Source organism: Pedobacter sp. HDW13 (genome assembly GCF_011303555.1).
Taxonomy (GTDB): domain Bacteria; phylum Bacteroidota; class Bacteroidia; order Sphingobacteriales; family Sphingobacteriaceae; genus Pedobacter.
The window spans coordinates 3,056,590-3,171,932 of record NZ_CP049868.1; the positions used below are offsets into that span (position 1 = coordinate 3,056,590).

Annotated in this window: 107 protein-coding genes, 2 tRNA genes, 4 rRNA genes and 2 pseudogenes (2 of these 115 only partly in view); 70 read left to right on the forward strand and 45 right to left on the reverse strand. The window is 39.9% G+C overall.

Annotation, left to right across the window (positions count from 1 at the left end):
- The 4 genes from tilS to G7074_RS13055 form a co-directional block, all read left to right on the forward strand.
- Positions 1-32 carry the end of a tRNA lysidine(34) synthetase TilS gene (gene tilS / locus G7074_RS13040; RefSeq protein WP_124561576.1) on the forward strand. The gene continues 1,300 nt to the left of window position 1, outside the view, so only the last 32 of its 1,332 coding nucleotides appear in the window; its start codon lies off the left edge, out of view; it ends in the stop codon at positions 30-32.
- Complete coding sequence (locus G7074_RS13045) at positions 33-521, forward strand: hypothetical protein (RefSeq protein ID WP_124561577.1); 489 nt, start codon at positions 33-35, stop codon at positions 519-521.
- Positions 522-748: 227 nt separating this feature from the next.
- Positions 749-1,891 (forward strand): N-acetyl-alpha-D-glucosaminyl L-malate synthase BshA, encoded by a 1,143-nt coding sequence (bshA, locus tag G7074_RS13050; protein WP_124561578.1) that lies wholly within the window; start codon positions 749-751, stop codon positions 1,889-1,891.
- A 229-nt stretch (positions 1,892-2,120) separates the two neighbouring features.
- Positions 2,121-2,567, forward strand: coding sequence for a KTSC domain-containing protein (locus tag G7074_RS13055; protein WP_124561579.1), 447 nt, complete (start codon positions 2,121-2,123; stop codon positions 2,565-2,567).
- Between the two features lie 56 nt (positions 2,568-2,623).
- Here G7074_RS13055 and G7074_RS13060 read toward each other — a convergent pair whose 3' ends face one another.
- The 6 genes from G7074_RS13060 to G7074_RS13085 form a co-directional block, all read right to left on the reverse strand.
- Complete coding sequence (locus tag G7074_RS13060) at positions 2,624-2,812, reverse strand: hypothetical protein (RefSeq protein WP_124561580.1); 189 nt, start codon at positions 2,810-2,812, stop codon at positions 2,624-2,626.
- A gap of 79 nt (positions 2,813-2,891) precedes the next feature.
- The gene (locus tag G7074_RS13065; protein WP_166208735.1) at positions 2,892-3,272 is read right to left on the reverse strand and encodes a hypothetical protein; all 381 of its coding nucleotides are present in this window, start codon (positions 3,270-3,272) and stop codon (positions 2,892-2,894) included.
- Positions 3,273-3,315: 43 nt separating this feature from the next.
- Entirely contained in the window at positions 3,316-4,029 is a 714-nt protein-coding gene (locus tag G7074_RS13070) for a phytanoyl-CoA dioxygenase family protein (RefSeq protein WP_166208738.1), read from the reverse strand.
- A 6-nt stretch (positions 4,030-4,035) separates the two neighbouring features.
- A complete protein-coding gene (locus G7074_RS13075; protein WP_124561583.1) occupies positions 4,036-4,530 on the reverse strand; it encodes an SRPBCC domain-containing protein in 495 nt (164 codons plus the stop codon).
- Between the two features lie 11 nt (positions 4,531-4,541).
- A complete protein-coding gene (locus G7074_RS13080) occupies positions 4,542-5,651 on the reverse strand; it encodes a lactonase family protein (protein WP_166208741.1) in 1,110 nt (369 codons plus the stop codon).
- Between the two features lie 182 nt (positions 5,652-5,833).
- Positions 5,834-7,363: a pseudouridine synthase gene (locus G7074_RS13085; RefSeq protein ID WP_166208744.1), complete on the reverse strand. Its 1,530-nt coding sequence runs from the start codon at positions 7,361-7,363 to the stop codon at positions 5,834-5,836.
- Between the two features lie 263 nt (positions 7,364-7,626).
- Between G7074_RS13085 and G7074_RS13090 the strand changes: the two genes are divergently transcribed.
- Both G7074_RS13090 and G7074_RS13095 read left to right on the forward strand, forming a co-directional pair.
- Positions 7,627-8,409: a lytic transglycosylase domain-containing protein gene (locus tag G7074_RS13090; protein WP_124561586.1), complete on the forward strand. Its 783-nt coding sequence runs from the start codon at positions 7,627-7,629 to the stop codon at positions 8,407-8,409.
- 187 nt (positions 8,410-8,596) lie between these two features.
- Positions 8,597-9,640, forward strand: coding sequence for a ferredoxin--NADP reductase (locus G7074_RS13095; protein ID WP_124561587.1), 1,044 nt, complete (start codon positions 8,597-8,599; stop codon positions 9,638-9,640).
- A 100-nt stretch (positions 9,641-9,740) separates the two neighbouring features.
- On the opposite strand, the gene G7074_RS13100 is transcribed toward G7074_RS13095, so the two are convergent.
- Entirely contained in the window at positions 9,741-10,139 is a 399-nt protein-coding gene (locus tag G7074_RS13100; RefSeq protein WP_166208747.1) for a contact-dependent growth inhibition system immunity protein, read from the reverse strand.
- A gap of 235 nt (positions 10,140-10,374) precedes the next feature.
- On the opposite strand from G7074_RS13100, the gene uvrA reads away from it, so the two are divergent.
- From uvrA to G7074_RS13125, 5 genes are all read left to right on the forward strand, one after another.
- Complete coding sequence (uvrA, locus tag G7074_RS13105; protein WP_166208750.1) at positions 10,375-13,296, forward strand: excinuclease ABC subunit UvrA; 2,922 nt, start codon at positions 10,375-10,377, stop codon at positions 13,294-13,296.
- 112 nt (positions 13,297-13,408) lie between these two features.
- Positions 13,409-14,176 (forward strand): TatD family hydrolase, encoded by a 768-nt coding sequence (locus tag G7074_RS13110; protein ID WP_166208753.1) that lies wholly within the window; start codon positions 13,409-13,411, stop codon positions 14,174-14,176.
- A 407-nt stretch (positions 14,177-14,583) separates the two neighbouring features.
- Positions 14,584-15,603, forward strand: coding sequence for an asparaginase (locus tag G7074_RS13115; RefSeq protein WP_124561591.1), 1,020 nt, complete (start codon positions 14,584-14,586; stop codon positions 15,601-15,603).
- A 231-nt stretch (positions 15,604-15,834) separates the two neighbouring features.
- Complete coding sequence (locus tag G7074_RS13120; RefSeq protein WP_166208756.1) at positions 15,835-17,247, forward strand: rhodanese-like domain-containing protein; 1,413 nt, start codon at positions 15,835-15,837, stop codon at positions 17,245-17,247.
- 170 nt (positions 17,248-17,417) lie between these two features.
- Positions 17,418-18,386: a YpdA family putative bacillithiol disulfide reductase gene (locus G7074_RS13125; RefSeq protein WP_124561593.1), complete on the forward strand. Its 969-nt coding sequence runs from the start codon at positions 17,418-17,420 to the stop codon at positions 18,384-18,386.
- A gap of 179 nt (positions 18,387-18,565) precedes the next feature.
- Here the strand turns inward: G7074_RS13125 and G7074_RS13130 are convergent, their stop codons facing one another.
- From G7074_RS13130 to G7074_RS13145, 4 genes are all read right to left on the reverse strand, one after another.
- Positions 18,566-19,375 (reverse strand): alpha/beta hydrolase, encoded by an 810-nt coding sequence (locus G7074_RS13130; protein ID WP_166208759.1) that lies wholly within the window; start codon positions 19,373-19,375, stop codon positions 18,566-18,568.
- 103 nt (positions 19,376-19,478) lie between these two features.
- Complete coding sequence (locus G7074_RS13135; protein WP_166208762.1) at positions 19,479-19,682, reverse strand: hypothetical protein; 204 nt, start codon at positions 19,680-19,682, stop codon at positions 19,479-19,481.
- Between the two features lie 296 nt (positions 19,683-19,978).
- Complete coding sequence (locus G7074_RS13140; RefSeq protein ID WP_124561595.1) at positions 19,979-20,914, reverse strand: hypothetical protein; 936 nt, start codon at positions 20,912-20,914, stop codon at positions 19,979-19,981.
- A gap of 47 nt (positions 20,915-20,961) precedes the next feature.
- Positions 20,962-21,978, reverse strand: a complete 1,017-nt coding sequence (locus G7074_RS13145) for a carboxylesterase (protein WP_124561596.1) — start codon at positions 21,976-21,978, stop codon at positions 20,962-20,964.
- A 293-nt stretch (positions 21,979-22,271) separates the two neighbouring features.
- Between G7074_RS13145 and G7074_RS13150 the strand changes: the two genes are divergently transcribed.
- From G7074_RS13150 to G7074_RS13160, 3 genes are all read left to right on the forward strand, one after another.
- A complete protein-coding gene (locus G7074_RS13150) occupies positions 22,272-23,243 on the forward strand; it encodes a polyprenyl synthetase family protein (protein WP_124561597.1) in 972 nt (323 codons plus the stop codon).
- Positions 23,243-24,298 carry a TerC/Alx family metal homeostasis membrane protein gene (locus tag G7074_RS13155; RefSeq protein ID WP_124561598.1) on the forward strand — a complete coding sequence of 352 codons (1,056 nt, stop codon included), beginning with the start codon at positions 23,243-23,245 and terminating at the stop codon, positions 24,296-24,298. The genes G7074_RS13150 and G7074_RS13155 overlap by 1 nt, the downstream gene beginning before the upstream one ends.
- Before the next feature lie 184 nt (positions 24,299-24,482).
- Positions 24,483-25,931, forward strand: coding sequence for a M28 family peptidase (locus G7074_RS13160; RefSeq protein ID WP_124561599.1), 1,449 nt, complete (start codon positions 24,483-24,485; stop codon positions 25,929-25,931).
- A 53-nt stretch (positions 25,932-25,984) separates the two neighbouring features.
- Here the strand turns inward: G7074_RS13160 and G7074_RS13165 are convergent, their stop codons facing one another.
- Positions 25,985-26,353, reverse strand: coding sequence for a hypothetical protein (locus G7074_RS13165; RefSeq protein ID WP_124561600.1), 369 nt, complete (start codon positions 26,351-26,353; stop codon positions 25,985-25,987).
- Positions 26,354-26,361: 8 nt separating this feature from the next.
- Positions 26,362-26,790: a CBS domain-containing protein gene (locus tag G7074_RS13170; RefSeq protein WP_124561601.1), complete on the reverse strand. Its 429-nt coding sequence runs from the start codon at positions 26,788-26,790 to the stop codon at positions 26,362-26,364.
- A 309-nt stretch (positions 26,791-27,099) separates the two neighbouring features.
- On the opposite strand from G7074_RS13170, the gene G7074_RS13175 reads away from it, so the two are divergent.
- Both G7074_RS13175 and G7074_RS13180 read left to right on the forward strand, forming a co-directional pair.
- On the forward strand, positions 27,100-27,402 hold the full coding sequence (locus G7074_RS13175) for a GNAT family N-acetyltransferase (RefSeq protein ID WP_124561602.1): 303 nt from the start codon (positions 27,100-27,102) through the stop codon (positions 27,400-27,402).
- A gap of 184 nt (positions 27,403-27,586) precedes the next feature.
- Complete coding sequence (locus G7074_RS13180) at positions 27,587-28,999, forward strand: alpha-L-fucosidase (RefSeq protein WP_124561603.1); 1,413 nt, start codon at positions 27,587-27,589, stop codon at positions 28,997-28,999.
- Between the two features lie 268 nt (positions 29,000-29,267).
- Here G7074_RS13180 and G7074_RS13185 read toward each other — a convergent pair whose 3' ends face one another.
- Positions 29,268-30,245, reverse strand: a complete 978-nt coding sequence (locus tag G7074_RS13185) for a Gfo/Idh/MocA family protein (protein ID WP_166208765.1) — start codon at positions 30,243-30,245, stop codon at positions 29,268-29,270.
- Between the two features lie 257 nt (positions 30,246-30,502).
- Between G7074_RS13185 and ahcY the strand changes: the two genes are divergently transcribed.
- Both ahcY and G7074_RS13195 read left to right on the forward strand, forming a co-directional pair.
- Positions 30,503-31,819 carry an adenosylhomocysteinase gene (gene ahcY, locus G7074_RS13190; RefSeq protein ID WP_124561605.1) on the forward strand — a complete coding sequence of 439 codons (1,317 nt, stop codon included), beginning with the start codon at positions 30,503-30,505 and terminating at the stop codon, positions 31,817-31,819.
- 275 nt (positions 31,820-32,094) lie between these two features.
- Positions 32,095-32,436 (forward strand): DUF6370 family protein, encoded by a 342-nt coding sequence (locus G7074_RS13195; protein WP_124561606.1) that lies wholly within the window; start codon positions 32,095-32,097, stop codon positions 32,434-32,436.
- A 121-nt stretch (positions 32,437-32,557) separates the two neighbouring features.
- On the opposite strand, the gene G7074_RS13200 is transcribed toward G7074_RS13195, so the two are convergent.
- Positions 32,558-33,526 carry a polysaccharide deacetylase gene (locus tag G7074_RS13200; RefSeq protein WP_124561607.1) on the reverse strand — a complete coding sequence of 323 codons (969 nt, stop codon included), beginning with the start codon at positions 33,524-33,526 and terminating at the stop codon, positions 32,558-32,560.
- Between the two features lie 13 nt (positions 33,527-33,539).
- Positions 33,540-34,040 carry a hypothetical protein gene (locus tag G7074_RS13205; RefSeq protein ID WP_124561608.1) on the reverse strand — a complete coding sequence of 167 codons (501 nt, stop codon included), beginning with the start codon at positions 34,038-34,040 and terminating at the stop codon, positions 33,540-33,542.
- A 139-nt stretch (positions 34,041-34,179) separates the two neighbouring features.
- On the opposite strand from G7074_RS13205, the gene G7074_RS27615 reads away from it, so the two are divergent.
- Positions 34,180-34,302 (forward strand): hypothetical protein, encoded by a 123-nt coding sequence (locus tag G7074_RS27615; protein ID WP_255420129.1) that lies wholly within the window; start codon positions 34,180-34,182, stop codon positions 34,300-34,302.
- A gap of 191 nt (positions 34,303-34,493) precedes the next feature.
- Here G7074_RS27615 and G7074_RS13210 read toward each other — a convergent pair whose 3' ends face one another.
- Positions 34,494-34,874 carry a GtrA family protein gene (locus G7074_RS13210; RefSeq protein ID WP_166208768.1) on the reverse strand — a complete coding sequence of 127 codons (381 nt, stop codon included), beginning with the start codon at positions 34,872-34,874 and terminating at the stop codon, positions 34,494-34,496.
- Position 34,875: 1 nt separating this feature from the next.
- Complete coding sequence (locus G7074_RS13215) at positions 34,876-36,516, reverse strand: glycosyltransferase family 39 protein (RefSeq protein WP_166208771.1); 1,641 nt, start codon at positions 36,514-36,516, stop codon at positions 34,876-34,878.
- 83 nt (positions 36,517-36,599) lie between these two features.
- Here G7074_RS13215 and G7074_RS13220 point away from each other — a divergent pair, with 83 nt between their 5' ends.
- From G7074_RS13220 to gcvP, 5 genes are all read left to right on the forward strand, one after another.
- Positions 36,600-37,316, forward strand: a complete 717-nt coding sequence (locus G7074_RS13220) for a pyridoxine 5'-phosphate synthase (RefSeq protein ID WP_124561611.1) — start codon at positions 36,600-36,602, stop codon at positions 37,314-37,316.
- Between the two features lie 94 nt (positions 37,317-37,410).
- On the forward strand, positions 37,411-38,301 hold the full coding sequence (locus G7074_RS13225; protein ID WP_124561612.1) for a DMT family transporter: 891 nt from the start codon (positions 37,411-37,413) through the stop codon (positions 38,299-38,301).
- A gap of 221 nt (positions 38,302-38,522) precedes the next feature.
- Positions 38,523-39,086 (forward strand): hypothetical protein, encoded by a 564-nt coding sequence (locus G7074_RS13230; protein ID WP_124561613.1) that lies wholly within the window; start codon positions 38,523-38,525, stop codon positions 39,084-39,086.
- 141 nt (positions 39,087-39,227) lie between these two features.
- Positions 39,228-39,650: a hypothetical protein gene (locus G7074_RS13235; protein ID WP_124561614.1), complete on the forward strand. Its 423-nt coding sequence runs from the start codon at positions 39,228-39,230 to the stop codon at positions 39,648-39,650.
- A 417-nt stretch (positions 39,651-40,067) separates the two neighbouring features.
- The gene (gene gcvP, locus G7074_RS13240; RefSeq protein WP_166208774.1) at positions 40,068-42,944 is read left to right on the forward strand and encodes an aminomethyl-transferring glycine dehydrogenase; all 2,877 of its coding nucleotides are present in this window, start codon (positions 40,068-40,070) and stop codon (positions 42,942-42,944) included.
- A 227-nt stretch (positions 42,945-43,171) separates the two neighbouring features.
- On the opposite strand, the gene G7074_RS13245 is transcribed toward gcvP, so the two are convergent.
- From G7074_RS13245 to G7074_RS13255, 3 genes are read right to left on the reverse strand one after another with little or no spacing between them, the layout of a single operon-like run.
- Complete coding sequence (locus G7074_RS13245; protein WP_124561616.1) at positions 43,172-43,441, reverse strand: hypothetical protein; 270 nt, start codon at positions 43,439-43,441, stop codon at positions 43,172-43,174.
- Between the two features lie 41 nt (positions 43,442-43,482).
- Entirely contained in the window at positions 43,483-43,845 is a 363-nt protein-coding gene (locus tag G7074_RS13250) for a glyoxalase (RefSeq protein WP_124561617.1), read from the reverse strand.
- A gap of 4 nt (positions 43,846-43,849) precedes the next feature.
- Positions 43,850-44,215, reverse strand: coding sequence for a hypothetical protein (locus tag G7074_RS13255; RefSeq protein WP_166208777.1), 366 nt, complete (start codon positions 44,213-44,215; stop codon positions 43,850-43,852).
- A gap of 206 nt (positions 44,216-44,421) precedes the next feature.
- Here G7074_RS13255 and G7074_RS13260 point away from each other — a divergent pair, with 206 nt between their 5' ends.
- Complete coding sequence (locus G7074_RS13260; protein ID WP_124561619.1) at positions 44,422-45,009, forward strand: YceI family protein; 588 nt, start codon at positions 44,422-44,424, stop codon at positions 45,007-45,009.
- A gap of 217 nt (positions 45,010-45,226) precedes the next feature.
- Here G7074_RS13260 and G7074_RS13265 read toward each other — a convergent pair whose 3' ends face one another.
- Positions 45,227-45,991 carry an MBL fold metallo-hydrolase gene (locus tag G7074_RS13265; RefSeq protein WP_199748378.1) on the reverse strand — a complete coding sequence of 255 codons (765 nt, stop codon included), beginning with the start codon at positions 45,989-45,991 and terminating at the stop codon, positions 45,227-45,229.
- A 124-nt stretch (positions 45,992-46,115) separates the two neighbouring features.
- Between G7074_RS13265 and G7074_RS13270 the strand changes: the two genes are divergently transcribed.
- From G7074_RS13270 to G7074_RS13305, 8 genes are all read left to right on the forward strand, one after another.
- On the forward strand, positions 46,116-47,441 hold the full coding sequence (locus tag G7074_RS13270; protein WP_124561083.1) for a sulfatase-like hydrolase/transferase: 1,326 nt from the start codon (positions 46,116-46,118) through the stop codon (positions 47,439-47,441).
- A 492-nt stretch (positions 47,442-47,933) separates the two neighbouring features.
- Positions 47,934-49,634 (forward strand): single-stranded-DNA-specific exonuclease RecJ, encoded by a 1,701-nt coding sequence (gene recJ, locus G7074_RS13275; protein ID WP_166208780.1) that lies wholly within the window; start codon positions 47,934-47,936, stop codon positions 49,632-49,634.
- Positions 49,635-49,729: 95 nt separating this feature from the next.
- On the forward strand, positions 49,730-50,470 hold the full coding sequence (gene lptB, locus G7074_RS13280) for an LPS export ABC transporter ATP-binding protein (RefSeq protein WP_124561081.1): 741 nt from the start codon (positions 49,730-49,732) through the stop codon (positions 50,468-50,470).
- A 170-nt stretch (positions 50,471-50,640) separates the two neighbouring features.
- Entirely contained in the window at positions 50,641-52,158 is a 1,518-nt protein-coding gene (locus G7074_RS13285) for a GH3 auxin-responsive promoter family protein (RefSeq protein ID WP_124561080.1), read from the forward strand.
- A gap of 98 nt (positions 52,159-52,256) precedes the next feature.
- The gene (locus tag G7074_RS13290; RefSeq protein ID WP_166208783.1) at positions 52,257-52,685 is read left to right on the forward strand and encodes a YkvA family protein; all 429 of its coding nucleotides are present in this window, start codon (positions 52,257-52,259) and stop codon (positions 52,683-52,685) included.
- Complete coding sequence (locus G7074_RS13295; RefSeq protein ID WP_233603924.1) at positions 52,669-52,992, forward strand: DUF2752 domain-containing protein; 324 nt, start codon at positions 52,669-52,671, stop codon at positions 52,990-52,992. Before G7074_RS13290 ends, G7074_RS13295 begins: the two co-directional genes overlap by 17 nt.
- 10 nt (positions 52,993-53,002) lie before the next feature.
- Entirely contained in the window at positions 53,003-53,488 is a 486-nt protein-coding gene (locus tag G7074_RS26605) for a CCC motif membrane protein (protein ID WP_199748377.1), read from the forward strand.
- A gap of 102 nt (positions 53,489-53,590) precedes the next feature.
- Positions 53,591-54,001: a BrxA/BrxB family bacilliredoxin gene (locus tag G7074_RS13305; RefSeq protein ID WP_025145566.1), complete on the forward strand. Its 411-nt coding sequence runs from the start codon at positions 53,591-53,593 to the stop codon at positions 53,999-54,001.
- A gap of 98 nt (positions 54,002-54,099) precedes the next feature.
- Here G7074_RS13305 and cdaA read toward each other — a convergent pair whose 3' ends face one another.
- Both cdaA and folP read right to left on the reverse strand, forming a co-directional pair.
- Positions 54,100-54,891 (reverse strand): diadenylate cyclase CdaA, encoded by a 792-nt coding sequence (cdaA, locus tag G7074_RS13310; protein WP_124561077.1) that lies wholly within the window; start codon positions 54,889-54,891, stop codon positions 54,100-54,102.
- Between the two features lie 138 nt (positions 54,892-55,029).
- On the reverse strand, positions 55,030-55,881 hold the full coding sequence (gene folP, locus G7074_RS13315; RefSeq protein ID WP_166208786.1) for a dihydropteroate synthase: 852 nt from the start codon (positions 55,879-55,881) through the stop codon (positions 55,030-55,032).
- Between the two features lie 99 nt (positions 55,882-55,980).
- Between folP and G7074_RS13320 the strand changes: the two genes are divergently transcribed.
- The 4 genes from G7074_RS13320 to G7074_RS13335 are packed head-to-tail and all read left to right on the forward strand — an operon-like array spanning position 55,981 to position 59,366.
- Entirely contained in the window at positions 55,981-56,526 is a 546-nt protein-coding gene (locus G7074_RS13320) for a DUF1599 domain-containing protein (protein WP_124561075.1), read from the forward strand.
- A gap of 60 nt (positions 56,527-56,586) precedes the next feature.
- Positions 56,587-57,738 (forward strand): BT_3928 family protein, encoded by a 1,152-nt coding sequence (locus G7074_RS13325; RefSeq protein WP_166208789.1) that lies wholly within the window; start codon positions 56,587-56,589, stop codon positions 57,736-57,738.
- A gap of 2 nt (positions 57,739-57,740) precedes the next feature.
- Positions 57,741-58,796 carry an ABC transporter permease gene (locus tag G7074_RS13330; protein WP_166208791.1) on the forward strand — a complete coding sequence of 352 codons (1,056 nt, stop codon included), beginning with the start codon at positions 57,741-57,743 and terminating at the stop codon, positions 58,794-58,796.
- Positions 58,797-58,814: 18 nt separating this feature from the next.
- Positions 58,815-59,366: a shikimate kinase gene (locus tag G7074_RS13335; RefSeq protein WP_124561072.1), complete on the forward strand. Its 552-nt coding sequence runs from the start codon at positions 58,815-58,817 to the stop codon at positions 59,364-59,366.
- Between the two features lie 70 nt (positions 59,367-59,436).
- Here the strand turns inward: G7074_RS13335 and crtD are convergent, their stop codons facing one another.
- From crtD to G7074_RS13350, 3 genes are read right to left on the reverse strand one after another with little or no spacing between them, the layout of a single operon-like run.
- On the reverse strand, positions 59,437-60,912 hold the full coding sequence (crtD, locus tag G7074_RS13340) for a 1-hydroxycarotenoid 3,4-desaturase CrtD (protein WP_124561071.1): 1,476 nt from the start codon (positions 60,910-60,912) through the stop codon (positions 59,437-59,439).
- 4 nt (positions 60,913-60,916) lie between these two features.
- A complete protein-coding gene (locus G7074_RS13345; protein WP_166208794.1) occupies positions 60,917-62,620 on the reverse strand; it encodes a M28 family peptidase in 1,704 nt (567 codons plus the stop codon).
- A 44-nt stretch (positions 62,621-62,664) separates the two neighbouring features.
- A complete protein-coding gene (locus tag G7074_RS13350; protein ID WP_039480698.1) occupies positions 62,665-63,123 on the reverse strand; it encodes a DoxX family protein in 459 nt (152 codons plus the stop codon).
- A 213-nt stretch (positions 63,124-63,336) separates the two neighbouring features.
- On the opposite strand from G7074_RS13350, the gene G7074_RS13355 reads away from it, so the two are divergent.
- From G7074_RS13355 to G7074_RS13365, 3 genes are all read left to right on the forward strand, one after another.
- Entirely contained in the window at positions 63,337-63,447 is a 111-nt protein-coding gene (locus G7074_RS13355) for a hypothetical protein (RefSeq protein ID WP_025145553.1), read from the forward strand.
- Positions 63,448-63,614: 167 nt separating this feature from the next.
- Positions 63,615-65,024 carry a 23S rRNA (uracil(1939)-C(5))-methyltransferase RlmD gene (gene rlmD, locus G7074_RS13360; RefSeq protein WP_124561069.1) on the forward strand — a complete coding sequence of 470 codons (1,410 nt, stop codon included), beginning with the start codon at positions 63,615-63,617 and terminating at the stop codon, positions 65,022-65,024.
- Between the two features lie 93 nt (positions 65,025-65,117).
- Positions 65,118-65,525, forward strand: a complete 408-nt coding sequence (locus G7074_RS13365) for a hypothetical protein (RefSeq protein WP_124561068.1) — start codon at positions 65,118-65,120, stop codon at positions 65,523-65,525.
- Between the two features lie 155 nt (positions 65,526-65,680).
- Here G7074_RS13365 and G7074_RS13370 read toward each other — a convergent pair whose 3' ends face one another.
- Positions 65,681-66,385, reverse strand: coding sequence for a head GIN domain-containing protein (locus G7074_RS13370; RefSeq protein ID WP_124561067.1), 705 nt, complete (start codon positions 66,383-66,385; stop codon positions 65,681-65,683).
- A 188-nt stretch (positions 66,386-66,573) separates the two neighbouring features.
- Between G7074_RS13370 and G7074_RS13375 the strand changes: the two genes are divergently transcribed.
- The 9 genes from G7074_RS13375 (at position 66,574) to G7074_RS13415 (ending at position 73,541) form a co-directional block, all read left to right on the forward strand.
- The gene (locus tag G7074_RS13375) at positions 66,574-67,083 is read left to right on the forward strand and encodes a phosphoribosyltransferase family protein (RefSeq protein ID WP_124561066.1); all 510 of its coding nucleotides are present in this window, start codon (positions 66,574-66,576) and stop codon (positions 67,081-67,083) included.
- A 110-nt stretch (positions 67,084-67,193) separates the two neighbouring features.
- The gene (locus G7074_RS13380) at positions 67,194-67,817 is read left to right on the forward strand and encodes a 1-acyl-sn-glycerol-3-phosphate acyltransferase (protein WP_124561065.1); all 624 of its coding nucleotides are present in this window, start codon (positions 67,194-67,196) and stop codon (positions 67,815-67,817) included.
- Positions 67,814-68,911 (forward strand): glycosyltransferase family 2 protein, encoded by a 1,098-nt coding sequence (locus G7074_RS13385; protein ID WP_124561064.1) that lies wholly within the window; start codon positions 67,814-67,816, stop codon positions 68,909-68,911. The genes G7074_RS13380 and G7074_RS13385 overlap by 4 nt, the downstream gene beginning before the upstream one ends.
- A complete protein-coding gene (locus G7074_RS13390; RefSeq protein ID WP_124561063.1) occupies positions 68,881-69,555 on the forward strand; it encodes a carotenoid biosynthesis protein in 675 nt (224 codons plus the stop codon). The genes G7074_RS13385 and G7074_RS13390 overlap by 31 nt, the downstream gene beginning before the upstream one ends.
- Before the next feature lie 12 nt (positions 69,556-69,567).
- Positions 69,568-70,416, forward strand: coding sequence for a 4-hydroxy-3-methylbut-2-enyl diphosphate reductase (locus tag G7074_RS13395; protein ID WP_124561062.1), 849 nt, complete (start codon positions 69,568-69,570; stop codon positions 70,414-70,416).
- A 34-nt stretch (positions 70,417-70,450) separates the two neighbouring features.
- Positions 70,451-70,984 carry a cysteine hydrolase family protein gene (locus G7074_RS13400; RefSeq protein WP_124561061.1) on the forward strand — a complete coding sequence of 178 codons (534 nt, stop codon included), beginning with the start codon at positions 70,451-70,453 and terminating at the stop codon, positions 70,982-70,984.
- Between the two features lie 34 nt (positions 70,985-71,018).
- Positions 71,019-71,690, forward strand: a complete 672-nt coding sequence (locus G7074_RS13405; protein WP_166208797.1) for a fatty acid desaturase — start codon at positions 71,019-71,021, stop codon at positions 71,688-71,690.
- Between the two features lie 327 nt (positions 71,691-72,017).
- Positions 72,018-73,028 (forward strand): ferrochelatase, encoded by a 1,011-nt coding sequence (gene hemH / locus G7074_RS13410; RefSeq protein ID WP_124561059.1) that lies wholly within the window; start codon positions 72,018-72,020, stop codon positions 73,026-73,028.
- Between the two features lie 6 nt (positions 73,029-73,034).
- Positions 73,035-73,541 carry a gluconokinase gene (locus G7074_RS13415; protein ID WP_124561058.1) on the forward strand — a complete coding sequence of 169 codons (507 nt, stop codon included), beginning with the start codon at positions 73,035-73,037 and terminating at the stop codon, positions 73,539-73,541.
- On the opposite strand, the gene G7074_RS13420 is transcribed toward G7074_RS13415, so the two are convergent.
- Entirely contained in the window at positions 73,531-74,766 is a 1,236-nt protein-coding gene (locus G7074_RS13420; RefSeq protein WP_166212437.1) for a 3-deoxy-D-manno-octulosonic acid transferase, read from the reverse strand. The two genes, G7074_RS13415 and G7074_RS13420, sit on opposite strands and share 11 nt — an antisense overlap.
- Before the next feature lie 150 nt (positions 74,767-74,916).
- On the opposite strand from G7074_RS13420, the gene G7074_RS13425 reads away from it, so the two are divergent.
- Genes G7074_RS13425 through G7074_RS13445 form a run of 5 tightly spaced genes read left to right on the forward strand, consistent with a single transcriptional unit; the run spans position 74,917 to position 79,555 of the window.
- Complete coding sequence (locus G7074_RS13425) at positions 74,917-76,227, forward strand: UDP-glucose/GDP-mannose dehydrogenase family protein (RefSeq protein WP_124561057.1); 1,311 nt, start codon at positions 74,917-74,919, stop codon at positions 76,225-76,227.
- Between the two features lies 1 nt (position 76,228).
- A complete protein-coding gene (locus G7074_RS13430) occupies positions 76,229-77,218 on the forward strand; it encodes a UDP-glucuronic acid decarboxylase family protein (protein ID WP_124561056.1) in 990 nt (329 codons plus the stop codon).
- Position 77,219: 1 nt separating this feature from the next.
- Positions 77,220-78,242 (forward strand): UDP-glucose 4-epimerase GalE, encoded by a 1,023-nt coding sequence (gene galE / locus G7074_RS13435; protein ID WP_166208800.1) that lies wholly within the window; start codon positions 77,220-77,222, stop codon positions 78,240-78,242.
- Positions 78,243-78,800 (forward strand): hypothetical protein, encoded by a 558-nt coding sequence (locus G7074_RS13440; RefSeq protein ID WP_124561054.1) that lies wholly within the window; start codon positions 78,243-78,245, stop codon positions 78,798-78,800.
- Positions 78,801-78,817: 17 nt separating this feature from the next.
- On the forward strand, positions 78,818-79,555 hold the full coding sequence (locus G7074_RS13445; RefSeq protein ID WP_166208803.1) for a tyrosine-protein phosphatase: 738 nt from the start codon (positions 78,818-78,820) through the stop codon (positions 79,553-79,555).
- Positions 79,556-79,676: 121 nt separating this feature from the next.
- On the opposite strand, the pseudogene G7074_RS13450 reads toward G7074_RS13445, so the two are convergent.
- Together G7074_RS13450 and G7074_RS13455 are read right to left on the reverse strand one after the other, a co-directional pair.
- Positions 79,677-80,905 (reverse strand): annotated as a pseudogene (locus tag G7074_RS13450) (ABC transporter permease).
- A gap of 157 nt (positions 80,906-81,062) precedes the next feature.
- Positions 81,063-81,416 carry an iron-sulfur cluster assembly accessory protein gene (locus G7074_RS13455; protein WP_124561051.1) on the reverse strand — a complete coding sequence of 118 codons (354 nt, stop codon included), beginning with the start codon at positions 81,414-81,416 and terminating at the stop codon, positions 81,063-81,065.
- 93 nt (positions 81,417-81,509) lie between these two features.
- Between G7074_RS13455 and G7074_RS13460 the strand changes: the two genes are divergently transcribed.
- The 3 genes and pseudogenes from G7074_RS13460 (at position 81,510) to dnaA (ending at position 85,693) form a co-directional block, all read left to right on the forward strand.
- Positions 81,510-82,040: a hypothetical protein gene (locus G7074_RS13460; protein WP_166208806.1), complete on the forward strand. Its 531-nt coding sequence runs from the start codon at positions 81,510-81,512 to the stop codon at positions 82,038-82,040.
- A 235-nt stretch (positions 82,041-82,275) separates the two neighbouring features.
- Positions 82,276-83,753 (forward strand): annotated as a pseudogene (locus G7074_RS13465) (methylmalonyl-CoA mutase).
- Between the two features lie 509 nt (positions 83,754-84,262).
- The gene (gene dnaA, locus G7074_RS13470; protein WP_124561048.1) at positions 84,263-85,693 is read left to right on the forward strand and encodes a chromosomal replication initiator protein DnaA; all 1,431 of its coding nucleotides are present in this window, start codon (positions 84,263-84,265) and stop codon (positions 85,691-85,693) included.
- A 111-nt stretch (positions 85,694-85,804) separates the two neighbouring features.
- Here the strand turns inward: dnaA and G7074_RS13475 are convergent, their stop codons facing one another.
- The 5 genes from G7074_RS13475 to G7074_RS13495 form a co-directional block, all read right to left on the reverse strand.
- Positions 85,805-86,353 carry an NUDIX hydrolase gene (locus tag G7074_RS13475; protein ID WP_199748376.1) on the reverse strand — a complete coding sequence of 183 codons (549 nt, stop codon included), beginning with the start codon at positions 86,351-86,353 and terminating at the stop codon, positions 85,805-85,807.
- A gap of 48 nt (positions 86,354-86,401) precedes the next feature.
- Complete coding sequence (locus G7074_RS13480; protein WP_166208808.1) at positions 86,402-86,791, reverse strand: hypothetical protein; 390 nt, start codon at positions 86,789-86,791, stop codon at positions 86,402-86,404.
- A gap of 143 nt (positions 86,792-86,934) precedes the next feature.
- Entirely contained in the window at positions 86,935-87,750 is an 816-nt protein-coding gene (locus tag G7074_RS13485) for a YgcG family protein (protein ID WP_166208811.1), read from the reverse strand.
- On the reverse strand, positions 87,750-88,193 hold the full coding sequence (locus tag G7074_RS13490) for a TPM domain-containing protein (protein ID WP_124561045.1): 444 nt from the start codon (positions 88,191-88,193) through the stop codon (positions 87,750-87,752). The genes G7074_RS13485 and G7074_RS13490 overlap by 1 nt, the downstream gene beginning before the upstream one ends.
- Before the next feature lie 81 nt (positions 88,194-88,274).
- A complete protein-coding gene (locus tag G7074_RS13495) occupies positions 88,275-88,856 on the reverse strand; it encodes a LemA family protein (RefSeq protein ID WP_029275651.1) in 582 nt (193 codons plus the stop codon).
- Between the two features lie 480 nt (positions 88,857-89,336).
- Here G7074_RS13495 and G7074_RS13500 point away from each other — a divergent pair, with 480 nt between their 5' ends.
- Genes G7074_RS13500 through G7074_RS13510 form a run of 3 tightly spaced genes read left to right on the forward strand, consistent with a single transcriptional unit; the run spans position 89,337 to position 91,774 of the window.
- Complete coding sequence (locus tag G7074_RS13500) at positions 89,337-90,878, forward strand: NAD(P)/FAD-dependent oxidoreductase (RefSeq protein ID WP_166208814.1); 1,542 nt, start codon at positions 89,337-89,339, stop codon at positions 90,876-90,878.
- 33 nt (positions 90,879-90,911) lie between these two features.
- Entirely contained in the window at positions 90,912-91,379 is a 468-nt protein-coding gene (locus G7074_RS13505) for a DinB family protein (RefSeq protein ID WP_124561043.1), read from the forward strand.
- 35 nt (positions 91,380-91,414) lie between these two features.
- Complete coding sequence (locus G7074_RS13510; protein WP_124561042.1) at positions 91,415-91,774, forward strand: CoA-binding protein; 360 nt, start codon at positions 91,415-91,417, stop codon at positions 91,772-91,774.
- On the opposite strand, the gene G7074_RS13515 is transcribed toward G7074_RS13510, so the two are convergent.
- Together G7074_RS13515 and G7074_RS13520 are read right to left on the reverse strand one after the other, a co-directional pair.
- The gene (locus tag G7074_RS13515) at positions 91,771-92,880 is read right to left on the reverse strand and encodes an acyloxyacyl hydrolase (RefSeq protein ID WP_166208816.1); all 1,110 of its coding nucleotides are present in this window, start codon (positions 92,878-92,880) and stop codon (positions 91,771-91,773) included. The genes G7074_RS13510 and G7074_RS13515 overlap by 4 nt on opposite strands.
- 1 nt (position 92,881) lies before the next feature.
- Positions 92,882-93,847, reverse strand: coding sequence for a lipid A deacylase LpxR family protein (locus G7074_RS13520; RefSeq protein WP_124561040.1), 966 nt, complete (start codon positions 93,845-93,847; stop codon positions 92,882-92,884).
- Positions 93,848-94,795: 948 nt separating this feature from the next.
- On the opposite strand from G7074_RS13520, the gene G7074_RS13525 reads away from it, so the two are divergent.
- The 7 genes from G7074_RS13525 to G7074_RS13555 all read left to right on the forward strand — a co-directional run bounded on the left by G7074_RS13525 (position 94,796) and on the right by G7074_RS13555 (position 102,512).
- A 16S ribosomal RNA gene (locus tag G7074_RS13525) occupies positions 94,796-96,317 on the forward strand.
- Between the two features lie 183 nt (positions 96,318-96,500).
- Positions 96,501-96,575, forward strand: a tRNA-Ile gene (locus tag G7074_RS13530).
- Between the two features lie 17 nt (positions 96,576-96,592).
- Positions 96,593-96,669: transfer RNA gene (locus G7074_RS13535), tRNA-Ala, on the forward strand.
- Between the two features lie 365 nt (positions 96,670-97,034).
- Positions 97,035-99,910 (forward strand): 23S ribosomal RNA (locus tag G7074_RS13540).
- 82 nt (positions 99,911-99,992) lie between these two features.
- Positions 99,993-100,104 (forward strand): 5S ribosomal RNA (rrf, locus tag G7074_RS13545).
- Between the two features lie 187 nt (positions 100,105-100,291).
- Positions 100,292-100,403, forward strand: a 5S ribosomal RNA gene (rrf, locus tag G7074_RS13550).
- Together the 16S, 23S and 5S rRNA genes with 2 tRNA genes alongside form the textbook arrangement of a ribosomal RNA operon.
- A gap of 342 nt (positions 100,404-100,745) precedes the next feature.
- Complete coding sequence (locus G7074_RS13555; protein WP_166208818.1) at positions 100,746-102,512, forward strand: S8 family peptidase; 1,767 nt, start codon at positions 100,746-100,748, stop codon at positions 102,510-102,512.
- Here the strand turns inward: G7074_RS13555 and G7074_RS13560 are convergent, their stop codons facing one another.
- From G7074_RS13560 to G7074_RS13585, 6 genes are all read right to left on the reverse strand, one after another.
- Entirely contained in the window at positions 102,513-103,310 is a 798-nt protein-coding gene (locus G7074_RS13560; protein ID WP_124558265.1) for a polysaccharide deacetylase family protein, read from the reverse strand. It lies immediately after the preceding gene.
- A gap of 3 nt (positions 103,311-103,313) precedes the next feature.
- Entirely contained in the window at positions 103,314-104,243 is a 930-nt protein-coding gene (locus G7074_RS13565; protein ID WP_124558266.1) for a glycosyltransferase family 2 protein, read from the reverse strand.
- A complete protein-coding gene (locus G7074_RS13570; RefSeq protein ID WP_166208821.1) occupies positions 104,240-105,421 on the reverse strand; it encodes a glycosyltransferase family 87 protein in 1,182 nt (393 codons plus the stop codon). Before G7074_RS13570 ends, G7074_RS13565 begins: the two co-directional genes overlap by 4 nt.
- 256 nt (positions 105,422-105,677) lie before the next feature.
- Entirely contained in the window at positions 105,678-108,242 is a 2,565-nt protein-coding gene (locus G7074_RS13575; RefSeq protein WP_166208824.1) for an alpha-L-arabinofuranosidase C-terminal domain-containing protein, read from the reverse strand.
- An 18-nt stretch (positions 108,243-108,260) separates the two neighbouring features.
- Positions 108,261-109,319, reverse strand: coding sequence for a glycoside hydrolase family 43 protein (locus G7074_RS13580; protein ID WP_166208827.1), 1,059 nt, complete (start codon positions 109,317-109,319; stop codon positions 108,261-108,263).
- A 161-nt stretch (positions 109,320-109,480) separates the two neighbouring features.
- Complete coding sequence (locus tag G7074_RS13585; RefSeq protein WP_166208830.1) at positions 109,481-110,053, reverse strand: Crp/Fnr family transcriptional regulator; 573 nt, start codon at positions 110,051-110,053, stop codon at positions 109,481-109,483.
- A gap of 336 nt (positions 110,054-110,389) precedes the next feature.
- Between G7074_RS13585 and G7074_RS13590 the strand changes: the two genes are divergently transcribed.
- Positions 110,390-110,761, forward strand: coding sequence for a hypothetical protein (locus tag G7074_RS13590; RefSeq protein ID WP_166208833.1), 372 nt, complete (start codon positions 110,390-110,392; stop codon positions 110,759-110,761).
- On the opposite strand, the gene G7074_RS13595 is transcribed toward G7074_RS13590, so the two are convergent.
- On the reverse strand, positions 110,758-112,023 hold the full coding sequence (locus G7074_RS13595; protein WP_124558272.1) for an ROK family protein: 1,266 nt from the start codon (positions 112,021-112,023) through the stop codon (positions 110,758-110,760). The two genes, G7074_RS13590 and G7074_RS13595, sit on opposite strands and share 4 nt — an antisense overlap.
- A gap of 236 nt (positions 112,024-112,259) precedes the next feature.
- Here G7074_RS13595 and G7074_RS13600 point away from each other — a divergent pair, with 236 nt between their 5' ends.
- Together G7074_RS13600 and G7074_RS13605 are read left to right on the forward strand one after the other, a co-directional pair.
- A complete protein-coding gene (locus G7074_RS13600; RefSeq protein ID WP_124558273.1) occupies positions 112,260-113,540 on the forward strand; it encodes a Gfo/Idh/MocA family oxidoreductase in 1,281 nt (426 codons plus the stop codon).
- A gap of 42 nt (positions 113,541-113,582) precedes the next feature.
- Positions 113,583-115,343, forward strand: the 5' portion of a protein-coding gene (locus G7074_RS13605) for a family 16 glycoside hydrolase (protein ID WP_166208836.1). The gene runs 1,653 nt beyond the window's last position; only the first 1,761 of its 3,414 coding nucleotides appear in the window; the start codon lies at positions 113,583-113,585; its stop codon lies off the right edge, out of view.

Sequence of the window (115,343 nt, forward strand, 5' to 3'; positions counted from 1 at the left end):
AAGTTGCTATATTCGAACTCAAAATAAAATAAGTGGAAAGCAAATACGCCTATATCGAAAAACAATACATTGGCCGTGATTATGTACGCATTTTCATCAGGCTTATTATGGCTGCTTTCTGTTTCGCTGCCTACGTTTACGAGCGCGACCGCGACAACACTCAAGACTTGTTTCTGGTGGTAGGCTTCGGGATTATTGGCGTTTCAATGCTTTTACTTTTTTTAATCCAGTATAAAATTATCGTCGACAATGGCAGTCTGATTTTAGACGGGCTATGGACAACCAAACGCGTGAAAATTGACTTGAACAGTATTGTAGATGTGCGTAAAGCCGTTTACAGCCGCTATTTTTTTAATAACCCTGTTTATAATCTGCATACTAAGGGTACCATTCGTTTTTATTCATCGGGTAAAGATGCAGTGGTATTAACAGATCGCGACGGGTTGGAATATTTTATTGGTACACAAAGGCCTAACGAACTTTTACTGGTAATAAAAGAGGAAGTGCGTAACCTTAAATAATTTCATTCCTAATACGCGGTCTACTTGTATTCTTACCACGTTTTTTGCTGTTTAGTCCGCTTTAAAAAGAGCTATTACCCCCGCGCTTCTAAATAAAAATACTGTTGTTATTGTTACATGAATAAACAGGGAAACAACACAGAAATGTCACTATTTTTATTGCAATAAACCGACATGCATTATAGCGTAAAATCGGCTACATTTGCGGTAACAACAATACATTTACGATGAAGATAGGAATTGTTTGCTACCCCACTTTTGGCGGTAGTGGAGTAGTTGCAACAGAACTTGGTAAAGCACTTGCTAACGAGGGCCACCAGGTTCACTTTATTACTTATAGTCAGCCGGCCAGGCTCGATTTCTTTTCAGCTAATTTGTTTTATCATGAGGTTTCGGTAAGGGATTACCCACTTTTCGATTATGCGCCTTACGAATCGGCACTTGCCAGTAAACTGGTAGATGTTGTGCGTTTCGAACAATTGGATGTATTACACGTTCATTATGCTATTCCGCACGCTTCGGCAGCTTTTATGGCCAAACAGATTTTGGCTAGCTACGGCATCCAGATTCCGGTGGTAACTACTTTACATGGTACCGATATTACACTGGTTGGTAAAGATCCGACTTATAAGCCTGTGGTAACTTTTTCGATTAACCAAAGTGATGGTGTAACTACCGTTTCTGACGATTTGAGAAAAGATACTTACAACCATTTCGAAATTACCAAGGATATTAAAGTAATACCCAATTTTATCGATTTCAGCCGCTTTAGCCTACAAGCTAAAGATCACTTTAAGAAAGCCATTGCTCCCAATAACGAACGTATTTTAATCCATACTTCCAATTTCCGTAAGGTGAAGCGTACGGGCGATGTAATTCGCATTTTTGAAAAAGTACAGGCGGTAATTCCATCTAAGCTGTTAATGGTTGGCGACGGGCCTGAGCGTGTTTACAATGAACAGCTTTGCAGATCATTAAATATTTGCGAAAATGTAAGGTTTTTAGGTAAGCAGGATGCGGTAGAGGAAATTTTATCAGTTTCAGATCTTTTCTTAATGCCTTCAGAATCCGAAAGTTTCGGTTTGGCGGCATTGGAGGCTATGGCCTGTAAAGTGCCGGTAATTACCACCAATGCCGGTGGTTTGCCAGAGTTAAATGTAGACGGCTTTTGTGGCTACATGAGTGATGTTGGTGATGTAGATGACATGGCGGCACATGCAATAGAAATTTTAAAGGACGATGAAACCCTAAAACGCTTTAAAGAGAATGCATTTACACGTGCGCAGGATTTCGACCTTAAAAAAATCCTGCCCTCATACATCAGTTTTTATAAAGAAGTAATTGAGTCATCTTTGCAAGCCAAGTATTAATTTTTTTTGAATTGCAGGATCTATTAAAGACCATCTGATTTATTTCAGATGGCTTTTTTATTTAAGAATCTTCAACTGTTTGAGGTTATTGGCTTGAAAGGTATTTTAAATATGTTACTGTTAAATTGATGTTACCGGAATAAAAAGTTTAAACAGCTTGTGAAAGAAATACTTATCAAAACAAAACTTTCTCAAAATCAAATCATTATAAATCGTACCTTTGCGGCAAATGAAGAAAATAGTAGATTACAGAAAGCTGTTGAATGTAGATAAAACAGCTGAGCTTGCGGCGCTTAAGTCGGTTTACCGTACCATGATGAAAGAGTGTCACCCTGATAAATTTCAGGTGGAAGAAGAGAAACTGGCTGCGGAAGCAAGAAGTAAAGAAATTATCGAAGCTTATCATTTCTTAGTGAGTATTGCTCCTGAAACACGCGAACAAAATATCGAAACTTATACTGAAACGATTACTAATTCTAATATTTTAGATTTCGAATACAAACAATCGGTTTTAAATATCCAGTTTTTTGATGGTAGCGCTTACGAATATTTCGATGTGCCGAGAGCGATTTATATCAAATTGGTAAATGCCGATTCACCAGGGCGTTTTGCCCGTCGCCATATCTGTAATTCTTATCCATACCGTAATGTAGCTAAGGTGGCTGAGCCTGCTTAACGTTGGTTAGTTTAAAATATTTGTAGAAGCGGCCCAATTTAATCGGGCCGCTTTTTTTATTGCCTGAAATCAGAAAGCACAAGCTTTTCCGGTTCTTCGGTTTCTTTTAGCTCAGTTTTTATTTCGATTTGGTTTTCTCTTCTGTTAGTGGGTGGGATGGGTATGCCACCACCAATTCCTATTGATGCCAGAAAGATTAGGAATACCAAACCAATGAGCCTCCCTGTTTTTTTGAAGCCTTTCATTTAGTGTAAGATTAAACCTGAAGCTTAGTTAAAAGCCTTGGCTATTTGGGAATTAGAATAACTTAATGCAGATGTAATTTTATCCGACTGGGTTATTGTTTTCCGCTTCGCTATGGTAATTAGGTGTGCGTTTTTGAATTAAAAAGATTGGATTGGTGAAATTAGCACAGAACAATTTTTTGAGTAGACTTAGTCTTAGCCTTACTGTTCTGCTAAATTCGACTTCAATAGCGGCTTGATTAAGCTGAGGCTTTACGCTTATTGGCTTAGATGTAAGCTTTACTGCTTGCTGTAGGTTATTGAGCTTAACCCATTCCGTTTGAAAAATGGGATTTGACGGTGTTTTTTTTGCATTGACGCCGTAATTTGAAAAAGTCAAAAGGCTGAAAAATAGTGCCAACACCATTAGCCAATTGGCATGATTCTTTTTGTAATATGTTGATTTAGCGCTGCTCGTCACACACAAAGTTAAGCTTATTGTGCTGTAAAAAGCAAATTGTTAATTAGTCGATATTTAGCTGTTCTGACCATTTTAGTTCTTTTGGTAGAATTTGATTACTGAATTCTAAATGGATTACCCTTCTCTTCTTGTTGTTGGTTGTTCGGTTCGAGCCATGTAAAAGCAAAGGTTTCATCATCATAATACCACCACATTTTACATTGCAGCTTACTTCTGTTTCAATAGCCCAGTCAATATTTTCGGGACGGTAAATTCCTTTACTGTGCGAATCAGGAATTACTTTTAATGCTCCGTTTTCTTTATTTGTGTCATCCAGATGAATGCGGATTGTAAAACTATTTTCAAGGATGTTCAACGGTGGTTGAACAGCGAATTGATTGTGCTTATTAGTATAAGGGCCGAATCCGGCTATCTCAACTTTTTGATCTACAGAGATCGTTAAATCCTGATGATAGGCAACAAACCAATTTGAGTTTTCGGGTTTGTCGAAATAGATCGATTTGACCAGAAAATAGTCATGACCGAAAAGCTCATGGATTACATTTTTTAAGGCAGGTGTAAAAATTAGGTCTTTTACGTCCGGAATTTCCATTAAAAACTGTCTGATGGCAAAAAGATCTTCTGATTTTCGGAAATTTGAGCGATCGGCATTGGCCGCATCAATAGTTCTTGCAATTTTGTTTGTTTCTTCAGCACTGTAAATGCCGTTTATCACAGTAAAACCTGTGCTGTTAATTTCTTTCTGGTGTTTTTTCAAATCCTTTTAATTATTCAGCATGGGTTTAAAACGGTTGTCTTTATTGCGCAAATCCAATCCGCCTTCGTAAACCGACTTTAAGTTAATCAGATAGAAACTCCAGCCATTGTGGCAACCTAATCGAATATTTCTCTTAGAATTACTGTCTTCAGGGATGTTTTTTTGAGTAAGTTCTACAATGGTATATTCAAATTCTTCATGGAGCCTAATTTCAACCAGGCAATCGCCGGCAAAAGTAAACTGGAAATAATCTGTTTCATTGGCTTCGGTTATCGTACCTTGTTCAATATCATCGTACAGATACCAGATCCATTTATACTTATCGCCCTTAAGTGCGTTTTGTGTTTTGTTCAGTATCAGTCCGTTTTCATCAGAAAATTCGGCATCGACCAGGAACCATTTTTCAATCTCACTGGCTGTTGTCCATGCGTTATAGATATCTTTTAGCTTGGCTTTAATGGCCACCCTTAAAGTGAATTTGGTCCAATCGAAATTTTCCATTGCGTTTTTATTTAATCGAATACTAAGCAAACAGGTGCGCCAACATCGATTCTTTTACCGCTATCTGTTAATTTTCCTGTTTTTTTATCTCGTTTAAAAATAACTACGTTATTGGTGTATTGATGGCCAACCAGCAGGAAATTACCACTTGGGTCGATACTAAAGTTTCTCGGTCCTTTCCCTAAAGTGCTTATCGTTTCAACAAATTTTAACTTTCCGTTGGGTAAAATTGAAAAAGTAGAGATACTGTTGGCATCGCCCCGGTTAGTTTCGTATAAAAACTTCCCATCAGCTGATACATGGATGTCGGCTGCATCAACACGGCCAGCGAAATCTTTTGGTGTTGTGCCTGTTTCGTCTATTTTGGTCAGTTTGCCATTGGCATAGGCAAAAGTAGTAATGCTGCCATTAAACTCGTGGGCTAAATAAGCAAACTTTCCATTCGGACTAAAGGTAATGTGTCTTGGTCCGGTGCCGGCATTGGTTTTAAGTACCGATTTCTGGGTTAACGTTTTGGCTTTACCTGCAGCGTTGTAGCTATATATGTAGGTTTGGTCTTCTCCCAGGTCGTTAACAATTAAATATTTGTGATCTGGTGTAAATAAGGTCATGTGTACATGTGCACTTTCCTGTCGGCCTTTTGGGTCGATGCTTTTGCCGGTATGTTTAATTACCTGCGTAGCCTCGGTTAATGAGCCATCCGCATTGCGCGAAAATACGGCCAAACTGCCGCCTGAATAATTGGCTACAATTACATTTTTGGTGTCGGCTGTGATATAGCAAGGATCGGCACCATGGCTATCTACTTTGTTAATAAATGTTAGTGCTCCGGTTGTCGCATCATATTTAAATGCGCTCACAGTACTGGTGTTCCCGGTTTCGTTAACAGCATAAGCATATTTCCGGTCTGGTGAAATGGCCAGGTAGCTTGGATTAGCTGTTCCTTTGGTAACATGTTTTAAACTTACATCGGCTGTTGAAGTATTAAAATTGTATGTGTAAATGCCTTCGCTTTTGCCGGGCGCAGTATAGGTGCCTATAACAAGGTTATAATAATTTTTTTGCGCGAGGGCAGCTGTTGATAGCATCGACATTAACAAAATAGAAAAATACTTCTTCATAAAAGATGGTCTTGTTTTTAAACAAATATGGGAAAATTTTATAAATCGTCATCTTTTGTAATGCGCATGGTTGAGGTTTGTGTTTTTAATTGAGGCGATACAATCGCCTTTCCCGCACATCCTCGTTGCAAAGGAGGATGAAATAGCGCAAAAAAAAAGCAATCTTTCGATTGCCTTGAGTATTATTTAATTAAGTGTTTTATTTGAATCAGTTCGTGATCTTCAAGATAACGCCATCTGCCGCGTGGCAAATCTTTTTTGGTTAAATTACCATAAACTACGCGATCTAATTTTTCTACACTATAGCCTAAATGTTCGAAAATACGACGCACAATCCGGTTTTTACCGCTGTGGATCTGGATACCGATTTCTTTTTTGGTGCCACCTGCAACATAAGAAATGTTATCAGGTTTAATCAAACCATCTTCAAGCTCTAAACCGAAAGCAATTTTATTCAAATCGCCCTGCGATAAAGCTTTGTTTAATTCTACGTTGTAAATTTTGGTAATGCCGTTTTTTGGATGCGATAATTTATCGGCCAGGTCACCATCATTGGTCATCAACAATAAACCTGTTGTATTGCGGTCTAAGCGGCCAACCGGGTAAATACGCTCACGACTGGCTTTGTCTACCAATTGCATCACTGTACGACGTTCCTGAGGATCGTCGGTAGTAGTAATATAATCTTTTGGTTTGTTTAGCAGTACGTAAACTTTTTTCTCGCGTTTAAGTAGTTCGCCATTGTAGCGTACCAAATCTTTTGCAGGGTCTACTTTGTGCCCCAATTCGGTAACTGCTTCACCGTTTACGGTAATAATGCCGGCAGCAATTAGTTCATCGGCCTTACGGCGTGAGCAAATACCTGCATTAGAGATATATCTGTTTAGGCGGATTAAGCCTTTATCTTCGTTTGTTTTGCGGGCGGGTGCTATAACTGTTCTTTCCGGACGGTTAAACTCTGTATCCCTTGGTTGCACCTCTTCGCGTTTTCTGAACGGACGGGTATCGCCATCTTTCGGTTCCCTTGGTTTTACATCTCTTGAGCTTCCGGCACTTGGTTTAAAACCATCTGAATTGCCTCTCGATTTGAAATCCTTGTAACCACCACTTCTCGGTTTAAAATCTCTCGAATCTCCATCCTTAGATTTGAAATCGCGTTCTCCTGTTCTTGGCTTATAATCTCTTGCTCCACCTTCTCTTGGTTTAAAATCCCTGTCTCCTGTTCTCGGTTTGTAATCTCTTGAACCTCCTTCTTTCGATTTAAAATCTCTGTCACCGGTTCTTGGTTTGTAATCTCTTGAACCTCCTTCTTTCGATTTAAAATCTCTGTCACCGGTTCTTGGTTTATAATCTCTCGATCCACCGCTTCTTGATTTGAAGCCACGATCTTCTGCACCTGGACCAGTATCTTTGGATTTAAACTCACGATCACCAAATTTGAAGCTCTGTGGTTCCGAATCTTTCGATTTAAAATCACGCCCTCCTGTTCTTGGTTTGAAATCTTTTTTGTCTCCGAAAGATTTAGATTTGAAATCTCTGTCTGCGCTTCTAGGTTTGAAGCCATCTTTTGAATCGGATGATTTTTTGAATTTGTTGTCTTTGTCGTCTGATCTTCTTTTGTCAGAACCGGCAGCATTGCTTCTGCCTTCTGTTCTCCGGCTGCCCGGTTTGGACTTGTCATCCCGACTGTTCCTGTTGTTTTTATTTATCATGATACGCTTTTAACCACATCAAAAATGCGGGCTGCAAATTTATAAAAAATAGCTGAACATAACAATTTTTGGAGCTGAAAAATCAGATAAAAAAATAGCCTCTAAAATAGGAAAAAATGGCTGAAATTCAAAATTGAAAATCGCCGTTTAAAGCACTTTAAAGGCTGGTTTTTGCAGGTAATTTTGTAACTATTTGATAATGTGCTTATTATTTTTTACCTTTGCCAACGTTTTTATATAAGTTCACCAAAAAAAGGAGGAAAATGTTAAAGAAACACATCGTACCATTTGCGGTAGTGGCAACACTATTTATCTTGGCAAAAGTGTTCGCTTACCAAATGCCCTTAGCACAAAAAAGTCTTGTAAAAGAAGAAAAATTAAACACTACAACACCCAAATCTGATAGCCTGGAAGTTGAATATGAGGCCGGCCCTCTATCCTTAATGGCACAATTAAATTTCGCTCAGGAAACTTTGCCATTAGGCGATAAAAAGGTTGAGCGCAAAATGAAAAAAATCCTTGCAGCACATACTTATGGGAATACTCAAACCAACCGTTTGCACGCAAAAGCAGCAAAATGGTTTCCGGTAATTGAGCCTATACTTGCAGCATACGGAATTCCGAACGATTTTAAGTATTTGGCCCTGGTCGAATCTGGAATGGCTGAAGGGGTTTCGCCAAAAGGCGCAGCCGGAATCTGGCAGTTTATGCCCGGTACTGCCCGTACTTATGGATTAAAAGTAAACGGTAGGGTTGATGAACGCTATAATTTGCGTAAATCGACTATCGCAGCCTGCAAATACATTAAAGAAATGTATCAGGGACTTGAAAGCTGGACATTAGTTGCAGCAGCTTACAACATTGGCGACGGACGCTTGCGCAAGCAAATCGATAATCAAAATCAGGATAATTACTACAAAATGAAGTTGAACCGCGAAACCGGTGGCTATGTTTATAAAGTAATCTCTATGAAACAGATTATGGAACATCCGAAACGTTACGGTTACGCAAAACCGAGAGTATTATTGGCTTACAATGCCGAATAATAAATTAAGATAAAGACAAGCATTTGGTAAGGCGTCCCGGTTTTCGAATCGGGACGCTTTTTTTGTGGGTGAACCATTGAGTTTTCTAGCCCCGGATTCTCGGATTAACACGGAATTTATTACGGATCATGCTAACTAATGAGCAATGAGCTATTGAACTAATAAACCAATTTCCTTTCTTTGTAATATGTTCAAACTGAGTATCCAGAAAATTATTAACCAGCCGGGCGATAACATTACTTTTGAATTTGAGGTGTTAGGTGAAAGCTATCCTAAGTATCTTGCCGGGCAGTTTTTATCGCTGGTTTTTGAAGGAAAGCATAAGGAAATCAGACGGTCGTATTCTTTTAATAGTTCACCGGATGTGGATGAGCCACTCGCGATTACGGTTAAACGTGTCGAAAATGGCGAGATTTCGCGTTTCCTGCACCATAAAACAACTGAGGGTGATGTGCTTTTGGCGCAAGAACCACAAGGTTTATTCAGTTATCAGCCGGTAGAAAATCTGGAACGCGATATTTTTCTCTTTGCTGCAGGTGTGGGTATCACCCCATTGTTCTCGATTATGAAAACGGCGCTGGTTACCGAAAAAAAGTCTAAAATTACTTTGGTGTATAGTAACCGCTCAAAAGAAGAAACCTTGTTTTACGATGAACTGAGCGATTGGCAGCAGAAATTTCCAGATCGTTTAAAAATAGTTTGGGTATTTAGCAACAGCAAAAACTTGCTCACTGCCAGGTTAAATAAGTTTTACATTGAAAAACTGCTGAAAGAACATTTATTGTTCGACCGGAAAGATGCACTTTTCTACACCTGCGGACCAGTTATTTATATGGATTTGTGCCGCATTACCTTATTGGGCATGGGTTTCGATATAAAACAGATTAAACGCGAAACTTTTGTGCTTCCCGAAGATGAATTGGATGAAGATGATAGTTCGGAAAAAGTGGTGGATAAGAATACCTATTCGGTAATTCTAAACTTTAAAGGGGAAACCTACAATCTGGATGTACCCTGGCCTAAACGGATCCTGGATGTTGCTCTGGAACATAAAATTAAACTGCCTTACAGCTGTCGCGGTGGGGTATGCAGCACTTGCGTGGCTAACTGCACCAAAGGTGGTGTACGCATGGATTATAACGAGGTGCTTACCGACGATGAATTGGAAAGAGGCAGGGTGCTAGTGTGCACTGGTCATCCCACAGAGAATGGTACTACGATAGAGTGGTAGATTATCCATTAGTTGAATGCTTATCCTTAGTTTTTCCTGATTTACATTACTTTAAATGCGTCCTATGGCCTTTCTGTGTAACCTGTTTTTTAAGATCCTATTATAAGCTTTTAAGTTGAAGATTTTTATTTCTGATCTTTTCAGAGTTTAAATCAATTAGCTTAGAAAGTTGTTCTTTTAATACTAGATTTTCAGTCCAGAATCTATCTTCTATTTTTGTTGTTCTCTCAAGTAGGTCGCCTGGGTATAGGTCGCCCTCTGTAAGAATATCTTTGCTTAAAAGTTCAATTGTGACAGGTATCAGATGTTTTAAGCCAATGTTTTGTCCAATTAATGTTCTCAATTGCTCTGGTGTAAGTCTGTTGATAGGTATTTTTCTATAATCATGACATCTTTTGATCAAATTAGTTGGGTATTCTTTCAGGTCTGGCCATTTCGAACCCTCTAAATCTTCAAGAGACTTTTGTTCAAATTGTAATTCATTTTTATTTTTCTTCATTTTTACAAAAAAAAGAACCGGTTTTTCTCTAAAAATACAAAACTATCGCCCTTTCCGCAACGTTTATGATGTGGAAAAAAGATGGAAATATTTCAAAATATAGCTTTTACATTATGACATTTAATCCTTATTACAGATTGAATTAGACTTTCTTTTTGATAAAATTTTTAGCAATTTTGCCGATTGAAATCTGGTTTGTTTTTGGGCCTGATTTTTCCCCAACTTTAAATAAAATATGAGCAATAAATCTATCGACCTCGGTGAGCAAAAAGATGTAGAAGTATATGGTGCGAGGGTACATAATTTAAAGAATATAGATGTAAGTTTTCCGCGCAACCAGCTCGTTGTAATTACAGGCTTAAGCGGTAGCGGGAAATCATCCCTAGCTTTCGATACCATTTATGCGGAAGGTCAGCGCCGTTACATGGAAACATTTAGCGCCTACAGCCGCCAGTTTATGGGCGGGATGGAACGCCCGGATGTGGATAAGGTTTCGGGATTGAGTCCGGTTATTGCCATTGAGCAGAAAACCACCAGTAAAAACCCACGCTCTACCGTTGGCACCATTACCGAGATTTACGATTTTATGCGTTTACTTTATGCGCGTGTGGCCGATGCTTACTCGTATAATACGGGCGAGAAAATGGAGCGCATGAGCGAGGATCAGATATTGCAAAACATTTTTCAGAAATTTGATGGTGTTGCCGTGAATATTTTAGCCCCAGTGGTTAAAGGTAGAAAAGGGCATTACCGCGAACTTTTTGAGCAGATCCGTAAGCAAGGTTATGTAAAGGTGCGTGTGGATGGAGAAATAAAAGATATTACTGCTAAAATGCAGGTCGATAGGTATAAAATACACGATATAGAAGTGGTAATTGACCGCCTGATTATCGATACCAAAGATAAAAAGCGCTTGTTGGATTCGCTTCAAACCGCCATGAAAATGGGTAAGGGCGTAATCAAAATCAGCGATAAGGATAACCATGTAGCGCATTTCAGTAAGTTTTTGATGTGCCCTACAACAGGTATTTCTTACGATGAGCCACAGCCAAACAGTTTTTCGTTCAACTCGCCTTATGGTGCCTGTGAGCGTTGCGATGGTTTAGGTTATATTTTTGTAGTTGATAAGGAATCGGTTATCCCGAATCCAAAGCTGAGCATTTTAAACGGTGGTTTGGCCCCGCTTGGCGAGTACCGTGATATCTGGATGTTCCAGGTGTTGAAGGCATTGGCCAAAAAGTACAGCTTCTCGCTTTCTACTCCCATCGAAAAACTAAGTGATGAGGTAATCAACATGATTTTGAATGGTTCGCCCGATCTGATCAAAGTTGAGGTAGAATACAATAAATGGAATGTGCAGAACTATAATATCACTTTCGATGGTATTATTAAGATGCTCGAAGAGCAGAACGAAAAAAGAAGCGAGTCTGCATCTGATGATATGGATGAATTCCGCAAGTTGAAAACCTGTCCAGAATGTAACGGTGCCCGTTTAAAAAAGGAAAGCCTGCATTTTAAAGTAGATGGAAAAAATATTTTTGAGCTTTCCTCTATGGATATCAGCAACCTTTACCAATGGTTCGAAAAGGTTGACGAACGTCTTTCAGACCGCCAGAATATTATTGCAAAAGAGATATTAAAAGAAATTAAAGCCAGGATCGGGTTTTTAACCGATGTAGGTTTAACTTATTTAACTTTAGATCGAACCGCACGTACCCTTTCGGGTGGTGAGGCACAGCGGATCCGATTGGCTACGCAGATTGGCTCGCAGTTGATGAATGTGATGTACATTCTGGATGAACCAAGTATTGGTTTGCACCAGCGTGATAACGAGCGTTTAATTAACGCACTAAAAAACCTGCGCGATTTAGGGAATACCGTATTGGTGGTAGAGCACGATAAGGATATGATTCTGGAAGCCGATTGGGTAATTGATGTTGGTCCGGGGGCTGGTATTCACGGTGGAACAGTGGTTGCCGAAGGTACTGCGAAAGAAATCCTGAAATCGAAAACCCTAACTTCTGCTTACTTAAACGGAACCAAGAAAATTGAGACGCCTAAAATCCGCAGAAAGGGTAATGGACATAAATTATCGATTATTAAAGCTACCGGGCATAACTTAAAGTCGGTTTCGGTTGATTTTCCGCTGGGTAAATTTATTGCGGTAACCGGGGTATCCGGTTCGGGTAAATCGAGTTTAATTACCGAGACTTTATATCCGATATTAAACCACCATTTTTTTCGGGCTAAAAAAACTCCGCTTCCTTACGAGAAAATTAGTGGACTGAAAGAAATTGATAAAGTAATTGAGATCGATCAGGCACCGATTGGTAGAACTCCGCGATCTAATCCTTCAACTTATACAGGTGTGTTTTCTGATATCAGGAACCTGTTTGTACAGCTGCCCGAAGCAAAGATAAGGGGCTATAAACCGGGCCGTTTTTCTTTCAATGTAAAAGGCGGCCGTTGCGAAACCTGCCAGGGAGCTGGATTGAAGGTAATTGAAATGAATTTCTTACCTGATGTACAGGTGCCTTGTGAAGAGTGTGGAGGTAAACGCTATAACCGCGAAACTTTAGAAGTGCGTTTCAGGGGGAAATCGATCAGCGATGTGCTTGATATGAGTATTGAAGATGCCTGCGATTTCTTTGAAAATATTCCGATTATTTATAGAAAAATAAAAACCTTAAAGGATGTTGGTTTAGGCTACATTACTTTGGGCCAATCGTCAGTTACCCTTTCGGGTGGCGAGGCTCAGCGGGTTAAGCTGGCTACCGAACTATCTAAAAAAGATACCGGCAAAACATTCTATATTTTAGATGAACCTACAACCGGACTCCATTTCGAAGATATTCACGTGCTTTTAGGCGTGCTGCAGGAGCTGGTTGATAAGGGAAATACCATTTTGGTGATTGAACACAATTTAGATGTGGTAAAAGTTGCTGATTGGGTAATTGATTTGGGTGAAGAAGGTGGTGCTGGCGGAGGAAGAATCCTGTTTGAAGGTACACCCGAAGGTTTAATCCAGAACCCGATCAGTTTAACTGGTAAATTTTTGAAAAAGGAAATGGATTGGGAAGCAAGTCTTGAGCAGTTAGAAGGAAGCAAGCAAAAGGCTGCGCCTAAAACACCGAAAACAAAAAAGAAGAAGAATTAATTTTTAAGAGCGTCACCCTGAACTTGTTTCAGAGCCTCTCCAAAAGAGTAGTCCGATTAATTGATCCCATCTTACATCACCCATTTTCCATCATCCATCTTACATTACAAAAATGATTTTTACCGATACCCATACCCATTTATATTACGAGCAGGATGCCGAAAAGCAGGCGCAGTTAATGGAGCGCTGTTTTGAAAACAATGTGAACCGTTTGTTTCTGCCAAATGTAGATGTAAAATCGATTGCGATGATTGATGATCTTGTGGCAAAATATCCGGCAAATTGTTACGCTATGGCAGGTTTGCACCCTTGCGATGTAAAAGAAGATTACCTGAGTGTACTTGACGAAATCAATGCAAGTATTGTCGGACGGAAAATTTATGCCATCGGCGAAATTGGAATCGATTTATATTGGGATAAAACTACGTTGGCGATTCAGCAAGATGCCTTTCATAAACAGATTGCCTTGGCAAAAGATTTGGGGCTGCCGATCGTAATCCATTGCCGTGAAGCCTTTGATGAGGTTTTTGAAGTTTTGGAAAGTGAAAAGGACGAAAAACTTCGTGGAATTTTCCATTGCTTTACCGGTAATTTGGCACAGGCAAAACAGGCCATTGATTTAAATTTTTATTTGGGTATAGGCGGGGTTGTTACTTATAAAAAAGCAGGGCTGGATGCTGTGCTTGCTGATATTCCATTATCGAATGTTGTGCTGGAAACCGATTCGCCCTATCTGGCACCTGTGCCATTCCGGGGTAAACCCAACGAAAGCAGTTACCTGATTTATATTGCCCAGAAACTGGCTGATATTTATGACGCTCCTATCGAAGAGATTGCGGCAGTAACTACAGAGAATTCGAAAAAGATTTTTGGCGTTTAAAAAGAATTTCTGCTACTAGTTGGTGTCTTTACCAACCAGCTTAGCTCATCGTTATTAGTTTCGGTCGGTGGAGACACCAATCGATAGAAAGACTATCGTCATGCTGAACTTCCGGCCGGTCGGCCGGGTGTTTCAGCATCTGTCGGTAGAGTTCCGAAGGGCTCTACGGATTCTTAGTGGAACAGAGTCTCTGACTCGTTCTGGTTATTTTGTTTCATCTACTGTTTCGTGTACCCACCAGCCAGCTGAGTATATCTACTTTGCTGATTTGTTAACGAAAAACTAATTTTTTTAATTTATTGATAACAAAAATGTTTTAATAGATGTTTTTGTTGCTAATTTCAAAATATCGCCCGATCATTTGTAATTTTTTGCTTTCTTTGCGGTGAGCAACCTTCACCAACCAAATGACCAAAGTACTTATAATTTATACCGGTGGTACCATCGGTATGGTTAACGATCCTACCAACGGGATGTTAGTTCCCTTTAATTTCGAACAAATCAAAGAAAATGTTCCGGAATTAAATCGTTTAGATTATCATTTAGACGTACATTCCTTTAATCCGGTACTCGATTCTTCGAACATGGATCCCGAAATCTGGAAGACTTTGGCCGACCTGATTTATAATAAATATGATCAGTACGACGGTTTTGTAATTTTGCATGGTTCTGATACCATGGCTTTTACTGCTTCGGCATTGAGTTTTATGCTCGAAAATCTCGATAAACCTGTTGTTTTAACCGGTTCGCAATTACCAATCGGCGAAATCAGGACGGATGCGAAAGAGAATTTAATTACAGCGCTGGAAATAGCCGCTACCAAAGAAGATGGTAGGGCATTGTTTCCTGAGGTTTGCATTTATTTTGATGCGCAGCTGTTTAGGGGCAACCGTTCTATTAAATACAATAGTGAGAAATTCGAGGCCTTCCGCTCACCCAATTACCCGATTTTAGCCGAGGCTGGTGTTCACCTGCAGTTCTACAGAAATTATATCATTAAAGCCCCGCAGGGCAAATTAACCCTGCATACCAATTTCAATTCGAATATCGGTGTGCTGAAATTATATCCGGGCATTACCCCACAAGCCGTTCAGGCCATTACCGATTCGAAAGTAGATGCCATTATTTTAGAAACATTCGGTTCGGGTAATACCACCACCGCGCAATGGTTTTTAGATAGTTTGCGTCAGGCCATTTTAAATGGAAAAATCATCATCGATATTTCGCAGTGTAAAAAAGGATCGGTACAATTAGGCCGATACGAAACCAGCAGGGAGCTGCTAAAAATGGGCGTATTAAGTGGCTACGATTTAACTTTCGAGGCAACAGTAACCAAACTGATGTTTGTGATGGGGCTGGGTTTGCCGCTTGAAGAAAGCCGCAGGTTGATGGAAGAGCCACTAAGGGGAGAGTTGACTAAAGATTAAACTGTAATACGGTCGGGCTTGCAAATCCCAGTCAACCAAAGCACAGCGCCGACCTTATTTGCTTTGGTTCTGAGCAACCTATTAAGTAAAACTTCTGCAATTATGAGTAGTATCATTTCAGTTATCCGGTTTTAGCCTTATTTTTGCTAGTAATAAATCGTCATGCTGAACTTGTTTCAGCATCTTTCTGTAAGACCCTGAAATGAATTCAGGGTGACGGTACGAAGAATCATGAAAATAGAACAAATATATACAGGCTGCCTGGCAGAAGCTGCGTATTACATCGAAAGTAATGGCGAGGCTGCAATTATCGATCCTTTAAGAGAAGTTGCCACTTATTTAAAAAAGGCCGAAAAAGCCGGTGCGGTTATTAAATATATTTTCGAAACTCATTTTCATGCCGATTTCGTTTCGGGCCATGTAGATTTGGCAGAGAAATCGGGTGCAGAGATTATTTACGGCCCAACAGCAAAAACCGAATTTAAATCACACATTGCTAAAGATGGCGAACAGTTTAAATTAGGTACCCTAACCATTACGGCTTTACACACACCTGGCCATACTTTGGAATCGACTACTTATTTGTTAACCGACGAGAATGGCAAAGACCACTGCATTTTTAGTGGCGATACTTTGTTTATTGGTGATGTTGGTCGTCCGGACCTGGCTCAAAAAGGCAACTTAACCATGGAAGATTTAGCTGGAATGCTCTACGACTCGCTAAACGAAAAAATTAAACCTTTGGCCGATGATGTAATTGTTTACCCGGCACATGGTGCTGGATCGGCCTGCGGCAAAAGCATGAGTAAAGAAACTTTTGATACATTGGGGCACCAGAAACAGGTAAACTATGCATTGAAAGCTGAAACGAAAGAACAGTTTATTGCTGAGGTTACCGATGGTATTTTGCCTCCGCCACAATATTTTGCCAAAAACGCTGCCATTAATAAAGGTGGGGTAGAAAGCATTGATGAAGTCTACGAAAAAGGTTTAAATGCTTTAACTCCTCAGCAATTTGAAGATATGGCCAACCAAACCGGAGCAATTATGCTCGATACCCGCGATCCGCAGGTTTTTGCAAAAGGTTTTATCCCAAATTCAATTAATATTGGGTTGAACGGGCAGTTTGCACCATGGGTTGGCGCATTAATTACCGATTTGCAACAACCTATTTTATTGGTTACCGAGCAAGGGAAAGCAGAAGAAACCATTACACGCTTAACCCGCGTAGGTTACGATAGTACCATTGGGTATCTGGATGCTGGCTTTGAAAACTGGATTGCTGCCGATAAAGAAATAGATACCATCGAATCGATCTCGGCCGATACTTTTGAACAGGTTGCCACTCATACAGATATTACTGCGCTCGATGTGCGCAAGCCCGGCGAATATGAATCGGAGCATCTGGAGTTTACGCTTAGCCGTCCCTTAGATTTTATAGACGACTGGATGGGCGAAATTGACCCGAAAGCAACTTACTATATTCATTGTGCCGGCGGCTACCGTTCTATGATTGCTGCATCAATTCTGAAATCGCGCGGAGTAGAGCAGGTAATTGATATCGCTGGTGGTTATGGAGCCATTAAAAATACAGGTTTAAAAAGAACCGATTTTGCCTGCCCTAGTAAAGCTATGAAAGCTTAATGAATTAAATTGCAAAAAATAAAGCGTCATTTCTAGCGGAGCGCAGCGTAGTCGAGAAAACTATTAATAGATCTCTCCAGCCTGTAAGGGCGGGCATTCGACGGTGCTTCATCCGATAGCTATCGGATAGAGATGACGACCACTCATTAAAGCGAATAACAAACATCCTGATGTCTGAAAATCAAAACCATTACGACCTTTTAATTATAGGTGCCGGCCCCATTGGTATGGCCTGTGCCATTGAAGCCCAAAAAGCCAATCTTAGCTACATTATTATAGAAAAAGGGGCATTGGTGAACAGTTTGTTCAATTACCCGGTTTTTATGACTTTCTTTTCCACCTCGCAAAGGCTGGAAATTGGAGGCGTACCATTTGTAACCATCAATCCGAAGCCAAACCGGAACGAAGCGGTTGAATATTATCGCCGCGTGGTGGAGAAATTCGACCTTAAAATTAATTTGTTCGAAAGGGTAGAACAGGTTGATAATAAAGAAGAGGGGCTTTTTGAAATAAATACTTCGAAAACTACCTATACTGCTAAAAATGTGGTTGTAGCTACCGGTTTTTACGATGTGCCATTAATGATGAACATTCCTGGAGAAGATTTGCCTAAAGTTACCCATTATTATAAAGATCCGCATTTGTATGCTTTTCAAAATGTAGTGGTCGTTGGTGCCAACAATTCGGGAGTGGATGCCGCTTTAGAAACTTACCGTAAAGGTGCAAATGTAACCATGGTAGTGCGGAGTGGCGATTTGGGGCCACATGTAAAATACTGGGTTCGGCCTGATATTCAGAACCGGATTAAAGAGGGAGAGGTTACCGCCTTGTTTAATTCAGAACTGGTAGCTATTCGAGAAAATGAGGTAGATATTAAAACACCTGAAGGAATAAAAACCATTGCTAACGATTTTGTAATTGCCATGACCGGATATCAGCCTGATTTTTCGATGTTGCGAAAATTCGGCATTGATTTACCCGAAAGCCTTTGTCCGTTTTATAACGAAGAAACGATGGAAACCAATGTAAAGGGATTGTACCTGGCAGGCGTGGTTTGTGGTGGCTTAGATACCCACAAGCTTTTTATCGAAAACTCGCGGGCACATGCCGAAATGATTGTTAAAAATATTACAGGTTAAAGCGGTTCCGTAATTCCGATCTGATAGCTATCGGATGAAGCATAGCAAGTGGAGAAATCTTCATTCCAATATCTGTAGGAACTGAATGCAATGTGCTTTAAGATTCCCAATCAAGTTGGGAATGACGGACTCCCTTTTTTCCTACTGGTTGGTGTCCTCACCAACCAGCATATAAATCCTTATTTTTTCTTAGGGTACAATAAACCAAAGCCATTATACAAGCCATTGTGTAAAATGGTTAAATGGTTTTCGCTAGGTAGGGGTGCAAAGTTTACCTTAAGGTTCTGGTAAGGCTTTAAAACTGCTGAAAGCTTTTTAGCATCTTCTTCCATTACTTTTCCTTCAGTACCTACAGCTATAAAAACATTGGCCTTAGCTTTCGAAAGGTTTTCGGTATACTTTGGGATGTCGTTTAAAAGCGATTCATTATTCCACCATAAACTCGGACTAATAATCAGGTAATTGGTGAAAAGTGAAGGTTTCTTTAGCAGTATTTCTGTGGCCAATAAGGCACCCAACGATTGCCCTATTATTGTTTTTTCGCCACTACTTTTGTATTTCTGTTGGATGTAGGGCTGAAGTTCTTTTTCGATAAAGGAAATGAAACTGGCCGATTTGCCCGTAGTTGGAAAGTCTTTTAAATCGGCTTCAATGCTGGTTGGGAAAGTAAAATCTCTTTTCCGGTCTACATTGGCAATACCTACCACAATTGATTTGGGCATGGCTTCAATCATGGTTAAAAACTGCACAAGGCCTGTAACATGAATGAAATCTTCGTTAGCTGAGCCATCTAAAAGGTAAATTACCGGATAGGTTTTGGCCGAGTCGGGTGAATACCCTTCGGGTAAGTAAATGTTTAATGTTCTGGTTTCTGAAAGCTGTTTCGATTTAATTTTTTCAATTTTGCCCAAAACAAATGGTTGTTCTTGCGAAAAGCAAAGGTTGATACTGATGATGCAGGTGAATACCAAGCTAAAAAAGAGTTTCATAGGATTGAAATTTTGCTGCAACGGTAAGCAATAAATTTAATAAGTAAAGGATTTGAACACAGTTGTTTGCTAACTGATTAAATACGAGGATAATAATTATAGATCAATTGCTTCTGCTTTTGGCGTAACGGCATGTAGCCAATAAGAGTGTGGCAATTACCAGTACCGCTAGTAAAAGTAGTCCGTTAAAAGGCGTTAAAAATGTTGCAGCGAATTCGTGTATCGGGCTAACTTCTGGTTTAACTTTCGCCTGTAGTGGCGGATAAACTGTCCACCCACTTTGCAGGGTGTTAAAAAAAAGATACAATTGGAGCTGCTTTCATGATGAGTATGCTGAAGGCCAGACCCAGAACCAAAAAGATAGTATAAGGAAGTTTTCGACTGAAAACATACCTTTTTTCTTTAATGAAATACAGGATAAAATTCAATTAAAACTTTTTTGTTTTGAGCATTTTTAGATAAATTTCAATAAAACAGTTGAGCTTATAAAACCAATACCTTTATATAATTAAGGTTTAACGAGTAAATACTGAATAAATTTAAAGTATTAATATAATGCTCCTACAAAGTCGCGCTTTATAATTAATCTTGGTGAATTATCATTTATCCCCCAAACAATCGCATAATTTTATCCCACCATGAATTATGAACAGGCATATCGGTTTCTTTTTTTAAGATATCTTCAGTTTCCGTTGCCTGTTCCTTTTCATCCTTCTCAATATTTGTATCGACAGCAGAAGGGAAAGGTCGATCATTAAAAGATTGAAATCTATATAAAGCTTCTGTCATTTCATCATCTTCCAGGTTCACCAATTTAATAAATTCATCTTTGTCTATCAGATCTAGAAAAACGTATGACTTAGCATATAATATGTGTTCTTTTAATACGTTCTTTAAATCTTCAAGGGTTTCATTAGAATCATTATCTATAGAGCCTAAAATTTTTATTCGATTACTTAAAGGTTGCATCAGGTAAATATAATATTCCCCTTTTTTCTCAAGTATAAGTTCATTATGTGTCATTTGAACTCTGTAAAGAGGGTTGTTCTGAAAAGCTGTTGCGATTCCCAAACCAAAATAGATTAATTCTTCATCGTTAATTTGTCCCCAGATCCCTCCTTTCTTTGTGAAGAATTCCCGAGTGAAGGGTTCGAAATGCCAAGTCTGATAATTGTCGTTAATTATTTTAAGTAGTTTAAAATGAGATGTATGATCATAGTCTTCCTCCGCAATAAGATCACCATTGGCGTAAATTTTTCCTTCTGAGTCACATTTTCCACCAAAACAATCAACCTCAATCAATGCGATTTTTTTTTGTTGATAAAGTCTGGAAATATTTTTTACAATTTGCTCTATGGATTCCTTCTTGTCACTTTTATCAGAATTTTTTAGATTATATTGAGCCACAATGCCTTTAAACGGATGATTAAATTTCCTGATTTGAAAATCTTCAAGCATTTCAATAAAATTGATTTTTAACTTTTCAAAATCATCATCATTATCTAATGATGTAATAAGGCTTAGTGTATTGTAACTCATGAATTTTATATTTGAGAAAATAGTTATATAAATAGATTAATGAATTTTTATCTAGAAATATCCGGAACCGGCAAACTCTTTTTTATGTCTAGAATGTTTTCCACAAAACTATCAATAGCGGTTTCTACACCTGGCAAATCTTTGGAGGTAATGTAACAACCTAAAACGTGGTTGCCAGCATTGGGAATAGCTACTTTGCGTTTGAGGTTTTCTGGGGTTCCCAGCTGACCGAACATTTTGAGCATGGCATCTACGCGTACTACAGGATCCTGCTCCAGATCATTTTTATAATAGTACAGCATTAAAACAGGTTGTTTTACCTGTACGAAAACCTTTTTGGTCATCGTGCTTTCTACAAACTCCTGCAGTTCTACCAGCGATTCGATGCGGTAATTGGTGTACCAGTATTTTTTATATTCGAGCGTGCGGCCATCTACCTTGCGTTCGTCGCTACCCAATACCTTACGGGCAATCTGCAATCCCCAGGGGTCGTTAAGCATCCATGCATTTTTATCGTTAATGGCTACATTGGGCGAAAGTAAAATGAGGCTGTTAATTTCGGGGTAGGTAGCAGCTAGTTTCAAGGCCACGGTACCACCGGTAGAAGTACCAACCAAAATAACCTTTTTACCTAGTTTTTTACCAACGGCGTAGGCCTGTTTGCTGGTTTCCCAAAGGCGGTCGGCTGTAAAATATTGCATGGGTGCCAGCGTATCGATGCCATGATCGGCCAGGCGGGCCAGGTATAAATTGGCGTGTAACTTTTTGGCCAGGTTGATGTGCACAGGATCGCCTTCGGTTTTTGAAGCTGAAAAGCCATGGAGGTATACAATGGCGTAATCGGTTTGCTGATGATTGCTATCGGCCCAGATAATTTCGGCGGCGTTGCCGGGTTTTATTTTGTGAAGGGCTTCGATGCCAGCGACATAATTATCCAGATCTTCGAGATCGGGCACCAGTGTAAGCTGCTGGTTGTAAACTGGTTTTTTGGGCTTTGGGCCTAATAAATAGCCCGCCACGAGCAGTACCGAAATACCCAATACGATTTTGTAGCGCTTTTTCATCTATTTAGATTGAATGGTTTAAATGTAAACTTTTGAAATAAATAAAGCTAATTTTTTAGCGAATTGCTTTTGCCGGTTGAGGGGACATTTACTTGCACCTGTCATTGATTTTAAACCTGATAGCGCCAAATAGCCCACAGCCCGAAGCATGGGGGCGCGGACCATGGGCAATAGCAGGCCTGAAGTACTAAATAATTGCTGGCACTGCTTTACTAAGCCTGTACAATGCTTTGCATTAGATTATCTTTTTATGGGAAATTAGCTTAAGTTTGCAATCAAAATTTTTCGACTTAATGCCGGGAATCGAACAGATAAAAACACCTATTGCTGCTGATATTAAAGCGTTTGAAAAAACCTTTAAAGAATCTATGCATAGCGACGCACCGTTGCTGGATAGGATTACCCATTACATTGTAAAGCAAAAAGGGAAACAAATGCGGCCTATGTTCGTGTTTTTTGCTGCTAAATTGTGCGGTGGAATTACAGAATCTACACACCGTGGGGCTGCATTGGTAGAACTTTTACACACGGCTACGCTGGTGCATGATGATGTGGTGGATAACGCCTACGAGCGCCGTGGCTTTTTCTCGATAAATGCTTTATGGAAGAATAAAATTGCCGTTTTGGTAGGCGATTATTTGTTGGCCAAGGGGCTTTTGCTTTCGGTAAACAATAACGAGCACCGTTTGTTACAAATAGTATCGGAAGCGGTAAAACAAATGAGCGAGGGTGAGTTGCTGCAGGTAGAAAAGGTGCGACGGATGGATATTTCGGAAGATTTATACTTTGATGTAATCCGCCAGAAAACGGCCTCTTTAATTGCCTCTTGCTGCGCTGCGGGTGCTGCATCGGCCGGGGCTGATGATGCAACAATTGAAAAAATGCGCCTGTTTGGCGAAAAAGTAGGGATCGCATTTCAGATTAAAGACGATACTTTCGATTTTGGTACCGATGATGTGGGTAAACCATTAGGCATTGATATCAAAGAGAAAAAAGTAACCTTACCTTTAATTTATGCGTTAAACAAAGCCGAGAAAACTGAACGTAAACAAATGATTAACCTGGTTAAAAACCACCAGGATGATCCGGTTAAAATTCAGCAGATTATTGATTTTGTAAATGCGCATGAAGGGGTTTATTATGCTAACCAAAAAATGCTAGAATACCAGAACGAAGCTTTTGCTATTTTGCACGGGTTTGATGCCGGCGAAGCCAGAACAGGTTTAGAACAGCTTGTACTTTATACTACAGAACGTAAAAAATAATGACTAACGAACTACTTTTCAGCTTAGGTTTCCTTTTGTTTATTGTACTGATACTTGCTTTGGATTTAGGCCTTTTTAGCCGGAAAGAGCATGTCGTTAGCTTAAAACAAGCTGGCATAATGAGTTTGGTTATGGTTGCCCTGGCTTTGGGCTTTTATTTTTTGTTGTTAACAGAGGGTCATCAGCTGCATGGAATTAAGGATTTCAGCCACCTGAAAGATATTGTAATCAGTCATCAGCACCATATTAAACTAATTCCTGATGATTTTGATGGCAGCTTAGCCATTTACAGGCAAAACCTGGGGCTGGAGTTTTTAACAGGTTACGTAATAGAGTATGCCCTTTCGGTTGATAATATTTTTGTAATTGTACTCGTTTTCTCGGCCTTTGCGGTTGAAGAGAAATATTACCACCGTGTATTGTTCTGGGGTATTTTGGGTGCAATTATTATGCGTTTCATCTTCATTTTTGTTGGTGCTGCACTTATTGCCAAATTTGCCTGGATTTTATACCTCTTTGGTGCATTCCTGGTTTTTACAGGCGTAAAAATGTTCTTCAGCAACGACGATGATGACAAAATAGATCCTGAAAACCACCCTGTAGTTAAATGGGCTTCGAAAATATTTTCAATACACCCTAAATATGAGGGTAAAAAATTCTTTGTAAAAATTAATCACAAAACCCTGGTTACACCTTTGTTTTTGGTGTTGTTGATTGTTGAGTTTACCGATTTGTTATTCGCTGTCGATTCAATTCCGGCTATTTTTGCAGTAACCAAAGATCCGTATATTGTATTTTTCTCAAACATTTTTGCCATTATGGGCTTGCGGTCTATGTTTTTCTTATTGGTGAATATTATCCATAAATTCCATTATTTGAAAACGGGTTTAGCGGTACTGCTGGCTTTTATCGGTGTGAAAATGCTTGGTCATACTTATTTGGAGAAATGGGGTTTTACCACTGAGCACTCGCTGATTATTATCCTGGCCATACTGGTAATTAGTATTGTGGCTTCGCTGGCTTTCCCGAAGAAAAAGGTGCATGTTAAACCTTAGTTTTTACGAGTTAAGGTTTTCTGTTACTCTCCTTCTTAACCATATAAGACACATCAGCCCATGTAAGCTACAAAGGCCTTATATTGCTTATATGGTTTTTTGCTAAAAAATCTAAAGCAAAATAACCGTTACAGCATTAATTCTGTGGTGCAAATTTGTATTTTCACCCAATTATCAACTTATTATGAAATACCTTTTCTCAGCTGCACTCATCTGTTCGGCAATATTGGCCAATGCACAAGATCAATTTGGCAACGTATTTTCGAAAATTAATACCGATGTGCAACAAAATGCTAAAGCTTATCAGAATTTAAAATACGAAACCGAAACCATTGGTCACCGCTTAACCGGTTCGGCAAATGGGGCAAAGGCAGAGCAATATACTTTCGATTTACTGAAATCGTACGGCTGCGAGGTAACGTTTCAACCTTTTGAAGTAGAAAGCTGGAGCAGAAAAACCATTAGTGTAGAAATAGGTACTGATAAAAACAGTCTGACTAAAATGAAAGCGGTAACGCTGGCACACTCGCCGGTAAGCGCAAATGTGAGTGGCGGTATTGTAGATGCCGGTAATGGGCTGGAAGCCGACTATCAGGCCAATCCTGCTAAATTTAAAGGTAAGATTGTGCTGATCTATCTGGGCGTTTTACCAGGTTCGCCCGCGGGAACAAAATCACTTCACCGTTCTGAGAAAACAGCCATTGCCACCAAATACGGAGCAAGTGGAGTAATTATCATCAATACGGTAAAAGATGGCGTGCTTTTAACGGGTACGGCTTCGGTTACGGGCAAATTAATCGCCATCCCTGCCATTTGTATCGGTTTAGAAGATGGCATGGCTTTAAAAGAAAAGCTGAAAACGCAAGCGCAAGTTGCCCATATTGCAATGACAAATTTTTCGGGTGTAATTAAGGCCCGGAATGTAATTGCCACATTTAAAGGAACCGAACTGCCAAAAGATAAAATTGTGGTTGGTGGACATTTAGATAGCTGGGATTTAGCTACTGGGGCCATCGATAACGGAATAGGTTCTTTTGCTATTATAGATATGGCACGCACCTTTAAAAAGCTGAATTTGAAAACGAAACGAACTGTAGAGTTTGTGTTGTTTATGGGTGAGGAACAAGGTTTATTGGGCTCAAAGGCTTATGTAGAACAGGCCAAAAAGAACGGAACTTTAGCCCAGGTTAAATTTATGCTCAACTATGATATGACCAACGATCCGAAAGGCTTTTCGACTTCGAGAGCGGAGATGAAAGATTTATTTACAGCCTGGGGTGCAGAGATTGTAAAAATAGATACCGGTTTTAAAAATTTGTTTAATGCAGGTGCAGGTTTACATAGCGATCACCAGCCATTTATGCTGGAGGGCATTCCAACAGGTGGAGGCTTTGGTGGTAAATTACCCAATAATTCAGGGCCTTTTTACCACTCGGATGGAGATTCGTTTAAACTGGTTGATGAGCAGGAGTTGAAAAATACCGTACGCTACAGCGCCATGCTTACTTATGCTTTAGCTAATACTCCTAAAATACCGGTTGACGTTCAGGGTGATGAAGAGTTGCGTATATTTTTAGAATCGCAGAATTTAAAAGAGCCTTTAACTATAGCAGGCGAGTGGAGGTGGAAGTAGTAAGTCGCTGTATGGTAGGAAGGAATTCCTAAAAACCAGGCAACATTATATGCTTAGAATAAAAACAGTCGGGCAAAAAGAATAATAACGATGGTCCAAAAAGTAAAGCCTAAAGCAACATAATTCCAATGTTGTTTCCAGCTTTTTAGATTATTCTTTGCTAAATGTTTGTTTGCAAAAACTGCCTGAAGTGGAGGAACGAATGGAAATACGATAATAGAGAACTTATCACTAAAGCTTAAATCTTTATTATTCAATTTTATGCTATCTGCTTCACGATTCATTCCAAGAATATCCACCACTTCGATAGAGAGATTCCTTGCAAGAAATTCTTGCCTAGCCATTTCCAGTGCTTCCGGCTCTAAATTTTTATCTTGAATTAAGTTATATAGTTCCTGATCTGAAAGCGCCTGCAACTCCATTTAATCTTTTACCCGCTAATATAGCTTTCTAGTTGCGAAATAGTTTGTTTTTGATCTTCGATAATAAACTTAACCACATCACCAATAGAAACCATGCCTTTAACTTCACCATCAACAACTATGGGTAAATGGCGGATATGCTTATCAGTCATCAGTTCCATGCAAAAATCGATGCTGTCGTTTAAGGTAATGGTAATAGGCGTAGCCGTCATAGCTTCATTAATTAGGGTATCTTTTGATGATTTACCCTGTAAAATGATTTTGCGGGCATAATCGCGTTCGGTAAAAATGCCACGGAGCATTTGGTCTTCCATCACCAGTACAGCGCTGATGTTTTTTTCGGTCATTACTTTTAAGGCATCCAGAACAGAAATATTTTCGGGCACCGAGATAATGCGCACCTGTTTGGTATCAAGTAAGTGTTTTACGGTTTTCATAACACTGAGATTTGGTTATCTGAATTTAAGCAATAATTGCTTGAAAATCAAAGTTTTGTTTTTATGTTTCCACTTTGTTTGCAAAAATGTATTTAAGGTTTACATCCGCTTACCATTTGAGCAAAAATGTAAAGTGTTATAAAGCCTTTATCAAAGTTTAGTTTGTATATAATGGCGCAAAAAAATGAATAGAGCTCATTTCTATTGCTTATCTTTCGGCTACCAATAAAATTTGTGCAAAATACACTGGCACGCGCAATACTTTGGTATTGATATTTTAGAAAATTACCCAAAATCAATTAAGAAATCATGGCAGAAGTAAAATTAAACCTTCAGGAAGATGGACCAAGCTCATTCGATATTTTCGACGAAAATGGTAAAGCAGGAGAAATGGTATTTGATATTCAGGGCAACGACCTTACGGTTTACCATACTGAGGTAGAACCAGACAGAGAAGGTAAGGGATATGCCAAGCTGTTGCTGGATGCGATGGTGAGCTATGTGAGGGAAAATCATTTAATGGTAATTCCATTGTGTCCATACGTGCATTTACAATTCAGAAGACACGAAGAATTGTATAAAGACATTTGGAATAAGAAAAACGAACGTTAATACTGTAAACCAATTGCAGCTGTTTTTCAGTCAGATTTGCCCCGGCAGTTCATCTGACTGAAAATTCCCCAAATACTTAAATACCGGCCTGACGGCTGAAATTAGCCCTGGATGTTTTTGACTAAATTTATCCAATACCTTTAAAACCAAAACTTAACTATTTTATAAATTACCTTATCCGAAAATGAAACTTGTATCCATTCAGAAAAACGTTTTAGTTGTGTTATTACTCTTGATTTCGCCACTGGTGAAAGCACAATTTAAAAATGCTGAAGCCGCAAAACAGCTTAACCAACTTCAGCAAAAATTTGTCGATTTGCGTTTTGGTATGTTTATCCACTACAATATTCCCACTTATGCCAATGCCGACTGGCCCGATCCTGATGCCTCGCCCAAATTATTTAATCCTAAAAAACTCGATGCTAACCAATGGGCTAAAGCAGCTAAATCGGCCAATATGAGCTATGGTTGTTTAACTACAAAGCACCACAGCGGTTTCTGCATATGGGATACCAAAAGCACCGATTACAACGTAATGAACAGTCCTTATGGCAAAGATGTAGTAAAGCAGTTTACCGATGCGTTCCGTGCCAACGGCCTGAAAGTAATGCTATATTACTCTATCCTCGATACGCACCATAAGTTGAGGCCAAACCAGATTACACCAAAGCACATCGACATGATTAAGCAGCAGATTACCGAACTATTGACCAAGTACGGTAAAATCGAGGCTTTGATTATCGATGGTTGGGATGCGCCATGGTCTAGGATTTCTTATGATGATGTTCCTTTTGAAGATATTTATACCCTGATTAAAACCTTACAGCCCGATTGTCTGGTGATGGATTTGAATGGAGCCAAATACCCTGCAGAAGGTTTGTACTACACCGATATTAAAACTTACGAAATGGGTGCCGGCCAGCGGATGCATAAAGAAAACAAGGTAATGCCTGCTTTGGCTTGTTTGCCAATTAATACCTCGTGGTTCTGGAAAACCGATTTTCCTACTGTACCCGTACGTAAGCCTAACGAAATTGTAGAAACGCTGATCAGACCTTTAAACGAGGCCAGCTGTAATTTTATCCTCAATGTAGCGCCAAACCGCGATGGATTAATTGATGATAACGCAATTGAATCGTTGAAAGAAGTAGGTAAATTATGGAAGAATGAAGGCGGTACTGTTATGTTGCCACCACTTGATTTACCCATTATTTCAAGCAATATCGCCATCAACCAAGCCGCAAATGCTACCTGGAGCGACGATATGAATATTATGGATTTTGCGAATGATGACAGTTACCGTTCTTCGTGGACCTCGAACAGCTCGGTAGCCAAACCCTGGTTCGAAATCGATCTTAAAAATGAGCAGGCTTTAAATATGATTGTTGTTGCCGAGCAAAAAGCTAACATAGATGAGTATGTGCTCGAATACTGGAATGGTGTGGAATGGAAAAAAATTGCATATGGTAATAATGCCGACAGGATCAAAATCCATCGTTTCGACCGTGTTTGGACCAGTAAGGTGCGTATCCGTATCGAACACTCGAAAGAAACTGCCTCAATTGCCGAATTTCAGGTTTTTAACGAAAGAAGATAAAAAACATTTAAATTTCTTTGCGACTGGTATGTATACTGGTCCAAAGAAGTTTTTTTGCTGATTATTGCAATGCTATTTAAATGAGAAAGCCTCATATTACTATGAGGCTGAAATTATTTTGCAGTATACAACATCCATCGTATAAAGCTTAAACCAAACAAACTAAATAATAGACAAACACTCTAAAATTTTGTTTTAATTTTTTTAAACTATTTTTATAAAATTGTTTGTTTTTTTATTTAAAGTGTTGATTATTAGTTTTTTATTTTTAAAAATTTGAAGTAAAACCATCCAGTAATTCCATGGTTTTTAAGGCCTCTTCTCCGCTGCAGGGATTTTTACTTTTATTCAGGAAATAAGCCACAACCTTTTCTATCATTGGTTGCTCTACATGGGCAAGCGGTAAAAAATCAAACTGTTCTTCTACACCGGTACGGATAATTTTAACCTGGTGGCCAAACATCGGGAAGCTGATTTTTCCTTTCGATCCATAAATATCGCAAACATCCATTTGCTGACCTTCGGCAACAGTAAAACACCAGGTGCCATTAAATACCACACCATTCTCGAATAAAATACGTCCGGTTACCAAATCATCAACAGGTTGTTGTTTCGATTGGTTAAGCGCAATTCCGCTAAAACTGTTAATCGCTCCGAAAAAGTAGAGCATCAAATCGAGCTGGTGCGGTGCGAGGTCGTGAAAAAGACCACCGCCGCCAATATTCGGATCCATGCGCCAATTGTAAGCTGTTTTGGCAATTACCTTGCTTTTTTGCGGTTGCAGCATGCGCAAATCAACAAAGCGGATATCGCCGATTATGTGTTTATCGATCAATGATTTTACTTTCAAAAATAAGGGCTGCTCGCGACGGTAATGCGCTACACTGAGTTTCACACCATAATTATTTGCTGCATTAACCATACGTTGCGCGGCAGCAGCATTTAAAGCCATGGGTTTTTCTACATATACCGGTTTGCCTGCGGCAAGTGCTTCAATGGTATAAGCTTCGTGTTGCAGGGGCGGGGTAGCAATATAAATGGCATTTATTTCAGGATCGTTAATCAGCTCAGATGCATCGCTATACCATTTCGGTACGCCATGGCGTTGGGCATAATCTGCAGCTTTAACTGCATCCCTACGCATTACGGCCACAAGCGACGAGTTGGGCACTTTATTAAACGCCGGCCCACTTTTAACCTCCGTTACATCACCACAGCCAATAATCCCCCATTTAATTTCATTCATAAAGCAAAGCAAATTGTTTTGGCTAGTAAGTTAGCAATAGACGGCGATTTTTAAAACCAGCATCGAATTTATTTGAAGAAAAGTAATTGCACTGTATAATTTGGTTAGCTGAAAGTTGTAAAGCGATATGCGTTTAGTATTCACATCAAAATTACTTACTTTTGTACGCTGTTAATCAGAATAGGTTTGCCAATAGTTTGTGTAATCTTCTGAATTTCAGTTAAAAAATTGATTATCAATTAATTAAAAAGAAAATTATGTCATCAGTAGAGACAGCTTACATCCCTTACAAAGTTAAGGACATTTCACTGGCAGAATGGGGCCGTAAAGAAATCGAATTAGCCGAAGCAGAAATGCCAGGTTTAATGAGTTTACGTAAAGAATTCGGTCCAACACAACCGTTAAAAGGTGCACGCATTGCAGGTTGTCTGCACATGACCATCCAAACGGCTGTATTAATCGAAACATTAGTGGCTTTAGGTGCTGAAGTTACCTGGTCATCATGCAATATTTTTTCTACACAAGATCACGCTGCTGCGGCAATCGCTGCTGCTGGTATCCAGGTTTATGCGTGGAAAGGTTTAAACGAGCAAGAATTTGACTGGTGTATTGAACAAACTTTACACTTCGGTCCGGAGCAACAACCACTAAACATGATTTTGGATGATGGTGGCGATTTAACCAACATGGTTTTTGATAAATACCCTGAGCTGATTGCAGCAATTAAAGGTTTGTCGGAAGAAACCACTACCGGTGTTCACCGTTTATACGAAAGAATGAAAAACGGAACTTTGCACTTACCTGCAATTAACGTTAACGATTCTGTAACTAAATCTAAATTCGATAACAAATACGGTTGCCGCGAATCATTGGTTGATGCAATTCGTCGCGCAACTGATGTAATGATGGCTGGTAAAGTAGCTGTGGTTTGCGGTTATGGCGATGTGGGTAAAGGTTCAGCAGAGTCATTAAGCTCACAAGGTGTACGTGTAATCGTTACCGAAATCGATCCAATTTGTGCTTTACAAGCTGCAATGGAAGGTTACGAAGTTAAAAAATTCGCTACAGCTGTTAAAGAAGCAGATATTATTGTAACTACTACAGGTAACCGTGACATCGTTCGTGGCGAGCATTTCTTAACTATGAAAGATAAAGCTATCGTTTGTAACATTGGTCACTTCGATAACGAAATCGATGTTGCCTGGTTAAACAGCAACTATGGTTCAACTAAGGTAGAAATCAAACCTCAGGTAGATAAATATACTATCGAAGGTAAAGATATCATTCTATTGGCTGAAGGCCGTTTGGTTAACTTAGGTTGCGCAACTGGTCACCCAAGTTTTGTAATGAGTAACTCGTTTACCAACCAAACTTTAGCACAGTTAGAGTTATGGACCAACACTGATAAATACGAAAACAAAGTTTATGTTTTGCCTAAGTATTTAGATGAAAAAGTTGCCCGTTTGCACTTAGAGAAAATAGGTGTAGAGTTAGATGTATTAGATCAACACCAGGCTGATTATATCGGTGTACCGGTTGAAGGTCCGTTTAAATCAGACGAATATCGTTACTAATTAAAGTCGGAAGTCTGGAGTTTATATTCAAAAGGGATGTGCACATTGCATATCCCTTTTTTGTTTTGTGAGCGTCATTTCGAGCAGAGTGCAACGTAGTCGAGAACCACGCAGTGCTCAGCGAAGCTAAATCGCGTCTGTAGGTTTCTCCATTCCGCCACCGGTGAAAAACCGGTTGGCTCCAGTCGAAATGACGATGTTTCTATTCAGGTTTATTTTACACCAAACAGTATTTCTTTGCCTGTTAAAATCCTACATTTGATAAAAAATAAGTCATGAGAAATTTAATCATTGCCTTGTGTTTAAGTGTATTTGCTATTTCAGTAAATGCCCAAACCACGCCCAAAAAAGCAGTTGCTGCAAAAGTTATCACCAAACAAACTGTAGATATTGCCTGTGGCGAATGTCAGTTTAAAATGAAAGGCAAGGATTGTGATCTGGCCGTGAAAATAGATGGCAAGCCTTATTTTGTAGATGGTAAAAACATCGACGATTTTGGTGATGCGCACGGCGAACATGGTTTTTGCAACGCAGTAAGCAAAGCAGAAGTAACCGGCGAAATTGTGAATAACCGCTTTAAGGCAAAAGAAATAAAGTTATTGCCGGTTAAGAAGTAGATTTTACCGCAAAGCGCGTAAAGTGGCGTGACGTATGGTTTACAAATAATCTGTACGCTTTATGTTTCAGTCTCTGTGAGCTTTGCGTATTTCTTAGCGTTCTCTGCGGTTAAAAATGCGGTTATTCAAACTCCTTTTCCAATCCCTGTCTTAAATCAAACAGCAGCCATTGCTTGCGGTTCACGTCGGCCTGTCTGTTTTTGAGCAGTTCTATAAAATCTTTCACGCCAATTTCTTCGTTTCCGTTTCCGTGGATCAATACAATACTTCCTGCATTGGGTTGCTGACCCTTGGCCAGCCAGGCATCGCTTCCAATGGGTATTAAACCATAAGCTTCAATTTTATCAACGATTGCCTTATCTGAAACCAAACCCGGGAAACGGAAAAATACCGATGGTGTTAAGCCGTTTTTGAGCATCAGTTTCTCATTTTCCAAAACTTCTACATCGAGGTTTGTTCCTGCGGCAAGCAAAAAGTTTTCGGCCAGGGGCAATTTGTTTACTTCATGGTTGTAAGAATGGTTAACCCAGGTAATGTCCAGCTCTTTTTGGGCTTCGAGGCTTTTTAGCCAGTTTAAATCATCTTCATGTTTTAACATCCATTTTCCCGAAACCGAAATGGCAAGAGGGGCAGGTTGCTCAATTTTTTTAAATTCATCAAAAACCGATTGAAAAATAATACGGTCTAAGGCTTTGTGAGAAGGGCAGAGGTCGATGGTTAACGTAATTCCCTTTTCATTAGGGAAAGCATGGTCGATACCTGCATTTTGCAGCTGAATATCTTTAGCCGCTGCTGCTTCAATAGATTTTACGTAAGCCGAATTTTTAAAAATTGCCAGCACATTTGGCCATTTCAGGCTGCTGGTGGTGTAGTTATTGGCTAAATCAACTTTGGTATCTAATGTTTGTGGATTAACCAATAACAGATACTTTACTCTTTCAGCGGCGAAGCTCCTAATAGCAAGCCATTGGTCAGTAGCGCCTTTTGCCAAAGCATAATTTACCTTGTACTTGCTTATCGATTCAAATTTTTGGGCATAAACGCAGGTGTTCAGCAGTAAGAATAGAAAAAGCGCTTTAAGTTTTAGCATGATTAAAAGTGGCTTAAATAAATTGGGTATTAGCTGCCTTTTTATCTTTCTTTTTATCTTTCAAACTTTCTTTATAGTCTTTTTTAAGCTCCTTTAAATCAGCTTTCATTTCTTTTCTGGCTTCTCTTTTTTCGGCAGCAGAATCGTAATCGCCATTTTTAAAATCGTCAATAATTTCTTTTTTCTCCAACTCGTAATCCAGTTCGTCGGCATGATCTGCCATACCTTTGGCAATCAGGTTGGCTATAGCACGCTGATCGGTTGTATTGCCTGATTTGCTCATCGCTTCTGCCGATTTTAACTGTTTCATCATGGTTTTAACCAAACTTTTGGGCAATGCTCTTTTGAGCTCGTTTTCCACGCTTTTCCAATCCTGACTGCTCATTTTCTTAGTGGTATCAATACTTGTAACTGCTATTTGGGGAAGTATTTTAGCTTGTTTAACTGATTTTTGTTCAAGAGCGAGGAGTTTACTGGCAGTTAACACCAACAAGAAGATGATAATTTTTTTCATAAGTGCGAGGTTAAATGTGCCTTGAAACTAATCAATTTTCGTTAGAATGTAAAACTAAAGGCAATTTACGCAAATTGCTTAAAGCTTATTTAAAATCTTTCTAATTTAGCTCAAATCCATTATCTTTACCAGAACAGTAATGAATAAAGAAAAAGTAAAATTATGGTTCAAAAGGGTAGGCCTGGTAGGCTTCCTGTTCTTCCTGATTAAAGGGTTGATTTGGCTTGTTGTGTTTTACTTTATCGGGAAAAATGTGGCTTAAAAGTTCATTGGTTCTGTAGCCAGAGCAAATTAATTCGCCAAATCGTCATCCTAATCCGAGATGTTTCAGGATCTCTTCAATACATTAAAACATATTAATTCATCATAGGAGAAGTTAAGACAGTTAAGTAAAATTAGGTCTGTTGTACATTTTCTTAATAATTTTAATTCTTAATGGTAAATTGTTACCATTTATCTAAATGTAAACAGCATATTGGCCAAGAAATTCCATACAAAAACAATTACGATGGCGAAAAACTTGGCTACATAAAAGTTAGTGCCGTTTTTGCGTTGGTGGAAAAGATAAATGATAAAGGTATTGAGGCCTAAGCCAATTAAACTCACTACTAAAAATTTGGTAAACTCTGTACCCCAGTGGGCGTTGGTGCTTTCGAATGTCCAAACACGGTTAATGAGGTAATTATTGGTTACCGCCAGGGTAAAACCAATAGCGTTGGCTACATACTTATTTACCTTTATTTTTTCTTTGAAAAGCCATGTTGCACCAAAATCGATCGCCATTCCGAGTAGTCCGGTTAACCCAAATTTTATAATGCGGAAGAATAAATCCATTTTAATGCAATTTAACCAGGTAAAAATGTTCTAATAACTGAGGACGCGTTTTGGCATTGATAAATTTAGGGGTAAGCTTAGTAATGTGATAGTATTCGAACGATTTTAGTACTGTTGCGCTATAATCTTTTTTCAATTTAGGCAGTTCCGTTTCAGGAGCGTAAATCACCAGATTTTCATCGCCCTTAAATTTATCCAGTTCTTCGTAGTCCCAAAAATATTTTGGATCTCCCGATGCATAAAAATCAAAAGAATAAGCATCAGGGTACATTAAAACTGAAGCTTTCGCTTGCGGGTAATTTGCTTTTAACCAGTTGCCGGCCTCCATGCCCGATTCGTATTTCAACACCGAGGGATAGAAAAATATTGAAAGGAACAACATCAGGCTTGCTGAGATAATGGTACTTCTCGCCAAAATGGTTTCGGTTTTAATTCCTTTAAACACCATGAACGAGGCAATAAGTACCACAACTAAGATGGTAATGGCCAGGTAATTGTTTTTAAAGCCAAAGGCAATAGCCACCAGGCTAAGGATTAAAGTAATCAGCACAGCCAAAACATTTTGAATAGTAAAAAAGACTTTCAAGCTTTTGCTTTCCAGTTTTTGAAGGTACAAAGCTGTAATGATGGCAAATTGTGGCAAAATAATTAAAATGTAGTGGGGCAGCTGAAATTTCGATAAAGAGAAAAGCAGGAAGGTGATTGCTGCACTCGTCCAGATCATGATGCTTTCGGGAGGTAAATTGCTGCGGTTTTTCTTTTTGAATAAATTAACCACGGCAGTATAAAATAATATCGACCAGGGTAAAAATGCCCAAAGTGTGGTATGCAAAAAGAAAGAAATATCGCCTTTACCTTTAATGGGACCATTGTTAAAAAAGCGCCCAAACTGACTATCCCAAAAGAAAAACTTTATGCCCGATATCCCCGTTTTCCCAAACACCAGCTTTTCAGGATGTAAATCAAACTGAACGTAAAGGGTGTACAGTTCCGGAATGATAAAAATGAAAATCAGTACAATGGCCAGCCACCATTTTAATTTTAATAGTTGCTTAAACTGTTTGGTTAGGAGCCAATAAATAATGAAACCACCAAAAACCGGAATCAAAACAAATATGCCTTTAATCATAATGGCACAGGCCGAGAAGAATGAGCCCAGCACAATATGCCAAAAAGAACTTTGATGCGCTTTATAGTAGTGATAAATGGCTGCTAAGGTAAAGGTGGTAATGTAAACCTCGGCGCGAACATCGAAGGTTGAAATGAGTATATGCAGTGAACTAAGCAAAATCAGCGCACTGATTAATCCGGTCTTTTCACTATAAATGCTTTTAGCAAGTTTATACAAATACCAGGCACCCAGCAGACCGGCGAGAAAAGATGGAAGTTTATAAGCAAAGGCATTAATGCCAAAGATTTTAAATGAGGCGGCGGCCAGCCAGAAGGTTAAATGTGGTTTATCGAGCCAGTCTAATCCACGCACATAAATGTTAACCCAGTCGTTTCTAAGTACCATATTTTTGGCAATAGAAGCGTAGAGTGCCGAATCGGGTTCCATTATACCGCCGAATAGGGCAAAAGTACTCACCAGTACAATTAGTGCAATCAGGAGCTTATATAATGTAGTATCCTTTATATTCATTTACGAGAAGCAAATATGAGCAAAAAAAAGTCAAATTTTTTCAAGGTTTAAGATTAACAAAGGCAAAGCCCTATCTTTGCTTCATGACAAAGTTATCGGTTAACATCAATAAAATTGCTACGCTACGCAACAGCCGTGGCGGTAATAATCCTGATCTGGTTAAGGTTGCATTAGACTGCGAGCGTTTCGGCGCGCAGGGAATTACAGTTCACCCGCGACCTGATGAAAGGCATATCCGCTATCAGGATGTTTACGATTTGAAAGCTGCCATTGCAACCGAATTTAATATTGAAGGAAATTGCCGCGAAGATAAATTTGTAGACCTGGTTTTAGCCAACAAACCTGCACAGGTTACTTTAGTGCCCGATGCCGAAGGGCAGATTACTTCTAACCACGGTTGGGATACGATTAAACACAAAGATTACCTGAAAGAAATGGTAGCTGTATTTCAAAATGCAGGCATTCGTGTTTCTATTTTTGTAGATCCCGTTGTAGAAATGGTGGAAGGTGCTTTAGCAACCGGAACTGACCGTATTGAACTGTACACCGAAGCTTATGCGCATAACTATTTTGCTGACCGTGAAAAGTCGGTTGTTAACTATATTGCAGCTGCACACCATGCCAATAAACTGGGTTTGGGCATTAACGCCGGTCACGATCTGGATTTACACAACCTGCATTATTTCGCACAAAGCATTCCAGGTTTGCTGGAGGTTTCTATCGGTCATGCCTTAATTAGCGATGCACTTTATTTAGGTTTGGAGACTACCATACAACGCTATTTGCAGCAACTTGCTTAATTAACCACAGAGTGCACAAAGGAATACATAGAGAAACAGAGCCTCTGTGTGTTCTGTGAAAACTCTTATTTCTCTGTGGTTAAAAAAATACATTATGCTTAAAGGAATCCTCCTTGTTTTTTTCGGTGCCTGTAGCTTTGGCATATTATCTACTTTTGTTAAACTGGCTTACCACGAAGGTTATACCCTTGGCGATGTAACTGGTGCGCAGGCTTTTTTAGGTGCCGTAATTTTATGGGTATTGTTTTTCTTTCAACGGAGAACATCAAATTATAAAGCTAAAGAAATAACCCTGGTAACCCCATGGTGGAAAATGGTTCTGGCAGGAACCTGTACCGGATTGGTGAGTGTTTTTTATTATCAATCGGTAAAACTTGTACCCAATTCGGTAGCGATTGTTTTGCTAATGCAGTTTATCTGGATGAGTATTTTAATGGAGCTGGTCTTTTTTAAAAAGAAGCCAACCGGATTACAATTACTGGCAATAGCATTGGTTTTAGGCGGTACAGTACTGGCCAGTGGAATGGTTGAAACCCGTATGAGCGATATGAGCTTAAAAGGAATTGGTTTCGGGTTATTGGCAGCGCTTTCTTATGCAGGCTTCTTATTGCTGAGTGGAAGGATAGGTAACGAATATCCGGTATTAAAGAAAAGTGCCTTGATGATTACGGGTGCCTGTATCCTGATTTTTATTCTTTTTCCACCAGCCTTCTTATTTAATGGTGCTTTAGGTGGGAGCTTGCTTAAATGGGGATTGATTATCTCTGTTTTTGGAACGGTAATTCCACCCTTGTGTTTTGCCGAAGGAGTGCCGAAAATTGGTACGGCATTAAGCTCGATTTTAAGTGCAGCCGAATTGCCGGTAGCTGTAATGATGGCTGGTTTTGTGCTGCAAGAACAGGTTTCATTTTTAAGGTGGGTTGGGGTTGTAGTTATCCTATCGGCAATGATTTTGCCTAATCTGAAGTTTCTAAAGCGGAAATAAACTTAATTTAACCGCAAAGCATGAGAAGCCAATTAAGCCGTCATTCTGGCGCAGGCCAGAATCTCTTATGTTTTAACCACCGAGCACACAAAGAAAAAGCACAGAGCGCTCAGAGTGATATTTAATAAACAATCCGTGGCTGGTATAACGATTAATCATCTTTAGGTGCTTTGCGGTTAAACTAAAAATAAATACCTTTAAAAAGCTTAACGCATTTACACATGAAAAAACTGATCATTTATATTTTATCTTTCGTTGTTATTGGTTTCACGGCCTGTAAAACCAAAACCACCATTAACCAGGAAGAAGCAGGCGAAGTAATTACCGATTACCTTAAAGCCAATCCTGAATATAAAACCACCAGGTTTAACTTTGGCGAAATCAAATTCAACAGTACCAACGATATGTTTGAGTTGGGTAAATACAAATCCTTAGCCAGCAAAGGCCTGGTAACACTTAATTTAAAAGAAGCCAAAAAGAAGTTCCTTTCAAAAGATAGCAGTTTTGTTTATCAGATTACGTTAACCGAAAAGGCAAGTCCACTGGTGTTAAAGCAGGATGGAGATAAGGCTACCGTTAAAGTGGTAGAGTATGTATTGGCAGATGAGAAGCCTGTTGATTTTTCGCAGGTAAATTCGAGCACTGCAAAGGTAACCGTATCTTTAAAAATGGTAACCACAGATTTTGAGCCTTTTGATAAGGATGCCAATAAGAACAGCAATTTCATTACCAAAACCTACAAGCTGAAGCTGAGTAAGGATGAGGGTTGGAAGGTGCAGAAGTAAAGAGAAAGACAATATTTTAAATCCCCAATATTTGTAGGCTTTAAGGTGAAAACATTTTTTATGTTGAATTTGCTTTTTACATTGCTTTTGTATTCTTGCTCAAACAGTTCTGCAGGAAATCAACTGAGTATAAATCAGATTATGGAATCTGATGGTGCTTCCGGTATTAATGATTCATACGTCGCAACAGGTTTTTATTTTCTTGCAGATGAAGGACAGGGAATAAAAATGAAAAAAGATCATTCTACAGAATATTATCATATTTCCAAAAAGCCATTTGCGTCAATAACTAATATATTACGTGCTACAGTACAAAAAAATGTAATTGACCAAAATGAGACATACGGTGTCGTAATTGTTTTTGACAATAAGGGTACTAAAGATTTGGAAGAAGGGACAGGAAATGACAAATATCCATATATAGCTGTAGTGATAGCTAATAGATTGATGTATGTTATAGAAAATAAATCAAAAATAAAGACCGGTGTAATGAATATTTATCTTCAAGACTATTCAGAAAAAGAAGTTGGTGATATGATAGATTCAATAAATAAGAAGAAGTAATTTATTCTTTTGTTTGGTGCTGATATTGCAAACTAGAAGAAGCTCAAATACATATTATTATTCACTCAACGTTAGCGAAAAGTAATAACATAGTTCAATCAAGTATTTATAATCTTTATTTTTTGTAGACTCAGATGTTTCTAATTCTAACAGACGGCAGTGATTTTTTTTCTGCAATGCACGCTAAAAGATTGTAGCGGATAACGGGAACGAATTTAAATTTTAGAACTGCCAGTGCTTTCCAAACTAATATCCTATTTGCTTAAAAAGAACAAACGTTTGTCTTTTTGTTCATGTATAAAATCTACTGCTTTGGTAGCTTTTAAACTTGAATAAGACGCCTTTTTTACACTGATATATAGCGAAATAAAGCTTCGTTTTTGTTACCTTTGCACGCAAATTTATTATTCATACCGCATGAGCTTAAATATCCACTACAAGGAAGATTTTCAAAATCGCCATATTGCTCCTAATGAGGCTGATACAGCCGAAATGTTGCACACTGTTGGCGTAAATTCTATTGATGAGCTGATTGAACAAACCGTTCCGACGGCAATTAGGTTAAAACAACCGTTAAATTTGCCCGCAGCAAAATCAGAAACTGAATATCTTGGTGCTTTAAAACAAACTTCATTGTTGAATAAAGTTTTCAAAAGCTTTATCGGTCAAGGTTATTATGATACCATTACGCCGGGTGTAATTTTACGTAACGTATTCGAAAACCCAGGATGGTACACCCAATATACGCCCTATCAGGCAGAAATTGCACAAGGCCGTTTACAGGCTTTGTTAAACTTCCAAACCATGGTTATCGATTTAACCGGAATGGAAATTGCCAATGCATCATTGTTAGATGAAGGTACAGCAGCAGCTGAGGCCATGTTTATGCAATACAGCACGCGTAAAAATCAGGCAGCTAAGAAATTCTTTGTTTCTGAATTGCTTTTTGCCCAAACCATCGATATTTTAAAAACCCGCGCCAATCCTTACGGCATTGAACTGGTTATTGGCAGGCATTTAGATTTTGTAGCTACCGAAGAGTTCTTTGGTGCTATAGTTCAATATCCTGCTGGCAACGGCGAGGTTTTCGATTACAAAAACTTTGCTGCTGAGTTGCACAATTTGAACATTAAATTAACGGTTGCTGCCGATATTTTAAGTTTAACCTTATTAACGCCTCCGGGCGAGTGGGGTGCAGATATTGTGGTAGGTACTACACAACGTTTCGGTATTCCGATGGGTTTTGGTGGCCCGCATGCTGCATTTTTCGCCACGAAAGAAGAATATAAACGTTCAATCCCTGGTCGTATTATCGGTGTAACCATCGATAGCCATGGCGATTATGCTTTACGTATGGCTTTGCAAACCCGCGAGCAGCACATCCGTAGAGATAAAGCAACTTCGAATATTTGTACTGCACAGGCTTTATTGGCAATTATGGCCGGTTTCTATGCGGCATATCATGGTCCGAAAGGCTTAAAAGCTATTGCTGAGCGTACACATGGTTTAGCCATCAGCTTAGCCACTACTTTGAAAAACTTAGGTTACGAGCAATTAAATTCAGCTTATTTCGATACCATCCGTTTCGATTTAGGTGATTTAAAAGGCGGTATCCACGCTTACTGTTTGGATAACGAAATCAACCTGAACTATGTAGGTAATACCGTTACCATTTCAATTGATGAAACCACTACTTTCGAAGATATTACCTTAATTGCTAAAATCTTTGCAAGGGCAAAAGGCTTTGCAGGCGATCAGGTAGAGGTTGTTGAAAATGTAGCAACTGTAATCCCTGAAGCATTACAACGTACTTCGGCTTATTTAACGCACCCGATTTTTAACGCGCACCATTCAGAACACGAAATGTTGCGTTACATTAAATCGTTAGAGGCAAAAGATTTATCGCTTTGCCACTCGATGATTGCTTTGGGTAGCTGTACCATGAAGTTAAATGCAACAGCCGAAATGATTCCGGTTACCTGGTCTCACTTTGGTCGCATTCACCCTTTCGCTCCAGCCGATCAGGTATTGGGTTACTATTCTGTTTTTAACGAACTGGATAAATGGTTAAGCGAAATTACAGGTTTTGCTGCCATGAGCTTACAGCCTAATGCAGGTGCACAAGGTGAATATGCAGGTTTAATGGTTATCCGTGCTTATCACCACGATAGAGGCGATTTCCACCGTAATGTGGCATTAATCCCTGCTTCGGCACACGGTACCAACCCGGCTTCTGCGGCAATGGCCGATATGAAAATTGTGGTTGTTAAATCTTTAGAGAACGGTAACATCGACGTTGAAGATTTAAAAGCTAAGGCGGAATTACATAAAGATAACCTTTCTTGTTTGATGGTAACTTATCCATCTACACACGGTGTATTTGAAGAAAGTATTATCGAAATCTGCGAAAGCATCCACGCTAACGGCGGACAGGTTTATATGGATGGCGCAAACATGAACGCACAAGTTGGTTTAACCAGCCCGGCTAATATTGGTGCCGACGTTTGCCACTTAAACTTACATAAAACATTCTGTATCCCTCACGGTGGTGGTGGGCCTGGTATGGGACCAATCGGTGTGGCAAAACACCTTGTTCCTTATCTTCCTGGTCACGCTGTAGTTGATATCGATAAAGGAAAATCAATTTCTGCAGTTTCTTCTGCACCTTGGGGTTCGGCTTCGATCCTGATCATTTCTCATGCTTATATTGCAATGATGGGTGCTGAAGGTTTAACCAACGCTACTAAATATGCCATTTTAAACGCCAACTATATGAAAGCGCGTTTAGAGCAACACTACCCGGTACTTTATTCAGGAGCTCAGGGCCGTTGTGCACACGAGATGATTTTAGATTGCCGTTCTTTCAAAGCCTTCGGAATCGAAGTAACCGATATCGCCAAACGTTTAATGGATTATGGTTTCCACGCACCAACAGTTTCGTTCCCGGTAGCGGGTACTTTAATGGTTGAGCCAACAGAATCGGAGCCTAAACATGAGTTAGACCGTTTCTGTGATGCCTTAATTGCGATTAAAAACGAAATTACCCAGGTAGAAAACGGTACTTTAGATAAAACAGATAACCCGCTTAAAAATGCGCCGCACACAGTTTCAGTAATTACTGCAAACGAATGGGAGCATGCTTACAGCCGTCAAACTGCTGCGTTCCCACTTCCGTACGTGTTAGAGCGCAAGTTCTGGCCTTCAGTTGGTCGTGTTAACGATAGCCATGGCGATAGGGCGTTAATCTGCGCATGTCCGCCGATTGAAAGTTATTTGGAAGAGATTGTTCCATAAGGTTGAAGGTAGAAAGGTAGAGGGTTTAAGGTTTTCCTTGCCATAACCTTAGTCCAAACGCCTGGGTCCGTGTCATCACGGACATATTGATCTGCAAGTTTTATGAAATTTTTTCATAAAACTTGCAGATTTTTTTTGTCTGGATGTTTGGACTGAATAAGGACCTTATTTGCATATTTCAATCTCCTTTAGCTATGATTGAATAAATTTTCATAAATATTTTCGTTTTAAGCGAAGTGAAAAAGGATACCTAAGGTTATATTACAACCGCTTAATATACACAGTGCAGCAATTCTAATTTTTTTGTTTTGGGTAATTAGTGATATTATAAATAAGAGTATTAGCGTAATAATACCAAGTATCCATGGAAATGTAAAATTGAACATTGCCCCAAGCTCCAATTGATTTAATTTAGGAGTCGTTACTGCTAAAATAAAAGATAGTATAATGCTTAAAATCAGTAAGCATACCTCTAATGCTTTTGGAAGTCTTTTCATTGGTTTTACAGGAAGAGAAAATTATTTTGGTTGAAGGTCATCTAACTAAAAGCTCCAAAGTGCCACAAAATCCCGGAAGGATCGTGCAGGAAACACTCACTGCCCCATTCTTGATGGCGGATGGGCGTAAGCTTTACATTTTGATATCGGCTGGGTAAATCGAGCGCAACCAGTTCATTATAATAACGGTCTACATTATCAACTTGCATAAAAACCATGGTGTTATTAATCCAGTCTTTTACATAAGCATTTTGGAGATAAAAGGCCAGATTACCAGTTTTAAAAACCGACATATGTGCGCTTAAAGTAGTTTCTTCGAAACCCAGGTCACGGTAAAAGCTTCTCGATATTTCAAAATCTTTTGCGCCGATAAAGGGGCGGATGGATGTTGCTTTGTGGTTCATATCGTTATAATTGATTATTAATATTCTTATTCAAGTATAGTTTGCCGGCTAGAATTGATGTGGGAGCAAAAATAAATATAGCCAAAAGCTGTGTCCAATGGCTTCCACTTGCGCTGAAAAGTGAAAATGTTGCAAAGCCGGCAATAATTATAGCTAAAACATAATTCAGATTTAGATTACTGGTTTTGGCAATCAGCCCTAATACGTAACCGCTTAAGGCAGCAAAGCAAGTTCCATAAAGTAGTGTAAGCAGCTTGAAAAACATTGATGCATCGGCATGTGGTTTTTGCCCTGATAATTTGAAAAGCAAAAGTGACGATATAACAAAAATAGCATAGCCAGCTAAAACGGCTAAAATTTTTCTGATCATGTAAAAAAGGTTTAACGAATATAAGCCTAAATATGCCTGGAGATTTAATTCACATTAAAAAGTAAACAAATTAAACCTTTATTATAAATCTGCAGTCAATAGAATGATTTTAAATAAATCCGATTATTTTTGAAAAACTTAACATAGGTCAATAACAACAGGTAATCGGTTGATCTATATTTGTATCAAATTAAAAAACCAGAAAAATGAAATTAAAAATCTCTTCAATCTTTTTATTAGCAGCAGTTGTGGCTTTGTCAGCTTTTAAAAACCCTACTAAACCAGTTACCTATACTGTAGATGCAGCAAAATCGACCATTACTTGGGTTGGTAAAAAAGTAACAGGTTCTCACAACGGAACAATCGCTTTACAATCAGGTTCACTTGCTGTAAACGGTAAAAGTGTAACAGGTGGTACTTTCACCATCGATATGAACTCGATTAAAGATGCTGATGGCAGCGCAAAATTAGAAGGTCACTTAAAAGCAGACGATTTCTTCGGTGTTGCTAAATTCCCAACTTCAACTTTTGTAATTACTAAAGTAGCTGGTAGCGGTGCTAATGTAACTGTTTCAGGTAACTTAACCATTAAAGGTATTACTAAGCCATTAAGTTTCCCTGCAACTGTAACACTTAATGCTGATGGTACTGCTTCTGCTTTAGCTGGTAAAATCGTGGTAGACAGAACTAAATATGACATCAAATATGGTTCTAAGTCATTCTTTGATAGCATTGGCGACAAAGCAATCAACGATGAGTTTGAATTAGCTGTGAAATTAGTAGCTAAAAAATAAGTTCCTTTAGTTTCGGAAAAAAAATAGAGCCCTGGCAATTGCCGGGGCTTTTTGTTTTACCACCAAAGACAGTGAGTTTTACACAGAGAATACTGTGGTATTATTGCTTTATGTGCTCTGTGCCTCTCTTTGTGTGCTTTGTGGTTAAAAAATAAGAGATTCTGGTCTGCGCCAGAATGACAGAACAGGAACTTTGCGATTAAAAATTAAGAAAATCTTACCTTATCTTAAATCCACCCTCTATTTCATCTACGAAGCCTGTTGCTGCACTTTTACTGTGGTAAAAAAGACACTCCCAGTTTTCTTCAGCTGCTCTTCTACCAAATTCTTTGCGGAGTTCCATTGCCTTACGACCATCGAAATCGTATTTCGCAATGAAGTTTTTAACCAGTTCTTCCGGTTCAGGTAGTACATCGCCTCCAAAAAATACCTTTTGTTTGCCTTCTGTTAAAAGAAAAATCTGGTGGTTAGGGCAGTGGGCACCCGTAAATTCGTAAGCAATGCTTTCATTAATTGCACCGTCGCCCTCTACAAAAGTTAACTGGGCATTGCGTTGTACAAATTCGAAAATATCAGCATGATACGAGGTTGATGTACTGCTAAATGCAGTTTCCCATTCACCACGGTTAATAATATGCTCCGCATCAGGGAAACTTAGCTCGGTTTTAGTACCCAACTGGTGGATCATACCACCCGAGTGATCGTAATGTAAATGCGACATTAAAACCTTAGTCACATCGGTAGGATCGAAGCCTGCATTTCTGATGTTTTTATGTAAAATGAGTTCGCCGTGATCGTCGCTAAACCCCAAACCCGTATCGAAAAGGACCAGGTCGTTTTTAAGTTCAACCAAAAAAGGTTGTACGTTGATAAACAGCGAGGCGGGTCTGTCTTTAAAATGGTGGATGGCAGGATCGAATGGCACAAATTTTTTTGTTGCATCAACTGAATAGGTGCCTTCGTAAAGGGTGTGGACTTGCAAAATGTAAATCTTTAATGTTTCTACAAAGGTAACAATCTAAATAACAGTATTTGTTTTAGTAAAAGCTTGGATACTTCCTTTTTTTGTAAAATATGATTGCTAAATTTCAGGCAAATTATTCTTTATGAGCATCCGTGTTTTGATTTTATTGCTGGTTTTTGGCTTTTCTAACCGTTTATTTGCCCAGCAGCGTCCAAATGTAATTATCGTGCTGGCCGATGATATGGGTTATGCTGATATTTCGTGCTACGGAAGCCCACTGATTAAAACACCTTTTTTAGATGGGATGGCAGCAAAAGGAATAAAGGCAACCAATTTTGTAACTACTTCACCAACCTGTACCCCTTCGAGGGCATCGTTATTAACCGGAAGGTATTGCAGCCGGATGGATTTGCCGAGGCCAATAGGACCAGGTGAAAAAGCCGGAATGCCTGAAGACGAAATTACCATTGCACAAATGCTAAAACAATCTGGCTATGTAACTGCATTAGTTGGTAAATGGCACTTGGGCGATCATGGTGTTTCGTTGCCTAACAAAAAAGGTTTTGACGAGTTTTATGGTTTGTTATATAGTCACGATTACCGGGCACCTTATGTAAAAACCGATACCACCATTAAAATTTTCAGAAATACCAAACCCGAAATTTATAAACCGCACGATAGTATTTTAACCAGTTCTTACACACGCGAGTCGATTAATTTCATTAAGAAAAATGCAGCAGCTAAAAAGCCATTTTTTCTTTACCTGGCTCAGAATATGCCGCATTTACCGGTTGCCTTTGCTGCACAGAAAAGCCGCAAAACACCATCAGCAGGTGGTGAGCTGGGCGATGTGATTGAGGATATGGATGCTGGTTTGGCGCAAATCTGGAAACAGGTAGTAGCATCAGGACAGGCCGACAATACGATTTTTATTTTTACCAGCGATAATGGCCCATGGATTAATGCACCATCAAGAATGTACCAGGATGGTTTTACCAAATTTTACCATGTAGGTTCGGCTGGTGTTTTCAGGGGATCGAAAGGCATTTCTTACGAGGCTGGTCATCGGGTACCATTTATTGTATATTGGAAAGGCCATACGCTTACCGATACGCAATTAACAAAACCGATTTCGAATTTAGACGTTTTTCCTACGCTGGCCGATTGGACCAAAAGTAAACTTCCGCAACGGGTATATGATGGCGAATCTATTTCTGCTTTGCTAACCACTAAAAATTACAATAAGCCCCATCGTCCGATTTACTACCACAATTACGTTTTAGAAGGTGTAAAAGATGGAGATTGGAAATTGAGGATTACCAAAAACGATAATAAAGAACTAACGGAGTTGTATAATCTTTCATGGGATCCCGCTGAGCGTGTTAATCTGGCCGATGATGCGAAATATGCAGCTCAAAAAGAATATTTATTGAAACTTTACCAGGAATATCCGGGGAATTCGAAATAAGATATTATAATAATTTCTCCCGCAGATTTAAGGGATTGAAACACAGATATCATTAATGTAAGGCATTAATATTTTAAATCTGTGTTTTTTTGCGCCATCAGCGGGAAATAAGATACTGTGCTACTGTCTTTAAGTTTCTCCCGCAGATTTAAGGGATTGAAACACAGATATCATTAATGTAAGGCATTAATATTTTAAATCTGTGTTTTTTTGCGCCATCAGCGGGAAATAAGATACTGTGCTACTGTCTTTAAGTTTCTCCCACAGATTTAAGGGATTGAAGCACAGATATTATTGATGCAAGGCATTATTGTTTATAAATCTGCGTCTCTTTCTGTTTAATCAGTGGGAAATAATGAATCAGATAGTATTAGTTGCCGTACTCTTAAAGAGGTATCACACTACATTGGTGAGGTGAAAACTATTACTATGTAATGATTGCTGCCGTCGTATCCAATTAAAATGTATATTTACTGTTCGGAAACAGAATAAATGGAAAAAAGATGGGTGCTTGCGTCAAATTGTGATGATGCTACTATAACTACGATTGCAGAACAACTGAATATAGATCGCTCGTTGGCGCAGATATTGGTACAACGGAATATTTGCGATTTCGATCAGGCAAAAGATTTCTTCCGACCGGATTTAGACCATCTGCATAATCCTTTCATAATGAAGGATATGGATGCTGCAATATCCAGGATAGAAACTGCTCTGGCTACTCACGAAAAAATCCTGATTTATGGCGATTACGATGTAGATGGTACCACTTCGGTAGCATTAGCCTTCAGTTTCTTTTCTCAGTTAACTTCAAATATTGAATATTATATTCCAGATCGTTACCTGGAAGGGTATGGCATTTCTACTACTGGTATAGACTATGCCAGTGAAAATGGATTTACTTTAATTATTGCGCTCGATTGTGGGATAAAATCAATTGATAAAATTGATTATGCCAATACTTTAGGTATCGATTTTATTATTTGCGATCACCATTTACCTGGAGATGAATTACCTAAAGCCGTTGCTGTTTTAGATCCCAAACGATCAGATTGTGCATATCCTTTTAAAGAGCTTGCCGGCTGCGGTATTGGTTTCAAACTAGCGCAGGCATATGCACAAAAACACCAATTGCCTAAAGAAACGTATCTACGGTATCTAGATCTGGTGATGGTGAGTATCGCAGCGGATATTGTGCCCGTTGTTGGCGAGAACCGGATTTTAGCGCATTATGGTTTAAAAAAGTTAAACACCAATCCCTGCGAAGGCTTACGGGCTTTAATGGAAGTTTCGGGCAAGACCGAGAATTATACCATTACCGATGTTGTTTTTACGCTCGGGCCGCGGATTAATGCTGCGGGTAGGATCGATCATGCAAAACATGCAGTGGCTATGCTGCTTTGCCAGGTAGACGGAAATGCTTCAGAACAGAGCGAGCTGATTAATCTTAAAAATACAGAGCGTAAAACCTACGACCAGGACATTACCCGCGAAGCTCTGGCTTTAATTGGTGATAGTGAAATTCTGATTAACAAAAAAACCACTGTTGTATTTAATGAAAACTGGCACAAAGGTGTGATTGGGATTGTAGCCTCACGTTTAACTGAAAAATATTACCGTCCAACCATTGTGCTTACCAAATCAAACGGTCATGTTGCTGGTTCATGTCGTTCGGTAGTGGGTTTCGATTTATACGAAGCCTTGAGTGGCTGTGCAGACTTACTGGATCAGTACGGTGGTCATAAATTTGCAGCGGGTTTAACCATGCAGGAGCATAATGTTGGTGCTTTTGCGGATAAATTTGAAGAAATTGTATCAGCCAGCATTACTGAAGAGTTGCTAACCCCAATGATTAAGATCGATGCAGGAATAGAACTGGCACAGATTGATGGCAAATTTTACCGGGTTTTGGCACAAATGGGGCCATTTGGCCCCGAAAATATGGCGCCTATTTTTGTTACCCATGGGGTATACCTGGCACAACATGCCATGGCAGTTGGTGCAAATCACTTAAAAATTAATATAAAACAACAAAATTCGCCTATTTTTGAGGGCATCGCATTTGGGTTGGGAGAATTTCAAAACCTCCTGGAGCCAAGAGCTCCTTTCTCCATATGCTATACCATTGAAGAAAATGTATGGCGCGAGAAGAGGCGTTTGCAATTGAATATTAAAGGAATAAAAGTTAATTAAACAAAATCGTTATCCTGTCCCGATTTTATCATCGGGATCAGGATCTCTTGAGTGAGATGCTGAATCAAGTTCAGCAAGACGGAGTGGATCGATATATGATACTAAGAGCCGAAAATCTGGTTAAAAAATATAAACAGCGTACTGTTGTAAACAATGTTTCGTTCAATGTAAACCAAGGCGAGATTGTTGGTTTGCTGGGACCTAACGGAGCGGGTAAAACCACTTCCTTTTATATGATTGTAGGGTTAATTAAACCTAACGAAGGACGTATTTTTTTAGAAGAAGAAGATATTACCGAAGATCCAATGTACCGCAGGGCGCAGAAAGGAATTGGTTATCTGGCTCAGGAAGCTTCGGTTTTTAGGAAACTTACTGTAGAAGATAATATTCTTGCCATTTTGGAAATGAGCGACATGAGCAAGGAAGAACAGAAAGATAAACTCGAAGAGCTGATTAACGAGTTTAGCTTGCATAAAGTGCGCAAAAACCGTGGCGATTTATTGTCGGGAGGTGAGCGTCGCCGTACCGAAATTGCACGTGCTTTAGCAGCTAACCCCAATTTCATTTTACTCGATGAGCCCTTTGCCGGGGTAGACCCTATTGCGGTAGAAGAAATCCAGGGTATCGTGGCTAAGCTGAAACACAAAAATATCGGCATTCTGATAACCGACCACAACGTACAGGAAACCCTTTCTATTACTGACAGGGCTTACCTGCTTTTTGAAGGAAAAATTTTAGAGCAAGGCGTACCTGAGGTACTGGCCGAAAATGAAATGGTACGAAAAGTATATCTGGGATCGAATTTCGTATTAAAACGCAAGAAATTTGATGTTTAATCCACAGGTTGCTGATAGAATATTGTTAATCAAAACAAATTTTAATTTCGGGTGTTGCCTAAACTTTATGCTGAAACGAATTACTGTAAACCAGGGTGCTGTAAATAAAAGAATGTACATAGATGTAGAAACTTTTGATAAGATGATGTTCATTAATTTTAACCTTTAAGATGGCAATTGTAAATTCGATTTTTACCTGGTTAATGAAAAAGCGGATCCACCAGATCGAGCTTTTTATGAAATATCCACACGATGTTCAGGAAGAATGGTTCCACACGCTGGTTGATAGTGCCGAAAACACCGAATGGGGCAAACTGTACGATTACAAGACCATTTTAACCGTACAGCAATATCAGGAACGCGTTCCCATCCAAAATTACGATACTTTAAAGCCCTACATTGAGCGTATGTTGAATGGTGAGCAGAATATCCTTTGGCCGTCAGATATCAAGTGGTTTGCTAAATCATCAGGTACTACCAGCGACAGGAGCAAATTTATTCCTGTTTCGGAAGAAAGCCTTGAAGAATGCCATTTCAAAGGTGGTAAAGACATGCTTTCTATTTATTGCAATAACCGGCCCGATAACCAGATGTTTACCGGTAAGAGTTTGGTTTTAGGCGGAAGCCATCAGGTAAACCAATTAAACGAAGATTGCTTTTACGGCGATTTATCGGCAGTGCTGATTAAAAATCTGCCAATATGGGCCGAGTTTTACCGCACCCCAGATATGTCTATCGCTTTGATGGACAATTATGAAATAAAAATGGATAGGATGGCTGAGGCCACTATCAACGAAAATGTAACCAGTATTTCGGGAGTACCTACCTGGACCATCGTACTGGCCAAAAAAGTACTCGAACTAACAGGCAAAAGCAATTTACTAGAAGTTTGGCCCAATCTCGAAGTATATATTCACGGTGCGGTAAACTTTGCGCCTTACCGCGAACAGTTTAAACAACTCATCCCTTCTCCTGATATGTATTATCTGGAGACCTATAATGCCTCAGAAGGATTTTTTGGTATCCAGGATCAGGACGATTCAGATGAAATGCTGCTGATGCTGGATTATGGTATTTTCTACGAATTTGTGCCCATGGAGCATATTGGTGAAGAGAATCCTAAAGCATTGGTGCTGGGCGAAGTGGAGTTGCATAAAAACTATGCAATTGTAATTTCTACCAACGGAGGTTTATGGCGCTATATGATTGGCGACACCATTCAGTTTACCTCGCTGGCACCCTACCGCATTAAAATTACTGGCCGTACCAAACACTTCATTAATGCATTTGGCGAAGAGGTGATTATCGATAATGCCGAACAAGCCTTAACCAAAGCCTGCCAGGAAACCGGCGCCGAGATTAAAGATTATACTGCGGGACCAATTTATTTTAAAGGAGAGAAGGCAGGTGGTCACGAATGGATTATTGAGTTTGATAAACAACCTAACGATTTTGAAAAGTTTGTAGACATTATGGATCAAACGCTGCGCGAAGTAAATTCTGATTACGATGCCAAGCGCTTTAAGGATATGGCACTCTGCCGGCCTAAAGTACACAACGCACCGGTCCACACGTTCTACAACTGGTTAAAGGCAAAGGACAAGCTGGGTGGACAACACAAAGTACCGCGACTGGCTAACGAGAGGAAGTATGTTGATGATATTTTGGAGATGATGAAAAATGCTTAAATTCAATAAAAGATAAAAACATCTGGCATTTAGATTGTTTCATCAAATGAGCCGATACAATATGATGCTTTTGGCCGTTAATTTATAATACATCCAGCATGAAATTGAACAGGCAAAAAATATTAGATTTCTTTAAAAAATCTGAGGGCAAGGCAACGGTGATCTTGAATGATAAAACCAGGGCCAGCAAAACAATTAAGGATGCACTGGGCAAAGCTGTAACCAATAAAGGCGATTTAGAAGGCATTTGGGCTAAGCTGGTGCTGTTGTTTGCCGTTGCAAAAGATTATGTAAACGGTAGCTATACCGAAATTCCGAAACGATCGATCGTTGCCATTTTAGGTGGCCTGGTTTATTTTTTGTCGCCCGTTGATGTGATCCCGGATTTTATACCCGCTTTAGGTTTTATTGATGATATATACATCTTAAACCTGGTGTACAGGCAGGTGCTTAAAGACCTCGAAAAGTATAAGGCCTGGAAAGATGCACAGGCAAAAATAATAGATGTATATGGCTCAACCAGATAAAAGTTTTTTAGATTGGTTAGGCGAACATCTTTTTAGCTGCCCTTTTAAAGCTTATTTTGGTGTCGATTGCCCTGGTTGTGGTTTACAGCGGTCGGTTGTTGCCTTGCTTAAAGGAAATTTCATCGATTCTTTTAAATTTTATCCCGCAACCCTTCCTTTAATTTTTGTATTGCTTTTTACACTTGTTCACCTAAAACTCGACTTTAAATTTGGTGCACAGTTGATTAAAATCGTTTTTGCAGGTGTTGCAGTAATTATCTTAATCAATTACATTTACAAAATATACAATCACCAACTACTAAGTTAAACACATACTCATGTCAGAAGAACAGGAAAACCCTCAGGAAAATAAACCTATCGATCTTTCAAAGAAAGAGGAACCGATTATAGAGCCAATAAATGAGGGGCCGGTAAGTCCACCACCATTTCAACAACCGCCGCCGTTTCAGCAGCCGCCTCCATTTGGGCAGTTTGGCGGAGGGTTTGGTCAGCAAAATTTACCTAATGCCACTGCGGCACTCGTTTTAGGTATTATTGCGCTACCAGCTTGCTGCTTTTATGGCATATTTGGGCTTATTTTCGGTGTTATTGCCTGGGTTTTAGGAGGTGGGGATGTTAAAAAATACCAGCTTAACCCTACACTTTATACCGAATCATCCTATAAAAATGCCAAAGCTGGAAAGATTTGCGGTATGATTGCTACAATTTTGAGTTTATTGTTTATTGTATTTGTTGTTTTAATTGTGGCAGGTGCCATTACGCATCCCGAAGCATACGACAGATTTTTTAAAGGACTAAATTAAGCGGCTATTTAATTTTACCTTAAAAATATAAACTGGATGGTGCATGCCATCTGATTTTCTTATTTTTGTAGCGTTCAAATTGTAAATCATAAACTCACGATAATGTATCCAGAATATTTAGTAGAACCAATGCGTAAGGAATTAACCAACGTAGGTTTTCAGGAATTAAAAAATGCAGCAGATGTAGATCAGGCCATTAAAGGCGAAGGAACTGTATTGGTTGTTGTAAACTCGGTTTGTGGTTGCGCGGCAGCAAATGCACGCCCGGCAGCGAGAGCAGCAGCAGCACACGAAAAACACCCCGATAAATTGGTTACCGTTTTTGCAGGTATGGAAAAAGAAGCTGTAGATCAGGCCAGAAACTATATGATGCCTTTCCCACCGTCATCGCCAGCTATGGCTTTGTTTAAAGATGGTAAATTGGTACACATGATCGAGCGCCATCAAATTGAAGGTAGACCAGCACAAATGATCGCTGATAACCTGATTGGTGCTTTCGAACAATATTGTTAAGAAAAGATTACGCAGATATTTAGATTACACTGATTAATGTTATACTAATCAGTGTAATCTCCTTAAATACCCAAAATCTGTGCTATAAATCGGTGTTGTTAAAAGTCTTTATTGAGCAGTTTCTCCAGCTCTCCGAACGAAACGTTCATTCTTACCCGACCTTGTTTAGCATACGAAATTTCTCCAGTCTCTTCCGAAATAATTACCGCAACAGCATCCGTAGTTTCAGAAACTCCAATACCTGCCCTGTGTCTTAAACCGAATTGCGAAGGCAACTGATCGTTATCAGTTAAAGGGAGGATACAACTCGCACTTTTAATCTTGTTTTCCGAAATAACCACAGCACCATCGTGCAGAGGGCTGTTTTTCTGGAAAATACTTTCGAGCAGGCGCTTAGATATTTTGGCATCGACCAGTTCACAGCTATTGGCAAAAAACTGTTCGTCGTAAAATTTAACAAACACAATCAGCGCGCCTGTCCTGGTTTTTTTCATGCTTTTGCAGGCATCAATAATCGGCTTTATTCGCGTTAAATTATTTCGCTCAATTTCTTTCCGGCCAAATAAATAACCCCACCAGGCCTTGTTTTTTTGTAGAAAGGCATTTTTACCAATGAGTAACAGAAAGCGCCTGATTTCGGGGTGAAAAATAACGATCAGGGCAATGATACCCACACTCATAAATTTCTCTATGATGGTGGTGAGCAGTTTCATGTTTAACGCATCTACTACCCGGTAAAAAATGGCAATGATGAGCATACCCACCAGCAGGTTTACGGCCAGGGTATTGCGGATCAGTGTATACACATAATAAATTAACAGTGCCACCAGCACAATATCTACCACATCGGTGATGGTAAATTTTACAAAGTCGAAATCCAATCCTTTCATTATGGGCAAGATAGTAAAACAGTTATAGAGAATTCGTCACCCTGAATTTATTTCAGGATCTCTAATTCATAAAGATACTGAACCAAGTTCAGTATGACGTTACGTTTATTTTTGTAATCAAAAAATAATAATCTAAGCTTAACCTAACATCCCCACCAACCTCACACACTCCACAGCTTCCTTAACATCATGTACCCTTAAAATCCCTGCGCCTTTTTGCAGTGCAATCGTGTTCAGTACCGAAGTTCCGTTTAAGGCTTCGGGTGCAGTAGTACCCAGTGTTTTATAAATCATTCCCTTGCGCGAGAAACCTACCAATATTGGCAGTTTAAAAATCTGGAAAGCCTCCATTTGGTTCAGCAATTCATAGTTATGGGCAATGGTTTTTCCGAAGCCAAAACCGGGGTCTATGATAACATCGTGGACATGCAACGCCTTCAGCTTGGCTAGTTTTTTAGCCAGGTAATCTACCACATCCAGGAGTACATTTTCGTAAACTGGGTTTTGTTGCATATTTTGTGGCGTTCCCTGCATGTGCATAATCATGTAAGGTACCTGCATTCTGGCAACCGTTTCGAACATCAGCTCATCCATATCACCCGAGGCGATATCGTTAACAATATGTGCACCCGCCAGTATAGTTGCTTCGGCTACTTTGGCTCTGAAAGTATCGATTGAAAAAATAGCTTCTGGAAATGCTGTCGATAGGCTGCTCACAACAGGCACGAGTCTATCTATCTCTTCTGCTTCCGAAATATCCTTCGCACCCGGTCTGGATGAATAACCACCAATATCGATAAATGTTGCGCCTTCGGTCAGGTGTTTTTCTGTTTTGGTTAAGGCCTCATCTATAGATTTTGTTCTGCTGTCGCTGTAAAAAGAATCGGGTGTGATGTTGAGAATTCCCATCACCTTCGGACTACTTAAATCAATAAGCTGACCTTTTATATTTAAGCTTTGTTTGGGCTCAAAAAAGTTTTTTTCTGCCATAATAAACCCTTTCGGGATTTGGGTTTCGCTTTAAAAATGTATCTTTAGCTTTTGTTTTTTCACGACAAAAATACACTAAAAACTAAATAAATATTGGCTTTGGCACAAACAAATACGGCTACAGAATTTGATGAGGTGATTGCAGTTTGCAGATCATTATTTTTAAAGAAAACGAAAGATTACGGCACGGCCTGGCGCATATTAAGACCAAGTTCGATCACCGATCAGATTTTTATCAAAGCTCAGCGCATTCGTACTTTAGAAGAAAAAAAAGTGAGCAAAGTGGGAGAGGGTGTCATATCCGAATACATTGGGATTGTTAACTATTGTGTTATTGCCATGATGCAGCTCGAACTTACAGATAACGATCCGAACGAAATGCCTTTCGAAACGGTTGAAAATTTGTTTGAAGAAAAAATTACTGAAACCAGGGATTTAATGTTTGCCAAAAACCACGATTATGGTGAGGCTTGGCGTGATATGCGTATCAGCTCGCTTACCGATCTGATTTTGATGAAAATTTTCAGGGTAAAACAAATCGAAGATAACGAAGGACAAACCCTGGCATCCGAAGGCGTAAAGGCAAATTACCAGGACATGCTGAACTACTCGGTTTTCGCCCTGATTAAACTGAGTGTTAAATAAATTTTTGCCACGAAATAGCCATTTAAATATTATAAAACGACTGAAAAACAGATTATACCGATGCAAAACGTACTTTTAAGATTCTCCAGATTTTTTGTTGGCGCTTTATTTATATTTTCTGGCTTAATCAAAGCCAACGATCCGCTTGGTTTTGGCTATAAATTGCAGGAGTATTTCGAAGTTTTTCACATGGGTTTCCTCAACGGAATGGCTACCGGTATAGCCATTTTATTGTGTACTCTCGAAATTGTTTTAGGCGCCTTGTTGCTGCTGGGTTTCTGGAGCAAAAAAGTAGCCTGGGGATTATTGTTGTTAATCATTTTCTTCACCCTGTTAACCTTTATTTCTGCCGCATTTAAAGTAGTAACAAGCTGCGGTTGTTTTGGCGATGCCATTCCGCTTACCCCTTGGCAATCGTTTACCAAAGATCTGATTTTGCTGGTGTTGATCATGATCATTTTCGCGAAAAAGGAATTAATTCAACCTTTATTTAAAAAGGAAGCCACTCAGCGCAATATCGCTTTAGCGGTAACGGTAGTTTCTTTAGGCTTTGGCTTATATACCTACAATGTGTTGCCTGTTATCGATTTCTTGCCTTATAAAGTTGGTGCGCATATTCCTTCATTAATGGTCATCCCTCCGGGAGAGAAGCCAGATGAGTTCGAAATCATGTACCACCTTAAAAATAAGAAAACCAATGCAGAGCAGGATATGAGTGATAAAGCTTATCTCAAAACCGAAATCTGGAAAGATAACAATTGGGAAATTATTGGTGAGCCTACGAAAAGGCTGGTAAAGAAAGGTTATGAGCCTAAAATCAAAGATTTAGTAATTACCGATGCTTCGGGAACCGATTATACTAAAGAATTGATTGAAAACCCTTATTACAGTTTGATTTTTGTGGCTTACGATTTGAAGAATACGAACGAAAGTGCAATTGGTAAATTAAATGCCATCGCGATAAATGCCACACAACAATTCAACATTCGTACGGTTTTGTTAACCTCCAATTCAGCACAGGATGCAGAAGTATTTATCAAAAAGAATAACCTGTTTTCGGAAGTTTTTTATGCTGATGCAGTACCGCTGAAAAGTATGGTAAGGGCTAATCCGGGTGTTTTGTTGTTGAAAAACGGAGTGGTTATCAATAAATGGCATTACCACAATGTGCCAACTTTTGACCAATTGAGCCGGAAATACTTCGATAAATAAACATGATTGGCTATGCACTAAAAAAACTGATGTACGGATTGCTGGTAATGGCCGGCGTTATACTCGTTGTTTTTGTGCTTTTTAATATCCTGCCCGGCGATCCTGCCCGAATGACGATGGGGCAGCGGGCTGATGTACAATCGCTCGAAGCGGTACGTAAAGAGTTTGGTTTAGACCGCTCAAAACCCGTTCAGTTTGTTTTATACCTGAATGATTTATCGCCGCTTAGTGTGCTCGATAATGATAGTACCACGCAGCAGAAATATCATTACTCGAAATTAATCAGCTTTAATAAAAAGGCTTTGGTGGTTAAATGGCCTTATTTGCGCAGTTCATACCAAACCAGGCGCGATGTAACTGCAATTTTGGCTGAAACCGTTCCCAATACCTTTATACTGGCGCTTACAGCAATGATTTTTGCTACGCTGATAGGTGTGTTTTTAGGAGTGCTGTCGGCAGTTTATAAAGATTCGTGGATTGATAAATCAGCCAATGCATTTGCAATTTTGGGTATTTCGGCCCCTTCGTTTTTTGCGGGGATTATTATCGCCTGGCTTTTTGGTTTTGTGCTGAGCAATTACACTGGTTTGAAAATGAGTGGGAGTTTATATTCTTACGATCCTTTTAACGGGGAAGTGCTTACCTTGAGAAATTTATGGCTACCTATGATTACATTGGGCTTGAGGCCGCTGGCCATTATTGTGCAGCTTACCCGAAGTGCTATGCTCGATGTACTGGCACAGGATTACATCAGAACAGCAAGGGCAAAGGGCTTAAGCAGGAACAAAATTATTTACAAGCACGCCTTAAAAAATGCCTTAAATCCGGTAATAACCGCTATTTCTGGCTGGTTTGCTTCTTTACTTGCCGGTTCTTTTTTTGTAGAATATATTTTTGGCTACAACGGACTGGGCAGAACAACGGTAACGGCATTAGAAATGTCAGATTTCCCGGTAGTAATGGGATCGATATTATTTATTGCCTTTGTTTTCGTTGCAATTAATATATTGGTCGATATTTTGTACGCCTATATCGACCCGAGAGTGAAACTGGCGTAATGAAGAAATAAATATAGCATGAGTAATACGAACGATATAAACAGTGGAAATGTAACATCTCTTTCCGGGATCTTTTTTTTGGTAGGATACATGGGATGTGGTAAAAGTACCAAAGCCAAGCAACTGGCGCACCGTTTAAATTGTCCGGTAATTGATCTGGATGCTGAAATTGTTGCCAAAACAGGAAAAACAATTGCCGAATATTTCGGTGAGTTTGGCGAAAGTGGCTTTAGGGATTATGAAAGTGAGCTGCTTAAAACTTTCGATTATCCGGAAACCTGCGTGGTAGCCACAGGTGGTGGTTTACCCTGTTTCTTCGATAATATGGACTGGATGAATGCGCACGGCGAAACCGTTTATCTGCAAATGGAACCCGCTGCATTGGTATCGCGATTGCACAACCGCCAGAAACGACCTTTAATTAAAGATTTAGATGACGAACAGCTTTTAGTGTTTATAAAAGAAAAACTTCAGGAACGCGATCCATTTTATACCCAGGCAAAATTAATTGTTGACGCCTTTGATCTGGATGGCGAAAAACTGGAAGCGGCGTTACTAGCCAAGGTTTAACCCATCTTGCTACTTATCCATAAATAATACTTACTACTAAATACTTGATACTGCTTTAATTGATACTACTTTAATCAACACAATCACTCACAATTTTAGCCGATAGCAAAGCCAGGGGGATCCCTCCGCCGGGATGAACACTACCACCGCAAAAGAATAGATTTTTAACCTTCGAACTGAAATTAGGGTGTCTGAGAAAAGCAGCAAATTGATTGTTTGAGCTATTCCCGTACAATGAACCCTGATAAGAACCAGTTTTGCTTTCAATGCTCCGGGGATCTAAAACCTGTTCGCAAATAATATCTTTCTCAATGTTCCGGTTTAAAATACGGCTGATTTTTTGGATGATATTGGCTTTTGCTTCCTGTATAAGTTGATCCCAGTCTTGGCCATTATTCGCAGGGACATTAATCATGACAAACCAATTTTCGCTATCTAAAGGGGCATCAGTATGAAGGTGTTTACTGCTGATGTTGATGTAAACCGTTGGGTCGCAGCTAATGGTTTTATTCTTCCAGATGGCATTAAATTCTTTTTGGTAATCTGCAGCAAACAAGATATTGTGTAAGCCCAAATCGTTGTAATTGCCGTTCATGCCCCAATAAAAAATTAAAGCGGAGCTACTGCGTTCCTGGTTGAGTAGTTTTTTCGGGTGTAGTATGCCTTTAAGCAGGTTTTTATAGGTGAACCAGATATCCAGATTGGAGACCACTAGGTCAGCAGGGTGGATTTTATCCTTAACCATTATCCCTTTTATTTTCGGTTTACGGCTACCCGAATGCAGGATTTCTTCTGCCTTTTGGTTGTAATGAAATTGAACACCCAGTTCTTCTGCCAGTTTAACTAGACCACTTACAATACCATACATCCCATTTTTAGGGAGAAAGGCTCCAAAATGATACTCGAAATGTGGAATCACGTTTAAAGTTGCGGGAGCTTGATACGGGTCGGAACCATTGTAGGTAGCATAGCGGTTAAAGAGTTGTGCTATACGATGATCCTTAAAGAATTTGTTGTTGGCCTTTTGCTGCGTTCTGAAAGCATCAATTTGTCCAAACCTGAAAACTGATTTTAGCGTATCCCAATGGAGGTAACTTTTCAATTTGTGCAGGGTTCGTTCTAAAAACACTTTGTGGGTTACATCATAAATGGTAGCGCTTGTTTTTAAGAATTTTTCAACTTCCGATGCGGTAGATTGAGTTTTTGCTTCAATTTCTTGTGCAAATGTATTCAAATCAGCCTTTGCAGTCAACCTTAATCCGTCTTCGTAAAAGTAACGGCAAATTTCTTTTAACCGGATGTATTCAAAATAATCGTTTGGGTTCTTGCCAGCAAGTTGGAAAAGTTCATCCACATATTGCGGCATGGTAAACAGGCTGGGGCCAGCATCAAATCTAAAGCCACTCATGCTGATCTCTGCCAGTTTACCACCAGGTTCTGAGCCAGCTTCAAAAACACTTACCTCGTATCCTTTTACACTTAGGCGGATAGCTGATGCAATTCCCGCAATTCCGGCACCGATAACGATTGCTTTTGGTTTAGACATTAATCTATTTCAACTCCTCTAAATATACCTTCGTCTGTTTTTCAATCTCGCCTGTTGCAAATTTAATTGCCGAACCTACTCTTGTCGTTTGTGGTTTTACCGCCATTTTATTGATTGTAGCGAGCGCATCAGTGTACCACTTGCTCCAAACTTCAATAATATGCTTTTCTTCAGCTATGGGTTTACCTGTGGCTACTGCCTTTTTACTCAAATCGAATTCTGTTTTTAGGCGAATCAAAGCATCAGCTTTAACCTGAGTAACCGTAGCTGTGGCCGTATTTTCATCAGCAGAAATTAAGGTGTAGGCTGCAGTTAAACCGCTTATGCCTACATTTTTCATTTCCGTTGGTGAAACTTTATCAATCCTGTCGTTATCAGTGTGGTAAAAAACATCTGTAAAGTGCCACATTAACAAACCGGGGATTTTATTCTGCAAAAATGGAGTGTGGTCACTTCCACCCTCAAACGGATTGTAATTCACGGTCCAATTGGCAAATTTTCCCTGCGTTTTACAGATATCGAAAATGAAATCGTTAAAATAATGCGGAAAAAGATCTTTTTCGGCGACGTCGCCTGCTCCCCATTCGGTATGTTTATCAGTGCCTCTGGTCCAGATGGCCGATGGATCGGGCATTTTTTCTATTAAGAAAGAGCCGCCTGTCTTTTTGGTGTTTTCACCAACCATATCCAGACTCATTCCCCACATAATGCCCTTTGCGCGGGTAGTGTCTTCAGTAATGTATCTTCGGGTCGAAACAATCTCATCGCCCCACAAAAAAGTTAAACTGCGCTTAGGGTTTATTTTTTTTGTTCGGTACAATTCAGCTGTTAAGCGGGCCATTTCGGCTAAAGTGCCCACGCCACTGGCATTATCATTGGCTCCGGGTTCTTGTACGTGTGCGCTAAAAACAAAGCGTTCATCGGGACTAATACTTCCTCTCACATTGGCTACAATGGTTAATTCTTCTGATGGATAAATTTTGGTCTGGATATTTACTTTTAACTGTGTTACTCCTTTTAAACAAGCGGCCTTTAATTTTTCTTTGGCAGCATAGGATAAAAGTAATGTCCATACTTCACTATTCGCTTTCATACTGCCAAACTGAATGGAGGTTTGGTGGACTTCGGGTTGCGTGTATTTAGGCATAGCATACCCCAGTACTCCAATTGCCCCTGCTTTAGCTGCGGCCTGAAGCAAGCGTGAAGGGTGCCCTTCTGAAAAAAGGATTTTCCCTTTCAGATCCATTTTTTCAAGGTCAGCGGTATTTGCTTTGTCCAGATAAACCACCTGAGCAGTAACGCCGCCGGCTGGAGTTGAACTGCAATTGATTGGAATCATATTGCGGTTGGTTTCAAAAGAAATCAAAGGCTTTTCTTCGCCAACAATTGCAATGCTGGCATCAACAGGCTCCCAGGTATTGTTTTTCATCGCCCGTTTTTCGATGCGATAAGTTAAAGGTGCTTCAAATTCGTTTTGTTGCTGGGCCACAAAACCTGCTTTTTTCAATATACTTTCTACCTGATGAATGCTCGCATTGAACCCTGTATTACCGGGCACACGAAAGTACTTTTCTACAAAAGCAGTTGTTTCGTAAGCATTTTGTGCGTTGAAACCAGTACGGGTTAGTTTAAAATATTCATCTGTTGAGTTTTGTGCGTAAGTAGCCAGTCCCGCAAAAAGCAGTGTAAAAAGTATCTTCGTTTTCATAAGCGTTTATAAAAGCGAAAGATACTAAGAATATTTAAGCTAACTTAAGCGTAGCGCTTACCAGTTTTGCGTTTCATTTCCGCGTCAGCCGATAATGGTCCCGAGCCTACCACCCAAAACATAATGAGTAGGAATAAAACCAGTACCGAGAACCATAGTTCTGAGTTAGGAGAAGAGAAACCTGGAGTAAGATTAACGAAAAATACAGCAAACAGCAGAATCGGAATCTGGATGACCACAGCAAAGCGGGTTACCAGGCCCAGTGTAATTAAAACACCGCCAACCAGGTGAGCAAATGCTACCACATGTATGGCCATGCTGATTAACATACTGGAGAAACCAAAAATGTTGTTTTGTGTAATCATGTTTTGGAGCACAGAAGTGTCGCTAACAAAAGAAACACCTTTTCCAAAAATAACAAGGCCAAGGACAATGCGAAGATAATCCAGCCATTTCGAATGATGAACATCGCCCCAATGTTCAATTTTACGGATAACGTTCATAACGAACCTCCATTTTTATGTGAATGATACTTTAAGTTACGGAATTATATCTGATTATCAAATAAAGAATTGAAAATCAGCAGATGAGAAGTTGAAGGAAGAATAAATACAAGGTTTAACCTTTTGATGTAAAATTAACAAAAACTTAAACTATACTGTTTTGGTTTTCGGTCTGAATTTTGTATTATTGTTAAAGTTGAAAGGTTTTTTATCATGAGCAAAGAAATACTCGAATTTTCTGTACAGGTAGATGAAAAATTTGACCTGAAATTTAATTGGCTGGATGGTTTCTGGGGAGCCGCATTTAAATTTTTTGGAAAATAGTTTCTAATATCAAAAATATGCTGAATCAGTTATTATAAACTGAGCGGAAAAATATTGCCCGATCTTTCTTTCCAACTATTTATACTCATTCCAACTTTAGCTTTCAGCTTAGCTCTTTAACCTTTGGACTTTCCTCTTTCAGCTTTTAGCCTTATCTTTGCAAAATAATGAGTAGAAGAAAACCTGGTACGGTAACTATAGTTCCAAACGTACAAATAATCGATATTGCCGAAGAGGGAAAAGGTGTTGGTAAAGCCGATGAATTGGTGATTTTTGTTGATAAAGCAGTTCCCGGCGATGTGGTGGATGTGCGCTTAACAAAAAAGAAAAAGAATTTCGCTGAGGCGATAATTGAGCAACTCCATGAAAAATCTGATTTACGTACCGATCCGTTTTGCGCTCATTTTGGTACTTGTGGCGGTTGCAAATGGCAACACATGGGCTACGAATCTCAGTTGAAATTTAAACAGAAAAATGTAGAGGCTGCCTTGCAGCGCCTTGGTAAAATAGATACTTCGCATACTGAGCCTATTTTAGGCTCGGCAAAAGACCGCTATTACCGCAATAAATTGGAGTTTACTTTTTCGAACAAACGCTGGTTAGAAAAAACCGATGTAGAACGCGATGAAGATTTTGATATGAATGCCCTTGGTTTTCACGTGCCGTTGCGCTTTGATAAGATTTTAGATATAGAGCATTGCTATTTGCAGGCCGAACCTTCAAACACTATCAGAAATGCCGTACGTAAATATGCCTTGGATAACAGATTATCATTTTACGATCTGCGTAATCATGAAGGTGTACTGCGTAACCTCATTATCCGTACTTCTTCTACTGGTGAGGTAATGGTAGCCGTAGTGTTTGCTTATCCTGAACAGGAACAGGTAGATGGTTTGATGAATTTCCTTAAAGCTAAATTTCCGCAGATTACCTCGTTGTTATATATTGTTAACCAAAAGAAAAACGATACCATTTTCGATCAGGATGTGGTGGTATTTGCAGGCCGCGATCATATTTTTGAAGAGATGGACGGCATCCGCTTTAAAATCGGAGTAAAATCTTTTTATCAAACCAATTCTGAGCAAGCTTTCGAATTGTATAAAATTACCCGGGATTTTGCAGAATTTAAAGGCGACGAGCTAGTGTACGATTTATATACCGGTGCTGGAACCATTGCCAATTTTGTGGCCAAAAATGTAAAGCAGGTGGTAGGGGTAGAGTACGTGCCAACAGCTATTGAAGATGCTAAATTCAATTCGGAGTTAAACGGAATTGATAACACAATCTTTTATGCCGGAGATATGAAAGATATCCTTACCGCAGAGTTTATTGCAAGCCATGGTAAGCCTGATGTGGTAATTACCGATCCGCCAAGAGCCGGTATGCATGCCGATGTAGTGCAGCGCTTGTTGGAAATGGAGGCCGAAAAAATTGTTTATGTGAGCTGTAATGCTGCAACACAGGCCAGAGACCTTGAATTGTTAAATGAAAAATACGATGTGGCGCGTATTAAGCCAGTAGATATGTTCCCACACACGCAGCATGTAGAGAATGTTGTATTGTTAAGATTGAAATAAAAGAATGATAGAATAATTGAATGAGCGTGGGTTGAATGAATTAAGTTGCCTCCAACATTCATTCAACCATTCAAAATTCGATAATTAGTAGGTATGGATAGAGAAGAATTGTTAAGTGCAACACCCGAAGATGGTGGAGCGCCTCAAAAAAAGCAGGAAAGTCCGCTGGTAAGTTTAGAAAAAGACCTGGAACTTTACGCGGATGCAATTAAAGAAGTAGCAATAGAAATTATGGTTGAAGGAATTTCTGCTCACCCAATTTTTATTGCCCACCAGCATGAAGTTAATATTGGTGAATTGATTTTAAATAAAGAAGAACTCAACACTAATTGGACCATCCAGGCTTCTACCTTAGAAGAGTTTGTAGAAAAAGGCATCATTAGCAAAGAAAAAAAAGAACCGTTTTTAAAGGTTTATAAAAAACCAGAAGATTTTATGTGCGTATTCGTGATTGTTCCTGAAGGCGCAAACTTCATTTATTATCCGTACAAGAAAAGATAGTCTGAGTCCCCTGTAGTCTGGGGATAAATATAGAATAACAAAAATTGCAATTACCCATCTGTGTAATCCTGTAATCTGTGCAATCACCTTAAAAAAACAAACGCTGCTTTGTATCCACAAAGCAGCGAGTTATCATTAAACTAAACTAAAATTTTTTAATTCACGTGTCTTACATCTCCGCTTTTAGAGCTTGATGTTTTCTTCAGTGATGCGCTTCCTTTATAATGCACATCGCCACCGCCACTTGCTGATGCTTCTAAACCTTTATTCACGTAAATAGCTACATCCGAACCGCCCGATGCCTGCACTTTGGCATAGTTGGTAATAAAACCGTAAGCATCAATATCACTGCCACCGCTTGATTGAATGGTCATGTTTTCAGCTTTACCTTTTAAATCGATATCGCTACCACCGCTCGATTGGATCGATAAATCGTTACAAACTACATCCAGTTTCAGGTCTGAACCACCTGATGAACGGATGGCAAGTTTATCTGTTTTTAATTGATTTTGGGTAACCACATCCGAACCGCCTGATGCGGCAATTGCATTGAGGCTTTTATAAGTTACATAAGCTTTAATTACGCGGTTTTTAAACAGGCCACCCCAATTAATGCCATCTTTAAACTTGATGTTTACGTTGGCTCCGTTTTGCTCTACTACAATGTTTTTCAGGGTTTCGCTGTCCGACTGGATGCTTACACCTTCATTTCCACCTTGGGTAAGGTATAAATCTATTCCGCTGCTAATGCCAATGCTGTTAAAGTTTTTTACGGCAACATTTTTGGTTTCCTGTGCTTTAGCCATATAGCTGCTCACAATCACAAATAATATGGTTGCAGATTTGGTAAGGGTTTTCATAGTGCTCTTTGTTAAATGATTTTTAAAGCCATCAAACCTGGTTTTATGGTAATGACAGCCTGGGATTTTGTTTTTGGTATTAATAAGACGCAGTTGGAGCCAAAACGTTGCAGCCAATCGAAATTATTTTTCAAATAGTTTGAATTTCATGCTTAAAATCGTTCTTTTTGTATTCAACCTTTTATACAATGGCCGCATCACAATTACTTATCCTAAATAAGAAACAAATTCAGCAAAAGATAGATCGTATCGCTTATCAGATTTTAGAAGATAACCTGAACGAAAAGGAAATTGTACTTGCCGGAATTTGGGATCGTGGCTACAAGCTGGCTTTAAGGTTAGAAAAAGTACTTAAAAAAATCTCCGGCTTTAAAATAACTTTGTTGCGCATCGATCTTCAAAAGGAGAGTAGTAAACTGGTAGCCTCTACTGATTTGGATGAAAGCCATTGGAAAAACAAGGTGATCATTATTGTAGATGATGTACTGAACAGCGGTAAAACTCTGGCTTATGGCTTAGGTGTTTTCTTAAATACCCCCCATAAAAAAATTCGCACCGTGGTTTTAGTTGATCGAAGCCATAAAATATTCCCGATTGCAACCGATTTTGTTGGCCTTGAACTGGCAACCATTTTGAAAGAGCATGTAGATGTAGTGATGGATGTTGAGGGGGAAGAAGACCGGGTGTATTTGAGCTAGGATGTAGGTAAGATTGAAGATGTATAATGGATTATTTTTCATCGTCGAATTATAGCTCTATTAAATAAACCATATTTGCATTTGAGCCCAAATTTTTGCAATTTCCCGAAATGTATCAACCTAGGAAAAATAATCTGATTTTTAGCTTTTTCTCCTGGTACATTCAGTTTATCATTAAAAAAGATTTCTCAGCCTTCCATTTCGATGGAATTGAAACCAAACCCAATGCTTCAATCCTTATTCTGGCCAATCATTTCAGCTGGTGGGATGGATTCTTTATTTTTTATCTCAATAAAAAGCTATTTAAAAAGCAATTTCATGTATTGGTTAATGCCGAGAACTACAATAAAATTGGCTTTTTGAAATATTTGGGAGCTTTTGCTGCGGAGGGCAAGGGTAAAGATGTTTTAGATACACTGAGCTATGCAGGTAAACTTTTAGACGGTGAAAATAATCTGGTACTCGTTTTTCCGCAGGGGAAATTGTATTCTAATCATTTAAAGAATATCAGCTTTGAAAAAGGGGTTATGCAAATGATTAATGCCAGTCAGAAAAAGATGAGTATTATTTTTGTTGCTACCTTTGTCGATTATTTTTCGAAAAGAAAGGCAAGGGCTTATGCTTATCTTCAAAATTGGGAAACAGAAGAATACGTGAGTTTGCAGTTATTAAAAAGTGCGTACAATAAACATTACGATCAATCAGTTATTAAACAAACACAGATTACTGAATGACGATTTTTATTTACGCAGTACTAATTTTTCTGGTCATCAGGTTTTCGGTTACTGTCTTTAATTTCCTATCTAATCCTAAATTATCAAGGGTAATTAAACATTATCAGGATAAGGTTTCCATTTTGATTCCGGCACGCAACGAAGCGGAGAATATAATTGACCTGTTAACTTCCATTCAGGAGCAGGACTATATTCATTATGAAGTAATTGTTTTAGATGACGGTAGTAGCGACAATACTTTTGCACTGGTAGAAGCGTTTTGTACACTTAACCCAAATTTTAGGGTAGTTAAAGGGAAAGAACTCCCAGCAGATTGGCTGGGGAAAAACTTTGCCTGCCATCAGCTTGCCGAAATGGCTACCGGAAAATACCTCTTGTTTATTGATGCTGATGAAACCATTAAGCGCGGACTAATTAACAGCTTAATTGCCCGTATGGAAATAGGAAATCTGGCTTTATTAAGTGTTTTTACCAATCAGATAATGTTATCAATTGGTGAACGGTTAACTGTTCCGTTGATGCATTTCATCTTATTAAATCTGCTGCCTCTGCGTCTGGTTAAACTTTCAAAAAATCCGGCATTTGCTGCAGCCAGCGGTCAATGTATGTTTTTTAATGCCCATAACTATAACGAAAACCAGTGGCACGAACGGGTGAAAAATCAGGTGGTTGAAGATGTAGAAATTATGAAACGCGTTAAACTGGAAAAATTTAATGCCGAAGCACTTTTAGCCAATAGCCTGATCTATTGCAGGATGTACAAAGGACTGAATGAAAGTATAGTCGGTTTTAGTAAAAATTTACTTGCAGGTTTTGGTAATAACATCTTAATCTTATTACTTTACCAGCTTTTGGTAACTATTGGCCCGGTAATTTTAATCTTAAACTTTAACATTACTTTACTGGTATTACCATTAACTTTAATAATTTTAAGTAGAATAATGATTTCCTATTTATCCGGACAGAATGTTTTGATAAATTTGATTTTGCATCCCTTTCAGATGTTGTTCTTCTTGATTATTTCATTGATTTCTATAAAAAAGCATATTTTTAAAACAGGCACATGGAAGGGCAGAACGATCAAAGCGATTTAAAGGTTAAAAGAGTTGCAGTTGTTGTAATTATCATTTTTCATTTGGTTGGTTTGCTCGGTTTTTTAATTCCTGTGGCTCAACCGTATTTCCTTAAGCTCGTTCCTTTCCATTTATTGCTGATGTTTGCCGTAATTGTTTTTGCTTATAATGCCGATGTTAAACGCTTGTTGCTATTTGTATCAGGAGTTTTTCTTTGCGGTTTTATGGTTGAGGTTTTGGGCGTACACACGGGTAAAATATTCGGGAGTTATTATTACGGACCTACACTGGGTTACAAAATTGCTGCAGTACCCTTACTTATGGGGGTAAACTGGGTAATCCTGATTTTTAGTGTAGGGCAGATGATGAAAGCAATAAAGATTAGAAACAGTATACTTGCTTCTGTTACAGGTGCGTTGGTGTTGGTGATTTTCGATTATTTTTTAGAACCTGTAGCTATGAAATTTAACTATTGGCAATGGGACTGGCACGAAATACCGGTTCAGAATTATGTAGCCTGGTTTATCGTTTCGGTTATTTTATTAAAGTTTTACTATGCGTTGGGCTTAAAGCAACAGAAATATTTAGGTACTGCGATGTTTGTGGCACAGTTTATCTTTTTTGTTGTCTTATACATGACAACCGGAACAAATATTTTTGCTTAATTTTGTATTGCAATGGGTTACAACTTACAGGTTAACATCGATAAATCATCAGGCTTTTGTTTTGGTGTAGTGTATGCAATAGAAATGGCAGAAGATATTTTAGATAACGAAGGTTATTTATACTGTTTGGGAGACATTGTACACAATGATGAAGAGGTTGAGCGCTTAACTAAACGCGGACTGAAAATCATCGATCACGAAATTTTAAAAGATTTGCGTGATGAGAAGGTTTTAATCAGGGCACATGGCGAAGCCCCCTCAACTTATCAGCTGGCATTAGAAAATAACCTCACTTTGATTGATGCATCTTGTCCGGTGGTTTTAAAGTTGCAGAATAGGATTAAAAACTCGCACGATGATGAAGAACAAGTGCTTATTTTTGGTAAACACGGCCATGCAGAGGTAATTGGTTTGCAGGGGCAAACTGATGGTAAAGCCATTGTTTTTCAGGATTTAGCCGAACTCGATAATGTGGAGCTTCCGGAAAAGTTTACTTTGTATAGTCAAACCACTAAAAGCACCGATAAATTTTACCACATTAAAGACGAATTGTTGAGTCGTGGCTACGATGTTAAGGCCAACGATACCATTTGCAGGCAAGTATCTAACCGGTATCAGGAGTTGGAAGATTTTGTGAGTCATTACAATAAGATTGTTTTTGTTTCTGGTAAAAAGTCATCTAACGGGAAAGTGCTTTACGATGTATGTAAGAAGTACAATGAAAATGCTTACTTCATTTCTAATGTTGAAGAATTGGAACAGACCTGGTTTGCCGAAAATGATAAAGTAGGTATATGTGGTGCAACCTCTACGCCAATGTGGTTGATGGAGGATGTAAAAGCTGCTTTAGAAAAATACTAACTATAAAATCTATCAGTTAATATTTGTTATTTAAATGAGAGCATTATTAATAATAGATATGCAGATTGGTAGCTTTAAACCCTATGATTTGCGACATGATACCAAAGGTGTAATTGAGCGAATTAATAAATTATCGGATTATTTCAGAATTAATGAGGATAAAGTAATTTTTGTCCAACATAATGGCACTAAGGAAAATAATTTTTTGCCCAACTCTCCAGATTGGAAGCTTTTACCTGAATTAATCAAATGCGATACTGATTATGTGGTTTCAAAATCAGCTAATGATGCTTTTTATAATACACAGCTAGAGGATACTCTTTCCAAACACAATATTTCCGAATTATTTATAACAGGTTGTGCGACTGATTTTTGTGTCGATTCTACGGTAAAATCGGCTATTGCTAAAGATTACAATGTAACAGTTGTTGGAGATGCTCATACTACTGCAGATAGACCACATTTAAGTGCAAATAAAGTGATTGAGTATTACAATTGGATTTGGGACGAGATGACACCAACTAACTTTAAAATCAAAGTTATTAAAACCAATGAGTTGGCTTTGTAGTTTGAAGAATCACAATCGATAATTATTTTAAACCATGGACAATAAAAAATCGTGGATTGGTTTAGGTGTTGCAACTCTGGTTATTTCCTGCTGGTTTATATCGCTTTATTGCTTGCTTACCTGGCATTTCTCCTGGAGCAACCCACTTGTTTATTTGATGGTTTTAGTCCAAATGCATTTATACACGGGTTTATTTATTACCGCGCACGATGCCATGCATGGTACAATTTCAAACAATAGAAAAGTAAACAAACTTTTCGGTTTCCTTGCTGTGTTTTTGTATGCAGGCTTTTTCTATAACAGCTTATATACCAAACACCATCAGCATCACAATCATGTACATACCGCTAACGATCCTGATTTTGCTCCACATGGTTTTTGGAAGTGGTATTTCAGGTTTATGCTAAATTATGTAACGGTAATACAACTGGTAATTATGGCCGTTACCTACAACATTTTGAAAATATGGGCGTCGGAAAAAAACCTGTTGTTATTCTGGGTACTACCATCCCTTTTAAGCACCTTTCAGTTATTTTATTTTGGTACTTATTTGCCGCATAAAGGTGAGCACGATAACGAATATCATTCTACTACACTAAAGAAGAACCATTTTATCGCTTTCATTACCTGTTACTTTTTTGGCTATCATTTAGAACATCACCAAAGACCAGCTATGCCCTGGTGGCAGTTGTATAAGGCAAAATAATGCATCTCCGCGGTGTCTGTGTTTGTCAGTGCATCCGCCTCAAAGTAAATTTTCCTGTTTTATAATGATTTATTGCTGCATATTGCACGAAGGTTTCTGATACTCATTATGGATTTTTGCTTCCTGCAGCCGGGTTTCTTTGCAAAACCATTTTTCTGCATCATCAGGGTTCATCCTTGAGTAGATCATGTTTCAGTTAAACAACTAAGGAATAAATTGCGGTTAATATTATTTTCTATTGACGAAAAAATGTTTTTCATCACTTTTTAACATAGGTTAAAAACAATAAATACGCGATATTTGCGCAAATAACATATTTTAATATCAATGAGCAAAAAGGGAATTTTACTGGTAAATTTAGGAACACCCGATAGTGCGGCAACAGCCGATGTCAAAAAATATCTTGATCAGTTTCTGATGGATGAAAGGGTAATTGATATTCCTAAATTAAACCGTACTCTTTTGGTTAAAGGGATAATTGTTCCTTTCCGTAGCCCTAAAACTGCTAAATTATACCGCGAAATATGGAATGAAAACGGTTCGCCACTTTTGTATTACAGTAAATTGCAGGCTAAAATGCTGCAAGAAAGATTAGGCGACGAGTACCAGGTAGAGCTAGCCATGCGCTATCAAAATCCTTCTATTGCATCAGTACTCGATAAACTGAAATTGGGTTTGGTAGAAAGTATTCAGGTTATTCCGATGTTTCCGCAGTATGCATCGGCCAGTACTGGTTCGGTAATGCAGCTGGTTATGGAACTGGTGAGTAAATGGCCAACTGTTCCGCCAATTTCCTTTGTTAACTCTTTCCATGATAACGAATTAATGATAAAGGTTTTTGCGGAAAATGCAAGAAAACATCAGATAGAGACTTACGATCATGTGTTGTTCAGTTTCCATGGTTTACCCGAACGTCAATTACTGAAGTGCGACCATACCGGCAGTTATTGCTTAAAAAGTAGTGATTGTTGCCAAACATTAAATGATACTAATAAGTTTTGCTATTCAGCACAAGGGCACCATACCGCCAGGCTAATTGCCAGTGAATTAAACCTGCCAGAAGAAAAATATACCGTTTGTTTTCAGTCGCGTTTAGGTAAAGAACCCTGGGTACAACCTTACACTACCGATGTACTTAAAAAATTAGCCGCAGAAGGTAAAAAGCGTTTGCTGGTTTTTAGTCCGGCTTTTGTGGCCGATTGCCTGGAAACGCTTTACGAAATTACGGTAGAATACCACGAAGAGTTTAGGGAGTTAGGCGGCGAGCATGTTCAGTTGGTAGAAAGCTTAAACGATAGTCCGGTGTTTATTGAGGCACTTGCCGGAATGATTAAATAATTAAAAATGGCAGGTTTTATCATTTTAATGGGGGTTTCGGGAAGTGGTAAAACCGTTATTGGGAAAGCGCTTGCACCGCGGATAAACGCTGAGTTTATTGATGGTGATAATCTCCACTCGCAGCGCAATGTGGATAAGATGGCTGCTGGCATTCCATTAACCGACGAAGATCGTTTGGATTGGCTTCAGCTGATTGCCAAAGTTGGCCGCGAGCATGTAGCGCACTGCACATCATGCATTATAGCCTGTTCTGCATTAAAAAAAGCCTACCGCGAACTGCTGCGGATTGATAATCCGAGCATCAGCTTTGTGTATTTAAAAGGAGGTTTTGATTTAATCCACGATCGGATTATGAAACGTTCGCATCAGTACATGCCCTCAAGCTTACTGAAGAGCCAGTTTGATACACTGGAGGAGCCACAAAATGACGAGCATGATATACTTACGATCTCTATCGATCAGTCTATTCAGGCAGTTGTCGAAGAAATCGCTCAGGCTAAGCTCATTTCGTAATTATCGAAATAATCTGATCTGTTGCCCCTTTCTTGCCGGCCACGTATGCTCTGGCTAAGTCGGTCGCATGCTGATTGCCTGCAAAGATATTAAAAGCATCAATTAGCTCTTCTGTAGATGATATACTTTTAGCTGCGCCAATGGTAATTAAATCTTTAGCTTCCTGGAATTTATCATATTTAGGTCCGAAAATTACAGGCAAACCAAAAGCGGCAGCTTCTAAGGTATTGTGTATACCGGCGCCAAAACCACCACCTATATAAGCCACTTTACCGTACTGGTACAAAGCAGAAAGCATACCAATGTTATCGATTATTAAGACTTGAGATTTGAGATTTGAGATTTGAGAATTGTTGGCTTCCAATTGCGCACTTAAAACTGAAAACCGCAAACTGCCAACCGGAAACTGTTTTTCAATACTTTCAATGTGGCCGCTATGAATTTCGTGTGGTGCAATAATAAATTTCCAGTCGGGGTATTTGGCAGGCAATGTAGCCAATAACTTTTCGTCTTCAGGCCAGGTGCTTCCGCAAATCAAAGTTGGTTTGCCATCAATAAACTTTTCAATCAAATGCAGTTGTTTAGGTGTTTGTGCATTTTCATAAACACGATCGAAACGGGTATCGCCATTGATGGTTACATTGTTTAAGCCAATTGATTTTAGCAGGTTTTCACTTTCTTCATTCTGAACAAAAAAGTAGGTTACTGCTTTAAGTATGTTGCGGTAAAAACCACCATACCATTTGAAAAAAGTCTGATTATCTCTAAAAATGCCCGATATTACATATAAAGGAATGTCACGATCTTTAAGCACCTTAAAATAAAAATGCCAGAATTCATATTTGGTAAAAATGGCCATCTCAGGGTTGATACTTTCGATAAAGCGTTTCGCATTCTTATTGCTGTCAATTGGCAGGTAAAAAACATCCGCTAAAGCATAATTTTTTCTGATTTCGTATCCCGATGGCGAAAAAAAAGTAACTACAATTTTTTTGGAAGGATAAAGTGCTTTCAGTTTTTCTAAAACCGGCCGGCCTTGTTCAAATTCGCCTAACGAAGCAAAATGGAACCACACATGTTTATCCTGAGGATTAATGCGCTGAGCAATTTGTGTATAGACGTTTTTACGCCCTTTTATAAACAGCCTTGCCTTAGGATTAAATATTGAAAAGATCCTTATAAGTAAAATGTAAACCCGAATTCCGATTATGTAAAGCAAAAGCATTAGTGTAATTTCATATCTTCGTGCCAAGATAAAAGGAATATATTTAAAAAGCTTAATAATATACGAAACCATTGGGATTTGGTCTATAAATCAAGGCAATTAGATGATTCAGGATCGTTTCGTTACAGACAAAAATAAATTATACTCTAAATGAAAATAGCCGTTATTGGTACAGGATACGTAGGTTTAGTTACCGGAACCTGTTTAGCAGAAACAGGAAATGATGTTATTTGTGTTGACATTAATGAAGCAAAGGTTAAACAGATGCAGGCGGGCGAAGTGCCTATTTATGAGCCTGGTTTAGACCTTCTGTTCCATAGAAATATTGAGCAGGAAAGATTAACTTTTACTACCAATCTTGCTGAAGCAGTGAAAGATGCGCAGATTATTTTTATGGCCTTGCCAACGCCTCCGGGTGGAGATGGTGCTGCCGATCTTTCTTACATTTTAGGCGCAGCTAAAGACGTTTCGAAGCTCATTACGGAGTATAAAGTAATCGTAAATAAATCAACAGTACCAGTGGGTACAGCCGATAAAGTAAAAGCTGTTTTTACCGAAAATACTTCAATTGAGGTGGATGTGGTTTCTAACCCTGAGTTTTTAAGAGAAGGTGTGGCTGTTGATGACTTTATGAAACCAGACCGTGTGGTTTTGGGTACCAAAAGCGAAAGAGCCAAAAAACTGATGACCGAGGTATATGCGCCTTATGTACGTCAGGGAAACCCGATCCTGTTTATGGATGAGCGTTCTTCTGAGCTGACCAAATACGCAGCAAACTCGTTTTTGGCCACTAAAATTACGTTCATGAACGAAATTGCAAACTTATGCGAGCTGGTAGGTGCAGATGTTGATGCCGTAAGACGCGGTATCGGATCAGACGACCGTATCGGAAAACGTTTCCTTTTTCCTGGTGTGGGTTACGGCGGTTCATGTTTCCCCAAAGATGTACAGGCCTTGGTTAAATCTTCTGATGATTATGCCTATAATTTCCAGATTTTGAAATCGGTAATGGAGGTTAACGAGAAGCAAAAAACAATCTTGGTAGATAAAGTATTAAAATATTACAAAGGCGACATTAAAGGTAAACATTTTGCACTTTGGGGGCTGGCGTTTAAACCTGAAACCGACGATATCCGCGAGGCACCTGCTTTGTATATTATCGATGAGCTGGTTAAGAATGGTGCTACCGTTACCGTATTTGATCCGGAAGCAATGGGTAATGTAAAAAATATTTTAGGCGATAAGATTAATTATGCCAAAAACCAGTACGAAGCATTGGAAGGTGCTGAAGCACTGTTAATTGCAACAGAATGGTCGGTTTTCCGTAACCCCGATTTTGATAAAATTGAGAGTATTTTGAAAAATAAAGTGGTTTTCGACGGTCGAAATTTGTATGATTTGCAAAAAATGATCGATCTTGGCTATTATTATAATAGCATAGGTAGAAAACTAATAGATTAAAATGGGTCGAAAAAGAATTTTGATTACAGGTGCAGCCGGATTTTTAGGTTCGCACCTTTGTGATCGCTTTGTGAAAGAGGGTTTTCATGTTATCGGAATGGATAACCTGATTACGGGCGACATGGCAAATATTGAGCATTTGTTTAAACTCGAAAATTTTGAGTTTTACAACCACGATGTTTCCAAGTTTGTACATATTCCGGGTAAACTTCACTACATCTTGCACTTCGCTTCACCGGCAAGTCCGATCGATTACCTCAAAATCCCGATCCAGACCCTTAAAGTGGGGTCGTTAGGTACGCACAACCTGTTGGGCTTGGCCCGAAATAAAAGCGCAAGGATGCTTATCGCTTCAACTTCTGAAGTGTATGGAGACCCGAATGTAAATCCACAACCAGAAGAATATTGGGGTAACGTAAATCCCGTTGGCCCACGCGGCGTTTACGATGAAGCCAAGCGTTTTCAGGAAGCCATTACCATGGCCTATCATACCTTTCACGGTGTAGAAACCCGGATTGTAAGGATCTTCAATACTTATGGCCCAAGAATGCGCTTAAACGATGGCCGTGTTTTACCAGCTTTTATCGGGCAGGCGTTAAGGGGCGAAGATTTAACTATCTTTGGGGATGGAAGCCAGACCCGCTCTTTCTGTTATGTTGATGATTTGATCGAAGGAATTTACCGTTTACTGATGAGTGATTACGCCCAGCCGGTAAACATTGGTAACCCGGATGAAATTACCATTAAACAGTTCTGCGAAGAGATTATCAAACTTACTGGTACCTCACAAAAAATCGTGTACAGGGAACTTCCTCAGGATGATCCAAAACAACGCAGGCCGGATATTACCAAAGCAAGAGAGATATTAGGCTGGGAGCCGAAGATAGATCGTGCTGAAGGATTAAAAATTACATACGAATATTTTAAATCATTGCCTCCAGAGGCTTTGGAAAAGATAGAACATAAAGATTTTACCACATTTAACCGTTAAAATGGCAAAAATATTAGTTACTGGTGGAACAGGATACATAGGTTCGCACACAGCAGTAGAATTACACAACGCAGGATACGAAGTTGTAATTGTTGATAACCTTTCTAACTCGAACATTAAAATTTTAACCCAGCTTCATGCAATTACTGGCAAATGGTTCGATTTTCACGAAATCGACCTTCAGGATGACAAAGCTGTACAGGAATTTGCAGAAAACCATACCGACATTGATGGAATTATCCACTTCGCAGCTTCAAAAGCAGTAGGCGAATCGGTTGAGCAACCCTTAAAATATTATAAAAACAACTTTTACGGATTAATTAACCTGTTAATCTCATTCAACAGAAAAATTAATTTCGTGTTCTCTTCTTCATGTACCGTTTATGGTCAGCCAGAAAGCTTACCAGTAACCGAAGCAGCACCTGTACAAAAAGCAGAATCGCCTTATGGTAACACCAAACAGATTGCTGAAGAAATTTTAGCTGAAACTGCTGCGGTAACACCTGATTTAAATATCATCGCTTTGCGTTACTTTAACCCGGTTGGAGCGCATGAAACAGCTTTAATTGGCGAGTTGCCAAACGGTGTTCCGGCAAACCTGGTTCCTTTTATCACCCAATCGGCTATTGGTAAACGTGGCCCGATTACGGTTCATGGCGATGATTACAATACTCCTGATGGTTCTGCGATCCGCGATTATATCCACGTAGTAGATTTGGCCAAAGCGCACGTTGCTGCTATTAAACTTTTAGAAGCAGGAAACCCAAATGGTAACTACGATGTTTTCAATATCGGTACCGGTACCGGTTCTTCGGTTTTAGAAATCATTGCTGCTTTTGAAAAAGTAAATGGCGAAAAACTGGATTATAAAATTGGCCCAAGAAGAGCTGGTGATATTGTGCAGATTTATGGCGATGTACAGAAATCGAATGCGCAACTGGGTTGGAAAGCCAGTCTGGATATCAACGAAATGATGCGCTCGGCATGGGAGTGGGAAAAATACATTAAGGCCAACCCTTTTTAAATGAAATTATCGGAGCACAAAGATCTTAAAGAAGCAATTACCGGTTTACCTGTTAAAGAAAAAGACAAGTTATTACTGCGTTTAGTTGCAAAAGATAAAGTGCTTACCGAACATCTTCATTATAAATTGTTGGAAGATGAAACGGATTTAAACGACCGGAAAGAAAAGATTAAAGCCGATGTAGATGAACAGATTTTGGAAATACACAAGCTGAATGCGAAAGAAGCTTTGGTAAAAGTCCGGAAAATGATTACCACCGTAAATCATTTTTATAAGGTTACGAAAGATCCGTTAGGGGAGGTAGAACTGAAAGTGTTTATCCTCAATGCCGTTCCTTTCGACTATAAGAAATCAATTTTTGGTTACCGCGATTTTATGATATTATTTACAGCATTTTATCTGAAAACGACCGCGGTAACCTTAAATAAGTTTAAAAAACTTCACGAAGACCACCAATTCGACCTGAGCGAAGATTTTAATCATTTGCTCAATAAAATCTATTCCTCTAAATTTGCAGGTGCAGCCGAGGCAAGTAATCTGCCAAGGGAAATAAGTTAAAATCATGATCTACCATTATGTTCGGATTATTTAAAAAGAAAAAAATAGCACCCGAATTTAATTTCTCAAATATTGGGACCGATATGCACTCGCACATTATCCCAGGTATTGATGATGGTGCACAAACTATAAAAGATTCTTTACTGCTGGCCAAAAAGTTTAAGGCCCTGGGCTACCATAAACTGATTGCCACACCGCATATCATGGCCGATTATTACCGCAATACGCCCGATACCATTAACCGTGGTCTTGATGTGTTAAGAAAGGGATTAAAAGAAGCTGAGATAGATCTGGAGGTTCAGGCCGCGGCCGAATATTATCTGGATGAGACCCTGGAGAAAAAAATCAGGCAGAAAGAGGTATTAACTTTTGGGGCCGATTACCTGCTTTTCGAACTATCTTATATCAATGCGCCACAAAACCTGCTCGATTTTATAAAGATGATTCAGGATGCTGGCTATAAACCTGTTTTGGCCCATCCCGAAAGGTATCCCTATTACCACCAGACTTTCGAAAATTATCAACAGATTAGAGAAACGGGCTGCCTGCTACAGTTAAATACCATTGCCTTGACCGGCTATTACGGTGCTGGCGCAAAAAAAGTAGCCGAAGAAATGGTCGAAAACCACCTTGTCGATTTTATGGGTAGCGATATGCACCACTTAAAGCATGCCGCCGCATTAGAAGATAGCTTAAGCACACCTTTTATCGAAAATTTGCTAAGTCAGTACCAGTTGGGGAATGCCTCGCTTTAGGATTGTTTAACTGCTTGAATCGGTTAACTGTATTTCAATCTTCTAACTGTTCTAGTGTCTAAGCGCTGGAAGCCAGAGCTTTCTAAGTCTCATATTGCAATTATATTAACCGGTTAACCCTCTATTCATATCTCAGCGCTTCAACAGGATCTAATTTCGATGCTTTTTTAGCAGGATAATAGCCTGAAAGGATTCCAACCAATACGCATAGTACGAAACCCCGATAATAAATAACCACGGAATAAGGAATGCCCCACCCATGGCCAGCGATATGATATTTCCGAGTACAATGCCTAAAAATATACCCAGCACACCGCCCATCAGGCAAATTACTACAGCTTCGATTAAAAACTGACGGCGTATTACCTGTGGATTGGCGCCAATAGCCTTACGGATTCCGATTTCGCGCGTACGCTCTGTAACCGAAACCAACATAATGTTCATTAAACCAATTGAAGCACCAATAAGTGTAATAATACCAATGGCTACACCACCAATGGCCACAAAAGCCAGGTTTTCGAAAAGCGTTTGTGCAATGGCATCACTCTTGGTAATTTCGAAGTTATTGGTTTCGTTAACCTTTACCTTACGAATATTTCTAAACAATGCTGTTGATTCTCCGATAATGTTCTCCTGCATTTCATTGCTGGGCACCATCACGGTAATGGTGTAAGATGGGTTGGCGTTTGCATTAATCTGTTTCGCTTTTACCAATGGAACATAAACAGCCCTGTCGCCGCTAAAACCCATACTCGATCCTTTTTTCTCCAATATGCCAACAATTTTAAGACGGTTGTTGCCTACATTAATGAGTTTATCAAGCGGATCAGCATCTTTAAAAAGTTTTTCTACTACCTCGCCACCTACAATACATACGTTGCTACCCAATTGAATTTCAGAAACACTAAAATTTCTTCCCTGTGATAGGTTTAAACCTTGCGAGGCGAGGCCATTTTCGTCAATTCCCTGTACATTAATATTAGGATTGGTTTTTAAACTGCCATATTTAACAGTAGAACCACCGCTTGCAAATACACTTACAGCTACTTTGGCTGGTGTATTTAAGCTGTCTTTAAATTTTACCGCATCTTCGTAACGGATAGCTTTAAAAGGTTTGGGCCTTTTGCCATTACCGATTCTGATACCTGTACCACGGTTACGGATGGTAAATGAATTGGCACCCATGCTACTAAAAGCATCAGTCATACTTTTCTTTACAGCATCAAGTGTGGTTAAAATCCCAACTAAAGCCATTAAACCAATGGCAATAATCAAGGCGGTAAGCATGGTGCGCAAGCGGTTACCTTTAATAGATTCTAATGCCAGTCTGATGTTTTCTCTGTAATTCATTTATAATAAGTATCAAGTCAAGTATCGGGTATTAAGTATGAATATGGGGTTAATCCTTATACCCTACACCTTTTGCCTTCAACCACTATGGGTAAAAATAAAAAAAGTCCCGGTGTTTAGACATCGGGACTATATTATATGTTACAATATATTTTATTTATGCCGAGAAACTCGTGCCACAGCCGCAAGTGCTGGTAGCATTAGGGTTAATGAAGGTAAAACCGCGCGAGTTTAATCCATCCTGCCAGTCAATCATCATTCCCATCAGGTACATTTGGTGGGCCTTGTTCATAAAAACCTTAATACCGTCTATAAAAAATTCCTGATCGCCATCTTTTTTCTGATCGAAACCCAGAATGTAGTTCATGCCTGCGCAACCGCCACCTTCCACGCCAACGCGTAAACCGTAATCTTCACCAATTTCCTGCTGATCTCTTAATTTATATAACTCTTTGGTTGCTCCTTCCGAAAAAGTAACTGGTGCAAATCCTGTATCAACTGTTGTGCTCATGTTATTTACAATTTTATCTGTTACAAATATAAATAATAATGCACATTTTTGCTTTTAACGGTCAGCTAATATTACCGTATTTAAACAATACTTATGAATACCCAACAGATTTTAATCGATGTAGTGATCTTATTTGCAGGCATTTTCGCTGCACTAATGGCAGTTTATTATATTTTAAAGGGCGATATTCAGCGCTTTTTTAACTTAAAAGCCATTGAGCTGAATAAAGAAACCAGGGCGCACCTGTTACCGTTAAGATTGCAGGCGCACGAGCGTTTAATTATTTTCGTCGATCGGATTAACCCTGCAAACCTGTTGGTTCGCCTTCATCAGCAAGGTATTGATTTGGCTACTTTACAAGCGGGTATCTTAAGTGAAATCCGTGCAGAGTACCAGCACAATATTACCCAGCAGCTGTATGTGGATCCTATAACCTGGGGTGTAGTACGTAAATTAAAAGATGATACCATCGGGATGATCACCAATGCGGTGCAGGGCTTGCAGGCAGGTTCGAACGGAATTGAACTTAGCAAAGCCATTTTGCAACACATGGCTACCATTGATGAAAATCCTTACGATTTAACATTAGAGTTGATCAAGAAAGATATTAACCAACTGTTTTAAGCGGTGATTAACTGGTTGAAAGTGTGTTAACTGGTTAATTGTTTAAATCGGTTAACTATTTAGGTGCCGCGATTAGTATTGGGCGCTAACAAGTTTGGAATTGATTGCTTGGAACCAATTAACCAGTTTGTACAATTAACCAAAAATTAACTAACTAACCCAATATATGAGCGCCAGGAAACATACCACTACATCAGGCATTGAAATAAAAGGGCTGTACAGCTCGGCCAGGCCAATGGAAGAGCAGCCGGGACAATATCCCTTTACCCGCGGCATACAAAAAGATATGTACCGTGGCCGCTTGTGGACCATGAGGCAGTATGCAGGCTTTTCTACTGCCGAAGAATCTAATAAGCGTTACCATTATTTATTGGCTCAGGGAACTACAGGCTTATCGGTTGCTTTCGATCTGCCCACGCAGATTGGTTATGATTCTGATCATGAAATGGCTGATGGTGAAGTTGGAAAAGTAGGAGTGGCTATTGATTCGCTCCAGGACATCGAAATTTTGTTCGATGGCATTAAGTTGCAGGATATTACCACTTCAATGACCATTAATGCTACCGCTTCTATTTTACTGGCCATGTACATTGCGTTGGCTAAAAAGCAGGGAACAGATTTAAAACAGATTTCAGGGACGATACAAAACGATATTTTAAAAGAATATGCTGCCAGGGGGACCTATATTTATCCCCCAAGCAATCGATGCGCTTAATAACTGATATTTTTGAGTTTTGCAGTAAAGAAGTGCCCAAGTGGAATACGATTTCTATTTCCGGTTACCATATTCGTGAGGCCGGGTCGACCGCGGTACAAGAATTGGCTTTTACGCTTGCCAATGGCAAAACCTATTTAAAAGCAGCTTTAAATAAAGGTTTGGATATTAATGTTTTTGCCAAAAGGCTGTCATTCTTTTTTAACTGCCACAATAATTTTTTCGAAGAGATTGCAAAATTCAGAGCGGCACGGCGTATGTGGGCCAAAATTACCAAAGATTTGGGCGCTACCGATGAAAAGGCGCAGATGCTTAGGTTTCATACCCAGACCGGTGGTTCTACTTTAACGGCACAACAACCTTTAAATAATGTAATCAGGGTGAGTAATCAGGCTATGGCGGCGGTATTAGGCGGCACACAATCGTTGCATACCAATGGCTACGATGAAGCCCTGTCGCTCCCTACAGAATCGGCAGCTAAAATTGCTTTGCGTACACAGCAGATTATTGCCTTTGAAAGCGGCGTAACCGATACGGTTGATCCATTGGCAGGCTCTTTCTTTGTAGAAAGCTTAACTGATGATGTTGAAGCAGCCGCATGGGTATATATCGACCGGATTGATGCTATGGGCGGTTCGGTTAATGCCATTGAGAGCGATTATATGCAAAATGAAATTGCAGCTGCATCTTATCAGTATCAGAAAGAGATTGAAAGCGGCGAGCGGGTTTCGGTAGGAGTGAATAAATTTACTCAGGAAGAAGAAGGTTTAACCGAAGTTTTTAATGTCGATGATTCTATCCGCAAACTACAAACTGAAAAGCTGGAGCACCTAAGAGCAATGCGCGATCAGGCAGCGGTAGATGAAGCATTACGTGTATTAAAAGAAGCCTCACAGGGCGACACCAATTTGATGCCTTTGATTATTGATGCTGTTGAAAAGTATGCTACCCTTGGTGAGATCGCTGATGTACTGAGAGCTACCTTCGGTGTTTATTAAAATCGTTTTCAGTCATGTTAATAAGCAGCTGATCTGACAGGTGATAGCGGGTTCAGTGCCTGGTGCAAAATGATCGGTTCGCTGTCGGATAATAGCTACAAAAAAAGTATTGCAGGGTTTAATCTGTCAGTAATACGAAGCGCGCGCTCAAACGACATATTATTTATACTTTATACTTGTTTGATTATCAGTGTTTTCGGGTGAGAAATGGAGTTGTATTCGAAAAAGAGGCTTAAAATGGCTTGGAATTTGCTTTTTAACGGTGATTTGAAATTAACCGGAGGCAATCGTGTTAAATAATTGTAAATGTGGAAAACCAGTGTTAATAAATAGTTATTAACATAAAAAATTGAGGTTAAGTAGGCTACTTAATTCCTTATCAGTGGGTTACGATTTATTTAAAATTTTTGTTTAAAATGTTGATAATTTTCTCAATATTCGTAGTCCCGAAACGGACCATCCCTTTATATCGAATCGGAACTGAAAATCAATAAATTATAGAAATCGCAATGGAAAAAACTTGTACAGAAGTATGGAAGAACTGTCTCCAAATTATTAAGGATAACATCCCGAACCAAAGTTTCAAAACCTGGTTCGAGCCAATAACAGCCCTTAAATTGGATGGCAAGGTTTTAACCATACAGGTGCCAAGTTTGTTCTTTTACGAATGGCTTGAAGAACATTATGTAGGCTTGCTACGCAAGACGGTAAAAAAACAACTTGGAGAGGATGGCAGGTTGGAATATAATATCGTTGTAGATAAATCATCGAACAGCGGTAATCCTTATACTACCAATATGCCCTCAAATGGAAATGGCGCGGAGGCAAAGGTACAATCGATGCCGATTCCGGTTTCCATTAATAAGGATATTAAAAACCCATTTATTATCCCTGGATTAAAGAAATTAAATGTTGATCCACAATTAAATTCAAACTATACTTTCGAAAATTACATTGAGGGAGATTGCAACCGTTTGGCACGTTCGGCAGGTTATGCTGTGGCTGCAAAACCAGGAGGTACATCTTTTAACCCCTTAATGATTTACGGTGGAGTAGGTTTGGGTAAAACCCACCTGGCGCAGGCAATCGGAAACGAGATTAAACGCAGCATGCCGGATAAGCTGGTAATTTATGTGAGTTGCGAGAAATTTTGCCAGCAGTTTGTTGATTCATTAAAAAACAACACCATTAACGATTTCGTTAACTTTTACCAGGCAATGGATGTAATCATTATGGATGATGTGCACAACTTTGCCGGAAAGGAAAAAACGCAGGATATTTTCTTCCACATCTTTAACCACTTACACCAATCGGGTAAACAGGTAATCTTAACATCTGATAAAGCGCCGAAAGATTTGGCTGGTTTGGAAGAGCGTTTGTTAAGTCGTTTTAAATGGGGCTTATCTGCTGATTTGCAAATTCCTGATCTGGAAACGCGTATTGCCATTTTAAGAAAGAAAATGTATGCCGATGGTATTGAATTGCCAGGCGAAGTGGTTGAGTATGTAGCACATAATATCGATAACAATGTGCGTGAGCTGGAGGGAGCCATGGTATCATTGCTGGCACAGGCTACTTTGAACAAAAAAGAAATCGATTTAGCATTGGCAAAACAAATGCTGAAGAATTTCATCAAAAATACCTCCAAAGAAATTTCAATGGAGTATATCCAGAAACTGGTTTGCGAGTATTTTGAAGTGCCGGTTGATATGGTTAAATCGCAAACACGTAAACGCGAGATTGTGCAGGCACGTCAGATTTCGATGTACCTTTCTAAGAGCCATACTAAATCATCACTAAAAACGATTGGTGCTTTCTTTGGTGGCCGCGATCACAGTACCGTAATTTATGCTTGTCAAACGGTAGAAGATCTGATCGATACCGATAAAAAGTTTAAAGCATATGTACACGATATCCAGAAAAAACTAAAAATGAGCTAAGTTTTATACAAACTTATTGTTCAATAAAAAAGCAGCCAGATGATTAAAATCTGGCTGCTTTTTTTACCCATAATTTTTGAGATAGGAATAAGGGGCCTATCTCAGATTTTATTAACCTTTGGCTATTTCTTCCAATCCATAAAACAACGCTGCAACGTGTAAAGCCTGTGCAATCTTGTTTTCTTTAATCAGCTGTTTTACTTCTTCAACAGTATATTCTTCAACATTTAAAATTTCGTGCTCATCTAAGTGTTGTTCGTGGGTTTTAATGCCTCCGGTTAAGATATAAGTAAAAGTAACGTTATTAGCTGTAGCTGGATTAGGATAAAGCTCTGCAATTAGTTTGCAGGTTTTAAAGCTGTAGCCCGTTTCTTCTAAAAGCTCGCGTTTAATGGCAAATTCTGGCGCTTCATCGCCATCAATTACACCTCCTGGCACTTCGAGCGAAACAATATCGGCTGCATGGCGGTACTGGCGCACCATAATTATTTTTCCTTCTTCGGTTAAGGCGATAGCGTTAACCCAGTTGGGGTATTCTAAAACGTAGTAATCGTCTTTAATAATGCCATCGGGCAATTTAACCTCGTCTACCCTTAAAGTAGCCCACTTTTCTCTTACTAAATATTTAGAGGCAATTTTCTGCCACTTTTCTATAATCATCTATTTTATGTTAATTGAAATTTACGCCAAACTAAAAACTGCCAGCTCCTAACTGAGGTATTGTTGTATTGTTTTCTGACGGTGCAGGTTAACCAAATGTACAATCTTATGCTTGTCTGATAAAAACTGGTACACTAGGTTTAATTTAGGAGCAATAACTGAATTCCTTTCGGCACTGATTCCTAATTCGTAATAAAGAAATTCGCTAAGCGAATCCAGCTTTTCGGGAGCAAGATTGCCTTCGTTAAGCCAGTTTTCAAAAGCTGGTAAGTCCTGACTTTCCAAAATACTAAGCGGTAACATGAAGCTTTTCTCCATGGTCTCATCAAAAAGCGACTGAGCTTCTTTAAACTTTCCCTCCAGTTTTAAGCCCATAATACGGGCCAGTACTTCGGCCAGTTTTTGTATTTCTGCTGTAATTAAATCTTTTCTGTACATTGTTGTAGGGTTATAAGCTGTTATGAGGCTCGTGTAACGTGCAACATTTAAGGCGTTCCTAACTTAGTTGTTGTAGTGTTAAAGGTTGTAAGGTTCATATAACTTTCAGCACTCAAAAAGTTCCAATTTATCAACTATTGAACCTACCAGCTTCCGCTAGAGCCGCCACCGCCAAAACTTCCGCCTCCAAATCCGCCGAAACCACCTCCGCCTCCGAAACCACCTCCGCCTCCGGAAGAACCTCCGCCCCAGCCACTATTGCCACCCCAACCACTATTGCCGCCACGGCCACCGCCGCCACTGCCAAAAAGCATAGCCCAGAATAATGCATTAGAAGCACCACGACCACCAATAACCTCACTGCCACCACCTCCTCCTTTTCTCATGATGATCAGGATTACGATGACAATAATAATCACAATAATAATGCTACCACCGCCGCCACCGCTCTTTCTGTTCGCTACCCTGGGGTTGTCGTTCTTGTATTCGCCTTTGGTATATTTAATGATAGAGGTAGTTGCTGCATCCAGTCCGGCATAATAATTTCCGGCCCTGAATTCGGGCTTAATGTCATTATCGATAATCCGCTTGGCATAAACATCGGGTAGGGCACCTTCAACGCCGTAACCTGTTTGGATGGAGATTTTCCGATCACCAACAGCCACAACAATCATAATACCGTTGTTTTTGCCGCTATGGCCAACACCCCATTTTCTGCCCAGGTTTACTGCATATTCATTAATGTCATAGTCGCCTACCGATTTTAAGATCGCTATAGCAATTTGTGTTGATGAAGAATCATCGAAGGCTACCAGCTTACTTTCCAGTGCCTGTTTCTGCTCGGCAGACAGAACGCCCGAATAATCGTTAACCAGGGAACCTGGTTTTTCCGGATAATCCTGTGCAAATGCAAAGTTGAATAATAAAGCCAGTAACGATAAAAGAAATATTTTTTTCATTACTTATTTTCTTGTTGATCCATAAAAACAATGTCATTTGGCAATTCATTAATATCGCCTTTTTGAGGTGGAAAAAACAAAGCCAGCTTTTCTCCTGCTAAAGTTACCCCGGCAATAATGCCTTCGGCTAAATCGCCTTTGGCAAAATGAGCGGTCATGGCAATTTTGGTGGTTTCCCAAAAATCATAAGGCACCAGTTTGTTAATCCCTACATCGCCGATAATGGCAAATTTATGGTCAACGTGCGCCAGATAAATCAATACACCATTTCTTCTGGCTGTTTTATCCATATCCAGTTTAACAAAATATTCAACGGCTTTTTCATACGGGTCAGCCTCACAATATTTATCAATAGCAATCCTGATTTCTCCCGAGGTAGCTTTTTCAGCTTGGGCAATGGCATTGGCTATTTTTTCTTGTTCAATATCCGAAAATAACGACATGTGCTTAATTTTTTGTGAAGTAAAAAGGGTAGTAAATGTTCAAATAAACATTTACTACCCTTAAATGTTATGGTTAAAAGATTAAAACTCTACTTTAGGTGCATCTTTGGCCGTAGCATCAGCTTCGAAATAACCTTTAGCTTTAAAGCCGAACATTCCGGCGGTTAAATTGGTTGGGAACGACCTGATTTTGCCGTTGTACTCCTGTACGGCATCGTTAAAATCTTTACGGGCAACCGTAATCCTGTTTTCTGTACTTTCTAACTGGGCAGATAAATCGCTAAACTGTTGGGTAGCCCTCAACTCAGGATAATTCTCAGTAATAGATAATAATTTACCCAAGGCCTGGCTCAACTGGCCTTGTGCAGCCTGGTATTTCTGAATATTTTCTGGTGTTAGTTCATCAGCTTTAACCGTCATTTGCGTAGCTTTTGCACGTGCTTCAGTTACTGCCGTTAAGGTTCCCTGTTCAAATTTAGCTGCACCTTTTACAGTTGCTACTAGATTCGGAATTAAATCTGCTCTCCGTTGATATTGGGTTTGTACCGTTCCCCATTTCGATTTTACGTTCTCATCTAGTTTAACCATGCTGTTATACCCACAAGAGCTTAAAGTGCTTACTGCAATAACTGCAGCTAAAATCCCAAATATTAATCTTTTCATTTTTATGGTTTTTGTGTTTTTAATCTAATTGATTTTGCTCAATTTACGAATTAGATATCAAATTGCATGCCTTTGTTACAGTTTACATTTTTATCTGACACGTTGGCAAATGCCTTCGCCAACCACATTGGAAAAAAAAGATTTAGTTTTTTGTGCTAAAGAATATTAACCGGAAACCATTTTTTGTTTGGAGCGCAGGGTTCTTTACTTTTTTTAACGGATGTTCCTGCTCTCCGCTTTATCCCGATGTAAAATCGGGATGCCCGCTCTTAGAACAGTAACACGGAAAACCTGCAAAGTAGCAACAAAGCAACTGATTGAGTTGGTGTAGTAGTTTCCAATGAAATACTGCAATTGCTTTCTAAAAAAAAATAAAGCGTCACATTATTCTGAGATAATTTTTAGTCGTCTTCCCAAATCATCAAATGTGCTTTCAGATGCTTATCTTTGTACTGATTCGGGATAAAAACCTGACATGATATGCAAAAAGACATCGAAATTACTTTGCTCCCAAACCAGGTTGAGCAAACAGAAGTGATTAAGCAGAAGCTTGCCGACGCGCTAAAGCTACCTGTATTGCGAATTAAGGGCTACGAAATATTGAAAAGATCAATTGATGCCCGTTCCCGCAAAGTTATTTTCAGGCTACAGGTAAGGGCTTTTGTTGATGAAGAAGCTATTCCGGAAGTTTATACAGTTAATTACCCCAATGTTACTTCGGCCAAACCGGTTATTATTATTGGCGCAGGCCCTGCTGGTTTGTTTGCAGCCTTGCAATGCATCGAAAACGGATTAAAACCGATTATTGTTGAGCGTGGTAAAGATGTAAAACAGCGCCGTAGGGATTTGGCTGCCATTAACAAACAGGGCGTTGTAAATACCGAATCCAATTATTGCTATGGGGAAGGGGGAGCCGGAACCTATTCAGATGGTAAATTATACACACGTTCTAACAAACGTGGCGACATTAATAAAGTGCTTCAGGTTTTTGTAAGCCATGGTGCTGAGCCCGACATTGCTATCGATGCCCGACCGCACATTGGTACCAATAAATTACCTCACATCATCACCGCCATAAAAGAAACTATTTTAAATGCTGGTGGTGAGGTAATGTTTGATAGTCAGATGACCGATATTTTAACCGAGCATGGAGCTGTAAAAGGGATCGAAATTAATTTTCAGGATAAATTTTTTGCAGATCATGTTATTCTGGCAACCGGCCATTCGGCCCGGGATGTGTACGAATTGCTGAACAGGAAAAATATCCTTATTGAAGCAAAACCTTTCGCTTTAGGGGTTCGGATAGAACATCCGCAAGAAATTATCGATTCGGCCCAGTACCATTGCGATATCCGGTCAGAATTTTTACCGCCCGCTTATTACAGTCTGGTAGAACAGGTAGGCAGCCGGGGAGTGTTTTCTTTCTGCATGTGTCCGGGAGGTATTATAGCCCCCTGCGCAACAGGCGAGAATGAAATTGTAGTAAACGGCTGGTCGCCATCAAAGCGGAACAATCCTTACGCCAACTCAGGTACCGTGGTGCAAGTTACTTTAAACGATGTTCAGGGGTACGATCCGCTGCGGATGCTTAATTTTCAATCCGAAATAGAAAAAGTAGCTTTCGAGGCTGGTGGTGGTAATCTGGTTGCACCTGCGCAACGGATGGTCGATTTTGTAAATAATAAATTATCTATCGACCTGCCTAAGAATTCTTATCTGCCCGGTACAAAAAGCGCTATGCTTGATAATATTCTGCCAGATTTTGTATCCGATAGCTTGCGTGCCGCATTGCCTTTGTTCGGAAAAAAAATCAGGGGCTATTATACCAATGAAGCCATTTTAGTGGGGGTTGAGAGCAGGACCTCTTCGCCGGTGCGTATTCCGAGAGATAAGGAAACCTATCAGCATCCACAGATAAAAGGGCTCTATCCTTGTGCCGAAGGGGCAGGTTATGCCGGTGGAATTGTTTCGGCTGCAATTGATGGTATTAACTGTGCAAATGCGATATTGACGGTATCTTAACAAACTTTATAATACACAGGTTGTTGTTTGATTATGTTTAATATTACAAACGAAATTAAAAAAGCTTTTAATGGCGATGCATGGCATGGTAATCATGTAATGCAGACCTTAAATAATGTTAACCCCGAAAGTGCGTTTAAGCATTTTATTCCAGGAGCGCATTCTGTTGCCGAAATTGCCCTGCATTTAACTGCCTGGACAGAAGAAGTAACTTTGAGGTTAACGGGCAAACCAGCCAGAGAGCCAGAACGGGGCGATTGGCCATTACCCGAAAGTAAAACATCTCAGGGGTGGGAGCGGATCATCTTTAATTTTAAAGTGGCCAATGAAGAATTGATTCGCATTTGCGAGAATTTAAAAGCCGGCCACTGGGAAGATGAGGTAAAAGACGAAAGGAATCCGGCTTTAGGAACAGGTGTAACTAATACCGAGCTTTTAAGTGGTTTGGCCCAACACCATGCTTACCATTCAGGTCAAATAGCATTGCTTTCTAAGTTCTAGGCAAGAATCTGTTTAATTATTTAATCTGTTCAACAATGAATAAAACACTCATTATAGGCGCATCGCCCAATCCATCAAGGTATTCGTATAAGGCAGCACACATGCTTAAGCGTTTCAATCACGATATTATCAATGTGGGTATTAAGCAAGGGTCAGTTGCCGGCGTTGAAATTGAAAAACCTGGTCAGATCCATACCGATATCGATACCATCACTTTGTATATCGGTCCTGCCTTGCAAGCACAATATCACGACTATATTGTGGCTACCAAACCTAAAAGGGTTATTTTTAACCCGGGTACAGAGAATGCGGAACTCGAAGAACTATTGATTGAACATAATATCGAACCTGTTGAAGCCTGTACTTTGGTATTGTTAAGCACCGGACAATATTAAAAACGGTATACTACTCCCCAGTTTACATAATCGGCTTGTGCAAAGTGCATGTAGGTTTTGGCTTGTAAACCAATGTGTGGAGTGATGTTAAAAGTAGGTCCAAATGTCCAGTACCAGGTTGCTTTTTCCATTAACCTGTTGTAGTGAATGTATTTTCCAATCTGCGCCGCTACAGTAACGCGCCATAAATTAATATCGGCACCTATGCTTAAGCCGGTACGCCATCTGTCGTAAGAAGTACCATAATTTTGATAGGTTTCTCCATTACGATTTGGGTCATATACAGTAAAATAATAAACGGCATCAGCCCCGGCCTTTAGCGACATGATATCGTTTAAATAGAAATTATAGCCTGCATACAGCCCACTTTTATAAAGGCTTTTGGTGTTATCGCCAAATACGCCTCTGGCGCCTATACCAGCATTAATTTCAATAGCGTTTCGCTGCAAAGTGGTATAAGTGCTTTTTCTTTCGGCAGTAAGTTGCTTTGGGTTGCCAAGTTTCAGCCCGATATATACATTTCCGGTATTTAATCCGCCGTTTGGCACAGTAGCTCCACCGTTCGATACGTGCAGGAAGCCAAAGCCAGCCAATAAATCAGTGTATTTGCCCAGAGGCAGTTCCATACCCAGGTCTGCTTTAATTGTTTCGTTAATCGGACTGCCCAGAAATCTGTTTTTGGTGTTATTAAAGTAGTATTTATTGGTGTAGCCCAAACCTACCCCCGGCGTAAAGTTAAATTTAGCCTTTCCAATTTTGAATAACTGGAAATCCATCTGTAATACGGCGCCGTAAACCTGACCGAATGCATGGGCTGAAGTGTCCTTAGTTCCTTTTAGCTTGCTCAGGTCTCTGAAAATAAAGCCAATGCCATATGATTTTGCACCACTAAATCCAATCCATTTATCGCTATTCTGGCTAATATCCTTAAAATATGCGGCATCAAAGCCTGTTATCTGGTCCTGAAACAAATGCCCCTGATCGTTATTTACATGCGTACCAAATATCGGTTTAATAATAATGGCGTGATTTTCTGGCGCTATTTGCGCTTTAGTAAAAGATAAACCTGTAAAAAGTAAGGCAAAAGTGAGTAATTGTTTTTTCATATTAACTTTTACTAAAACGGTAAGCAAGACTGTAAAAAGCATATCGGTATCCCGTTGCGCTGTTTTTAACTTCGTTTGAAGTAAATGTAGCCGTGTAATTGGCTGTCCAGCGGGCAATGGCAAAGGTTAAACCAACCTGTGTGGTAAAAACCATGGGTTTTGGTTTAAAGGTAACGGGGCCTTTATCGTTTAAGAACAGGCCACCTTGTAAGCTTGAATCGAAGGCTACAGCATGTAACTGAGGTGCAACCGAAAGGAAAAGCTCATATTTTCGTTTAGCATTGCTTTTGTTGTGGTTGCTTACTAAACTATTAAAGGCAGCCGAACCATCCATTTCATTAAATTTTCCTAACCTGAGTATGGCGCCAACATTTGCTTTCGTTATTACATTGCCCACAGCTGCAGATGCAGTTCCGGTAACATCAAATATTTCATTAGGGGTAGCCAGCAGGCGTTTGTTGTATTCTATGCCGAGGTTTAAGGTTGGTTCGCTGTTTAATCCATACTCCCAGCCCTCAATTTGGTTCTGGCCAACCAGTTTATGAAAAGCCTTTTGAAACTCCTCGCCCAAAGCATCTTTACCTGTAAGGCCTACCTGTGCTGTAACCTTTAATAACTGTTTGTTTTCGTAAAACCTGCTGTAATTGGCCTCGCCATATAAATACGCTGTAAATGGCCGGTCGTGCAATGCAGGGTTTGGAACAAAACTATAATAAGGGTTGTATATTTTTTGGCCAAGTTCAAACCCGATTATCTCTTTGCTTCTACCTGGTTTTAAGCTTGCGCCATTTAAAGCATGCCTGTATTTAATAAAAAAACCATTGGTGTAGTAACGATCGCTGGTAATATCTATATAGGCATCGTTTTCCGAAATAACTACGATTTCGTTTTTATAGTTTTGAGCATGGCTCAACTTTGCAACGAAAATAAAGAGCAAAGGCAAGTATATTTTAAGCGTTGATTTCATTAATAATAAGGATCACATAATAAAGCGGTAAAAGTATTAATTATTGTTCAATATCCCGATAGTTATACCATTCACTAATAATACTTAGCTTTCATCAGCAAAGCCTGTTACTTTTCCATATGTGTTTTTAGTCTCTCTTTTTGATGCAAGCGCTACAAAAGAAGAATCCTCATAGCCCCCAAAAATTAAAAAACCAGCTTCAAACCTTAATGTCCTTACCTGCTTAATGGTTTCAAAGCGCCTTGATGGCGCTTTGAAACCATCTAAAGTGCCAACTATTCCACTACTTATAATATTATTTCCTGCTGTAAACCATTAAGTTAGCCTAATATCCCCAAAAAATCGATAAAAGGATTTGTGCGGGTTGTAATTTTTCCTACCTTTGCAACCCGCTCGGAAGGAGAGGGGATTAGTTGAAAAGCGTACAATGGTGAGGATGGGGCGAGATTTATTTTAAAATAAAGCTTGCATGAAGGAAAAAGATTGTTACCTTTGCAGCCCGCTCCGGAAGGAGAGGGGAGCTGGATAAAACCGGCACTTGAAATAGTGGGAAGCAGGAAAAAATAAAACGAAAAAATAAAAATTATTTTATTTGGAAGTTAAAAAAAAATTCCTACCTTTGCACTCCCAACGATAAGGAAGGGTAAAAAAGCTGAGCGGCGGATGTCGCGGAAAGCAAACGAAAAAAGATTGAAACAGGCGAAAACTGAAAGCGGGACGAATAAGACCGGCAGAAACCAAGCCCTGAAGATATATAGAAAGGCAACCGCGAGGTGATGCCGATAAGTTCTTAAAAGAGATGTCAATGTAGCGAAAGCGGGTTTAATGAAGTACTGGTCGAAGTACATGATTAAGGAGCTTTATTTTAAAGGTGATGTCTAACAGACAAAACAAAAGAAGACTATTTTTAACAATAGTTAAAACTGGTCAGAATCAAAACAACATTTTACAATGGAGAGTTTGATCCTGGCTCAGGATGAACGCTAGCGGCAGGCCTAATACATGCAAGTCGAACGCGATTAAAGGGCTTGCTCTTTATGAAAGTGGCGCACGGGTGCGTAACGCGTATGCAACCTACCTTTATCAGGGGGATAGCCCGGAGAAATCCGGATTAACACCGCATAAAATCACAGGATAGCATTATTCAATGATCAAATATTTATAGGATAAAGATGGGCATGCGTGTCATTAGCTAGTTGGCGGGGTAACGGCCCACCAAGGCGACGATGACTAGGGGATCTGAGAGGATGGCCCCCCACACTGGTACTGAGACACGGACCAGACTCCTACGGGAGGCAGCAGTAAGGAATATTGGTCAATGGAGGCAACTCTGAACCAGCCATGCCGCGTGCAGGAAGACTGCCCTATGGGTTGTAAACTGCTTTTATCCGGGAATAAACCTACTTACGTGTAAGTAGCTGAATGTACCGGAAGAATAAGGATCGGCTAACTCCGTGCCAGCAGCCGCGGTAATACGGAGGATCCAAGCGTTATCCGGATTTATTGGGTTTAAAGGGTGCGTAGGCGGCCTGTTAAGTCAGGGGTGAAAGACGGTAGCTCAACTATCGCAGTGCCCTTGATACTGATGGGCTTGAATGGACTAGAGGTAGGCGGAATGAGACAAGTAGCGGTGAAATGCATAGATATGTCTCAGAACACCGATTGCGAAGGCAGCTTACTATGGTCTTATTGACGCTGAGGCACGAAAGCGTGGGGATCAAACAGGATTAGATACCCTGGTAGTCCACGCCCTAAACGATGAACACTCGCTGTTGGCGATACACAGTCAGCGGCTAAGCGAAAGCGTTAAGTGTTCCACCTGGGGAGTACGCCCGCAAGGGTGAAACTCAAAGGAATTGACGGGGGCCCGCACAAGCGGAGGAGCATGTGGTTTAATTCGATGATACGCGAGGAACCTTACCCGGGCTTGAAAGTTAGTGAATGATTTAGAGATAGATCAGTGAGCAATCACACGAAACTAGGTGCTGCATGGCTGTCGTCAGCTCGTGCCGTGAGGTGTTGGGTTAAGTCCCGCAACGAGCGCAACCCCTATGTTTAGTTGCCAGCATGTAATGATGGGGACTCTAAACAGACTGCCTGTGCAAACAGAGAGGAAGGAGGGGACGACGTCAAGTCATCATGGCCCTTACGTCCGGGGCTACACACGTGCTACAATGGATGGTACAGAGGGCAGCTACATAGCAATATGATGCGAATCTCACAAAGCCATTCACAGTTCGGATTGGGGTCTGCAACTCGACCCCATGAAGTTGGATTCGCTAGTAATCGCGTATCAGCAATGACGCGGTGAATACGTTCCCGGGCCTTGTACACACCGCCCGTCAAGCCATGGAAGCTGGGGGTACCTAAAGTATGTAACCGCAAGGAGCGTCCTAGGGTAAAACCGGTAACTGGGGCTAAGTCGTAACAAGGTAGCCGTACCGGAAGGTGCGGCTGGAATACCTCCTTTCTGGAGTAGCGTCACCTACTCGCTTCGCAACATGATATTTCACAACAAGAGAAACAAGAAACACCCAGAAGAAAACGGTGGGCTACTATAAAGGTAAGCTTAACGGAACTTAAAGATGGGGTAAGCCAAAGGAAGCAGTAGCGGTAAGGTACTATATACTGCGAAGCGCTTGCCTTAAACCATAGTCCCGTAGCTCAGCCTGGTTAGAGCACTACACTGATAATGTAGGGGTCTCCAGTTCAAATCTGGACGGGACTACATTACAACAACCTTTTGGGGGATTAGCTCAGCTGGCTAGAGCGCCTGCCTTGCACGCAGGAGGTCAACGGTTCGACTCCGTTATTCTCCACCAAATACAGACACTGTCAGGATTGATGGTCTACATTGACATAATTAAGAAAAGAAGAAACGCCATGGGGCACTGATGTACAACAAAAGAAGGACATCGGAAAACGGTTCGAGACCGCAGTTTTTTACTAACGAAGCTGATACGAAGCTTAAGGAAGGGCACATGACACCCTGTACTTTTATACCTTCGGTTTTCAGCCTCAGTAAAGTTCTTTGACATATTGGAAGAAGTTAAAAAAGAAGAGCAAACAACAATAGGCGACTGTTGTGTTTGTGCTCACCACTCAAATGAGCAATCAGATGAGGGGTATGAGACATCATAACAAGAGCAAAAAAGCATACCATGCGGCGCAAAAGGCGCATGAGTAGAAGAAAGTAATAAAGAGTACACGGGGGATGCCTTGGCTCTCAGAGGCGATGAAGGACGTGATAAGCTGCGATAAGCTTCGGGTATTTGCAAATAGGAATTGATCCGAAGATTTCCGAATGGGGCAACCCGGCATGTTGAAGACATGTCACATATAATGAGCAAACCTGCCGAACTGAAACATCTAAGTAAGCAGAGGAAGAGAAAATAACAATGATTTCCTGAGTAGTGGCGAGCGAAAGGGAAAGAGCCCAAACCTACTTTGTTACGGCAAAGTGGGGGTTGTAGGACTGCAACGTGGCATTAGCAAACAGAAGTGGAACGGGATGGGAAGCCCGGCGATACATGGTGATAGCCCAGTACACGTATAGAATGCTAGCCTAGCAGTATCCTGAGTACCGCGAGGTCGGAGACGCCTTGTGGGAATTTGCCGGCACCATCCGGTAAGGCTAAATACTCCTGAGAGACCGATAGTGAACCAGTACCGTGAGGGAAAGGTGAAAAGAACCCCGAACAGGGGAGTGAAATAGAACCTGAAACCGTGTACTTACAAGCGGTCGGAGCGTACAAGTTGCGTGACGGCGTGCCTTTTGCATAATGAGCCTACGAGTTACTCTTCTCTGGCAAGGTTAAGTGCTTCAGGCACGGATCCGAAGCGAAAGCGAGTCTGAATAGGGCGTATAGTCAGAGGAGGTAGACGCGAAACCTTGTGATCTACCCATGGACAGGTTGAAGGTGCGGTAACACGTACTGGAGGACCGAACCGATAAACGTTGAAAAGTTTCCGGATGATCTGTGGGTAGGGGTGAAAGGCTAATCAAACTGGGAAATAGCTCGTACTCCCCGAAATGTTTTTAGGAACAGCGTCGACGTTGAGTTATATAGAGGTAGAGCTACTGATTGGGTGCGGGGGAGTCAAATCCTACCAAATCCAGACAAACTCCGAATGCTATATAATATAGTCGGCAGTGAGGCGCGGGGTGCTAAGGTCACGCGCCGAGAGGGAAAGAACCCAGACCATCAGCTAAGGTCCCCAAGTTACAGTTAAGTTGAACTAACGAGGTCCGATTGCACAGACAGCTAGGATGTTGGCTTGGAAGCAGCCATTCATTTAAAGAGTGCGTAACAGCTCACTAGTCGAGCGATCGGGCATGGATAATAAACGGGCATTAAATTGTACACCGAAGCTATGGGATTGAAATATATCGGTAGGGGAGCATTCTAGCGGCAGTGAAGGTATCTGGTAATGGGTGCTGGAGCTTCTAGAAAAGCAAATGTAGGCATAAGTAACGATAAGGCGGGCGAGAAACCCGCCCACCGAAAGGATAAGGTTTCCTGATCAACGCTAATCGGATCAGGGTTAGTCGGGACCTAAGGAGAACCCGAAGGGGAAATTCGATGGACAACTGGTTAATATTCCAGTACTTTTTATAACTGCGATGTGGGGACGGAGTAGTGACACTGCCGCGATCTGACGGAATAGATCGTTAAAGGTTGTAGGTATACCGATGGTAGGCAAATCCGCCAACGGTGCTGAAAACTGATAGTACCGCGAGGCTTCGGCTGAGTGGATAGCGCAGGTAATCAGACTTCCAAGAAAAACCGCTAAGCTTCAGGTTATAAAAACCCGTACCGCAAACCGACACAGGTATCCGGGAAGAGGATTCTAAGGTGCTCGAGTGAATCATGGCTAAGGAACTCGGCAAAATGGCCCTGTAACTTCGGGAGAAGGGGCGCTTGCAGCAATGTAAGCCGCAGTGAAAAGGCCCAGGCGACTGTTTAACAAAAACACATGGCTTTGCAAAATCGAAAGATGAAGTATAAGGCCTGACACCTGCCCGGTGCTGGAAGGTTAAGAGGGGATGTCATCCGCAAGGAGAAGCATTGAATCGAAGCCCCAGTAAACGGCGGCCGTAACTATAACGGTCCTAAGGTAGCGAAATTCCTTGTCGGGTAAGTTCCGACCTGCACGAATGGTGTAACGATCTGGGCGCTGTCTCAGCCATGAGCTCGGTGAAATTGTGGTCCCGGTGAAGACGCCGGGTACCCGCAACGGGACGGAAAGACCCCATGCACCTTCACTACAATTTAACATTGACATTGGGTACAGGATGTGTAGGATAGGTGGGAGGCTTTGAAGCGGCGTCGCTAGGCGTCGTGGAGCCAACGTTGAAATACCACCCTTTCTGTATTCGGTGTCTAATCCCGCTCAGCGGGAGACATTGTTTGATGGGTAGTTTGACTGGGGTGGTCGCCTCCAAAAAGGTAACGGAGGCTTTCAAAGGTAAGCTCAATACGCTTGGTAACCGTATGAGGAGTGCAATAGCATAAGCTTGCTTGACTGTGAGACATACAGGTCGATCAGGGTCGAAAGACGGATATAGTGATCCGGTGGTTCTGCATGGAAGGGCCATCGCTCAAAGGATAAAAGGTACGCTGGGGATAACAGGCTGATCTCCCCCAAGAGCTCATATCGACGGGAGGTTTGGCACCTCGATGTCGGCTCGTCACATCCTGGGGCTGGAGAAGGTCCCAAGGGTTCGGCTGTTCGCCGATTAAAGTGGCACGCGAGCTGGGTTCAGAACGTCGCGAGACAGTTCGGTCCCTATCTGTTGTGGGCGTAGGAATTTTGAGTGGGGCTGACCTTAGTACGAGAGGACCGGGTTGGACTAGCCTCTAGTGAATCTGTTGTTCCGCCAGGGGCATTGCAGAGTAGCTACGCTGGGAATAGATAAGCGCTGAAAGCATCTAAGTGCGAAACTAGCCACGAGATGAGAATTCCATATAGGACCGTAGCAGACTACTACGTTGATAGGCTACAGATGTAAAGCTGGTGACAGCACAGTCGAGTAGTACTAATCATCCGAAGCTTTCAAAGCAAACAGACTGTTGTTTGTTCTTCAAACTAACTTCTTTCAATAATATGTCATTTAAGCTCGAGATAGCTTATCTAAAGAAATTTAGGTGCCTATATCGGTGGTGTCCACCTCTTCCCATTCCGAACAGAGAAGTTAAGCCCACCAGAGCCGATGGTACTGCGGTAACACGTGGGAGAGTAGGTCGGTGCCAAATCTTATAAGAAACCCTTTAACAAAACTGTTAAAGGGTTTTCTTCGTTTTATAGAAGACCATGAGTTTGTTTGGTCTGTTAAATTGAAATTTTGAAATCGATATAATTAAGGTTTAAGGCAAAGGGCTTAAGGTTTAGGGAAAATACCCTCCACTTTTATAGCTTCCACCTTCTACCTCAATAAAATATTTAGGTGCCTATATCGGTGGTGTCCACCTCTTCCCATTCCGAACAGAGAAGTTAAGCCCACCAGAGCCGATGGTACTGCGGTAACACGTGGGAGAGTAGGTCGGTGCCAAATCTTAAAAGAAACCCTTTAACAGCAATGTTAAAGGGTTTTCTTTTTTTATAGGCTTTTCTATTTTTATGCCACTTGTACAGAAAGCTTAAAGGCCAAAGCATAAAATCGGTTTTCCTTCAAGCTTTTTGAATCATTAAGGAGTAAGCAAGTTAAGGTTGTTTTAGGATGGTAAGATTTATAAAGCCATTCTTAATGGCCTTAAGTTCTTCATGATAAAAAAATGTGAGCATGATACATTCTTAGATTAACAGTAGGTATCCTGCTCCTGTTAAAAAATGTAAAATCTTTTAACCTCAAGGCAATAAAACCGTATTATTGTAATATTACGTAGATATTGCTATCATGAATTTGAACCTGAAGAAACTGGCTTTCCTTGCTTTTTTATGCGGTGTTAACTTTGCTGTTTTTGCACAGAATAAAAATGTACAACTTCCTGCCAATTGGTTTAATCTCGATTTAACCGAAAATGGTTATTTCGGTATCAGTACAGAAAAGGCTTACCGCGATTTATTAAAGGATAAAAAGCCCAAACAAGAGATTGTAGTGGCCGTAATTGATGGCGGTATAGATACCGACCACCCCGACTTAAAAAATGTACTTTGGACCAATAAAAAGGAAATTCCAGGCAATGGGATTGACGATGATGGTAACGGATATATCGATGATATTCATGGCTGGAATTTTATTGGCTCAAAGAAAGGAAACCTTGAATTTGATAACCTCGAACTGGTACGGTTATTACGTATTTATACACCAAAATATCAGTCTACAACGAATTTAACACCTTTAGATAGTGCACAAAAGGAAGAGTTTAGGCTATACAAGAAAATGGTAGGAGATTTCGGTAAGAAATATGAGGATGCCAGCAATACATTCTCTGTGCTGATTGCCATTAATAAGGTTTTAGATTCTGTTGCAAAGATCAATAAAAAGGAAATTCCAACCTTAGTCGATATTGACCAATATAAAGCTGACGATGAAACGGAAGAACAGGTAAAAACGATTATCAGAAAGGGCGCCAAAGAAGATGGCGGTTTCGAGAAGTTTTATAAAAGTATCAAAGATGGCTACAAACAGTACGATGCCATGCTTAAATACAATTTAAATCCTAAATACGATGTACGGGCTGAGCTGGTTGGAGATGATTACAGCGATGCAAATCAACGTAATTACGGAAATAACGACGTAAAAGGACCCGATGCTTTTCATGGTACTCACGTAGCAGGGATTATTGGTGCCGATCGCATCAATTCAATAGGTATTTTAGGAGTGGCGAATAGCGTAAAGATTATGGCCATCCGAGTAGTGCCCACAGGCGATGAACGCGATAAGGATGTGGCGAACGGCATCCGTTATGCAGTAGATAATGGAGCCAGGGTTATTAACATGAGCTTTGGTAAAAGTTATAAGTGGGATAAAAAAGCAGTAGATGAGGCGGTAAAATATGCCGAAGCCAAAGGTGTACTATTAGTGCATGCAGCAGGAAACGATAATCAGGATAATGATTTGGAAGAGAACTATCCAAATAAATTTTTTGATAGCAAGGAAGCTGAAACCTATAAGCAGGCGCATAAAAAAGCCGTTAAACCAGATTTTACACCACCAAAACCTAATGCACAGTATGGCGGAATGGGTATGAGGTCCCCTTATGACAGAACATCTGTTTTAAAGCCAATTCCGGTCGATACAGCTAAATTTAGACTCCCACACGCAAGCAATTGGATTGAGGTAGGTGCAAGTGCCTATAAGGACGATGATAACCTTAAAGCTGATTTTTCGAACTATGGAAAATACAATGTGGATGTGTTTGCTCCGGGCTTTCTGATCAGATCAACCGTTCCCGACAATAAATATGAAGAAGCTGATGGAACGAGTATGGCTTCGCCGGTTGTTGCAGGCCTTGCAGGCTTAATTTTAAGCTATTATCCCGAACTAAAACCCGCCCAGGTACGGGAAATAATTATGAAATCGGTATCGAAGGTTGCGCATAAAATTAAGTACAAAAACGAAAAGGGCGACAATGTTCGCGTTCTCTTTAGCGAGATCTGTGTAAGCGGAGGCATTGTTAATGCATATAATGCCTTAAAACTGGCCGAAAGCTACAAGTAATTAATGAACCTGCTTAGCCACGCTTATAAGTGGTTTAACAAATTGCTGAATGGTACCGAATGGATATTGTTTGGCTTTTAAATGAGCTATAAAGTTATCCGTACGGGCAATCATTTTTGTGCCGGTGTTTTTGCGTACATAAGCCGGAAAACCAAAACGTTCAAAATCATTAAGATCGGTAAATTCCCAGGGGTGAAAATAGATGTTCAGATACTTATCTTTTTTATAAGCCCATTTTGTCAATGTTTTATAAATGCCCAGTGGAAGGTTGTGAAAGGATAACCAGAACAAAGGAAATCTAAACCACGGACTTACCGAAGCCGGAAGCTGCAATACATTGTTTTGCATAAAGTAGGTTCGCGAAACGTGGAAATTATTGTAACGACCCGGTAAATAGGTTGGATTAATAGAAGAGTTATAGGCATAGCCGGCCTTTTCTACTTCACGTTCATCAACCGGCATCATCCGCGCCATGCGGTAGCCGGTAATTTCCTGTCCCGAAAGTTCTTCTAGTTTTTGTTTCGACTGCAATAAATGCTCTGGTTTAAAATCAGAGTGGTAATAACCATGCGAAGCCAGTTCATGGCCAGTATCAATAATCCTTTTGATCAGATCAGGAATGTTTTCGGCAAAAGTAACCGTACAGAAAAAGGTTGCTTTTACCTGATGTTTATCCAGAATATCCAGAATAGCAATGGTACCCTCCCTCGAAATTGAAATCTGATCTTCAAAGGAAATCGTTTTTCCATACTCAAAAGGCATATCGAACTCTTCGATATCGAAACTTAACAGAACCATTTATTACTGCTTGATATTAGTTGAACGGATAATGTAATTGGGACGGTTTTTAGCTTGCATAAACATCTTACCCACATATATGCCTATAATGCCTAAAATAATGAGCTGCAGCCCACCAAAAAATACAATAGTCATGATTACCGATGCCCAGCCAGAAACTTCGACATGGTTAACGAATGCATAAATGATATATGGGATATACAATACAGATGCAAACGACAATATAAAACCCAGATAAACTGCCGTATAGAGCGGTTTGATACTAAAAGAAGTAACACCATGCAAAGCCAGCCTCAACATCTTTTTCAGCGTATATTTACTTTTACCCGAAAAACGTGCTGCAGGATTGTATTTAATGGCAAACTGTTTAAAGCCAAGCCATTTTACCAGTCCGCGGAGAAAAGGCTCATTTTCGTGGAAATTACGAAAAACGTTCACAACACGCTGATCGAGCAGGCGGAAATCGGCCGCTCCGGGCTCCAAATCAATATCAGAAAGCCAGTTTAATATTTTATAGAACAGGCTTGAAGAGCTTCTTTTGCCTTTCGACAAGTTTTTATCGTCTTCGCGGATGGTATAAACCACTTCATAACCTGCTTCCCATTTTGCAATCATATCCGGAATCAGCTCCGGTGGGTGCTGCATATCACAATCCATTGAGATTACGCAGTCTCCGAAAGCATGATCCATACCCGCTTTAACGGCCAGCTGATGACCAAAGTTTTTAGAAAATTCGAGAAAGTATATATTCCCGGCTGTAGTAGCATACTCTTTTATTTTTTCGAGTGTATGGTCGGAACTGCCATCATCAACCAGGATAATTTCGTAATTGTAACTAAGCGTAGCAAAAACCTTTTTAATACTTTCGGCTATTACAAAAATATTATCGGCCTCGTTGTAAGCAGGGATGACTATAGAAACTAATTTCTTCATTTATCGGTAATCAGATAAGACTCAAAATCTTCTTTCATCATTTGGTAAACAATAGTAAACCAAATAATCACGCAAGGTAGGGCTTTAAGCGAATATAGACGAATAAATTCTTTAACTGCCTTCGGGAAAATGTCGGTAGGCGACAAGCTGGTGAGTATAAAAGCAAAAACAAAAAGTGCAATTATCCAGCCTTTTTTCTCTTTTTGAGTGGTAAACCAAATGGCTACGCCAGCAAAAGCAATAACGTAAGTAGGCGATTCTGATCCGCTGCTGAAAATTACCGTAAAAATTAATGTAGAAGCCAGCAACATTAATCTGAAACCAATATGTTTAAACTGCGCAGTTCTCAAATAAGGTAAGCCAAACAAGATTAATCCACCCAATAAAAAGGGCATATTGGGAATGCTAACATCGCCGGTTATTCTCCGCGCCATTCCCATCAAAGAAATATCCTGAAAGGAAGTTAACGAAGCATTTAAGTCATTTTTATGGGCAAGAGAATTGTACCAGTCGCTGTACGATTGTATAATGAATGCTGGCGACGAAATGAGCATAGGCAATGCAAACAGCAAAGCAAATGCAGCCAAACCAGCGGCAATAAATTTCAACTTGTTTTTGGTGAAAAAGAAAAAAGCAAGGCCTACAATGCCGTACAGCTTAACCAAAGTGCCTAAAGCAATAAAAAAAGCCGAATGTATCTCTTTCTTTTTAACCAGGTAGGAGAAACTAAGTAATATAATTCCTGTTAAGGCAATATTAAACTGGAAACTAAATAGGGCCGTAAGGGTTTCGTGGGCACAGATCCAGGCAATAACTGATCTTTTTTTAAGGCTGATGGGAAGGCTGTAAATACCCAAAAGTAACACCGCTACGTTGGCAATATTCCATAATACTGCGCCAAGGCCATCGGGTAATAACGCAAAGGGCGCAATCAGTATCGAAAATACAGGGCCATAGTGGTTACTGTCTGCATATTCGGGATAATTGAGGTATAAATCTTGTAAACTGGTTGTATGCCAGTAAACGTATTTAAAAATAAGGTAATTGTTATAGGCGTGATGGTGGTATTGTTTATAGCCTGCTATTATAGCCAGTATAAGGTATATGGCAATTATACATTCCTTTTTTAAAAGAAATAAGATGAGTTTTCGACGTTTAACGTTTTTATCCGGAATCATTGTTTTGGCAGTGCAATATAACTATTTTAACAGTTCCGGTAATAACATATTCTATTTATGGTTGGCATTACTCCGTAAATCCATATTTCGACGATAGCCTGATGAAATCATATTCTATGCGATTTAACGCCAATTTAATTTGCAATTAATAAGGTCACTTTACTTTTGGCCTATAAATATTTGGTTCATATTTATAAGGTTTAGTTAGTTGATTATTAAAGGCCATGAAGTATGTGTCATGGCCTTTGCAATAATATTATGGTTTAAATTTAATAACCGTAAACGAATAAGCCGGTATCTCGACTGGCTGACCCGAGGTAAGCATGATGTTGGTCTTTAGTGGCAGTACTTTCTTGTCGGCAGGGTTCCCCGATAGTACTGTCTTTATTGCATTAAAACTATGCTGTTTCAAATTTAAATCCAATGTAGTATTTACCGACACAGGAAGCAGGTTAACCAGTTTAATGGTAATCTCGCCAGTTGCGGAGTCTTTTACCATTGAGCATGCCATTCTTTTTTTTACGGCTTCCTGGTTTACCGAAAGCGCAACGGTAGATGGGAAATAAATATCGCCACCATTTTGGCCGTATAACTGCTGTACGTAATAGCCAGTGGTAGGCTTAACTTCGGTGTTGTTAAAATAAATTAAATCGGGGTTCCATTGTGTGTGGCCCTCTTTCGCAATCAATGGCGCGTAAGATGCCATACTCACTACATCCCCATTGCGCTCGAGCGAGGTTAGGTATAAAGCTTCGGATAATGAGGTTTCCAGATTGGTTTTATTACCTCCAGGTAAACTTGCTGCATATTCGCCCAGATAAACTTTTGATTTGGAACGGTCGTAATTGTCATAAAAGTCCTGATTATTAATAAACCAGCCAGGCGATTGATAATAGTGTTCATCAATAACCGGAACGTTCAGCTCTGAGGCAATCTGCCAGCCTGCATCGTAATCCGTGCCTTCAAAAAATGGTCCGGCAGTACCAATAATTACAATTTCGGGATGAATCTTCTTCAATGCTTTGTAAATCATAGTAAAGCGCTCGGCAAATACTTCAGTTATCTGGTCTTCGTTACCAATGCCAATATATTTTAAGTTAAAAGGTTTTGGATGACCGGCCTCAGCCCGTTTTTTGCCCCATTTAGTTTTAACATCACCATTGGCATATTCAACCAGGTCTGCAATGTCCTGAATATAGGCATCCATTTCGCTCATTGGGATACCGCCTTGTTGCCCGCCACCACCTGTTGATGAATTTTGGCAAGGTACGCCGGCAGCAATAACCGGAACAGGAGCAGCACCAATGTCTTCACAAAACTGAAAATACTCCAAATAACCAAGCCCCATAGTTTGGTGGTAACCCCAAAGGTTACGGTCGGGTTTGCGTGATTCGAGCGGGCCAATAGTGTTTTTCCAATTATAAATATTAGCAATGCCATCGCCGTGAGCTAAACAACCGCCAGGAAAACGAACAAAACGTGGTCTGATGGCTGCAATTGTTTCGGCCAGATCGGCTCTTAAGCCATTGTTACGGTTTTTAAAAGTATTTTGTGGGAATAAAGAAACCATATCTACTGCAAAACGCCCTGCAGTTTCGAGTATGAGCTCTAGCCTGGCATCTGCAACATCTGCAGACGATACCAGTGTTACAGCTTGTTTTTGCCAGTTTGCCTGACCAATTTTTAATGTAGTTTGCGCAATTAAACCAGCTTTAGCACTTGTAAGCTTTACTATTAGATTTAACCTTTCCTTGCCTGCCAGTTTTGTAAAGACCGAAAAAAGATAGGTTGCGCCTTTTTTCAAGGTAATGCCATCAAAACCACTATTGCTTAAAGTAGCGCCTGTACTTAAAGCATTTACCATTGCATAATGCGGGTTATTGGGGTGTATTGGTGCAACAGAATCAATTTGCATGCTGGCCCCCTTACCGGTTATAGCCCAGGCATATGTACTGTTCCAGTTTTTGTCGTTAAAACCTTTATCGCGTAAATTGTATTCAAAATCGCGGTTTTGAATCAGTTCAGCATAAAGCCCGCCATCGGCCGCATAGTTTAAATCTTCGAAGAAAATACCTGTTAACATGCTGCTAATGGCTTTGGGTTTATCAGGTTCGAAGGTTATTTTGGCGGTTAAATCTTTTAATCCGCTAAAACGGAAGGCATCATCTTTGCTTTGCTCGGCATTCTGCTTGCTCTTATAATCCTGCAACTCGTAAGCTTTTTTAAGGGCTAAAATATCAGTCCAGGGTAAGTGGAACATTTGCCCATCCAATTTACCATCCATTTGAATAACAGTACTGGCATTGCGGTAAGCAGCTGCGTTTACGGGTTTTGCAGCACTGTAATGATTTAAATTTTTAGATTTTACCTCAAAATATTTTCCCTCAGCATCTGCATAAATCAGTGTATATTCATCTTCGCCGGGATTATAACTTATCACTGGTCGCAGTACATTTTTACCGCTGGTAACGTAAGGGTAGCTTTGCGGTTTCCAGCTAATCAAATTTGCCGATTGAGCAGTGGCAAACTGCATGGTTTGATTATTTAGGCTCCAGGCGCAAACCCATTGTTTATTTTTCCCCTGAATCAAATAAGGGTTTATCATTTTCTTTTCGGTACCCCAACGGCCATAATCACTTTTTAAAAAGGTGTAATTATTGCCAACTGGTGTCCAGTGCTGCTTATCTAAGCTCCAGGCAAAGCGTAATCCATTTGCGTTGTAGGCAAAAAGGTAAGCTGAGTCGGGTTCATTTTTTTTAAAAGCAAATGTATTTATAACGGTAAGCAAAAGGACTGTAACCGACAATAATTGTTTGTTCATTTGTTTGAGTTAATTCGGTTAAAACTTCATGTTTAAATTCCAGTTACGGGATAATGCTGTTGCCTCCTTTTTAGTAAGGTGTATTACCGCGCCATGTTTGGGCGAAGAGAAATTGGTCGATTTCATTACTCCTTCGTTAAAACGGCCCAGATTGGTGAAATTCGTAAAGTCGCTGGTCTCACTAAAACCGAAATTATGCGGGGTAATGCGGTAGATATCATAAATGAGCACCCATTTATTTTCGCCAATACGTTTATAAACCGTAGGCGCCTCACAACCTACTTTTTCAGGGTCGTACCAGCGGTCGTCGTATTGATAATCTTTATTGATAGATGTTGAAACCGCTTGTTTTACTCCAGATGTACCATCATGCGGAACGTAAAACATGTGAAACTTGTCGCCAACTTTAGTAATATCGGCATCGATATACGATACATCTTTCGGGTACTGAAAAAGCAGCTTTGGCTGTGATTCGAAACGGGTAAAATCTTTATCCATATAAGCATAATAGAGCTTGTCTTTCCCGTTGGCAAAACGCATGGTAAAGTAGATCATCAGCTTATTTTCTTTTTCATCAAAGATCAGTTCTGGTGCCCAGGCACAGCCAATATCGGCCAGTTCGGGGAAAGATTGATCGACCCTTAAAACCCGGTGCGACCAATGAATCAAATCTTTCGATTTCATAAGCACCAAACCGCGATTATTGCCCCAGCCATACGCTTTTCCATCCCGTTCCCATTCTGTATTGCGGTATCCTGCCTTTTGGCCATAAATATGCAGGTCGGTTAAGGCCATGTAAAACATGCCATCGGGGCCACGGTAAATGTGCGGATCGCGGATGCCTTTCTGTTCAGCAATGGTGTCGCCTGCAATAACAGGTTTGGCCTGGTTTACATCGGTAAAACTGTAACCATCTTTACTTAAGGCCATATATAAACCATGGGTATCATCTTTAAAGTATACCATCAGGTAAGCAGCCTTGTCTTTTTCGCGCGCTTGCTGTTTTCGTTGGGCAAAAAGGTTAATCGAGAAGAACAGCGCTATCAAAAGTGTTGTGGTCCGGTAGAAAATAATCATTCGCTTTATATTTGGTTTTAGCAGTTTGAACTACTAAAATAGCAAATAATCGTCATTATGACGATTATTTGTTCCTGATAACATGCGCCATTAAAATTTAAGCTGTTATGAAGAAGAAGCAGCCACAGCTTCTTTATGTAATTCTTTACTCCTAATCCGGCTCAGGGTTTCCAGACGCATACCCAAATAACTGGCCAGGTAGCGCTGGGGATCCGGTTCATATCAATTTTTTTGCTTTCTTCAAGCATGCGGTAGCGGCGCAGCGCATTAGGAATGCGCGCTAGTATCGATCTTTCTGAAGCTGCATAGTAATGCAGGGCCAAAAGCTTGCGGCCAATCACATTGGCTTCTTCGTATTTGGCGTAAGTGGCATCGATTAAAATATAAGGGATACGGATCAGTTCGCAATCTTCTAGTGCCTGAAGATATTCTACCGAATGGTAGGCTTTGTGATCGGGGTGGCGGATGGCACCTACAATGTTGTTACCGAAACTGAACCAGGTGGTAATATCTTTTGTGCCGTCTTTAACAAAGCCACGTACTATACCGCTTTTTACAAAGTAAAGTGCAGCATTACTATCAATCGGAGAAACAATGTGCTTGTTTTTTCTAACCTTAATTAGCGAGCAATGTTTTTCGTACTCTGCAATCATCGAATCAGAAACTGGATAATACTGCTCAAAAAATTGAATGAGCGGCTGTACAAAAGAGCTGTTTTGGGGATGGAGCATCATATTGTAACGTTTAGTTTGTTGAATAATGTGTTATTAATAAAAGCATCAGTTCAACACTTTTAAAGGATATAGGTGGTACTTTTTAAGCAGTAAGACCACATTTACTCCATAGCGGGATGATGGGCTTTTCTAATATGTTTGTTTAATTATTCCGTATCTACGTAAAATATAGCTATTAGGTTTTTTTAAATAGGATTATTTATACAAAAAAAAATACTGTATTAATAAAGTTACATAATTTTTATTGTAAAAACAGATAGCCTGGTGCAATTAGCTTTTTAAAATTAACTAAAACTATCTGTTTGCGATCCGGTTAGCATAATAAGAAAGATGATAATGGAGAGAAAAGATACTAAAAGAAAAGTAATTACTGAACTTGCAACTGCCGGCTTGCAGGCTGCAGCAAAAAGGTTGGGAGCAACCGCAAGCCGTAAACAGATCAGAAAAGGTATTTCGCAAAATATTGGGATTATTGATCAATTATTGCGGTTAACCTTGATGAAAAATATGGACCCTTCAAAAATAATGAAGAGAGATATTGAACTGAGCGCCCTAGGCGTAATTGCCATGCACAATTTTTACAAAGGTTTTAAACGGAACAAGAAACTATGGGTGCTGGAGGGTATTTTTTTATCGGCTGCACTGGCGGGAGTAATTTTGGTAACCCAGATAAACCGTAGCAGGAATAAACCCGAAAAACCCAGCTAAGCCATTTGCTTTAACTTCGATGTTTTGGCCTGTTTAATATAGTTATCCAAAAACTGACCAATGCCTGTTGTAGCATAACCCATCAGTCGCGAGTTTTCGCCCAACTCTGATGATACAATGGTTGTTTTCTCTCTGATCTGGGTCATACAATACGTATTAATAGCCTGCTGCATGGGCAAGGTAATGTATTGTTTTGCTTCGGCAATTTTGCCACTTAAAATAATCAGTTCGGGATTAAAGAGCTGAATGAGCATAGCAATGCCTTTGCCCATATGTGTGCCGATATTGGATAACAATTGAATGGCATACTGATCGCCTTTGTTGGCGGCTGCAATGATAACGGCTGGTTCTATCCTTTCGAGTTCTTCATTACTGAGCTTATTTAGCATAGAATTTTTGCCCGATAAAATGCCTTCTTTAGCCATTTCGGATAGTGCATTACCTGATGCAATGGTTTCGAGGCAACCGTGTTTACCACAGTAACACAAAGCGCCGTTTTCTACGAAAGGAATATGCCCCAATTCACCCGAAAAACCACAGGCTCCGGGTCTCAACTTACTATCCATAATAATACCCAGGCCCACACCCCAATCCATGAGTAAAATGAGCGCATTTTTTTTGCCTTTGGCCATGCCATGTGTAAACTCGGCCATCGTAGAACCATTTACATCGTTCTGGATCACTACAGGCAAATTCAACATTTTTTCGAATGCCGCAGTTAACGAAATATTTTCAGCATCATTCAAAAAATAGCTGTAGTTCTCGCCACGCGCTGCATCAATCAGGCCGGGCATACCTACACTGCAACCAATCAGTTCGCCGTTTGATATGTTTTGTGATTGAAGAATATCCTGTAAATGGGTGTTTAAAATATGGAAGAAATCGGCCCTGCTTTTTGAGATAGGAAGGGCGATAGTTTTAGGGCCAAATATGAAATTATAATTGTTGTCCATAATGGCTATTTTGGTATGGAACAATTCGATATCGATACAAACAATCAGGATTTTTTTGTCCTTTAAGCTATATAGATCAGGTTTTCTACCACCCATGGATGCACCGTAACCTTTCTTTTCAATCCAACCTTCGTCTGTTAAACTGCTAATGAGCTTCAAAATACTGGGGGTACTCATGTTCATCAGCTCACATAATGCTGAAACCGGCGATGGCCCTATACTGAAAAGGTATTTAATCAGCTCATATTTCTGGGTCAGCCTTTTATTCCCCTCATAATTGGATATGCTATTTAATAGGTTAAGATTCATGAATATTTGGTTCAATTTGGATAAATATATAGAACTTCTGTTAAAAATTTATAAAAGTTTTTTTCATACGTAAAGAAATAAACGATGTTTTGTCTTTTTAACAATTTCTTCCTAACATTAACTAACCAAATATGCTATTTAATGTCGCTGTATCCTGTTTTGAAAAAAATATAATGCATTGGCTATTAATTTTAAACTGAACCATCAGATAAGTTTATTTCTACACAACAACCAAAATGAAAACTAAAGAAGAACCACAAACAAACTCCAGAAGAGACTTTATTAAAAAAACAGCAGTGGGCCTTGCTGCCTTTACAATTGTGCCCCGTTACGTACTGGGCGGACAAGGCTTTATAGCGCCCAGCGATAAATTAACCAAGGCGGTAATAGGCGTAGGGGGCATGGGCCGTAACCACTTTGTTTACGATGGCACACAGGTAGTAGCCATTTGCGATGTAGACAGCAGGCATATTGCCAAATCGTTACCCATGCTGGATAAGGGCGTAAAAACCTTTAGCGATTACCGCGAATTACTAAAACTGCCTGAGGTAGATATTGTACACATTGCCACGCCGCCACACTGGCACGGAACCATGGCCATTGATGCGGCCAATGCAGGTAAAGACATTTGGTGCGAAAAACCGATGACACATACCATTGGCGAAGGTAAAAGGGTAATGGAAGCTGTACAGCAACACGGTCGCATGTTTCGTTTAAATACCTGGTTTAGGTTTAAAGATACTTTTTATGGCATGGGAACAACGGTAAAACCCATCAAAAAACTGGTTGATAGTGGCTTACTGGGTTGGCCTTTAAAGGTTACCGTAAGTAAGCATACGGGTTACGACTGGAAATTTTACTGGGTAGGTAAAGAAAATTTACCAGTAGAACCTGTACCTGCTGAGCTTGATTATAATTCGTGGTTAGGGCCTGCACCGTTTAAACCTTACAGTACCCATCGTGTACACGGTACTTTCCGCGGTTATTGGGATTATGATGGTGGCGGTTTAAGCGATATGGGTCAGCACTATATCGATCCTATCCAGTACTTTTTGGGCAAAGATGATACCAATCCAATCTCGGTAGAAGTAGATGCCCCACAACAACATAGTGATGCCGTGGGTACCTGGAGAAGGATTACCTATACCTATGCCGATGGTTGCCAGATTATTTTAGATGGCGAAGGCAAAGATGCCAATGTGCCTTATATAGAAGGACCAAAAGGAAAGCTTTATCCTGGCTTTAAATCCGATATTCCGGATTTGGAGCGTAAACTGGCCGCATTCCCTGATCCGGCTCCACAGATGACAGATTTTGTAACCTCGGTTAAAACCAGACAGCAATTTGCACTGAACGAGGAAAACGGACACCGCTCTTGTAATATCGTAAATATTGGTTTGGCAGCACTCCGCCTGGGCCGTTCTTTAAAATTCGACCCGGTTAAGCAGGAATTTATTGATGATGAAGCAGCCAATAAACTGATCAATCCGGTAATGCGTGCACCTTTCACCATATAGTTCATCTAAACCAAACTTTACAGAAATTTTTAATCGATAACAATGATAAAGAAATTAATATTTGCACTGTTGGCTATTGTGATGTTGCAACAGGCTATATATGCACAAGATAAAACCGATCAGCGTACCACCACTACCCGCATTGCCGATCTGCTGGCCCAATTGCCGGCGAGAGATGCCAAACAGCTGAACAGAAATATGCAGGAAATTGCCGATTTAGGCGAAGATGGCTATGTTGGCTTAATTGGTGGCTTAGCCCCTGGTGCAAAAGGAAATGCGGTAATTGAATATGCAGTTAGTGGTTTTTCGGCTTATGTAAGTAAGGCAGGGCAAGAAAGCCTGCGTAAAATGAGTGCTGCTGCTTATTGCAAGGCACTGGCAAAATTAACCGATAACCCAAACAAAGCTTTCGTAATCAGTCAGTTTGAACTGGTTGGAAACGATGCAGCTGTTAGTTGCATTGCGCCTTATTTAAAAGATGAAGTGCTTGCCGATCCGGCTGCCAGGGCTTTGGCTAAAATCAATACCGAAAATGCTACCGCTGCTTTGTTGGCTGCCTTGCCGGCAACAAGTGGCAAAGCACAGTTGGCTATTGTTGATGCACTTGGTCACAGCCATTCGAAACAAGCAGCTGAGGCGATAAAAAAACTTTTTGCAGGTAAAATGAGTGGCGATGTAGCTAAAGTTTGTCTCTATGCACTTGCTAACATTGCCGATCCGGCTTCGAAAGAAGTATTGGCGAATAGCGCCAGCAGTGTGGGCTTTAAACCCGAAAACACCAATGCCGTTGATGCTTATCTGGTATATGCCAACAAACTGTTGTTAACCGATAAAGTATTGGCCACAAGTATTGCGAAAGAAATATTAGAAAAAGCAAAAGGCGATGATTTGGTACATACCCGTACGGCAGCATTAAAAATAGTAGCTGCTACCGAGCCCGATTATTTATTGGCTGCTTTAAACGATCCTGATTTTAAATACCGTGCTGCTGCCCTGAAATTTGCTACAGCCAATTTAATTGCCGGCAAAGGAACAGCCGATGCCTGGATTGGTAAATTAGGCAAAGCCGATGCCGAAACACAGGTAGCCATTATCCAAATGCTGGCCCAGGCCAAAGTACAAGCTGCATTGCCTGCGGTAACCAAACTCATTAACAGTAAAGACCAAAGTGTAAAGTTGGCTGCTATTGAAGCTACTGGAAGCATTGGGCAGGAAGCTGCGCTGGCCGCCTTGCTTAAATCGATGACTAAGGCCGATACCTCAACATTAAGTGCCTATAGCAATGCCTTGCTGAGAATAAAAGGAGATGGGGTAACCACGCAGGTAGCTGCCTTTATTCCTAAAGCTAAGCCCGATGCTCAGGTTGCATTAATTAATGTACTGGCTGCCCGTGCAGCGCACAACGAGTTGCCCGCTATTTATAGCCTGCTTAAAAATAAAAACCCCGAAGTTAAAAACGCGGCTTACAGGGCACTATCTACAACTGTAAATGCACAGGATTTACCGCAGTTGTTTGTATTGTTAAACGAAACTTCCGATCAGACTGAGCTGGTGAGTGTACAGGATGCTGTTATTTCGGCAGTAAAAGGTGGTAAAGAAGAGCAGGTAGATGTAATTTTAAAACAGATGGATGCTGCAACGGCAGAGAAAAAGCCATTGTATTATAAAATATTAGGCAGTTTGGGTGGTAAAAAAGCGTTAGCTGCTGTTTCTGCAGCTTTCAGTACTGGAGGCGATGCGGATAAGCAGGCTGCTTTACTGGCTTTATCATCGTGGAACGATAGCGGATCGGCAGATGAGCTG

What these genes read in the sequence shown, in the direction of transcription:
- G7074_RS13100 (WP_166208747.1), bottom strand. Translation starts at nt 10,139, where the DNA reads ATGAAGAAAAATAAAAATGAATTACAATTTGAACAAAAGTCTCTTGAA.
- G7074_RS13225 (WP_124561612.1), top strand. Translation starts at nt 37,411, where the DNA reads ATGCTTAAAGGAATCCTCCTTGTTTTTTTCGGTGCCTGTAGCTTTGGC.
- G7074_RS13290 (WP_166208783.1), top strand. Translation starts at nt 52,257, where the DNA reads ATGAAATTGAACAGGCAAAAAATATTAGATTTCTTTAAAAAATCTGAG.
- G7074_RS13330 (WP_166208791.1), top strand. Translation starts at nt 57,741, where the DNA reads ATGATTGGCTATGCACTAAAAAAACTGATGTACGGATTGCTGGTAATG.
- G7074_RS13230 (WP_124561613.1), top strand. Translation starts at nt 38,523, where the DNA reads ATGAAAAAACTGATCATTTATATTTTATCTTTCGTTGTTATTGGTTTC.
- G7074_RS13515 (WP_166208816.1), bottom strand. Translation starts at nt 92,880, where the DNA reads ATGAAAAAACAATTACTCACTTTTGCCTTACTTTTTACAGGTTTATCT.
- G7074_RS13270 (WP_124561083.1), top strand. Translation starts at nt 46,116, where the DNA reads ATGAGCATCCGTGTTTTGATTTTATTGCTGGTTTTTGGCTTTTCTAAC.
- G7074_RS13440 (WP_124561054.1), top strand. Translation starts at nt 78,243, where the DNA reads ATGAAATTATCGGAGCACAAAGATCTTAAAGAAGCAATTACCGGTTTA.
- G7074_RS13255 (WP_166208777.1), bottom strand. Translation starts at nt 44,215, where the DNA reads ATGATCAGAAAAATTTTAGCCGTTTTAGCTGGCTATGCTATTTTTGTT.
- G7074_RS13060 (WP_124561580.1), bottom strand. Translation starts at nt 2,812, where the DNA reads ATGAAAGGCTTCAAAAAAACAGGGAGGCTCATTGGTTTGGTATTCCTA.
- G7074_RS13220 (WP_124561611.1), top strand. Translation starts at nt 36,600, where the DNA reads ATGACAAAGTTATCGGTTAACATCAATAAAATTGCTACGCTACGCAAC.
- G7074_RS13285 (WP_124561080.1), top strand. Translation starts at nt 50,641, where the DNA reads ATGGCAATTGTAAATTCGATTTTTACCTGGTTAATGAAAAAGCGGATC.
- G7074_RS13585 (WP_166208830.1), bottom strand. Translation starts at nt 110,053, where the DNA reads ATGATGCTCCATCCCCAAAACAGCTCTTTTGTACAGCCGCTCATTCAA.
- G7074_RS13115 (WP_124561591.1), top strand. Translation starts at nt 14,584, where the DNA reads ATGACCAAAGTACTTATAATTTATACCGGTGGTACCATCGGTATGGTT.
- folP (WP_166208786.1), bottom strand. Translation starts at nt 55,881, where the DNA reads ATGGCAGAAAAAAACTTTTTTGAGCCCAAACAAAGCTTAAATATAAAA.
- G7074_RS13350 (WP_039480698.1), bottom strand. Translation starts at nt 63,123, where the DNA reads ATGAACGTTATCCGTAAAATTGAACATTGGGGCGATGTTCATCATTCG.
- lptB (WP_124561081.1), top strand. Translation starts at nt 49,730, where the DNA reads ATGATACTAAGAGCCGAAAATCTGGTTAAAAAATATAAACAGCGTACT.
- G7074_RS13505 (WP_124561043.1), top strand. Translation starts at nt 90,912, where the DNA reads ATGTTTAATATTACAAACGAAATTAAAAAAGCTTTTAATGGCGATGCA.
- G7074_RS13590 (WP_166208833.1), top strand. Translation starts at nt 110,390, where the DNA reads ATGGAGAGAAAAGATACTAAAAGAAAAGTAATTACTGAACTTGCAACT.
- G7074_RS13145 (WP_124561596.1), bottom strand. Translation starts at nt 21,978, where the DNA reads ATGAAAAAGCGCTACAAAATCGTATTGGGTATTTCGGTACTGCTCGTG.
- G7074_RS13555 (WP_166208818.1), top strand. Translation starts at nt 100,746, where the DNA reads ATGAATTTGAACCTGAAGAAACTGGCTTTCCTTGCTTTTTTATGCGGT.
- G7074_RS13095 (WP_124561587.1), top strand. Translation starts at nt 8,597, where the DNA reads ATGTTCAAACTGAGTATCCAGAAAATTATTAACCAGCCGGGCGATAAC.
- G7074_RS13120 (WP_166208756.1), top strand. Translation starts at nt 15,835, where the DNA reads ATGAAAATAGAACAAATATATACAGGCTGCCTGGCAGAAGCTGCGTAT.
- G7074_RS13130 (WP_166208759.1), bottom strand. Translation starts at nt 19,375, where the DNA reads ATGAAACTCTTTTTTAGCTTGGTATTCACCTGCATCATCAGTATCAAC.
- G7074_RS13295 (WP_233603924.1), top strand. Translation starts at nt 52,669, where the DNA reads ATGGCTCAACCAGATAAAAGTTTTTTAGATTGGTTAGGCGAACATCTT.
- G7074_RS13205 (WP_124561608.1), bottom strand. Translation starts at nt 34,040, where the DNA reads ATGAAAAAAATTATCATCTTCTTGTTGGTGTTAACTGCCAGTAAACTC.
- G7074_RS13415 (WP_124561058.1), top strand. Translation starts at nt 73,035, where the DNA reads ATGGCAGGTTTTATCATTTTAATGGGGGTTTCGGGAAGTGGTAAAACC.
- G7074_RS13520 (WP_124561040.1), bottom strand. Translation starts at nt 93,847, where the DNA reads ATGAAATCAACGCTTAAAATATACTTGCCTTTGCTCTTTATTTTCGTT.
- G7074_RS13075 (WP_124561583.1), bottom strand. Translation starts at nt 4,530, where the DNA reads ATGGAAAATTTCGATTGGACCAAATTCACTTTAAGGGTGGCCATTAAA.
- G7074_RS13160 (WP_124561599.1), top strand. Translation starts at nt 24,483, where the DNA reads ATGAAATACCTTTTCTCAGCTGCACTCATCTGTTCGGCAATATTGGCC.
- recJ (WP_166208780.1), top strand. Translation starts at nt 47,934, where the DNA reads ATGGAAAAAAGATGGGTGCTTGCGTCAAATTGTGATGATGCTACTATA.
- G7074_RS13325 (WP_166208789.1), top strand. Translation starts at nt 56,587, where the DNA reads ATGCAAAACGTACTTTTAAGATTCTCCAGATTTTTTGTTGGCGCTTTA.
- gcvP (WP_166208774.1), top strand. Translation starts at nt 40,068, where the DNA reads ATGAGCTTAAATATCCACTACAAGGAAGATTTTCAAAATCGCCATATT.
- G7074_RS13475 (WP_199748376.1), bottom strand. Translation starts at nt 86,353, where the DNA reads ATGATTATAGAAAAGTGGCAGAAAATTGCCTCTAAATATTTAGTAAGA.
- hemH (WP_124561059.1), top strand. Translation starts at nt 72,018, where the DNA reads ATGAGCAAAAAGGGAATTTTACTGGTAAATTTAGGAACACCCGATAGT.
- G7074_RS13335 (WP_124561072.1), top strand. Translation starts at nt 58,815, where the DNA reads ATGAGTAATACGAACGATATAAACAGTGGAAATGTAACATCTCTTTCC.
- G7074_RS13420 (WP_166212437.1), bottom strand. Translation starts at nt 74,766, where the DNA reads ATGCTTTTGCTTTACATAATCGGAATTCGGGTTTACATTTTACTTATA.
- G7074_RS13250 (WP_124561617.1), bottom strand. Translation starts at nt 43,845, where the DNA reads ATGAACCACAAAGCAACATCCATCCGCCCCTTTATCGGCGCAAAAGAT.
- uvrA (WP_166208750.1), top strand. Translation starts at nt 10,375, where the DNA reads ATGAGCAATAAATCTATCGACCTCGGTGAGCAAAAAGATGTAGAAGTA.
- G7074_RS27615 (WP_255420129.1), top strand. Translation starts at nt 34,180, where the DNA reads ATGAATAAAGAAAAAGTAAAATTATGGTTCAAAAGGGTAGGCCTGGTA.
- G7074_RS13150 (WP_124561597.1), top strand. Translation starts at nt 22,272, where the DNA reads ATGCCGGGAATCGAACAGATAAAAACACCTATTGCTGCTGATATTAAA.
- G7074_RS13140 (WP_124561595.1), bottom strand. Translation starts at nt 20,914, where the DNA reads ATGAGTTACAATACACTAAGCCTTATTACATCATTAGATAATGATGAT.
- G7074_RS13200 (WP_124561607.1), bottom strand. Translation starts at nt 33,526, where the DNA reads ATGCTAAAACTTAAAGCGCTTTTTCTATTCTTACTGCTGAACACCTGC.
- G7074_RS13260 (WP_124561619.1), top strand. Translation starts at nt 44,422, where the DNA reads ATGAAATTAAAAATCTCTTCAATCTTTTTATTAGCAGCAGTTGTGGCT.
- G7074_RS13445 (WP_166208803.1), top strand. Translation starts at nt 78,818, where the DNA reads ATGTTCGGATTATTTAAAAAGAAAAAAATAGCACCCGAATTTAATTTC.
- galE (WP_166208800.1), top strand. Translation starts at nt 77,220, where the DNA reads ATGGCAAAAATATTAGTTACTGGTGGAACAGGATACATAGGTTCGCAC.
- G7074_RS13210 (WP_166208768.1), bottom strand. Translation starts at nt 34,874, where the DNA reads ATGGATTTATTCTTCCGCATTATAAAATTTGGGTTAACCGGACTACTC.
- G7074_RS13495 (WP_029275651.1), bottom strand. Translation starts at nt 88,856, where the DNA reads ATGAAAAGATTAATATTTGGGATTTTAGCTGCAGTTATTGCAGTAAGC.
- G7074_RS13405 (WP_166208797.1), top strand. Translation starts at nt 71,019, where the DNA reads ATGGACAATAAAAAATCGTGGATTGGTTTAGGTGTTGCAACTCTGGTT.
- G7074_RS13400 (WP_124561061.1), top strand. Translation starts at nt 70,451, where the DNA reads ATGAGAGCATTATTAATAATAGATATGCAGATTGGTAGCTTTAAACCC.
- G7074_RS13460 (WP_166208806.1), top strand. Translation starts at nt 81,510, where the DNA reads ATGAATACCCAACAGATTTTAATCGATGTAGTGATCTTATTTGCAGGC.
- G7074_RS13170 (WP_124561601.1), bottom strand. Translation starts at nt 26,790, where the DNA reads ATGAAAACCGTAAAACACTTACTTGATACCAAACAGGTGCGCATTATC.
- G7074_RS13055 (WP_124561579.1), top strand. Translation starts at nt 2,121, where the DNA reads ATGAAGAAAATAGTAGATTACAGAAAGCTGTTGAATGTAGATAAAACA.
- G7074_RS13235 (WP_124561614.1), top strand. Translation starts at nt 39,228, where the DNA reads ATGGAATCTGATGGTGCTTCCGGTATTAATGATTCATACGTCGCAACA.
- G7074_RS13365 (WP_124561068.1), top strand. Translation starts at nt 65,118, where the DNA reads ATGGATAGAGAAGAATTGTTAAGTGCAACACCCGAAGATGGTGGAGCG.
- G7074_RS13175 (WP_124561602.1), top strand. Translation starts at nt 27,100, where the DNA reads ATGGCAGAAGTAAAATTAAACCTTCAGGAAGATGGACCAAGCTCATTC.
- G7074_RS13375 (WP_124561066.1), top strand. Translation starts at nt 66,574, where the DNA reads ATGGCCGCATCACAATTACTTATCCTAAATAAGAAACAAATTCAGCAA.
- cdaA (WP_124561077.1), bottom strand. Translation starts at nt 54,891, where the DNA reads ATGAAAGGATTGGATTTCGACTTTGTAAAATTTACCATCACCGATGTG.
- G7074_RS13370 (WP_124561067.1), bottom strand. Translation starts at nt 66,385, where the DNA reads ATGAAAACCCTTACCAAATCTGCAACCATATTATTTGTGATTGTGAGC.
- G7074_RS13245 (WP_124561616.1), bottom strand. Translation starts at nt 43,441, where the DNA reads ATGAAAAGACTTCCAAAAGCATTAGAGGTATGCTTACTGATTTTAAGC.
- G7074_RS13455 (WP_124561051.1), bottom strand. Translation starts at nt 81,416, where the DNA reads ATGAGCACAACAGTTGATACAGGATTTGCACCAGTTACTTTTTCGGAA.
- G7074_RS13385 (WP_124561064.1), top strand. Translation starts at nt 67,814, where the DNA reads ATGACGATTTTTATTTACGCAGTACTAATTTTTCTGGTCATCAGGTTT.
- dnaA (WP_124561048.1), top strand. Translation starts at nt 84,263, where the DNA reads ATGGAAAAAACTTGTACAGAAGTATGGAAGAACTGTCTCCAAATTATT.
- G7074_RS13510 (WP_124561042.1), top strand. Translation starts at nt 91,415, where the DNA reads ATGAATAAAACACTCATTATAGGCGCATCGCCCAATCCATCAAGGTAT.
- G7074_RS13110 (WP_166208753.1), top strand. Translation starts at nt 13,409, where the DNA reads ATGATTTTTACCGATACCCATACCCATTTATATTACGAGCAGGATGCC.
- G7074_RS13600 (WP_124558273.1), top strand. Translation starts at nt 112,260, where the DNA reads ATGAAAACTAAAGAAGAACCACAAACAAACTCCAGAAGAGACTTTATT.
- G7074_RS13305 (WP_025145566.1), top strand. Translation starts at nt 53,591, where the DNA reads ATGTATCCAGAATATTTAGTAGAACCAATGCGTAAGGAATTAACCAAC.
- G7074_RS13430 (WP_124561056.1), top strand. Translation starts at nt 76,229, where the DNA reads ATGGGTCGAAAAAGAATTTTGATTACAGGTGCAGCCGGATTTTTAGGT.
- G7074_RS13090 (WP_124561586.1), top strand. Translation starts at nt 7,627, where the DNA reads ATGTTAAAGAAACACATCGTACCATTTGCGGTAGTGGCAACACTATTT.
- G7074_RS13580 (WP_166208827.1), bottom strand. Translation starts at nt 109,319, where the DNA reads ATGATTATTTTCTACCGGACCACAACACTTTTGATAGCGCTGTTCTTC.
- G7074_RS13125 (WP_124561593.1), top strand. Translation starts at nt 17,418, where the DNA reads ATGTCTGAAAATCAAAACCATTACGACCTTTTAATTATAGGTGCCGGC.
- bshA (WP_124561578.1), top strand. Translation starts at nt 749, where the DNA reads ATGAAGATAGGAATTGTTTGCTACCCCACTTTTGGCGGTAGTGGAGTA.
- G7074_RS13165 (WP_124561600.1), bottom strand. Translation starts at nt 26,353, where the DNA reads ATGGAGTTGCAGGCGCTTTCAGATCAGGAACTATATAACTTAATTCAA.
- G7074_RS13085 (WP_166208744.1), bottom strand. Translation starts at nt 7,363, where the DNA reads ATGATAAATAAAAACAACAGGAACAGTCGGGATGACAAGTCCAAACCG.
- G7074_RS13390 (WP_124561063.1), top strand. Translation starts at nt 68,881, where the DNA reads ATGGAAGGGCAGAACGATCAAAGCGATTTAAAGGTTAAAAGAGTTGCA.
- G7074_RS13345 (WP_166208794.1), bottom strand. Translation starts at nt 62,620, where the DNA reads ATGAAAACGAAGATACTTTTTACACTGCTTTTTGCGGGACTGGCTACT.
- G7074_RS13480 (WP_166208808.1), bottom strand. Translation starts at nt 86,791, where the DNA reads ATGTACAGAAAAGATTTAATTACAGCAGAAATACAAAAACTGGCCGAA.
- G7074_RS13185 (WP_166208765.1), bottom strand. Translation starts at nt 30,245, where the DNA reads ATGAATGAAATTAAATGGGGGATTATTGGCTGTGGTGATGTAACGGAG.
- crtD (WP_124561071.1), bottom strand. Translation starts at nt 60,912, where the DNA reads ATGTCTAAACCAAAAGCAATCGTTATCGGTGCCGGAATTGCGGGAATT.
- G7074_RS13500 (WP_166208814.1), top strand. Translation starts at nt 89,337, where the DNA reads ATGCAAAAAGACATCGAAATTACTTTGCTCCCAAACCAGGTTGAGCAA.
- G7074_RS13595 (WP_124558272.1), bottom strand. Translation starts at nt 112,023, where the DNA reads ATGAATCTTAACCTATTAAATAGCATATCCAATTATGAGGGGAATAAA.
- G7074_RS13180 (WP_124561603.1), top strand. Translation starts at nt 27,587, where the DNA reads ATGAAACTTGTATCCATTCAGAAAAACGTTTTAGTTGTGTTATTACTC.
- rlmD (WP_124561069.1), top strand. Translation starts at nt 63,615, where the DNA reads ATGAGTAGAAGAAAACCTGGTACGGTAACTATAGTTCCAAACGTACAA.
- G7074_RS13425 (WP_124561057.1), top strand. Translation starts at nt 74,917, where the DNA reads ATGAAAATAGCCGTTATTGGTACAGGATACGTAGGTTTAGTTACCGGA.
- G7074_RS13395 (WP_124561062.1), top strand. Translation starts at nt 69,568, where the DNA reads ATGGGTTACAACTTACAGGTTAACATCGATAAATCATCAGGCTTTTGT.
- G7074_RS13215 (WP_166208771.1), bottom strand. Translation starts at nt 36,516, where the DNA reads ATGAATATAAAGGATACTACATTATATAAGCTCCTGATTGCACTAATT.
- G7074_RS13485 (WP_166208811.1), bottom strand. Translation starts at nt 87,750, where the DNA reads ATGAAAAAAATATTTCTTTTATCGTTACTGGCTTTATTATTCAACTTT.
- G7074_RS13490 (WP_124561045.1), bottom strand. Translation starts at nt 88,193, where the DNA reads ATGTCGTTATTTTCGGATATTGAACAAGAAAAAATAGCCAATGCCATT.
- G7074_RS13195 (WP_124561606.1), top strand. Translation starts at nt 32,095, where the DNA reads ATGAGAAATTTAATCATTGCCTTGTGTTTAAGTGTATTTGCTATTTCA.
- G7074_RS13155 (WP_124561598.1), top strand. Translation starts at nt 23,243, where the DNA reads ATGACTAACGAACTACTTTTCAGCTTAGGTTTCCTTTTGTTTATTGTA.
- G7074_RS13575 (WP_166208824.1), bottom strand. Translation starts at nt 108,242, where the DNA reads ATGAACAAACAATTATTGTCGGTTACAGTCCTTTTGCTTACCGTTATA.
- G7074_RS26605 (WP_199748377.1), top strand. Translation starts at nt 53,003, where the DNA reads ATGTCAGAAGAACAGGAAAACCCTCAGGAAAATAAACCTATCGATCTT.
- G7074_RS13080 (WP_166208741.1), bottom strand. Translation starts at nt 5,651, where the DNA reads ATGAAGAAGTATTTTTCTATTTTGTTAATGTCGATGCTATCAACAGCT.
- G7074_RS13570 (WP_166208821.1), bottom strand. Translation starts at nt 105,421, where the DNA reads ATGATTCCGGATAAAAACGTTAAACGTCGAAAACTCATCTTATTTCTT.
- ahcY (WP_124561605.1), top strand. Translation starts at nt 30,503, where the DNA reads ATGTCATCAGTAGAGACAGCTTACATCCCTTACAAAGTTAAGGACATT.
- G7074_RS13355 (WP_025145553.1), top strand. Translation starts at nt 63,337, where the DNA reads ATGAGCAAAGAAATACTCGAATTTTCTGTACAGGTAGATGAAAAATTT.
- G7074_RS13565 (WP_124558266.1), bottom strand. Translation starts at nt 104,243, where the DNA reads ATGAAGAAATTAGTTTCTATAGTCATCCCTGCTTACAACGAGGCCGAT.
- G7074_RS13380 (WP_124561065.1), top strand. Translation starts at nt 67,194, where the DNA reads ATGTATCAACCTAGGAAAAATAATCTGATTTTTAGCTTTTTCTCCTGG.
- G7074_RS13560 (WP_124558265.1), bottom strand. Translation starts at nt 103,310, where the DNA reads ATGGTTCTGTTAAGTTTCGATATCGAAGAGTTCGATATGCCTTTTGAG.